The 111,180-nt window shown below is 39.4% G+C and carries 83 protein-coding genes and 1 pseudogene (1 of these 84 cut by a window edge); 44 read left to right on the top strand and 40 right to left on the bottom strand.

Annotation, left to right across the window (positions count from 1 at the left end; all coding sequences use genetic code 11):
* Positions 1 to 317: 317 nt before the first annotated feature.
* From D0T85_RS08255 to D0T85_RS08235, 5 genes are all read right to left on the bottom strand, one after another.
* The gene (locus tag D0T85_RS08255) at positions 318 to 1,016 is read right to left on the bottom strand and encodes a SprT family zinc-dependent metalloprotease (protein WP_163212123.1); all 699 of its coding nucleotides are present in this window, start codon (positions 1,014 to 1,016) and stop codon (positions 318 to 320) included.
* A gap of 156 nt (positions 1,017 to 1,172) precedes the next feature.
* Positions 1,173 to 2,114, bottom strand: coding sequence for a hypothetical protein (locus tag D0T85_RS08250; RefSeq protein ID WP_163212121.1), 942 nt, complete (start codon positions 2,112 to 2,114; stop codon positions 1,173 to 1,175).
* 12 nt (positions 2,115 to 2,126) lie between these two features.
* The gene (locus D0T85_RS08245) at positions 2,127 to 3,389 is read right to left on the bottom strand and encodes a hypothetical protein (RefSeq protein ID WP_163212119.1); all 1,263 of its coding nucleotides are present in this window, start codon (positions 3,387 to 3,389) and stop codon (positions 2,127 to 2,129) included.
* A 10-nt stretch (positions 3,390 to 3,399) separates the two neighbouring features.
* Complete coding sequence (locus tag D0T85_RS08240) at positions 3,400 to 4,656, bottom strand: DUF6175 family protein (protein WP_163212117.1); 1,257 nt, start codon at positions 4,654 to 4,656, stop codon at positions 3,400 to 3,402.
* A 135-nt stretch (positions 4,657 to 4,791) separates the two neighbouring features.
* Positions 4,792 to 5,685 carry a hypothetical protein gene (locus D0T85_RS08235; RefSeq protein ID WP_163212116.1) on the bottom strand — a complete coding sequence of 298 codons (894 nt, stop codon included), beginning with the start codon at positions 5,683 to 5,685 and terminating at the stop codon, positions 4,792 to 4,794.
* Between the two features lie 292 nt (positions 5,686 to 5,977).
* Between D0T85_RS08235 and D0T85_RS08230 the strand changes: the two genes are divergently transcribed.
* The 3 genes from D0T85_RS08230 (at position 5,978) to D0T85_RS08220 (ending at position 8,851) form a co-directional block, all read left to right on the top strand.
* Positions 5,978 to 6,745, top strand: coding sequence for a head GIN domain-containing protein (locus tag D0T85_RS08230; protein ID WP_239060671.1), 768 nt, complete (start codon positions 5,978 to 5,980; stop codon positions 6,743 to 6,745).
* Between the two features lie 19 nt (positions 6,746 to 6,764).
* On the top strand, positions 6,765 to 7,538 hold the full coding sequence (locus D0T85_RS08225; protein ID WP_163212114.1) for a head GIN domain-containing protein: 774 nt from the start codon (positions 6,765 to 6,767) through the stop codon (positions 7,536 to 7,538).
* Positions 7,539 to 7,816: 278 nt separating this feature from the next.
* The gene (locus D0T85_RS08220) at positions 7,817 to 8,851 is read left to right on the top strand and encodes a DUF4934 domain-containing protein (protein ID WP_163212112.1); all 1,035 of its coding nucleotides are present in this window, start codon (positions 7,817 to 7,819) and stop codon (positions 8,849 to 8,851) included.
* Between the two features lie 137 nt (positions 8,852 to 8,988).
* Here the strand turns inward: D0T85_RS08220 and D0T85_RS08215 are convergent, their stop codons facing one another.
* The 12 genes from D0T85_RS08215 to D0T85_RS08160 all read right to left on the bottom strand — a co-directional run bounded on the left by D0T85_RS08215 (position 8,989) and on the right by D0T85_RS08160 (position 22,756).
* Positions 8,989 to 9,501 carry a hypothetical protein gene (locus D0T85_RS08215; RefSeq protein WP_163212110.1) on the bottom strand — a complete coding sequence of 171 codons (513 nt, stop codon included), beginning with the start codon at positions 9,499 to 9,501 and terminating at the stop codon, positions 8,989 to 8,991.
* Positions 9,476 to 9,985, bottom strand: a complete 510-nt coding sequence (locus D0T85_RS08210; protein ID WP_163212108.1) for an RNA polymerase sigma factor — start codon at positions 9,983 to 9,985, stop codon at positions 9,476 to 9,478. The genes D0T85_RS08215 and D0T85_RS08210 overlap by 26 nt, the downstream gene beginning before the upstream one ends.
* A 139-nt stretch (positions 9,986 to 10,124) precedes the next feature.
* Positions 10,125 to 10,892, bottom strand: coding sequence for an acetylglutamate kinase (gene argB / locus D0T85_RS08205; RefSeq protein WP_163212106.1), 768 nt, complete (start codon positions 10,890 to 10,892; stop codon positions 10,125 to 10,127).
* A gap of 109 nt (positions 10,893 to 11,001) precedes the next feature.
* Positions 11,002 to 12,897 carry a biosynthetic arginine decarboxylase gene (speA, locus tag D0T85_RS08200; RefSeq protein WP_163212104.1) on the bottom strand — a complete coding sequence of 632 codons (1,896 nt, stop codon included), beginning with the start codon at positions 12,895 to 12,897 and terminating at the stop codon, positions 11,002 to 11,004.
* A gap of 143 nt (positions 12,898 to 13,040) precedes the next feature.
* Positions 13,041 to 13,565, bottom strand: coding sequence for a shikimate kinase (locus tag D0T85_RS08195; RefSeq protein ID WP_163212102.1), 525 nt, complete (start codon positions 13,563 to 13,565; stop codon positions 13,041 to 13,043).
* A 50-nt stretch (positions 13,566 to 13,615) separates the two neighbouring features.
* On the bottom strand, positions 13,616 to 14,068 hold the full coding sequence (locus D0T85_RS08190) for a hypothetical protein (RefSeq protein WP_163212100.1): 453 nt from the start codon (positions 14,066 to 14,068) through the stop codon (positions 13,616 to 13,618).
* Between the two features lie 7 nt (positions 14,069 to 14,075).
* Positions 14,076 to 15,335, bottom strand: coding sequence for an ATP-binding protein (locus D0T85_RS08185; protein ID WP_163212098.1), 1,260 nt, complete (start codon positions 15,333 to 15,335; stop codon positions 14,076 to 14,078).
* Positions 15,336 to 15,915: 580 nt separating this feature from the next.
* Positions 15,916 to 18,048: a S46 family peptidase gene (locus D0T85_RS08180; protein WP_163212096.1), complete on the bottom strand. Its 2,133-nt coding sequence runs from the start codon at positions 18,046 to 18,048 to the stop codon at positions 15,916 to 15,918.
* Between the two features lie 19 nt (positions 18,049 to 18,067).
* Positions 18,068 to 19,570 carry an oligosaccharide flippase family protein gene (locus D0T85_RS08175; RefSeq protein ID WP_163212094.1) on the bottom strand — a complete coding sequence of 501 codons (1,503 nt, stop codon included), beginning with the start codon at positions 19,568 to 19,570 and terminating at the stop codon, positions 18,068 to 18,070.
* 9 nt (positions 19,571 to 19,579) lie between these two features.
* Complete coding sequence (locus D0T85_RS08170; RefSeq protein WP_163212092.1) at positions 19,580 to 20,383, bottom strand: KilA-N domain-containing protein; 804 nt, start codon at positions 20,381 to 20,383, stop codon at positions 19,580 to 19,582.
* 2 nt (positions 20,384 to 20,385) lie between these two features.
* Positions 20,386 to 21,414 carry a Holliday junction branch migration DNA helicase RuvB gene (gene ruvB, locus D0T85_RS08165; RefSeq protein ID WP_163212090.1) on the bottom strand — a complete coding sequence of 343 codons (1,029 nt, stop codon included), beginning with the start codon at positions 21,412 to 21,414 and terminating at the stop codon, positions 20,386 to 20,388.
* A gap of 106 nt (positions 21,415 to 21,520) precedes the next feature.
* On the bottom strand, positions 21,521 to 22,756 hold the full coding sequence (locus tag D0T85_RS08160) for a pitrilysin family protein (RefSeq protein ID WP_163212088.1): 1,236 nt from the start codon (positions 22,754 to 22,756) through the stop codon (positions 21,521 to 21,523).
* 174 nt (positions 22,757 to 22,930) lie between these two features.
* Between D0T85_RS08160 and D0T85_RS08155 the strand changes: the two genes are divergently transcribed.
* From D0T85_RS08155 to D0T85_RS08140, 4 genes are all read left to right on the top strand, one after another.
* Positions 22,931 to 23,536: an SIS domain-containing protein gene (locus tag D0T85_RS08155; RefSeq protein ID WP_163212086.1), complete on the top strand. Its 606-nt coding sequence runs from the start codon at positions 22,931 to 22,933 to the stop codon at positions 23,534 to 23,536.
* On the top strand, positions 23,524 to 24,459 hold the full coding sequence (locus D0T85_RS08150) for a carbohydrate kinase (RefSeq protein ID WP_163212084.1): 936 nt from the start codon (positions 23,524 to 23,526) through the stop codon (positions 24,457 to 24,459). The genes D0T85_RS08155 and D0T85_RS08150 overlap by 13 nt, the downstream gene beginning before the upstream one ends.
* Positions 24,460 to 24,651: 192 nt before the next feature.
* Positions 24,652 to 25,710, top strand: coding sequence for a tyrosine-protein phosphatase (locus D0T85_RS08145; protein WP_163212082.1), 1,059 nt, complete (start codon positions 24,652 to 24,654; stop codon positions 25,708 to 25,710).
* Positions 25,711 to 25,841: 131 nt separating this feature from the next.
* Positions 25,842 to 27,728 (top strand): DEAD/DEAH box helicase, encoded by a 1,887-nt coding sequence (locus tag D0T85_RS08140; RefSeq protein WP_163212080.1) that lies wholly within the window; start codon positions 25,842 to 25,844, stop codon positions 27,726 to 27,728.
* 265 nt (positions 27,729 to 27,993) lie between these two features.
* Here the strand turns inward: D0T85_RS08140 and pdxB are convergent, their stop codons facing one another.
* From pdxB to D0T85_RS08105, 7 genes are all read right to left on the bottom strand, one after another.
* Complete coding sequence (gene pdxB, locus D0T85_RS08135) at positions 27,994 to 29,034, bottom strand: 4-phosphoerythronate dehydrogenase PdxB (protein ID WP_163212078.1); 1,041 nt, start codon at positions 29,032 to 29,034, stop codon at positions 27,994 to 27,996.
* A gap of 96 nt (positions 29,035 to 29,130) precedes the next feature.
* Positions 29,131 to 30,078, bottom strand: a complete 948-nt coding sequence (locus D0T85_RS08130) for a glycoside hydrolase family 43 protein (RefSeq protein ID WP_163212076.1) — start codon at positions 30,076 to 30,078, stop codon at positions 29,131 to 29,133.
* Between the two features lie 92 nt (positions 30,079 to 30,170).
* Positions 30,171 to 31,166 carry a glycosyltransferase gene (locus tag D0T85_RS08125; RefSeq protein ID WP_163212074.1) on the bottom strand — a complete coding sequence of 332 codons (996 nt, stop codon included), beginning with the start codon at positions 31,164 to 31,166 and terminating at the stop codon, positions 30,171 to 30,173.
* A gap of 2 nt (positions 31,167 to 31,168) precedes the next feature.
* Complete coding sequence (locus tag D0T85_RS08120) at positions 31,169 to 32,302, bottom strand: hypothetical protein (RefSeq protein ID WP_163212072.1); 1,134 nt, start codon at positions 32,300 to 32,302, stop codon at positions 31,169 to 31,171.
* Positions 32,303 to 32,834: 532 nt separating this feature from the next.
* A complete protein-coding gene (locus tag D0T85_RS08115; RefSeq protein WP_163212070.1) occupies positions 32,835 to 34,973 on the bottom strand; it encodes a DUF3352 domain-containing protein in 2,139 nt (712 codons plus the stop codon).
* Between the two features lie 353 nt (positions 34,974 to 35,326).
* Positions 35,327 to 36,970 carry a Gfo/Idh/MocA family protein gene (locus D0T85_RS08110; protein ID WP_163212068.1) on the bottom strand — a complete coding sequence of 548 codons (1,644 nt, stop codon included), beginning with the start codon at positions 36,968 to 36,970 and terminating at the stop codon, positions 35,327 to 35,329.
* Between the two features lie 3 nt (positions 36,971 to 36,973).
* The gene (locus tag D0T85_RS08105; protein ID WP_163212065.1) at positions 36,974 to 37,459 is read right to left on the bottom strand and encodes a DoxX family membrane protein; all 486 of its coding nucleotides are present in this window, start codon (positions 37,457 to 37,459) and stop codon (positions 36,974 to 36,976) included.
* Between the two features lie 109 nt (positions 37,460 to 37,568).
* Between D0T85_RS08105 and D0T85_RS08100 the strand changes: the two genes are divergently transcribed.
* The 5 genes from D0T85_RS08100 (at position 37,569) to D0T85_RS08080 (ending at position 42,761) form a co-directional block, all read left to right on the top strand.
* Positions 37,569 to 39,353: an ABC transporter ATP-binding protein gene (locus tag D0T85_RS08100; RefSeq protein WP_163212063.1), complete on the top strand. Its 1,785-nt coding sequence runs from the start codon at positions 37,569 to 37,571 to the stop codon at positions 39,351 to 39,353.
* Positions 39,354 to 39,833: 480 nt separating this feature from the next.
* Entirely contained in the window at positions 39,834 to 40,223 is a 390-nt protein-coding gene (locus tag D0T85_RS08095) for a hypothetical protein (protein WP_163212061.1), read from the top strand.
* Positions 40,224 to 40,349: 126 nt separating this feature from the next.
* Positions 40,350 to 41,051 (top strand): hypothetical protein, encoded by a 702-nt coding sequence (locus tag D0T85_RS08090; RefSeq protein ID WP_163212059.1) that lies wholly within the window; start codon positions 40,350 to 40,352, stop codon positions 41,049 to 41,051.
* Positions 41,011 to 42,372: a replicative DNA helicase gene (gene dnaB, locus D0T85_RS08085; RefSeq protein ID WP_163212058.1), complete on the top strand. Its 1,362-nt coding sequence runs from the start codon at positions 41,011 to 41,013 to the stop codon at positions 42,370 to 42,372. The genes D0T85_RS08090 and dnaB overlap by 41 nt, the downstream gene beginning before the upstream one ends.
* A 116-nt stretch (positions 42,373 to 42,488) precedes the next feature.
* Complete coding sequence (locus D0T85_RS08080) at positions 42,489 to 42,761, top strand: hypothetical protein (RefSeq protein ID WP_163212056.1); 273 nt, start codon at positions 42,489 to 42,491, stop codon at positions 42,759 to 42,761.
* Between the two features lie 126 nt (positions 42,762 to 42,887).
* Here the strand turns inward: D0T85_RS08080 and D0T85_RS08075 are convergent, their stop codons facing one another.
* On the bottom strand, positions 42,888 to 43,388 hold the full coding sequence (locus D0T85_RS08075) for an HU family DNA-binding protein (protein WP_163212054.1): 501 nt from the start codon (positions 43,386 to 43,388) through the stop codon (positions 42,888 to 42,890).
* A 273-nt stretch (positions 43,389 to 43,661) separates the two neighbouring features.
* Between D0T85_RS08075 and D0T85_RS08070 the strand changes: the two genes are divergently transcribed.
* The 7 genes from D0T85_RS08070 to D0T85_RS08040 all read left to right on the top strand — a co-directional run bounded on the left by D0T85_RS08070 (position 43,662) and on the right by D0T85_RS08040 (position 52,938).
* Positions 43,662 to 43,877: a DUF4248 domain-containing protein gene (locus D0T85_RS08070; protein WP_163212052.1), complete on the top strand. Its 216-nt coding sequence runs from the start codon at positions 43,662 to 43,664 to the stop codon at positions 43,875 to 43,877.
* Positions 43,878 to 43,985: 108 nt separating this feature from the next.
* The gene (locus tag D0T85_RS08065) at positions 43,986 to 44,402 is read left to right on the top strand and encodes a hypothetical protein (RefSeq protein ID WP_163212050.1); all 417 of its coding nucleotides are present in this window, start codon (positions 43,986 to 43,988) and stop codon (positions 44,400 to 44,402) included.
* Between the two features lie 158 nt (positions 44,403 to 44,560).
* Positions 44,561 to 50,974, top strand: coding sequence for a DUF6443 domain-containing protein (locus D0T85_RS08060; protein ID WP_163212048.1), 6,414 nt, complete (start codon positions 44,561 to 44,563; stop codon positions 50,972 to 50,974).
* On the top strand, positions 50,971 to 51,555 hold the full coding sequence (locus tag D0T85_RS08055) for a hypothetical protein (protein WP_163212046.1): 585 nt from the start codon (positions 50,971 to 50,973) through the stop codon (positions 51,553 to 51,555). The genes D0T85_RS08060 and D0T85_RS08055 overlap by 4 nt, the downstream gene beginning before the upstream one ends.
* A gap of 239 nt (positions 51,556 to 51,794) precedes the next feature.
* Positions 51,795 to 51,983, top strand: a complete 189-nt coding sequence (locus D0T85_RS08050; protein WP_203558432.1) for a hypothetical protein — start codon at positions 51,795 to 51,797, stop codon at positions 51,981 to 51,983.
* Between the two features lie 107 nt (positions 51,984 to 52,090).
* Positions 52,091 to 52,543: a hypothetical protein gene (locus D0T85_RS08045; protein WP_163212044.1), complete on the top strand. Its 453-nt coding sequence runs from the start codon at positions 52,091 to 52,093 to the stop codon at positions 52,541 to 52,543.
* A gap of 11 nt (positions 52,544 to 52,554) precedes the next feature.
* Positions 52,555 to 52,938, top strand: a complete 384-nt coding sequence (locus D0T85_RS08040; RefSeq protein ID WP_163212042.1) for a hypothetical protein — start codon at positions 52,555 to 52,557, stop codon at positions 52,936 to 52,938.
* An 867-nt stretch (positions 52,939 to 53,805) separates the two neighbouring features.
* On the opposite strand, the gene D0T85_RS08035 is transcribed toward D0T85_RS08040, so the two are convergent.
* The 3 genes from D0T85_RS08035 to D0T85_RS08025 all read right to left on the bottom strand — a co-directional run bounded on the left by D0T85_RS08035 (position 53,806) and on the right by D0T85_RS08025 (position 59,492).
* A complete protein-coding gene (locus tag D0T85_RS08035) occupies positions 53,806 to 54,138 on the bottom strand; it encodes a hypothetical protein (RefSeq protein ID WP_163211901.1) in 333 nt (110 codons plus the stop codon).
* 5 nt (positions 54,139 to 54,143) lie between these two features.
* The gene (locus D0T85_RS08030) at positions 54,144 to 59,306 is read right to left on the bottom strand and encodes a leucine-rich repeat protein (protein WP_163212040.1); all 5,163 of its coding nucleotides are present in this window, start codon (positions 59,304 to 59,306) and stop codon (positions 54,144 to 54,146) included.
* Positions 59,307 to 59,390: 84 nt separating this feature from the next.
* Positions 59,391 to 59,492, bottom strand: coding sequence for a smalltalk protein (locus D0T85_RS08025; RefSeq protein ID WP_163212038.1), 102 nt, complete (start codon positions 59,490 to 59,492; stop codon positions 59,391 to 59,393).
* A gap of 294 nt (positions 59,493 to 59,786) precedes the next feature.
* Between D0T85_RS08025 and D0T85_RS08020 the strand changes: the two genes are divergently transcribed.
* The 4 genes from D0T85_RS08020 (at position 59,787) to D0T85_RS08005 (ending at position 62,736) form a co-directional block, all read left to right on the top strand.
* A complete protein-coding gene (locus D0T85_RS08020; RefSeq protein WP_163212036.1) occupies positions 59,787 to 61,373 on the top strand; it encodes a hypothetical protein in 1,587 nt (528 codons plus the stop codon).
* Between the two features lie 2 nt (positions 61,374 to 61,375).
* Positions 61,376 to 61,747, top strand: coding sequence for a hypothetical protein (locus D0T85_RS08015; RefSeq protein WP_163212034.1), 372 nt, complete (start codon positions 61,376 to 61,378; stop codon positions 61,745 to 61,747).
* Positions 61,748 to 61,918: 171 nt separating this feature from the next.
* Positions 61,919 to 62,332: a M15 family metallopeptidase gene (locus D0T85_RS08010; protein ID WP_163212032.1), complete on the top strand. Its 414-nt coding sequence runs from the start codon at positions 61,919 to 61,921 to the stop codon at positions 62,330 to 62,332.
* Positions 62,329 to 62,736 carry a hypothetical protein gene (locus D0T85_RS08005; protein ID WP_163212030.1) on the top strand — a complete coding sequence of 136 codons (408 nt, stop codon included), beginning with the start codon at positions 62,329 to 62,331 and terminating at the stop codon, positions 62,734 to 62,736. Before D0T85_RS08010 ends, D0T85_RS08005 begins: the two co-directional genes overlap by 4 nt.
* A gap of 620 nt (positions 62,737 to 63,356) precedes the next feature.
* Here the strand turns inward: D0T85_RS08005 and D0T85_RS08000 are convergent.
* The 3 genes from D0T85_RS08000 to D0T85_RS07990 form a co-directional block, all read right to left on the bottom strand.
* A complete protein-coding gene (locus D0T85_RS08000; protein ID WP_163212028.1) occupies positions 63,357 to 63,770 on the bottom strand; it encodes a helix-turn-helix transcriptional regulator in 414 nt (137 codons plus the stop codon).
* A gap of 62 nt (positions 63,771 to 63,832) precedes the next feature.
* Positions 63,833 to 64,054, bottom strand: a complete 222-nt coding sequence (locus D0T85_RS07995) for a type II toxin-antitoxin system HicA family toxin (protein WP_370459940.1) — start codon at positions 64,052 to 64,054, stop codon at positions 63,833 to 63,835.
* Positions 64,055 to 64,125: 71 nt separating this feature from the next.
* A complete protein-coding gene (locus tag D0T85_RS07990; RefSeq protein ID WP_163212026.1) occupies positions 64,126 to 64,980 on the bottom strand; it encodes an AraC family transcriptional regulator in 855 nt (284 codons plus the stop codon).
* 318 nt (positions 64,981 to 65,298) lie between these two features.
* Between D0T85_RS07990 and fucI the strand changes: the two genes are divergently transcribed.
* The 6 genes from fucI to D0T85_RS07960 all read left to right on the top strand — a co-directional run bounded on the left by fucI (position 65,299) and on the right by D0T85_RS07960 (position 71,690).
* Positions 65,299 to 67,089: an L-fucose isomerase gene (gene fucI, locus D0T85_RS07985; RefSeq protein ID WP_163212024.1), complete on the top strand. Its 1,791-nt coding sequence runs from the start codon at positions 65,299 to 65,301 to the stop codon at positions 67,087 to 67,089.
* 85 nt (positions 67,090 to 67,174) lie between these two features.
* Positions 67,175 to 67,819: a class II aldolase/adducin family protein gene (locus D0T85_RS07980; protein ID WP_163212023.1), complete on the top strand. Its 645-nt coding sequence runs from the start codon at positions 67,175 to 67,177 to the stop codon at positions 67,817 to 67,819.
* A 176-nt stretch (positions 67,820 to 67,995) separates the two neighbouring features.
* Positions 67,996 to 69,417 carry a rhamnulokinase family protein gene (locus D0T85_RS07975; RefSeq protein WP_163212021.1) on the top strand — a complete coding sequence of 474 codons (1,422 nt, stop codon included), beginning with the start codon at positions 67,996 to 67,998 and terminating at the stop codon, positions 69,415 to 69,417.
* A 3-nt stretch (positions 69,418 to 69,420) separates the two neighbouring features.
* Positions 69,421 to 69,804, top strand: coding sequence for an L-rhamnose mutarotase (locus D0T85_RS07970; RefSeq protein WP_163212019.1), 384 nt, complete (start codon positions 69,421 to 69,423; stop codon positions 69,802 to 69,804).
* A gap of 163 nt (positions 69,805 to 69,967) precedes the next feature.
* On the top strand, positions 69,968 to 71,251 hold the full coding sequence (gene fucP, locus D0T85_RS07965) for an L-fucose:H+ symporter permease (protein WP_163212017.1): 1,284 nt from the start codon (positions 69,968 to 69,970) through the stop codon (positions 71,249 to 71,251).
* A gap of 40 nt (positions 71,252 to 71,291) precedes the next feature.
* Complete coding sequence (locus D0T85_RS07960; protein WP_163212015.1) at positions 71,292 to 71,690, top strand: hypothetical protein; 399 nt, start codon at positions 71,292 to 71,294, stop codon at positions 71,688 to 71,690.
* Positions 71,691 to 71,904: 214 nt separating this feature from the next.
* Here D0T85_RS07960 and D0T85_RS07955 read toward each other — a convergent pair whose 3' ends face one another.
* Positions 71,905 to 73,563: a DUF6377 domain-containing protein gene (locus D0T85_RS07955; RefSeq protein ID WP_163212013.1), complete on the bottom strand. Its 1,659-nt coding sequence runs from the start codon at positions 73,561 to 73,563 to the stop codon at positions 71,905 to 71,907.
* Between the two features lie 80 nt (positions 73,564 to 73,643).
* On the opposite strand from D0T85_RS07955, the gene D0T85_RS07950 reads away from it, so the two are divergent.
* Positions 73,644 to 75,491: a beta-glucosidase gene (locus tag D0T85_RS07950; protein WP_163212011.1), complete on the top strand. Its 1,848-nt coding sequence runs from the start codon at positions 73,644 to 73,646 to the stop codon at positions 75,489 to 75,491.
* A gap of 114 nt (positions 75,492 to 75,605) precedes the next feature.
* Entirely contained in the window at positions 75,606 to 77,945 is a 2,340-nt protein-coding gene (locus tag D0T85_RS07945) for a glycoside hydrolase family 3 N-terminal domain-containing protein (RefSeq protein WP_163212009.1), read from the top strand.
* A 50-nt stretch (positions 77,946 to 77,995) separates the two neighbouring features.
* On the opposite strand, the pseudogene D0T85_RS07940 reads toward D0T85_RS07945, so the two are convergent.
* The 4 genes and pseudogenes from D0T85_RS07940 to D0T85_RS07925 all read right to left on the bottom strand — a co-directional run bounded on the left by D0T85_RS07940 (position 77,996) and on the right by D0T85_RS07925 (position 88,700).
* Positions 77,996 to 80,199 (bottom strand): annotated as a pseudogene (locus D0T85_RS07940) (GH92 family glycosyl hydrolase).
* Positions 80,196 to 82,349, bottom strand: a complete 2,154-nt coding sequence (locus D0T85_RS07935; protein ID WP_163212007.1) for an alpha-galactosidase — start codon at positions 82,347 to 82,349, stop codon at positions 80,196 to 80,198. The pseudogene D0T85_RS07940 and the gene D0T85_RS07935 overlap by 4 nt, the downstream one beginning before the upstream one ends.
* A 17-nt stretch (positions 82,350 to 82,366) precedes the next feature.
* Positions 82,367 to 84,370: an alpha-galactosidase gene (locus D0T85_RS07930; protein WP_163212006.1), complete on the bottom strand. Its 2,004-nt coding sequence runs from the start codon at positions 84,368 to 84,370 to the stop codon at positions 82,367 to 82,369.
* Positions 84,371 to 84,737: 367 nt separating this feature from the next.
* Complete coding sequence (locus D0T85_RS07925) at positions 84,738 to 88,700, bottom strand: two-component regulator propeller domain-containing protein (protein ID WP_163212131.1); 3,963 nt, start codon at positions 88,698 to 88,700, stop codon at positions 84,738 to 84,740.
* A gap of 205 nt (positions 88,701 to 88,905) precedes the next feature.
* Between D0T85_RS07925 and D0T85_RS07920 the strand changes: the two genes are divergently transcribed.
* The 9 genes from D0T85_RS07920 (at position 88,906) to D0T85_RS07880 (ending at position 104,148) form a co-directional block, all read left to right on the top strand.
* Positions 88,906 to 91,332, top strand: a complete 2,427-nt coding sequence (locus tag D0T85_RS07920; RefSeq protein WP_370459939.1) for a glycoside hydrolase N-terminal domain-containing protein — start codon at positions 88,906 to 88,908, stop codon at positions 91,330 to 91,332.
* A gap of 190 nt (positions 91,333 to 91,522) precedes the next feature.
* Positions 91,523 to 94,678: a SusC/RagA family TonB-linked outer membrane protein gene (locus D0T85_RS07915; protein WP_370459941.1), complete on the top strand. Its 3,156-nt coding sequence runs from the start codon at positions 91,523 to 91,525 to the stop codon at positions 94,676 to 94,678.
* A gap of 3 nt (positions 94,679 to 94,681) precedes the next feature.
* Positions 94,682 to 96,640 carry a RagB/SusD family nutrient uptake outer membrane protein gene (locus D0T85_RS07910; RefSeq protein WP_239060670.1) on the top strand — a complete coding sequence of 653 codons (1,959 nt, stop codon included), beginning with the start codon at positions 94,682 to 94,684 and terminating at the stop codon, positions 96,638 to 96,640.
* A 74-nt stretch (positions 96,641 to 96,714) separates the two neighbouring features.
* The gene (locus tag D0T85_RS07905; protein ID WP_163212002.1) at positions 96,715 to 98,715 is read left to right on the top strand and encodes a sialate O-acetylesterase; all 2,001 of its coding nucleotides are present in this window, start codon (positions 96,715 to 96,717) and stop codon (positions 98,713 to 98,715) included.
* Between the two features lie 441 nt (positions 98,716 to 99,156).
* A complete protein-coding gene (gene glf, locus D0T85_RS07900; protein WP_163212000.1) occupies positions 99,157 to 100,272 on the top strand; it encodes a UDP-galactopyranose mutase in 1,116 nt (371 codons plus the stop codon).
* Between the two features lie 15 nt (positions 100,273 to 100,287).
* A complete protein-coding gene (locus D0T85_RS07895) occupies positions 100,288 to 101,292 on the top strand; it encodes a galactofuranosyltransferase (RefSeq protein ID WP_163211998.1) in 1,005 nt (334 codons plus the stop codon).
* A gap of 24 nt (positions 101,293 to 101,316) precedes the next feature.
* Positions 101,317 to 102,093 (top strand): glucose-1-phosphate cytidylyltransferase, encoded by a 777-nt coding sequence (gene rfbF, locus D0T85_RS07890; protein ID WP_163211996.1) that lies wholly within the window; start codon positions 101,317 to 101,319, stop codon positions 102,091 to 102,093.
* Positions 102,087 to 103,172 carry a CDP-glucose 4,6-dehydratase gene (gene rfbG / locus D0T85_RS07885; protein WP_239060669.1) on the top strand — a complete coding sequence of 362 codons (1,086 nt, stop codon included), beginning with the start codon at positions 102,087 to 102,089 and terminating at the stop codon, positions 103,170 to 103,172. The genes rfbF and rfbG overlap by 7 nt, the downstream gene beginning before the upstream one ends.
* Positions 103,156 to 104,148, top strand: coding sequence for a glycosyltransferase family 2 protein (locus D0T85_RS07880; protein ID WP_163211992.1), 993 nt, complete (start codon positions 103,156 to 103,158; stop codon positions 104,146 to 104,148). Before rfbG ends, D0T85_RS07880 begins: the two co-directional genes overlap by 17 nt.
* 10 nt (positions 104,149 to 104,158) lie before the next feature.
* Here the strand turns inward: D0T85_RS07880 and D0T85_RS07875 are convergent, their stop codons facing one another.
* Genes D0T85_RS07875 through D0T85_RS07860 form a run of 4 tightly spaced genes read right to left on the bottom strand, consistent with a single transcriptional unit; the run spans position 104,159 to position 107,540 of the window.
* The gene (locus tag D0T85_RS07875) at positions 104,159 to 105,073 is read right to left on the bottom strand and encodes a transketolase family protein (protein ID WP_163211990.1); all 915 of its coding nucleotides are present in this window, start codon (positions 105,071 to 105,073) and stop codon (positions 104,159 to 104,161) included.
* On the bottom strand, positions 105,070 to 105,876 hold the full coding sequence (locus D0T85_RS07870) for a transketolase (protein WP_163211988.1): 807 nt from the start codon (positions 105,874 to 105,876) through the stop codon (positions 105,070 to 105,072). The genes D0T85_RS07875 and D0T85_RS07870 overlap by 4 nt, the downstream gene beginning before the upstream one ends.
* A complete protein-coding gene (locus D0T85_RS07865; RefSeq protein ID WP_163211986.1) occupies positions 105,866 to 106,795 on the bottom strand; it encodes an NAD(P)-dependent oxidoreductase in 930 nt (309 codons plus the stop codon). The genes D0T85_RS07870 and D0T85_RS07865 overlap by 11 nt, the downstream gene beginning before the upstream one ends.
* A gap of 28 nt (positions 106,796 to 106,823) precedes the next feature.
* A complete protein-coding gene (locus D0T85_RS07860; protein ID WP_163211984.1) occupies positions 106,824 to 107,540 on the bottom strand; it encodes a glycosyltransferase family 2 protein in 717 nt (238 codons plus the stop codon).
* A 116-nt stretch (positions 107,541 to 107,656) separates the two neighbouring features.
* Between D0T85_RS07860 and D0T85_RS07855 the strand changes: the two genes are divergently transcribed.
* The 4 genes in view from D0T85_RS07855 to D0T85_RS07840 are tightly spaced (at most 10 nt apart) and all read left to right on the top strand, a layout consistent with a single transcriptional unit that may run on beyond the window.
* Entirely contained in the window at positions 107,657 to 108,553 is an 897-nt protein-coding gene (locus tag D0T85_RS07855) for a lysophospholipid acyltransferase family protein (protein WP_370459938.1), read from the top strand.
* Positions 108,554 to 108,561: 8 nt separating this feature from the next.
* Positions 108,562 to 110,139 (top strand): ATP-binding protein, encoded by a 1,578-nt coding sequence (locus D0T85_RS07850; protein ID WP_163211982.1) that lies wholly within the window; start codon positions 108,562 to 108,564, stop codon positions 110,137 to 110,139.
* Positions 110,140 to 110,149: 10 nt separating this feature from the next.
* Positions 110,150 to 110,656, top strand: a complete 507-nt coding sequence (locus D0T85_RS07845) for a dihydrofolate reductase (RefSeq protein WP_163211980.1) — start codon at positions 110,150 to 110,152, stop codon at positions 110,654 to 110,656.
* Positions 110,634 to 111,180 carry the 5' portion of a lipopolysaccharide kinase InaA family protein gene (locus D0T85_RS07840; protein WP_163211979.1) on the top strand. The gene runs 197 nt beyond the window's last position, so 547 of the gene's 744 nt are visible here — the first part of the coding sequence; it begins with the start codon at positions 110,634 to 110,636; the stop codon falls past the right edge of the window. Before D0T85_RS07845 ends, D0T85_RS07840 begins: the two co-directional genes overlap by 23 nt.

The following is a 111,180-nucleotide window of genomic DNA, read 5'->3' as shown; positions in this document are numbered from 1 at the left end:
TAGTTCTGAAAGGATAAAATTTGGATAACCCCAAATAAGCAATAAAGGGAAATATACAAATCTTCCGAACATGACTGGGCAACGCCTGGGGTAATAACAGCCACGCTCTAGCGCCCTGAAAGGGCAGTTTAATTATTGAGCTGGGCTTTCAGCCCGCTTTTATGGGGTGTTTCCCATTACCCCAGGCGATGCCTGGGGCTGAATTAAGTCGGGCTTACAGCCCGTAGAACGCGGATTATAAACAATGCAAAAATATTCCGAATATGTTATGAGTGAAGGTTTGTCTACTCCCGGCAGGTAATTGCTTACAATTGAGCTTAAATCTCCGTTTTGTATTGCTTTAATTCATTCCTTAACTCTAATGCTTTGTTATCTGTAACTTTATCCATAAAAGCCCAGAATCTATCGTTATGACTCATTTCTAACGTATGGCATAGCTCGTGTAACAAAACATAGTCTATAAGATGTTGTGGTAAGAGTAACAGGTAAAAAGTTAGATTTATATTGGCTTGTGAAGAGCAACTTCCCCACCGCCCTTTGCTAGAATTGATTTTAACGCCTTTGTAGGGGAGATTGTACTTCTGGGATAACATTGTAAGCCGAGGGGGTAAAATAGCCTTAGCATTGCGCCGTAAACCCTCTTCGATGACCTTTTGTAGCCACAGTTGTATCTCTTCATTATCGAAGTTGGCATTAGGCGGACAAACAATTTTCATTTCGCCTAATGCTGAATGGGCCAGATACTTGTTTTGGGTTCCCTGCACAAGGGTGAGTTTAAAGTGCTCGGCATTTATTTTATAGTCCAGATTTATTTTACGGGCTGGTTTAACCCGCTCGCGCGAATCCAGAAGTTTATGCCGAAGGCTTTCTATTGCAGCGTCCAAGTCTTTCCGGGTAGTGCCAGATGGAACAGATACATATATTGCATCGCTCTTGGTATGAAAAATAAAACGTCTGGCCCGTGAATTTACACGTACTACCAAACGTCCCAGTTCTTTATCTTCAATTATCTTCAAGTGAGTAGATTTTGAGTAATGAGAAGCAAAGATAACTTTTTTAACCGCAGAGTACGCAGAGTTTCGCAGAGTTTAAGATTCAATGCTGCATAGAAATTAAAAACTCTGCGTTAATCCGCGAAACTCTGCGGTTAAAATTAGAATCTAGAAACATGATCACTCACCACCCGAAACATAAAATGTGTGTTTCAGCACTTTTCCAGGTAAACGGAAAACTACATCTATTGAGTTTTGTTCGTCGCGCAGGCAGTCTTCTGTATCGTAGGTTATAAGAATATCGCCTTCGTAGGGGCTGGCTTGTAACTTCGATGCACAATTGGCCGTTAGTTTGGGCATGGCTGCCGTAGTGATGGGTTTACCTTTCAGCATCAGGGTGATTGAATAGGTTTTGTTATCTATATGTTCACCATCTACAGTAATGAAGGTTGGTAGTTTTTTGTAGTTTTCAACAACTCCCTTTACCCATTCTTGCCTGGTTTTATCGAAGAAATAGTCCATTGCCGGACGTAGTTTGTTTATGCGCTGGTTTATTTCTTCAACAGATTCAATCGTATCCAGTTCTTTTTCCATTTGGGTAACCAGTTGCTCCATTTCTTGATCTCTGGCTTCGAACTCAGCAACAAGTTGTGCATGCTCGCTGGCAGGGAAAGGATATCTCACCGCATAAGCATAGGTAATTTTGTTGGTTTTCTTGTCTTGCCGCTTTTCCCAATACGAACCATCTACTTTAGAAAGAGAAATACCTTTGATATACGGTATAGAAGCCGCACGCGTTGAACCTTCGGCTGTGTATTGATCGAGGAATTCGGAGATGTGGTCGTTATTGGTAGTAGTTTGCTTAATAGTATGACTGTCAGCAAATTCAATGTTCTGGGCAACCGATTGAATAATTTGTCGTTTAATACTTGCCAAACACTGTTCTCTGGCTGCCTCCATGGTAGTAGCTTCGGCCGATGCAACGATAAATTCAGCTTCGGCCGATTCGTACCACACAGGAGCCTTTTTGTCGCTTTTATCGAGAACTTTGTATTTCTGTGCAAAAACCTGCATTCCCCCTATCAGGAGGAATACAAGCAGATATATTACTTTTTGTTTCATTTCATCGGATATTTATTTCCAGGTAACAGGTAAATCACGGATGATTACTTTGCAACCTCGCGCAGCTATTTCTACATAAGCCAATGTGTCGAACTTCTTAACCACATCGCGTATTTCAAATACTTTTCCCACTTTAATACCGGTAGGCATTGGAATATAATGTCGGTCGGCAGTTGTTCCATAAGCTGCAACGTTGCGATGCTGGGTCAGGGTTCCACCATCTGGTGTAATAACCGTTTCCATATAAATACTTGCATCTACTTTTGCCTCTTCGTTCACAAATTTACCATAAAGGGTAATGGTTTGCGATACGGTGTTTCCTTCGCAACTAACAACCTCAAACTGTAAACCATTGCAGGATATACTTACCGTATATTGGGGTTCTTCCTCTATTACAGGTGTTCTTGGTTTTAGTGGGCCTAGTGGTTCGAGTACTTCTTCTATTAGTTCGTCGTCCTCAGGCTGAACAGGCTCAACTGGCTTATCAGGCTCATTAAACTGAATGTATTTTGCGATGGAATCCATTAAAGCAGCTGCATCGTCTCCGCAAGGGCTGCTCGAAGATATGTCCTGCAAAAGGATAAGTGCCTCTTCATAATTGCGCCGGATGTACAGGCTGCGGGCTGATCGCAGTTTCTTATCACAATCCAGTACCTGCGATCCGCTGAAAGATGTTTCGAGCAACTGTGTGGCTTCGGTATAGCAACTAACTGTTTCCGGCACACTCGATAAATAGGCCATTGCTTCATCGTACTGCTGCATATTGATCATTGTTTGAGCTTTCAGCACGATGGTTTGGCAGTTTTGCTCGTAGTATTCAACAATACGTTTGCGGGTAGTACGAATAAACCGGAGAAATGCAGGGTTATTAGACTTTATTCCGTTCAGTAGGGCAGCCATTGCTGCTTCCTGGTTTCCTGTGGCATCTCCACTCACTTCGATGATAACATTGCCATAAATGCTATCATCGTATCGGTTTTTTGCAGTAAGAGTGAATTCACCGGTAAGCAGGGTTACATCACGGATTAATCCTTCTGTGCTTCGGGTATCGGTAATTGTTAGCTCGGGCACGATAACGAAAGCGTTGTACAGAGAGTTTGCTCCGGCGTTGTTTCGGGCAATAATCTGCTCAACCTTCAGTTTCATGGCATTCTTAACCTTTTCGCTTATTCCATCTTGTGTGGGAGCCCCTGCAACAAAATGAATGTTTTCCTGTGCCATTACTCCCATAGAAACGAACAGGAGCAAAAGAACTGTTTTAATTCTGTTATTCATAACTGTTCAATTATTCAATTGTTACTGTCAACCCTTGTCCCATAGTTACTACACTGGCTTTGTATTCACCTTCGAATAAACCATTCAGGAAGGTTCGTAGTTGGCTACTAAACCGTGATGTAGTAAATGCTCTACCTTGCTCTTCGTCGTAAATAGGTATCTGCATGGAAATATCCAGTACTTTATCGCTGCTATTTATGCTATACACACCATTAAGAGCGTTTGCGTGAAGCCAATCTTCCATAACCATCAGGAACTCATCACCATTGTTCAGCGACGATTCGAAATCCCATTCGGTAACCGATTTGGCAAGTACCATTTGGATAAGTATTTCCTTTCCGTTTCTAACAATATCGTTAAAGGAGTTCTGTAAGCGCGAAAAGAAATCATTCTGTATCTTCTTGAAAGCATAATCGGCCAGTTTCAACGAGTCGGTTGTAACATATCTGCCACTCAGAAACTCGGCACTTGCCAGGTTTCCATCGGTCTGAAACTCCGTTGCACGTAGTTCAAGCGTAACCTCACTTTGTCTTCCAGCGTGGGTAGCAACAAATATTTTGGTGGTTACAATGATATCTGCGCTCATGTTCTGAATCATTTTGGCTACAGCATCCGATTGTGATCCGGCGGTGAGAACATCATTTCTTTTTAAACGCTTCAATTGCGAGATGAAATCTTTGGTTTTGTATCCCCGGTTGCTGAATTCGCTGGTAACACGGCTTACTGCCATGCTCAACATCTGGTTGTTATCCAGAATATCGCGTACATCTTCGCCCTCCTTGGTATAAGGAATAACCAATACAGTAGGCAACTTTACTGAACTTCCAGGACCTCCGGCATCCATTGTAAGGTTGGTTATTACCTTGTTGCGGATAAGGTCTTTTTGTAAAGCATTCGATAGAATAACAACTTCTACAGAGGCTTTATAAGCCTTTCCCTCTTTCACCGGATCGCCCAGTTCATTCAGTGTTTGTACAAAGATGTTATACCTGTTTTCATCGAAAAAACGGGTGTCGTAACTGGCCTTTCTCTCTGTAATCAAAGGGTTTCCGTTGTTTACTCCTTCAACCCCAGTATAAAACAGCGTATAAAAAGCCGATTTGGCTGCCATTACTACAGCATCCTTTTTCTTGGCACTAACCCCTGTTGCACGCAATGTAAGCGTGTTAGAGCCTTTTTCAACAAAACTCACATCCCCTGAATAGTTCTGTGCCAGAATTATCCCGGGGATGAAAAGAGCTACTATTAAACAGTATTTTTTAAGCATAATGATGAAGTTTTGAGTGATGAGTTTTGAGTAATGAGTGATGAGTTTTGAGTGGTGAGTGATGAGTTTTGAGTAATGTATAGCTAAACTCAAAACTCATTACTCATCACTCATTACTCATTACTCAAAACTTATTTATTCGTTTTCTCTAACAATATTACCCAAACCACCTAAGAGGGTTTGTTTTCTTGAAACTACAATGATTTTGTTTTCTTCGTTAAAAGCTTTAAGAATCTCTTCGCCGCCTTTATTTACTTTGCACAACGAAATGTCGTCGCCTTCTACCGATTTCACATTTAAACGGCCAACTTCTTTGCGAGCAACACGTCCGGCAACTTCGCGAGCAATATAAACAGTGAATTTTTGATTGCTGATAACTCCATGAGCACTACCAACATTGATGTACACTTCTTCGGCTTTATCTTTCTTGCTCTTATTAACTTCGATAATTGAGCCTTCAATTTTGAAATAATTATCTACGAAATCATCCATGTCGAAAGTAGCACTACAAGCAGCAGCCATAGCAGCTTGTCTTTCTTTGGCAGTACCACTTGCTGTAAACGATTCGGTTCCAATTAACGTTCCGTTATTGGGGTTGATTACCTTAACTGTTAATGACGCTTTTGCCGAATAATAACCCGGTTTTCCATCTTTTCCGTCTACCCATGAGGTTGTTATACTGGCTACATGGCCTGTGATAAGGAATTGTGCACCTAACTGACCCATTACAGCCAAACGATCCATTTCGTTATCATCGCCAGCCGAAATGCCTTCTGAGTTCCTTCTGCTTTCTTCTATCCGAAGCACATCTTGCGAATCAACATCAATAAGGATTACGCGGTTCATCTTTTGGATGCCCCCAATTACTCCGTTTCGCAAACCTTCGGCTAAAGAGAAAGGTACATCACTCGTTCTTTTGAAATAATCAATATAAACGGTTGGTTTGGGCTTAGGCTCATCAAAGGCCTGAGCAAAAGTTACACTTGAAAATACTAATGTTAAAACTAAGAATGCAAAAATCTTTTTCATGTTGTTCATTATAAATGTTAGTGACATATTAATATATGACAAAGAAAGCAAAAAATCCGTTAATAACAAATAAGAGGGGACTTGAAACGCTGAGTTACGTTAAGTTACGCGGTTAGTAAGCCTGTTAATTCGTTTATGAACAAAGAGTCCGATAATGAACACTATCTGTTATTGGTAAGTGATTGTATATGTGAGTATTAGTTCTATGGCATGTGTTTTGACTCTATAAAAAGAGAAAAAGAAAATGCAAATAAATGCAACTTTTTACTTTGAACATACGTCTAAAAAGAAAATGAAAACAATTAATATATTAGAAGATATGAAAACGTATACTTTTTTTCAGTTTGTTATAGTCTTATGTCTGCTTGCATTATCAGTTTGTGGTTGTGTTATTGCCGGCGAAGGAATAACCCCAAGTAAAACCTATATAACCCGCAATTATAAGGTTAGCGAATTTTCGAATATTGATGTAACAACTGTAGGCGATGTGTATTATGTACAGTCTAAAGACGCAACAACAAGTGTAGAAATATACGGCCCGGATAATATCGTAGAACTTTTTGAAGCATCTATCGATAATAATACCTTGTATCTTACTATGAAAAAGAAAAATAGGGTGCGGAATGTAAAGAAGATGAAGATCATGATTTCAACACCTCAATTGTATAGTCTTAATTTTAACGGGGTAGGGAATGTTTATATTAACGACGGACTAACTACTACTAACTTTACTGTTAGTCAGCAAGGTGTTGGTGATGTTAATATCCACTCGTTGACTTGTGAGGAAGTTACAGTAAATTCTACCGGCGTTGGCGATACAAAGATTGACGGAACAGCCAACATCGCTATTCTATCGGCCCGGGGAGTAGGAAACATTGATGCCGTTAATTTAGAAGCTAAAACAGTAAACGCATCTTCGCAAGGCGTAGGAAACATTTCCTGCCATGCCACCGAATCAATTTCGGCAGCCGTGCAAGGGGTTGGAAACATTCAATATAAAGGCTCTCCTCAAGAGAAAAAGATAAATAAAAGTGGTATCGGATCAATTAAACAGCTTTAAACTTTAAAACGTAAATAAAATGAGAAATTTAGTAGTAGCCATTACAGCACTTATAACAATATCTGTTATAGCTTGTGCACAAAACACAATAACCGGTAATAAAAATTATACTACCAAGAAGGTAGATGTAAAGAACGAATTTACAGCAATTACCGTTAATGGTAGTCCGGATGTATATTACACTCAAACTTCGGGTAAACCTTCGGTTGAGATTTATGGTTCCAGCAATATCATTCCTTATGTTGAAGTATTTGTTAAAGGTGAAACGCTGATTGTTCAGTATAAACGCAATACCAGTATAAACAATCCTGGTAAGCTTGAGATTAGAGTATCTGCTCCTGATGTTTCCACAATGACGGTTCACGGATCAGGCGATATTTATATTGAGAAAGGCATTAATACCAATAAGGATTTGAGTTTTAATGTACATGGTTCGGGCGATATCCAAGGCAAGAATTTGAAGTGTAATACACTTGCAGCCAGTGTGCATGGTTCGGGCGATATTAATTTCTCGGGTGTAAGCTGTAGCAATATCGATGCTAATGTGCATGGCTCGGGCGATATTGTTTTAAACGGTAAGGCTCGTAATGCCTCCTATCATGTGTCTGGTTCGGGCGACATCACAGCTAATGGTTTACAGGCTAACAATGTGGAAGCTTATGTTAATGGTTCGGGCGATATCAGATGTTTTGCAACCGATAAACTGAGTGGAAAAGTAAGTGGTAGCGGCGATGTTGGTTATAAAGGCAATCCGGAAATAGATTTCTCACGTAAAGGACTTCATAAATTATAGCAATAAATTCTCTTTTAACTTACACCTTAATTGTTTAGAGGTATTGGAAGATGTTCTGATACCTCTTTTCTTTTAGTATTTCACCACAGAGTTCACAGAGTTACACAGAGTTTTAAATATGCCGCATGGAAGTTTAAAACTCTGTGTAACTCTGTGAACTCTGTGGTGAAATAAAAGACTAGTATGAAAAATGCAGTTTAGTTTGTTTAACTAATTATTTTAGTTCAGAAACTATATTAATTAGTTTATTTGCATTTAATCACTAAAACAGATTATAAATGAAAACACTAACCCTCTCATTTTGCTTCGCATTAGCTCTCCTGAGTGCCTGTACCAACAATCCTTCCCAGTTGGGGGCGCAGATGGAAATAGATGTAGTTACTGGTTTGCAAAACCTCACTGCGTTGAAGGCTTCGGACTTTGGTACAACCATCCGTTATATTCCACTTGAAACTACAGACGATTGCCTGATTGGAAATAATCCCCATATTAATGTGTTGAAAGACAAGATTGTAGTAACAACAAGATCACAATGCTTTGTTTTTGATAAAGCAACAGGCAAATTTATAAGTTCTGTTGGGCATATCGGAGAAGATCCTGAAGGATATGCTTCAACCATGAACTGGGCGGATGAAAATAAAGATATGTTGTATTTCTGCCGACAACCCAATTGGTTGATGAAGTATGATATGCAGGGAAAATATAGCGGTAAGGTAGAACTAACCGGACTTCCATCTTATCTGATTTCCAACCAATCGGGTATAGTTGCTTACTATTCGGATGTATTTAGTGTTGCAAAGCTGGCATTCTACGATAACAATGGAGGGTATAATGATTCGATAACAGCTTTATTGCCTCCTCTTGAGGAATCAGTGAGCGATATAAACTCCGTATCTGTATTAAATAATATAAATCTTTTTGGTAATTGGGCTCAATCGGGTATTATCTTAATTGACTATAAAAGCGGTAAACGCTTAATGGCAAGCCCTAATTCTCCGGTTTTGTGGCATAATAATGGCGATATAAGATTTAAAGAGAACTTTGGAGACACAATTTATACTATCAAGCAGAATAAACTTGAAACTTACGCTGTATTTAATACCGGAGATTATCACTGGCCTGTTAACGAAAGAACGAATACAGAGAATAACAATAAAAGAATTATAGTGCCTTATGTAGCCGAAAATGATAAATCTATCTTCTTTCAATGCAATATGGGATTGTATGCCGATACCGAAATCAAAGGCGAACTAAGCTTTCTGAATAAGATTACAGAGGATATGAATCCGGTAGTTGTACTGGTTCGGCCATAACGAGAAAAGGGCTACTGCATCACGCGGTAGCCCTTTTATTTAGTTAGTCACATTTAATAGAAATTGAGAGAATTGAAACTTCACAGCTTCGCATTTGTAATTAAGCACACTAACTATATTTAAAGCAAATGAAAATCCTATTTAAGCCCTGAAATAACATCAAGGATTGTATCACTTTTATTAGAGTTGCTTTCATTCTTTAATTCAACTCTCATTGTGTCGATACTTTGCACTACAGATCCTTCTGTAAGTATTGCCGGTGTCGACGAACCTTCCTCGTATTCATAATTCAAAGCTTCATCTTTAAACATAGAACGTTGAGTTAGATTACTAACCAGTAAGAATGTTCCTACAAACACGGCTGCCCTGAATAAAGGAGCTATTTTTGCAACGAACGATACTTTTTTTATTTTGTACGAAGACTGTTCGATGGCGTCGAATAGCCGTTCTTCAAAATCCGAACTTATTTTAACCTCTTGTTGTACAGACTGATAAACAAATATATCTCTGTATACCTTTAGCTCTTCGGGAATATTGCTACTCATGAAGAACTCTCGCAACTGAATTTCCTCCTCACGGGTGGTTTTGCATTGCCAGTAGCGTTCTAACAGTTGCTCAATGTGTTTATAATCCATACTTTTCAATCTCATTGTATTTTTGCCTAATCTTCTGTCGTGCCCTGAACAGATATACCTTAACCTGTTCTTCGGATACTTCCAGCATTTGGGCAATCTTCTTATAACTCTCTCCCTCTATATCCCGAAGTTGCATAATTGTGCGTTGTTTTTCGGGAAGCTCATTAATCAGGCGATGAATGATTGCTAACTTTTCATGAGAAATCAAATCCTCATAAGGTCCCGGAACCAGAAACTGTTCAGCCATATTCTCTTGTATGGAGATGTTCTGTGCTTCTTTCTTCTGAATACGGTCTATTGCCAGGTTTTTTGTTATTGTTATACAAAAGGCTTCGACCGATTCTAACTCCGACCATTCATTACGCTTATTCCAAACACGAATCATAGTATCCTGAACAATATCTTCTGCCTCTGCCGGGTTCAAGGTAATCCGGAGTGCTATCCGGAAAAGCTTGTCTTTCAGGGGCAATACATTGTCGCGAAAACTAATCTTCGGCATCTTTATATTATTGACGAATGAGTAAATGAAAAGTTACACACAAAAACGAAGTTTTTTGAGTAATGAGTTTTGAGTAATGAGTTTTGAGTTACGATGCCGCATGGACACTCATTACTCAAAACTCATTACTCATTACCCATCACTCAACTATAGAAGTTCCTCCCCCTTCTGCTATCTCCGACGCTTTGGTTATAACTACTTTAGAAACACCGGCGCTGATGGCATCGAACGAGTTTTCCAGTTTAGGGATCATGCCCCCCTGAATAATTCCTTCTTCAACATACTTCAGGAAATCGGCGTGAGTAATTTGTGGAATAACGCTGTCGTCGTCGGCTTCGTTCAAAAGAACACCTTTTTTCTCGAAGCAAAACATCAGGGTTACATTAAAGAAAGGAGCAAGAGCCTTGGCTGTTTCGCCAGCAATGGTGTCGGCATTGGTATTTAGCATGTTTCCTTTGCCATCGTGAGTAAGGGGTGCCATTACAGGGATGATGTTCTTGCTTAACAAATCGGCAAGCATTGCGCCGTTAACCTTCTCTACATCTCCCACAAAACCATAGTCAATGTCCTTAACCGGGCGTTTTACCGAGCGGATAACATCCATATCGGCTCCGGTAAGGCCCAGAGCATTTATATTGCGGGCCTGTAAGCCGGCTACGATATTTTTGTTTACCAGTCCTCCATATACCATGGTTACAACTTTCAGTGTTTCGGCATCGGTTATGCGTCGGCCGTTTACCATTTGGCTTTCTATGCCTAGTTGTGCTGCAACAGCAGTTGCCGATCGTCCTCCTCCATGAACTAACACTTTGTAACCCGGAATAGCAGCGAAGTCGTTCAATAAATTGTTAAGCGAAGACTCTTCTTCAACTATTTTGCCTCCTACTTTGATAATTGTGACATCCATTTGAGTTTTTGAGTTTTTGAGTTTCTAAGTTTCTAAGTTTTTAAGTTTCTAAGTTTTTGAGTTTATGTTAGTCTATTAACTCAAAAACTTATTAACTCAAAAACTTAAATCATTGCTCTAAATATGTATATCCGTACAACCCGGAACGGTAATTAGATAAGAATTCTTTTCCCTCTTCAAGGGATATCTTTCCTTCTTTTACTGATTTGGTTACCCAGGTTTCTAAAGTACGAACCAGTTTTTTGGGATTGTATTGTACATAGTCCAGTACTTCGGCAACAGTTTCGCCATCAATAATCTGGTCTATATTGTAGCCTTTATCGTTTACTGTGATATGTACTGCATTTGTATCGCCAAACAAGTTATGCATATCTCCCAGTATTTCCTGATAAGCACCTACAAGGAATACAGCCATAAAATATGTTTCTTTGGCTTTTAAACTATGAACAGGCAGATAGTGTGATACATTTTTGGTTGAAATAAAGTTGGCTATCTTACCATCCGAATCGCATGTAATGTCTTGCAAGGTTGCAGTGCGGTCTGGGCGTTCATCTAAACGGTGTATGGGCATAATAGGGAATATCTGGTCGATAGCCCAAGAGTCTGGCAACGACTGGAAGAGCGAGAAGTTACAAAAGTACTTATCGGCCAACAGTTTTGATAAACCTTTAAATTCGTCGGGAACATGTTTTAGTGCAGAGGCAATCTGGTTAATTTCTCTGGCTATGGACCAAAACAAACGTTCTATCTGGGCACGTGTACGCAAGTCAACAATGCCGTGGCTAAAGAGATCTAGTCCTTCTTCTCTGATTTGCTGTGCATCATGCCATGCTTCGAGCATTTTGTTTTGGTTAAGCGAATCCCATATTCCATACAATTCGCGAACCAGTTCATGGGCATCTTCGCTAATTTCTTCTTCATCATCCCATTGCGGTAGGGTAGCTGTTTCGAGCACCTCGAATACTAAAATAGAATGATGAGCAGTAAGTGCGCGTCCGCTTTCGGTAATAATATTGGGATGTGGAATGCCATTCTTATCACTGGCATCGACCAAGGTCGAAATAGAGTCGTTTACATATTCCTGAATAGAATAGTTTACGCTACTCTGGCTGTTTGATGAACGTGTGCCATCGTAATCAACACCTAAACCTCCGCCTATATCAACAAACTCTACATTGAATCCCATATTATGTAGTTGTACATAGAATTGGGATGCTTCGCGCAAAGCAGTTTTAATGCGGCGTATTTTGGTTACCTGGCTACCAATGTGAAAATGAATAAGGCGCAGGCAATCTTTCATATCTTTCTTTTCCAGAAAATCGAGTGCTTCGAGAAGCTCACTAGAGGTAAGCCCAAACTTACTGGCATCGCCGCCGGAGTCTTCCCATTTGCCACTACCTGATGAAGCTAATTTGATGCGAATCCCAATGTTTGGCTGTACATTTAATTGCTTCGCCATCTTCGCAATCAGTTTTAGTTCGTTCATCTTCTCTACAACAAGGAAAATGCGTTTACCCATTTTCTGTGCCAGAAGTGCTAACTCAATGTAGCTTTCGTCCTTATAGCCATTGCAGATGATTAATGAATCCGAATCGGTATTGATGGCAATAACTGCATGTAGTTCCGGTTTAGAGCCGGCTTCGAGTCCTAGATTGAATTTCTTACCGTGGCTTATAATTTCTTCTACCACGGGGCGCATCTGATTAACCTTTATGGGGTATATAATAAAGTTTTGACCTTTATAACCATATTCTTGCGCAGCCTGTTCAAAACAACGAGCCGTTTTTTCGATACGACTGTCAAGGATATCAGGAAACCGCAATAACATAGGAGACGAAACATCACGCAATTGTAGTTCATCAACTAATTCTTTCAGGTCGATAGCTACGCCGTCTTTACGTGGAGTTACTACTACATGACCTTTGTTGTTGATTCCAAAGTAGGAAGTTCCCCAACCTGTGATGTTATAAAGCTCCTCCGAGTCTTCAATACGCCATTTTCTCATTTCTTTTTTCTTTGCTTTTAAATAAGGAACAAAGGTAATAAAAAAGCAGATAAAGGTAATAAAGGTAATAAAGGTAAAGCAGATAAAGGTAATAAAGCACTTTACCTTTATCTACTTTATTACCTTTATTATCTTTATTACCTTTACCCTATAACTACGATCAATTGTTCTACTGAGGTTTTAATTTGTTGGCGATTGTCTAGTTTTTCTGAATTATAAGTGTACTTCGCGCATTTATACTTGGGTAATCTCTTTTTAAGTGCCTCGTCTATAAACGCTAATAACTCTTCGTTGGTTTTGTTTTTTAGTATTGGGCGTGTATGCTTGGCTACTGCTAATCGTTGAAAAAGCACATCGATATTTGTGTCTAAAAAAACAGTTTTGCCACAACTGTTCATAAAATCCATATTATCGAAGAAGCATGGGGTGCCACCGCCGGTTGCAATGACTACGTTTTCAAAGTCGGCAACCTCGTGCAGCATTTTCTTTTCCAATTCGCGGAAATTAGCTTCTCCTTTTTCTGCGAATAGCTCATTTATTGTTTTATGGAGCCGCTCTTCAATATACCAGTCAAGGTCTACGAAAGATAAACCAAGCTTTTGGGCTAAAGCTTTTCCTAATGTTGTTTTGCCCGATCCCATGTAGCCGATTAGAAAGATGCGTTCCATGTTTGTTGCTATTTGTTGCAAAAGTAATAAAAAAACTCTATCTCTATTAATTACAGTATTTCTATCATCTTCTGTGTTTCTTTCTTTAAATCACCATTCAATGCTTTTAGTAATTTCACCAATTTAATTTCTTGTGTCGATTTTATGTTTGGCACCCGTACTTTGGATAATACAACTCTGGCATTAACGCTTGTTGTATCTGTTTTAGAATCAAGAATCAAAGTTTTAATGGTAGAATGAATCTGCGATAAGGCTTTTGTGTAATCTCCACCTTTCAACTCAATAAAATAAACTGTTTTAGTAATGTTGATGCTTATGGCGTAATCGCATTTCTCTCCATTTTTGAGAATCCCATCATCAATACGATAAACTGTAACCTGTTTCTTCTTATCATTTTTACCAATGTATTGGCGTGGCTCTTTCTTGTCTTTTAATACAATTATAGGTCGGTCATCGTTTGAGATTATATGCGATGAGTTTACATGTGTTTCATCAAAAGTCATATTGGGATTAATTATCAATGTCCATTAATTGGTCATATTCCTGGTTCAAAATACTGGATACCTCGTCTATTGTTTCGGCCTTTATCTGTTTTATTTCTTCATCTAAGATTGACGTTGCTTTGCCATTATCAACAAAGTAAACTCTTACTTTCTCGTAACTTATCCAATTTTGTGTAGGAACAATTGTGGCTACTTCATCCTGATGGCTTTGACCTACATTGTGTGCATAGATAAGATTATTGATAGAAGATAGTATATAAGGACTATGTGTTGTAATGGTAAGCGAATGATCATCATTTAAATTGTTGAGGCGTATTAGTTCTCCTACTAAATCGCGTTGTGCTGTAGGAAATAAGTTCTGTTCGGGCTCTTCCAAGTAGGTGGTGGTATGATGAATTCCGGTAAAGTTGTTATTTAAAATCTCAAGTCTTTTAAATTTTTCCAGAATACCAGTTATATCACTGTTGCCATTATGAACTATATTGTTTCTTTTTTCGGCCAGATCAAGGATTTGTGTAAGGCTGGAAGTACCCATAACTTCTTGCATCAGGTCCATGTTAATAACATTTCTATCCTTTAAATCTTTTATGCTTGCCGGATTCTCGTTTTGATATATCCCTTTGTAAATGTAATCCAGAAGAACTAAAAGAGGTATTAGTGATTGTAAACCACTTGATGTATTGGTTAGTTCCAGTTGTTTGTTCTCCGGATTGATGATAACCTTATCGCTTTCTCCATCAAAAAAATATTTTGCTCCAATATTCAAAATGCTTAATGGATTTTCTTTGGGGCAGATGTTGCGTGCCTCATCCCAGTCTGCAATAAAACTGCGGATATTATTATCTATAAATTTAATATTTAACCAATTGGGTATGGCAGCTACAATATTACGTTCGGATGGTATATAAGATATTTTCCCTTTTTTATAATCGAATCGGTTTTTCCACTCAAATATGGGTTTTCTGTTAGAGTGAAGATATTCAATTGTTAGAATATCGCTTTTATAATAGATATAGCTATCTTCTTGTAAATAACCTGTTAGCTTATGAAAACGAACCAGTTCTTTTGCAAATGCATCCTTTTCGCTTAATTGTTCTTGGTTAGATTTGAGTAGTGCTACTCTTTTCTCAACCCAAGAGCAGTAACAAGCAATTTTAGTTATAGTGCTTTTACCTTTACTCTGCGGACCAATGAAAATATTTAGTTTGTCTAACTCAATGTTTACAGTCTTAATTGGTCCAATGTTTTTTATAATGAGATTCCGCATTTTATAGCAATAAAGTAATATTCGCAAACTTAAATAAAAATCTTTGATTTTTATGGCAGTCAGATAAAGTTTTTAATATTAATTTGCCTCAGTTTTATTACAAAAATAATGTTTTTTTGCCCCCTTTCTATTACAAACATTCTTCTTCCCTATTATTATACAGGCCAAATAAACCGCATTCTTTAATTAAACATACTACATCTTGTTTGTTATCCTTATTGCTTTTGTTTGTGTACACCCGGGTGTTAACCGCTTGCACACCCGGGTGTGAACGACCTGTACACCCGGGTCTTACTGCTGTGTACACCCGGGTGTACACAAAACGAACACCCGGGTGTACATAACAAAAATCCAAGAGCACAAATAAACAGTTCCGGTAGCAGATTAAAGAAAATGAAGAAGGATAAAAAAGAAAATGCACTTGCAAATGGCAGCCAAAAAGTGAAATGTGACACTTCGGTGGTACTTATTTTTCTTAAAAAAGCGAAGTGTCACACTGTAATAATCTGAATTTTAGTAGATTAGATACGGTGTGACACTTGTGACACTTTTTTGGCCATAAATCTCCTGAGCGGAAGAGTTAATCCATGATTTTTAATTCGTTAATCAGGTGAGTTGCTTTGCCGTATTTCTCTATAATAAACAGCATGTAACGAACATCAACACCTATGCAGCGTTGCAAGGTAGGTTCGTAACGGTAATTGCTACTCATGGCTTCCCAGTTGCCATCGAAAGCAAGACCTAATAACTCGCCTTTGTCATTGAACATAGCACTGCCCGAGTTACCACCGGTAATATCGTTATCCGAAATAAAACATACACTCATATCGCCATTCTTATCGGCATACCTGCCGAAGTTGTTAGAAGATAATAGCTCGGCCAATTCGGGTTGAATGCGGAAGTCGCGGTCGCCATAGTGGGCTTTGGCTTTTTCGAGTATACCGGCTGCGGTAGTGTAATAATCGTAAGTACCACCATCGAAAGGTGTATAACCGCGCACTGTACCAAAACTCAACCGCATGGTAGAGTTGGCATCGGGGTAGAAGTTTTTATCTGCATACATTCTGCGTACGGCTGCATTATAAAGTCTTTCGTCTCGTGCAATATTGGTGGTTGCTTCCATGGAAGTTTGATTCATTTCAAAAACCTTTGCCAATATATCTATTGCTATACCAACTATTGGGTCTTCAATAATGCTGTATTCGCTGTCGCTGTCGGCAAATAACCTTAGTCCCAGTGGAGTATCGAGTTTGGTGTTGCTGTATAGGCTGTCTACAAAAGCTTCGTCGTTGCCCTGAAATTCGGTAGCAATGGTTGAGTAGAAGTCTGGCAGATAGATTGTATCTACTTGGTTCCGGTACTCTTTAATCATGGCAAGGAATACGGTTTTGTCTATTTCCGGATTCATATTCTCGTACTTCTCCAGAATTTTGCGCAGACTGGCTGTCATGTCCTTTTTGTCGGCTTCGTAATCGAAGTTCAGGATCTCTAGCGAGAGCAATATTATTTCCGGGCTGTTCATAAAAGCTTCGCTCATATAATACATAGCCCGGTTGGTTTCGCGAGCGGCTTTGTAGTTCAGTTCCAACGACGATAACAGGTGTAACAGTTTGTCTCTTTCGGCAGGTGTTTGCTGTATCCACCGCAGGAGGGCTGCTTCCATTTCGCGTTTCTTATCGAGTATTCCGAGCTCTAAAATCGATTTGTTGGTGCCGATGCTGTTTTTCCAGTAGTTGGAACTTTCATCGTATTTCGAAGCATATTTAATGCGTATATCCGGATCGGCATCCATTGCTTTCTTCCAGATGGTTTGCTTAACACCGCGTACATCAATAAGGGCCTGGTTTAGTGTGTACATTCTATCTTCGATACCGAAAGATGATAGATAGCGGTCGGTAGTACCCGGATAGCCCAGCGTCATACAAAAAGAACCTTCGTTGTATCCTTTCAGTGAGATGGGCGAATAATGTTTTGGGCGGTAGGGAACATTATCTGGCGAGTAGTTGGCCGGCTTATTATCTTTTCCTGCATATATGCGGAATACGCTGAAATCGCCAGTATGGCGGGGCCAAATCCAGTTATCGGTATCCCAACCAAACTTTCCAACAGACGATGGTGGGGCAAATACCAAACGAACATCGTTGTAATCCTGGTAAACAGATAGCCAGAACTCATTGCCACCATAGTAGGTGTCGACAATGGCAACAAGGGTTGAGTCTTTTTTATAAACTTCTTCCTGAATAACATATTTCAGAGAGTCGATTATGGCGCTCCTTTCTTTTTCGTCTGTTGTATCGTTAACATCCTTCAATATGCGTTTGGTTACATTCTCGGTTTTAACAAGAAAACGTACATACAGCTCAGGGTTAGGTAATTCATATTCGTGAGATGGGGCAGCAAAACCATTGTCCAGATAATTGTGTTCAACAGTACTGTGTTGTTGGATGGCACTGAATCCGCAATGGTGATTGGTAAAAACTAGCCCGTCTTCGGACACAACTACTCCCGAACAGAATCCTCCAAAGCTAACTACGGCATCGGTAAGCGATGTTTTATTCGGATTGTATAACTTGTTAGCAGGGAGGTTCAGTCCCATTTCTTTCATGGTATTGCGTGTTTTCTTGTTCAGGTTTCCCAGCATCCACATGCCTTCGTCGGCCTGTGCAGCGCTAATCCCTGCTACAAGAAACAGCGAAACAATTAGTTTTTTCATTCTTTCTGAGTTGTTTTAATTACGCTTTTTTCTTTATAAGACGGTTAATTATGGGTATTTGATTCAGTGGCATATCTTTTTTAATGATATAGGCTATAAATACTGATAGCAACAGGGTTCGGAACAACAACCTAATAATAAGATTATCTATTACCACCAGTTGCGATATTGCATATAATATACCTGCCAATAATATATAGACGCTTATTGACCTCAAATTATACTCAATAGGATACTTTTTTTGTCCCAAAACATACGAAAGAATAGTGATAACGGCATATCCCACAACTCCTGCCCAAGCACAAGCCATGTATCCGTAAACCGGTACAAACAGTACATTCAGTCCTACAATAATTACGCAACCAATAATAGAGAAGTAGGCCCCCCAACGGGTTTCATCAATCAGTTTGTACCAGAAAGAGAGGTTGAAGTAAACACCCATCAATATTTCGGCAGCCATAACAATGGGAACAACACGTAAACCTACCCAATATCCCGGTTCCCTGAGGATGAATTTAAGTAAATCAAGATAGAAAGTTACTCCCAGAAATGCCAGCAGGGCAAAGATGATAAAGTACTTCATTGCGTTGGCATACGTTTTCTTATTGTCGGCATCTTTATTTTTGCCAAATACAAAAGGCTCGTATGCATAACGAAAGGCTTGAGTGAGCATGGCCATTATCATCGCTATTTTGCTACATGCCCCATAAATACCTAATTGAATATTGCCTTGCTCCTTATCCGGATAAAGCAAAGGAAAGAGCATCTTATCTATTGTTTGGTTAAGGATACCAACCACTCCAAGTATTAATAATGGGAAGGAATAGATAAATATTTTCTTCATCAATACCCGGTCGAATACATAAGGGAACCCTTTGAACAGGGGAGTTAGCAAAATCATTTGCAAGGAGGTTGATATCAGATTCGATATAAAAACATATCCTACACCATAATCCGGATTATAGAACCAGGATATTAAACCGGGAGCATGTGTATGTATCCAGGGACAGGCAAGCAGGAAGAACAGATTGAAGAATATGTTTGAAGAGATGCCAAGGAGTTTAATGGTTGCAAATCGTATCGGCCGTTTCTGATAACGCAAATAAGCAAACGGAATGCTTTGGAAAGCATCCACAGCAACCACAATTGCCATTATCCCAACATATTCGGGATGATTAGCATATCCCAATGCTCCCGAAATAAGAGGCAGAAAAGCAAAAGACAGTAAAAGGAATAATAACGAAGAACTTCCTACCGACATAAGGATGGTAGAGTATACCCTCTGCGGGTTTTCGTCTTTTTTATTGGCGAACCGGAAGAATCCGGTTTCCATACCGTAGATAAGCAAAACCATAACAAAAGCTGTTATGGCGTAAATGTGGGTAACAATTCCGTAACCACCCGATTCGGAAGTAAACTTGGCTGTATATAGTGGTACCAGCAGATAATTGAGGAAACGACCTACAATACTGCTTAATCCATAAATGGCTGTATCTTTAGCCAGTGATTTTAGGTTGGACATAATATTAGATCACTTCAGCAGTTTTTTGTTATTTATATTTTCAAGTATCTGCATTTGTTGAATAGCAATTTGATTTAATTTAAAAAGTCGTTCTTGTTGTGGTAAACCTTCATTAATAAAAGCGGCATTCAAATTTTCCATATTTGATAAACAAATTAATTCATTGATAGAAGCATAATCGCGAATATTTCCTCTCAGGTTAGGATTTTCATCACGCCATTCCATTGCAGTTTTGCCAAACATCGCTACATTCAAAACATCAGCTTCATTTGCATAAATTATAGAAGCTTGTTGTTGAGTAATCTCTTGTGGAATAAGATTTTGCTTAATAGCATTGGTGTGAATGTGATAATTTATTTTAGATAGTTCACGTTTCGCTGACCAACCTAATTGGGTTTGTTCCTGTTCTTTAAGCCGTTGAAACTCTCTCAATAAATATAACTTAAATTGAGGAGAAACCCATGATGCAAATTCAAAAGCTATATCTTTATGAGCATAAGTTCCTCCATATCTTCCTGCTTTTGCAATGATTCCTTTAGAATTTGTTCTCTCAGTCCATTGTTTTACAGAAAGTATAAATCTATTTAATCCAGCTTCATTTTTAATTCCCTCGAATTCGGGGGAATTAAAATGTGGATTATACATTTCTTCCCAGATGCCAAGGAATTCAATGGTGTTTTTATTGCGTAACCATTTTTCAATAAGAGATAATCCATTTTCTATATTCCTTACCATATCCGTAAGTGAAATATAATCTTTATCATCAAATGTAATAATGGTTATATCGGCATTTTGTACTCTAATTTTTGCCATAACTAATCAAATAAACTATTCTGCCTGCCGTTGTAGAGGCTTCGTCCCAGGTGTTTGTAAGCAAGCTCTGTAACCTCACGCCCGCGGGGGGTACGTTTAAGAAAACCTTCTTTTATCAGGAATGGTTCATAAACTTCCTCAATGGTACCCGAGTCTTCGCCCAGAGCAGTAGCAATGGTTGTTAATCCAACGGGGCCACCACCAAATTTGTCAATAATGGTACAAAGTATTTTATTGTCAATTTCGTCTAGTCCATACTTGTCGATATTCAATGCCTCAAGCGAATAGGTTGCTATTTCTGTATCAATAGAACCCGAACCTTTTACCTGTGCAAAGTCTCTCACCCTGCGTAGCAGTGCATTGGCTATACGGGGGGTACCTCGGCTGCGTGATGCAATTTCATTAGCTGCCTGAAAAGAACAAGGTACATTCAGTATACTGGCTGATCGTTTGATAATACCGCTTAACACATCATCGTCGTAATATTCAAGGTGAAGATTTATTCCGAAACGGGCTCGCAAAGGAGCAGTAAGTAATCCGCTCCGGGTAGTAGCACCAACTAATGTGAAAGGACTTAAATCAATCTGGATGCTACGCGCCGATGGTCCTTTATCGATCATAATATCAATCCGGTAATCTTCCATTGCAGAGTAAAGGTACTCTTCTACAATTGGAGATAAACGATGAATCTCGTCGATAAATAAAACATCATTTGGTTCAAGGCTGGTTAACAAACCAGCCAGATCGCCCGGTTTATCCAGTACCGGTCCGGAAGTAATCTTGAAACCTACTCCTAATTCGTTAGCAATAATGTTTGATAAAGTGGTTTTCCCCAATCCGGGAGGTCCGTGTAGTAGTACATGATCTAACGCTTCACCACGCAACCGTGCTGCCTGTACAAATATGCGCAGATTCTCCACAACCTTTTCTTGTCCGCTGAAATCATTAAACTCCAAAGGTCTCAGCGCATTCTCGTACTCCTTTTCTTTATTGCTGAGTTTGTGGTTTCTTATGTCAAAATTATCTTCCATTTATTTTATAAAAACAAAGCAAAGATATATAAAATTAGACACGGATGACGCGGATTACACGGATTTTAATAACACAGATAAAATATATTAAAATAATCCGTGTGTTTTAATCCGTGTAATCCTGCGTCATCCGTCTATATAGCAACGTCGAAAGCCGATCCTCCGCAAACATCTCGTTGGCAACCTCCAACAAAATATCCGCAGTAAGTGCATCTATTCGTTTGAACAGAAAGTCTCTGGATTCGCATTTATTGTAATGAAGAAAGGTTTTAGCCATGCCCAAAGCGTTGTTCTCGTTGTTATCCGAGGCCACACCAATTTGTCCGATCAGTTGTTTCTTTGCCGCATCCAGCTGTCGGGAGGTCATTTTGGTGTCTCTCAGGTGCTTTAATTCCTTATAAACAAGACTGAGGCATCTGTTAACATCATTTGGATCGGTACCAAAGTAAATACAAAAGGCGCCGGTGTCGGTGTATGATGTTAGATTGGATTCAACATTATAAACCAATCCTCTTTTCTCGCGTAGAGAGATGTTCAATCTGCTATTCATACCGGGGCCACCCAGAATGTTGTTTAATAAATAAAGAGCTGTTCTCTTATCATCGTAAGCATTGTAGCCTCTGTTACCAATCATAACATGAGCCTGATGGGTTTGCTTATCAACAATTAAATGTTGTGCAGTGTAATCGGGTGGGGGTGTCCGGCGATTTTCCATCTGCAAAGAAGGAATATCCGCAGTAAGTTTACCAATGGTTTTAATAACTTTCTTGAAATCAATATTCCCCAGAATAAAGAATACCATGTTCGAAGGCTGGTAATATCTGGAAGTGAAAGCTAGAAAATTGTTTGTGTTGAATTGCTTCAAACCTTCGGGTGTGCCCAATATGTTTCGTCCCAATGGATGGTTAGGGAAGATTAAATTCTCGAATTCATCGAATATCAGTTCGGATGGATTGTCCTCGTACGAGTTTATCTCATCAATAATAACATCTACCTCTTTTTGTATTTCCTGCTGTGGGAAAACAGAATGAAATACAATATCCGTAAGCAACTCGGCTGCCCGGTCGAAGTGTTCCATCAGAAATGCGGAATAAACCACAGTCTCTTCTTTGTTGGTATATGCGTTCAGATCGCCGCCAACATTTTCCATTCTGTTGAGTATATGCCAGGCTTTGCGTTTCTTGGTTCCTTTAAAAACAAGATGCTCAACAAAGTGAGCCATACCTTGCTCGTTGTCGCGTTCATCGCGTGTTCCGGCATCAATGGCATATCCGCAATAGGCAACTTTCGATGTCAGAGGTTGGTGGATAATTCTTAATCCGTTAGGAAAAGTATAATTCATATTTACGATTTTACAATTTACGATTTACGATTGAAGTTACTCTGTTTACAATGTATTATCAATCGTAAATCGTAAATCGTCAAATCGCAAATCAGCTAGGGGGCAAAAATACAATAAAACTCATTGTTGTTTATAGGAAAATACAGATATTTGCAAATAAATACACAAGAAGCAATGATAGAATCGGTAAAAAAAATCCTGCAACAAGAAGCAGAAGCTGTTCTGAATATACCTGTAACGGATGCGTTTGAAAAGGCGGTAGATTTAATAGTTGAGAGAGTAAACGTAAAAAGAGGAAAGCTAGTTACCTCGGGTATGGGAAAAGCCGGACAGATAGCAATGAACATTGCAACTACATTCTGCTCAACAGGTATCCCCTCGGTGTTTCTGCATCCCAGTGAAGCTCAACATGGCGATTTAGGAATAATGCAGGATAACGATATACTGTTGCTTATCTCCAATTCGGGAAAAACAAGAGAAATTGTAGAACTCACTGCACTTGCGCACAACCTGAATCCCAATTTACCTTTTATAGTAATAACATCCAATCCGGACAGTCCGTTGGCATTAGAGTCTGATGTTTGTTTATGTACAGGAAATCCGGGAGAAGTTTGTGCTATTGGTATGACTCCAACCACATCGACTACTGTAATGACTGTTATTGGTGATATTCTGGTAGTAGAAACCATGAAGAAAACAGGATTTACTATTGCCGATTACTCTAAACGCCACCACGGTGGATATCTTGGAGAAAAATCAAGAGAGTTATGCGAAAAGTAATAGGAATAGGAGAAACTATTCTCGATATTATTTTCCAGAACAATCAACCTTCGGTAGCTGTACCCGGAGGGTCTGTATTTAATGGAATCATATCTTTGGGCAGGGTAGGAGCCAATGTGTCTTTTATCAGTGAAACAGGAAATGACCGTGTAGGGCGAAGCATACTCCGGTTCATGGAAGAGAATAACATTTCTACAGAGCATGTCAATGTGTTCCCCGATGGTAAATCGCCCATTTCACTGGCTTTTTTAGATGAGAGCAGCAATGCCGATTATGTTTTTTACAAAGACTATCCCAAACAACGTTTGGATGTTATCTTCCCCAAACTGAATGAAGACGATATTGTAATATTCGGTTCATACTATGCACTGAATCCTGTATTGCGCGATAAAGTGCTCGAACTACTGAATGAGGCGCGCGAAAAGAGAGCAATTGTTTATTATGATCCCAACTTCAGAAGCTCGCATACAGACGAAGCCATGAAACTGGCGCCTACCATTATCGAAAACCTGGAGTTTGCCGATATTGTACGTGGTTCAAAAGATGACTTTATAAACATGTACAAGATGGATGATGCCGATAAAGTATATAAATCCAAAATAGAATTCTATTGCCGTAACTTCGTCTGTACCAATGGTGCCGAAAGCATTGTTTTGCGGACAGACAAAGTTAAAAAGGACTATCCGGTAGAACAGGTAGAGGCTGTAAGCACAATAGGCGCAGGAGATAATTTTAATGCCGGCATCCTATACGGATTGCTTAAATACGATGTTCGGCACCGCGATTTGCAATCAATCAGCGAGAGCACCTGGGATAAACTGATACAATGCGCCAAAGAATTCTCAATGGAGGTATGTAAAACGTATGATAACTCCGTTTCAAAAGAATTTGCAAAGAAAAGAGTTTTGAGTTATGAGTTTTGAGTCGTGAGTTATGAGTCGTGAGTTATGAGTTATGAGTTTACCATGCGGCATCGTAAACTCATAACTCACTACTCATAACTCAAAACTCTCTCAACTTGTTAAAAGGTTTATACTTTCTCTAATTATAGCAAACAAATATTTATATGAAGTTAGATTTTCTATCTTTGTGAACAAAGTGTAGAAGGTTAGTTTATGAATAGAATTCTCTTTGGTTGCTTGGCTTCTGTTTTCCTTTTCCCATCATGCTCAGGTAATTCACCCGATATATCTGTGGTATGCGAAGAAAATAGTGTAGGTAATCATATTATTAAATGGGAAACTACGCCGGTTATTCCGGGTAAAGTAAAAATATACGCTTCAACCGATCCTAACCGTATTATGGAGAAAGCTTTGGTAGCTTCGGCCGATATATCCGATCAGCGTATTACCATCGTTTCTTCCGATCCAACCGAACGATTTTACTACAAACTAGTGTTCGACAACCGTTATCGCAAAACAGTTGGAAGTCGGAATGTGAATATTCCGGGCATACAAAACTTTCGCGATATTGGCGGTTTAGCTAATACCCGAAAGAAAACAACCCAATGGGGTTTACTCTATCGGTCGGGACAAATAGAAAGCCTTTCTTACTCCTCGCATAAAGAACTGAAGAATATGGGTATAAAAACCATAATTGACCTTCGGTCGGAAGCTGAGATAAAAGAAAGTCCAAGGCTGGTTGATGAATCCTTCAATATCATAAACATTCCGATCAGTACGATAAAAACAAGAGATGTTGTGCGCGATCTTCGGAGTGGTAAAATAAAAAACGATAGTGTTTACCGGCTCATGGTTCGTATTAATCAGGATATGGTAACCTATTTCCGCAAAGAATACCGTCAGGTCTTTGATGTGTTATTGGAAGAAGACAACTATCCGCTGGTTATTTCCTGCACAACAGGAAAGGGGAGAACCGCCATTGCATCTGCCCTTGTATTATCTGCTTTAGGTATGAGCGATGATGTTGTAATGTCCGATTATCGCATGAGCAATGATTTCTTTGATATACCTTCGGCCTCCGGCTATGCCTATAATCTTCCGTTTAGTTCTCAGGAGGCAATAACTACCCTTTTCACCGCTCGTGAGGGCTTCCTTGATGCTGCCCGACAGCAGATTGAAAAGAATTATGGTGATGTTACCAACTATCTTCACAAAGGGATTGGTTTGACCGAGGATGAAATTAAACACCTGAAAAACATTTTGTTAAATTGAAAATACCTATCTTTGCGCCCGATTAAGTTTTGGGTAGTAAGTTCTAAGTTTTAAGTAATAAGTTTGCTGTTACTGTGGGTTGGATGGACTTATAACTTAAAACTTAGGACTTATTACTTAAAACTCATTTAATGAAGAAATTTGAAGACTTAGGTGTTTCTGCGGAAATACTTAAAGCAATTGAAGAGATGGGATACGTTGCTCCCATGCCTGTACAAGAAGAAGTGATTCCATATCTTTTAGGTGAAAACAACGATGTAGTAGCGCTCGCACAAACAGGAACAGGAAAAACCGCAGCATTTGGCTTACCCATCATTCAAAAAGTAGATGTTAAGAACAGGGCACCACAATCCCTTATATTGTGCCCTACACGCGAATTGTGTTTGCAGATTGCCGGTGACTTAAACGATTATTCCAAATACATTAACGGACTGAAAGTTATTCCGGTATATGGAGGTTCATCTATCGACAGCCAGATACGTAATTTAAAGAAAGGAGTACATGTAATTGTTGCTACTCCCGGACGTTTATTAGACTTGATGGAGCGTAAAACCGTATCCCTGTCTACTGTAAGTAACGTTGTGCTCGATGAAGCCGACGAGATGCTTAACATGGGCTTTACCGAAAGCCTGAATGCAATATTGGCCGAAGTGCCCCAAGAAAGAAACACACTGCTTTTCTCGGCAACAATGAGCCCCGAAATTGCACGCATTTCTAAAAACTACCTGCACAATGCTAAAGAAATAACCATTGGCCGTAAAAACGAAAGTACCAACACTGTAAAGCATATAGCTTATGTAGTGCATGCAAAAGATAAATATGCTGCACTGAAACGTGTAGTCGATTTCTATCCGCAAATATATGGTATAATCTTCTGCCGTACCCGTAAAGAGACACAGGAAATTGCCGATAAATTGATGCAGGAAGGATACAATGCCGATTCGCTTCATGGCGAACTGTCGCAGGCTCAACGTGATGCCGTTATGCAGAAATTCCGTATCAGAAACCTTCAATTACTTGTTGCTACCGATGTTGCTGCACGCGGATTGGATGTTGACGACCTGACACATGTTATTAACTACGGTTTACCCGATGATTCGGAAAGTTATACCCACCGTAGTGGTAGAACAGGACGTGCTGGTAAAACCGGTACATCTATTGCCATCATCAACCTTCGCGAAAAAGGCAAAATGCGTGATATTGAACGTATTATCGGCAAGAAGTTTATTGCAGGCGAAATGCCCAGCAACAAACAAATCTGCGAGCAACAATTGTTGAAAGTTATCGATGAAATCGAAAAAGTGAAGGTGAACGAAGACGAAATCAATGATTATATGCCCGACATTTATCGCAAGCTGGAATGGTTGGATAAAGAGGATATAATCAAACGTATGGTGTCTTTAGAGTTTAATCGTTTCCTTGAATATTATCGTGACCGCGAAGAGATAGAAATACCATCGGATAGTCGTCGTGACCGGTCCGACCGTCCTGATCGTGACCGCCGTGGTAGTGAAAGCTCAACAGAAAAAAGAAACAGAAAGGCCGAACCCGGTTATACCCGCATATTTATCAGTTTGGGTAAAGCCGATAGCTTTTTCCCGCCTCAATTGATTGATTTGATCAATAAAAACAGCAAACGACGCGTTAAAATAGGCAAGATTGATTTGCTGAAAAGCTTTTCTTTCTTCGAAGTAGATGAGAAACAGGCTAAAGACCTGGTTAAATCAATGAATAATGTAACCTTCGGTGGAAGAAAAATAACAGTTGAAATAGCTGGAGATGAAGCTGGTAGCACTCCTCCGTCGGGAAGACGCGATCGCGACACATCAAATCGTTCCAGAACTGCACGCCCACAGGCAAAAGAGAATAACACAAGAAAGCCCAAAGCCAGCAGAGAAGAAAGAGGATACTCCTCCGACCGTGGTCCTAAAAAGAACGAGGATTGGAAACAATTCTTTAAAGGGGATCAACCGGATTTTGCGGAAGAGGGTTGGGCGAGACGTAAGCCGAAGAAATAGAACTGCGTAGTTTTTACGGACCCCTCCGCCCTTTGGGCACCTCCCCTTTGCTGGGCAGGGCTGTTAAGTTCTGATTTAACTATTCTTTTTTAACCGCAGAGTACGCAGAGTTTCGCAGAGTTTAATATTCAATGCTGCATAGAAATTAAAAACTCCGCGTTAATCCGCGAAACTCTGCGGTTAAAATATTAGAACTTAACAGCCCTGCCCTGCAAAGGGGAGGTGCCCAAAGGGCGGAGGGTCCGTAAAAACCCGCATCACATTCTTAATTCTTAATCCCAAACGCCCCCTTCTCCCTCCTTACCGGATAATTCCCCCGTAACCATTCAAACAGTTCCGGCTGTTCTTTCAGCATACGGCTATCAATCCGTGGATCGTATATCTTAATCAGAGCCTCATTCATAGAGTTTGCTGTAATAACATTATTCTCCGGCGGTGGAGGGATAACACTGAAATGAGTATCAATATTAAAATGTTTGCATAATGCTTCGAGCGACATACGTGTTGCATTTGCTTTACCATCAGCAGAATATCCGGCAATATGTGGGGTCGATATAATGGCCTTATCTAACAATGTCCTATCTATTTCGGGTTCATTCTCCCATACATCAATAATTGCATTAGCTATTTTATGGCTCTCTAATGCTGCAAGAATGGCTTGGGTGTTTATCACTTCGCCACGCGACGTATTTATAATAACAGGTTTTCGTTTTAGCGAATTGAAGAAGTTTTCATTGCCCAGATGCCAGGTTTTATACTGTCCATCCTTAACAAGGGGAACATGGAAGGTTATAATATCACTGTTTTCAAGAATCTCATCTATCTCTGCAAACCCGGCTTTACCTTCGGCTGCTGCCCGGGGAGGGTCGTTTAGTAGAACATTCAGTCCCAAACTTTCGGCTACAGTTTTAATTTTGCTACCAACGTTTCCAACTCCTATTATCCCTATTGTTTTATCTTTCAATGGGAAGTTAGATTCAGGCTCTAACAAAATCAAACATGATTCGATGTATTGGGCTACAGATGCAGAATTGCTGCCGGGCGCATTTGTCCAAACAATACCTTTCTGCCGGCAGTATTCCGTATCAATATGATCGAAACCGATGGTTGCGGTTGCAATAAACTGTACTTTACTGCCTTCAAGAAGCTGCTTGTTACATTTGGTACGGGTACGGACAATTAATGCATCGGCATTTTTTACAATGTCGGGTGTGAATTTACTTCCGGGAACAAAAAGAACATCATCTGTTATTTGCCTGATAGGATCGGCAATAAAAGGTATTTTATCGTCTATAATTATTCTCATTTCTCTTTTTTGAAGTAAATGTATATAAAAATAGGGATAAAGTTTCGTTCTGATTTAAACTATTTTTTTCTGAACAAACACACAGAGGTACAGATTCTATTCCACCCCAGGCCTAACCGTTTCTCCACTAATAGAAACCACCCCTTGGTCCGAAATAGAGAAATTCTTAATAAAAGAAGTGCGTGGATGTATCTTTTTTGTGCTCCAATGTGCATGGAAAATATACTTCCAACTGCCATCAACAGATTGGAACGGAGCACCATGCCCAGTACCAACCAAACCATTATCTCCTTGTAAAATGGGGTTTCCATCGTATTTTGTCCAAGGGCCACAAGGCGATGAGGCTGTTGCATAACCTACCCCATACCCCTGATTTTGATAATGGTTGGCAGAATAAATCATATAATATGTGCCGTTTTTCTTGAGTAACGAAGGCCCCTCGGCTACTTTAGCCTGTAGCAACTCCCACGGCAATTCGGCGGTAATGCATTCGGTTAGTGTTTCTTCTTTGATACTCATTAAATCGTCCGTCATTTGGGCCACCCAGATAACATTGCCATTTGTAAAACGTACAAAATAGAGGTATGGTGTTCCATCATCGTCGATAAAAAGGGATGTATCGATGCTTTTTTCATTCCAGATGGGTTTCTTTACTTCTTGGCGGAAAGGCCCCGTTGGCGAAGTAGAAGTAGCTACGCAAATATGTTCCTCGGTAGAGTAGAACATGTAGAATAACTTTTTCGATTCGATGTAATATACTTCGGGTGCCCAGAACCCCCAGGTGCCATACGAGTCGGTAGCAGATAATGCTTGCCCTTCAAGTTTCCAGGACACCAGGTTGCTGGACGAATAACAGGCAAAGCCTTCGTCTGAGGTGTCGCCTCCTGTACCGTAGGCATAATATTTGCCATTGTAAGTCATTATATACGGATCGGCAATAGGCAGATAATCTTTCTTAATGTTTTTGCTGTCGGCACTTGTGCAACAGATAAACAAGGCACAAAAAAGAGATAATAACAGAAAAGTGTTTTTTATTGGTAACATAATACAACTGTTTAATTGAATGTACAAATGTATTTCATTTAATCAGCGTAAAATGCTATGTGTTATTCAAATAGTAGAACTTTTTGTTCATTTCAATAACCCGATAAATCATTATCAGTATAATATCCCAATCGATTTTCTCTACCATCGACAGCGGTTTTAATGCCACCGCTTTTTTCTTTCTTATCGTTATATATCTCTTCGTAATCGCGGGTGTATGCTGCATTGGGTACTACGTTAACATCAAAAGTAACTTCGTACATGCCTTTTTCTTCCAGATTGGCCAGAATGGTGACATACTGTTTAACATACCCAACGTTTTTACCGCTATCGTATTTAAGTATAATAAACCCTTTACCACCACTGGGAAGCACTTTAAAAGAAGATTCATCTACAAGTATGCATCCACACGAAGTATTACCCCGTGGCGGTCGGGCCCGTTTAATAACTCCTTGTTCGATTTCACAACTATTTGCCATGCGGAGGGTAGCACCTACAGCAATAACTTGTTTAGTGGAATTGAGGATAGGGAGCATCATTTTGGTTAAAACATCGCGCGAGAGGATGCAATCTACATCAGTGCATAAAAAGTACGGAAATACCGAAGCGTTAATGCCCGCATTGGTGCCGTCGGCCTTGGTACCTCCATTCTCTTTATCTACAACGGTTAGTATACCGTATTCTTGATTAGTGGATTTAAATATTCTCCTGAAGGGTTTAGTTTTTATCTTTTCAATATAGGCAAAAGGAGTTTCAACCAGTTGAAATTCCTCGATCAACAGGTCGAGGGTTTGGTCTGTACTTCCATCGTTTACAATAATTACCTCAAATAAAGGATAATCTAATGTAAGCATAGAGTGTACATTGGTTATAATGGTTGTTGCTTCATTATATGCAGGGGCAATAACCGAAATTCCCGGTAAATAGGGCGATTCTTTAAGAATATCCTCTTTCCTTTTGTTGTATAGCCATTTATGCTTTTTAATATTGAGATAACTCAAATACGTAAGCATAAGCGTACAAATGATGATGAAGAATCCATAGAAAAAAACAAGGTACTCATAAAAATAAGATATTCTCTCTACCATACTCACACAAATTTAATTAATGGATTACTCACATGATCGAAAGCCAATTTAGAGAAACCCACAGCTTTTTTTTTCAATCCGTCAAAGAGTTTTCTTCCCTCTTCTCCATAATTATAAATAGCTTTGAGGATGATTTTCTCATTTTCGTTGTCGTAATTGGTTTGATAGGCTTTTTCTAAAAACAACAACGCTTTTCCTGTTTTCAGTTTCGAAACAGTACGTATAATGCTTTGTTGTATTGAAAGAGGTTGTAAGGGATATTTTTCGATCAATGTTTTTTCGGCAGGCCTATACATTAATTCGCCCAATGCATCGATGCAATGTTCACTAATCATCAGGTTGTCGCTTTCAATCAATGTATGCAGAAAAGGGGCACACTCTTTTTGCTGGAGGATTTTAATTTCATCAATGAGGAAGCAGATAAAATGATTGTTTTTTGCGCTTTTAATCCATTGGGTTAGTAAGGGCACACTTTCTTTTCTCTTTAATGAAAGGAAACGGTGGATTTCAATTTTATCCCAGCTGTTAAAGTCGCAGTCAAAATCTTCACCGAAAAACTTAAATGGTGTGTGTTTATTTAAGTGTATAAAAGATGCACGGGCTTTTTTGCGTAATGGTTTGTTGCGGCTGTAGGTTATCGGTGTAATAACCGATCCGGAAATGTCTATGTGCATTTCGTCGAACTTACATAGAGCGTTGTACTTGGTTGCTGTATTGCCGTAATTGATTTCTCGCTCCCAGTAGGCCGGAATCCTGAAATATTCAATAGCATTGGTGTAGTTGTCGTTGTTAAGATCAGGTATCTGCCTGGATAGCTCTATAAAAATATCGGTTAATATCTGTTTGTCTCTTTTCTTTAGCTTTTTGGTGTCTGCTTTCAGCAGATTATGAATGTCACTGTAGATATAGATTCTTTTGTCGGAAAGTATTTCACTCAGTTGAGATTGGTATTTCTCTTCCAATCTTTTTTTGTATCGGGCATACTTCTTCGTTTTGTTTTTTATATGGATGAACCTAACTATACAAAACAAAATAAAAGGGCATGCTATTGTAGTAAAAAGAACAGCAATCCTTATTACTAACGGAAAACCAAGAAATGTATAATAAAAATAATACAAATAATATTCTATCATCATAAGGTAGGGGTTTGGCTGAATAGTAATTGTCTTATCTGCCAACAAAGATAGAATGAACCTTTTAAGAACCTGATGATAATTTGTAACTAAAATTATACGGTTTTTCTCTTTAAATATTCTGTTTTACTTCATTAAGTGCTTTGGGATAGAAAAAGCGTGAAAGTGTTTTTGGGGTTGCAAATTGTAAGTAGCATAAGCCCGAAGGGCTTTAACTATGCATAACCCCGGGTGAGCAAAGCGTAACCCGGGGTAGGCAAAACTCCACTCACAACAGCCCTGAAAGGGTTGAACTCCTTCGGAGCTCAGAAAATCAAGGGGAGTTATACCCCGGGTTACGCTTTGCTCACCCGGGGTTATGCACATATTACNCCCACTCAAAACAGCCCTGAAAGGGTTGAACTCCTTCGGAGCTCAGAAAATCAAGGGGAGTTATACCCCGGGTTACGCTTTGCTCACCCGGGGTTATGCACATATTACCCCTGCCGGGGTAATTCGTAACTAAAGCAAAGCAGCACAGTTATTTCTGTGTAGGTTATTTAAACCTTTCCTTCTTGTATTGCTTACCTTCTTCGGTGTAATATTTCCATGTTCCTTTAGGTGCATTCTTTGAGTACTTACCCCGGAGTTTCAGCTTGCCGCTTTCGTAATACTCGCGATGGCGGCCATGACGCTTACCTGCTTTAATCTCGGTTTCGCTTTTTAGTACACCATCCGGATAGAATTCGCGCAATACATTTCCTTGGAACTTTTCAACATAAAACAGTTCGAGCTCACTGATTTGTCTCTCTTCTGTTTCTTCCGCATCTTCTGTATTGTCTTCTTCGGTATCTATTGCATCCGGTTCTTCGTCTTCTTCTATCTCCTCAACTACCTCTTCCTTTGGGTTATAGGGCTTGTAATTCATGATGTAATGTAAAGAGGGCGATTGGGCATCTCCTATAATCTGTGTACTCCAGTATGGAAACGAATAAAGAATATCTTTACTCTGGGCAATATCTTTCCATGTATCAGGGGTTAACAGGGATTGTAGCTGCGGATAGAATTTATGAAAATCGGCATACAAGAAGAAGGTTGAGCTTTTATCGTATTGAGCCGAAGTTTCTTTAAACCCTTTATCGTTTTTAAGCAGGTATTTCTGTTCGTAATCTTCAATAAAAGAGAGTAAGGTAGAAGGCTTGTTGCTAAAAAGCACATAATCATCTATGTAGGTATAATAAGGCTTCTCAAACTTATCGAACATCTTGCCAAAGAATAAACGGAAGAATCCTTTCATCTCGATATAATGAATCTGATACTCTTTATATTCTACCGATTTAATTTTTATGGGGGTACGGTTCTTTATCTTCTTTTCGATAAACTCCATATTCTTACGGGCATCTTCCTTGTTATTTGCTCTAACAGCTAAAATCAGTTCGGGTTCACGGCCCAGCAACCCTGGTTCCAGTTGTGAAATAGCAAACTCTCCCGACATCCAGCTAAGGAAGTGCTCTTCGAGCGATATACCAAAAAGACTTTCTATCTTTTTGCGCGAACTGGTATAGGTGTTATACATTTCCTGATCGGAGGCTTGCATGGCTGTTTCGAGTTCCTTCATAAACTTCACCGGATCTTCAATTCCTATATTGGTATAAACAGCAGTACGTGCCGACATAATTTCGTGTGCATGCATTTTATGTTTACCCGATTTAAGCAAGGCAGCAATATACGGATCGAGGTTTTCTTTAGGAATTGAGTAACCTTTAAGTTCTATTTTATCGTTGTTAGAGTCGAAATACAAACCCGCAAACTCCATAGACGAAGCAAACATGTTTATGGATTCGCTGTCTTCGTCAAGGTATATTTTCATAAACTGAGGCAGGTATGCGTAGTTTATAAATAGTCGGTACAGGCCTTTACCAGCTACCAGCTTGTCGGCTTCGATAAACGAATAGTTTAAGCCAATTTTAGGAGTATGTCGTTGGTCTATTGCTGCTTCGACCAGCTTTGAGGTGAAAGATAATACAATATGATTGTCAATGAAAGCAGTGTACATTATCTCACGGGTTTCCGGGTCTTTCACTTCGAGTATATCAATCTTGTTATGCTGGCGCCGGGTTACGGTGCTTCCCATCAACTTAAATACATTCTCTATCTGGTCTTTTACCACACTTAGCTTTGCTGTTTTCTGCAGATCAAGGATTACCAGAAAGTCAAAGTCGGCCGGGCGGGTTTTATGCACCGATATCATCATATCGCGTTCGCCAACAAGCGATAAAAGTATTTCGTTGCTCCGGATAAGAGAATCGGCAAACTCTGCTTCGGCTGCCATTTCTTTGATCGATTCGGCGCTTTTAAGTGTTTGCCAGGCTTTACTTCTGTTAAACCGGGTAAAGTCTTTCACCGGATCCGACGATTGGATTATAAATACCGCATCTTCGGGCACAAGATATACTTGTTGGATATTCTTGTCTGGTGACAGGAATATGTCGCCTAAAGAGTATGCAAAATATGCAACTAAAGCGAGTATAATTACAAGTATTACTTTGCCGGTTATCTTGCGTTTTGGCTTTTCCGGTTGCGGAGTGGTTGGTTCCGGCTGTGGTTGGTTAACTATCTGCGCGGGTGCAGAGGGCTCATTCACTGGTTTATCAGCAGGCAGTTGCTCTTCTGGTAAATAATCTTGTTCGCTCATGGTTTTTCGTATATGATTGTGCTTGAGGTTGCAAAGTAAATAAAAACTTATTTACCCCCAATTGATTTAGCCTGAATTATTCATACTCGTTTGGTTCAGTTAAAATAAAAACACAGAGTCACAGAAACACGGAGCTTTTCCTTGTGCTGAACACAGAGGCCTTGAAGCAAGAAAGCTCTGAGGCTTACAGCCTCGCATTCCATGTGATCCTTCATCGTAGGCCGTTGGCCTACGCTAGAGGCTATTAGGCCGTTGGCCTATTTTGAGTTATTGTACGACAAAAGCGAAGCCTCCGTGTTCAGCACAAGGAAAAGCTCCGTGTTTCTGTGACTCTGTGTTTTAATTCAATCCTCTTATCCCCTCACAATCTCCTCTTTCTCCTTATCCCAGTACATAGTACGTCCTTCCAGATAAGCACGTGTACCCATGTGGGCAGCAATTGCTTCATCGAAAGCTTCATCAATACCACACGACGGTTTAAGGTTTCTGTTACGTATACATTCTAACCACTCGCGCATGTGCAGGAAGGTAGTATCGTACCTTTTACCACCAAGGTAAGAATAAAGTAAGCCGCGTTGAGCAAAGTAAACCTGCGTAGCCGATGTTATGGCATCCACCTCGCTCTGTCCCGGCACGTAAGTATAGAAAGGAACATCCGGTTTAATGATACCCGCATCAATCTTTTCTTTGTAACGGGTCGATGAAGGATCAACTTTTACCGTAAGCGTATCACCTACTTCCATGCTGGCATCGTGCCCCATAATTACTTTACCGCGGTTGCGTTGGCTGGCAAGTGTAGCACTGTACAGAAGCGTAAGGTCCTTTTCGGGGAATTCGAAAGTTGTTTGCAGAACATCGGGTACAGTACGACCATCTTTAAAGAAGTAAACCCCACCCGAAGAAGTTGCCGAATGCGGAATACCAACCCCCAGTAATTGATTTACAGCATCGTATTCGTGCGTAAGCAAGTCGCCGCTAAGGCCAGTGCTGTAATCCCACCAACAACGCCAACGGAAGAAGCGCTCAAGGCTGAATTGGTTTCTCTCTTCCGGACCTACGTATTTCATCAGGTTGTGTTTAGACATATAGTCCATATACTCGCTTATCCGTTCTTCGTCGCCCTCAAACTGTTTCCAGTCTATGGTTTGCGGGTTTGCTGTAGGATCAATGTTGTACACCCAGGCGCCATTAGGGTCGTTACGGTTGGTGCAAACCTCTATCAGGCTCACATGGCCCAGTAGTCCTTTTTCAATAATTTCTTTGGCTTTGTTATAGCTATCTACCTGTCGGCCCTGATGTCCAAGCTGGAAAACAATTCCGGTTTGTTTCACTACATCTCTTACCATGTAGGTTTCGGGCACAGTCCATGTCATTGGTTTTTCCAGATACACATGTTTGCCTGCTTTAGCTGCATCCATGGCCATGGTTCCGTGCCAGTGGTCTGGTGTGGCAATGATTACCGCATCAATATCGGTTGCGGCAAGCATCTCTTTGTAATGACGGTAGCGTTTGGGGGCAGGGCCGGTTTTACCGCCTACGCCTTCGCGGTAGATATTTGCTCCGGCAGCAATTCCCTGTTCGGCAAAAGTGTCGAATATATCGCAAACACCGGTTATTTCTATATTTAAATCTTCCTGTTCGCGGAAATCTTTATAACGGGTATCCCTTTTATCCGACTTTGATCCGTCGATAAGCGTTTGTAACTCTTCGGGGGTAGCAAAGCCCAATGAGCGTAGCAGTAGTTTTCCGCGGATACCGCAACCAATAATTCCTAACCGGATTTTCTCTCCGTTAGCTTTCAAGGGGGTAATTGTTGTTTGCTGATTGCTTAAGCTGAATACATCACTAACATCACGAAGTGCCAGGTCATATTTTCTTTTCTTATATGCACCATAGGCCAGTGCGCCGATTACAGGTATTGTTGCCAGTGCTTTAATTGTATCGCGTTTGCTTTGCGATTGAGGTTTCTTATTGTTATTGTTATCTTTTGATTCCATGTTTTATTTTGCTTTGCGATTAAATAATTGAAGAACATAACGATCCAATCCCCAGTTTTTTGAGGTTGGAAAATAAATAAGTACCATTAATGCACCTATTTCAATAAGGTTCTTGTCTACCCACAGGTAAGTTCCTTCGGTAGGCATCATGTAAGCAGCACCAATAAAAGGCGGATGCGATAAATAAAACATGGCAAGAAAACAGATACCACCTATTGCTGCCAGCTTAAAGAAACATCCGGCTATAAGGCCCAGTCCAACAAGGGTTAGCCCAATAACATTGATGTAGTTAACAACATCCAGCAAAGCCGGGTTCGAAGCAATAGAGTAAAACGTTTCGGCGAAAAAGCCTTTGGAGTCCATAAGATAAGGATAGGCACTCCAACTCGAATTAAATAATTTAGTAACTCCTTCGTAAAGGAAATGCCAACCAACAAGGCATCTAAGGGCAATTAGCCAGAAAGTCTGGCCTCCGGAATAATTCTTCATGTATTTGTTTTGTAGTTATGAATAATGAATTCATGGTTTTTAGATGGGCGCAAAAGTACAAAATCTTTCCGAAAAATATTACCTTTGTGAGAGTGAATGAAAAAACGATATGTCCTTACTACAATTATTTAAAAACATTTCTCCTTATGTAAAGCCTTACCGTTGGCTGGTAATTTTTACGCTGTTATTAACACTTGTTGGTTCGTTTACTGCACAGGTCAATGCTTGGGTGTTGCGCTATACTGTTGATGAAATCACGGTTTTACTCAATAACCATCAGGGATTGCGCGAGGGAGTAACTATTTTGATATGGATATCTGTTATATTAATTGTCAAAGAGATACTTAACTCTTTTCTGCAATTCGGGCAAAAATATTATGGCGAAAAATTACGCATTTACATCTCTCGCGATTTGGCACAAACGGTAATTGAGAAGGTGCTCACTTATAAACTGGCCTTTTTCAGTTCGGGTGGCAATCAGCCGGGGAAACTTCAAACCCGTATCGACCGGGGAATAGAGAGTATTACCCGGCTAGTACAAAATTTCTTTATTGATGTACTTCCGCTGTTTACCAACTCTATTGTAGCGCTTCTAATGATGTTCAATGCCAACTTTTACGTTGGTTTGGTGGGACTATGTGTTGTACCGGTCTATTTTTATGTAACCCGTATTCAGGCAGATAAATTAAGTGGTTCGCGTCGTAAAATCAGGGAGTTGCGCGAAAATAAGAGTCAGGGGATACTGGGCATATTAGAATCTATCATGGTAATCAAATCGTTTATCCGTGAAGATATAGAAGGCGAAAAGCAAATGCAATTGCAGAACGATCTTACCGGGGCACAGATGAAAACCCGTAAACTAAGTTTTTTCTTCGATGGGCTTAAAAGTTTCATCGAGCAGATTGGAGTGGTATTAATCATCATTCTTACTGCCTATTTCGTTCTATCCGGGCAGATGACCATTGGTGCAATTATGTTCCACATTATGCTTTTTAATAATGTATCGGCCCCCATCCGTCAGCTACATCGCATTTACGATCAGATGAATGATGCCCTGATTTATTCCGAAGGTTTCTTCGATATCCTGAAAGCAGATCACCAGATAGAACAATCGGGCAAGTACAAGCCAACAGATGTGAAAGGCGAGTTTAGATTGAAAAAGGTTAATTTCACTTATCCGGATAATGAAGAACCAACGTTGCATGATATTGACATGGTTATTGAGCCCAATAAAATAACAGCCCTTGTTGGTCTGTCGGGTGCAGGAAAAAGTACATTGATTAATCTATTGGATAAATTCTATCTGCCCGAGTCGGGCGAGATTCTTCTGGATGGTATTAGTCTAAACGATTATGATACTACTTTCTTGCGCGATAATATTGGGCTGGTTTTACAAAAGAATCATATATTTAATGGTAGTATTGACGAGAATATCCGTTATGGTAATCCTAATGCTACCCATGAGGCGGTGGTAGAGGCTGCCAAGAAATCGTATATTCATGATCAAATCATGTCATTGCCCAATGGTTATGATACTTCGGCACTGGCACTATCGGGTGGACAACAACAAAAGATTGCTATTGCCCGTATGTTCCTTAAAAATCCGCCAATAATTTTTCTGGATGAGCCAACAGCCAGTCTGGACGCTGTATCAACAGAGCAAATCAAGAATAGTTTAGATGCAATCAAGAAGGACCGGACTGTTGTTATTATCTCTCACAGTATTTCTCAAATCATAGACTCCAATCGTATTTATGTGATGAAGAATGGCCGGGTAGTGGAATCGGGAACACATGAAGAGATTTACCATCAAAATGGAACATATAGCGAGATATTTAATGCTATGGCGCGGAGCTTGAATATTGATAAGATATCGAAGACGTTGGAGGATTAGAAACAAAAATGTTACTTCGAGTTTAAGCAATTACCCCGGCAGGGGTAATATTTGCATAACCCCGGGTGAGCAAAGCGTAACCCGGGGTATATACCTCCTTGATTTTCTGAGCTCCGAAGGAGTTCAACCCTTTCAGGGCTGTTTTGAGTAGGGTTTAACCTACCCCGGGTTACGCTTTGCTCACCCGGGGTTATGCATAGTTAAAGCCCTTCGGGCTTATGCTACTTGAAAAAAAAGAACGATCACACTTTAATCTGCCACTTCTTGGCGAATAAAAAATATGTTAAAACTTCTCAAATCCTACCTCCTTACACCACAAATTTCTTTATTTTTCTTAAAATCATCTAATCCAAACTAGTTTTGCCATAAACAATAAATGTTACACAATTTCATTTTAGAAATATTAAATAAAATGCTTGTTTACATGGTGTTTATAATATTTGATTTTATTTTCATGCCGTTAAATTTAAATTAATAAGGATGAATAAAAGACAGAACAAAACTAGTTCCGATTCAGACACAAAAAGCACTCAAAAAGAAGAAAAGGTAATCGGAGTTGAATTGGCCAAGAATCTACTTGATTTACACGGAATTAAACCAGAAAACAAGATCATAGTTGTTGACTGTGAAGAGTTTGTTAAAGTTATGATCATGCTCTTTGAGACGGATGCAATACGGGTTGCAGGAAATAATGGAAGCGAATCATTTATCAAAGCATTGTACAGTGGAAATAAAATCATGCAGAAGCGATTTCCAGATAAAGAAATGAAGCCAGGGAGCTTTTCTGCCTTGTTTTACGAGGTAAAAAGAATGTTGAAACCAGAGTTGGAAAACAAAACACAAGGGGAAAAAAAGAGGAAAAGAAAGTAGATGTTTGAAACTAGGAGATTTGGCGTTAAATCTCCTAGTTTCGTTTTAGAAAATTGATTAGCACTTTTGCAAAAAGTAAAAATCTAATTATTAACGCTTATGGATGGATATTCATTAACAAACAAAATGCGACGAACTCGCACAAAGTTTAAACTCAGTGTTGTTGAACAGGCACTTTACCACGAACTGATAGCGGTTTGCAATAATCAAAAATGGCCGCAAATATTTAAATGCTCCAATTATCAGCTTACCAGTGCTCTTTACATTAGCAACCGAACATTGATCAGGGCCAGGAAAAAACTAGTCGAAGCCAAACTTATTTATTTCCAGTCGGCAAAAGGACTTGGCTTTGAAAATTCGTACTCGTTTATTGTAGAAATGAGTGTAGGCAGAGCACCATCCCCTAACAACAATGTAACACCATCTCCTGGTGCTGAGGCGGCCGGAGGGGATAGTGCTCAGATGGCAGACTATAATAAACAAAAAAACAATAAAACACCCCCTCTATCCCCCAAGGGGGCTGAGAGTGAAAGTGGAAAGAAGAAATCCTATATCGAACTTATTCCCTTCAACCAAATAAAGCCCCAACTACTGGCCGATGAAAGCTGGTGCGAAATAACCGCTATGCAATCTGGCCTAAGCATCAGGTTTCTGGATATCATGCCCAGCCAGATCGACCTTTTTTTGCAATATATCATCGCCACCGGCGAAGAACATACAGTACAAACCCTATCCACAGCCAAACGACGTTTTTTTTGGTGGTGGAAAACACAAGGAAAAAAGAATTATGAAGAAAACTCAGAAAACGTTGACCCCGTTATTTGGTAGCGTTACCCCCCAGGCGCTTGATGCCGAAAGAGCAGTAATTGGAGCCATTATTGGTTTTGGAAGTGCAATTGATGAAGTATTATTCCTCACTCCCAATATGTTTTACGACTCCCGGCACCGGGTTTTATTCGAAGCTATTATGGCTTTGAAGCAAAAAAATGCAGCAATAGACCTTATTACTGTAAGTCAGGAAATACTTGTAATGGGGCAGGGCGAACAGGTAATGCCTTGGTTTATAGCCGAATTAACCGGTTCTGTAACTTCGCATGCTCATATTGTTGACCATGCCTTGATTGTTAAGCAAAAGTACCTTCAACGGCAGGTTGTTGAATTTTCGCTTCAGGTACAGAGTAAAGCCGGCACTGAAAGCGAAGACATTGCCGATGTACTTACTGGAGCCGGCAAAGAGATTGAACACCTTCAGGAAGTACTTGTTGGTCAGGAAGAAGAAGCATCTTACCGGGAAATATCTGCCGAATTTTACGAAGACATCAACATCCGTATGAATAGGTTCAACAACAAACTGCAAACAGGTATAACCACCGGGCTAACCGAGCTGAACCAGATTACCTCGGGTTGGCAGGGGTCGGAGCTGGTTATACTGGCAGCCCGTCCTGCCATGGGTAAAACGGCCGTAGCCCTACACCTTGCCCAATCGGCCGCACATGCGGGTACATCGGTATTAATATTTTCGTTAGAAATGTCCAGGGTAAGCCTTTACAAACGCTCCATTCTTTCGGAAAGCGACGATATTAACCCGGGAAAGCTAAAATCGGGAGACTTGTTGAACGAGCTCAAAGATATTGATAAATCAGTAGCCAAGCTTAGTAAACTCCCAATTTATGTGGACGACAATGCCAACATAAATATGGCCTACATTCGTTCTAAAAGTCGGTTACTGAATAAGAGAAACAAATGCGACATGGTAATAATAGACTACCTGCAACTCATAACAGCCGAGAAAGGAAAGTATGGCAACCGCGAACAGGAGATAGCATCCATGAGCCGCGAAGCCAAACTGATTGCCAAGGAACTGGATATCCCGGTAATTCTCTTATCCCAGTTAAACCGTGATGTGGAAAGAAGGCAGGATAAACGCCCTATGTTAAGTGACCTCCGCGAATCGGGAGCCATTGAACAGGATGCGGATATGGTTGTGTTTATCCACCGTCCCGGATATTACGGCAAAGCTACGAAGGATAAAAACGGCAACGAGGTAAAGAACGCCGGCGAACTGATTATTGCCAAGTACCGCAACGGACCGATAGGCAGAGTGAAATTCAGGCACAATGATACGTTGACAAAAATCGAAGATTTTTAACGAAAATGAATTGGGAACACAGAGACACAGAGGCACAGAGATTTTCATTTACAGGGTTATTAAAACTCTGTGTCTCTGTGCCTCTGTGTTCCCAATTTACATCAAAACTTAAAACAATGAGTATAAATAACGATGCAATCCTTATGCGAATTGCAGAACGCAACAGAGCGTTCAATCAATTCAGAGAAGTTTATATCCGAATGGATAAAGTAATTGAAGCCCTTTATCAATCGGGCTTGTACACAGTAGAAGAATTTGCCGAACTGGCTTTGGAGTACCGGGTTTTAAAAATCAGGGCCGAACACCTTGAGGAATACATCAGGAGAAATTTTCCTGCTAAAAACCTGGACGAAACCATTAAGTGGATGAAGAACGGAAGAGTATCTTAAGATAAAAAAAAGAGTAAGTTAACTTCTTGTTTATAAAAACTTAAGTTTTTACAGGCAAGAAACTTAACTTACTCGGAAGAAAAACTTAACTTACTTTGAAGAAAAATTTAACTTACTGGTTGGTGTTTAAGCAGTTGGATCTATCCATCCGCCACCACCATCGTCGCCTCCATTGTCACCGGAGTTATCGCCACCGGCAGCTGCAACAACACCTAAGGTAGCAATATTAACGTACCTTACATTCTCGGTGAGTGCCCTGGTGATACCTCCGTTACCCTGACGACGGGTGTACTCGGGAGTGAATTTGCAACGTAAACCGCCAATCTGCGTACTGCTTACATCGCTTTCTTCTTTTACTCCGTTGCCCTTGGCCGATACCATCATGGTAAACGTTCCGAAACCATCGAGCTTTACACTCATACTGTTCATCAGGTGGTCGCTCATTACCTCGGTTAGTGAGTGAATAACATTCTGTACATCACCAACGGTAAGAGAGGTTGCCCAACTAACTTTCTTGGCAATTTCGGTAGAATCTATTGTCCCAGCTTTAACCAACCGGGGATAGTATAGATACTCACCGCTCTTGGTAGGAAGTTGCGATTGAAATGCTTTGTATAATAACGGCATAATTCAATTTTTTAGGTTAATAAAATAAGGATAATTACTCCTTGCTGTAACATTACAAGGGCAAAGGTGCATACTATTTAATAAATAGAGTATCAATAGGTTACGGGCGGTTACAGCGGTTTACAAGTAAAAGATTATTTGGGTTTATTTCACATAATATTACGATTAATTAGAACACAGAGACACAGAGGCACAGAGGTTTTTCATTTACAGGGCTATAAAAGCTCTGTGCCTCTGTACCTCTGTGTTCTAAACAAAAAATACAGAATCAATATGAACGAACATATAAAAGTGTACTCTAAAACAGAACTGGCATTGTTATACCTGCCGGATATGAAGCCGGCAACGGCACGCCGCAACCTGCGCGAATGGATTGATGCAAACAAAGAATTAACCGGGGAACTGGAAAAATCGGGTTATCGAAGAAATAACACACGGTTTACACCACATCAGGTAAGTTTAATTTTTAAGTATTTGGGAGAGCCTTGATAAATTATGATTTAAACACAGAGACACGGAGAACACAGAGTTTTTCAATTACAGAGTTATAAATCTCTGTGTCTCTGTGTCTCTGTGTTCTAAAAACTATAAACTTAAATGATTGAATATGATAGATTAGAAAGGCTTAAGGTCTTGCAAAAGCAACGTAAGCAGATTATGCTGGAGGAAGCGCTTTTATTGGCTCCGTTCCGGCATGACACACAGAATATAGAGTTACTATATTCGCATTTTAACAAGATTATTGCAGAGTTACCAGCTAACATACAACTAGATAAAAGGGCTGCAAAAAAGCTGTTTTTATTTATAATCTTGTATTTATATTCTCCAGGCACATTAATTGGCCGAAAGATGGAACCCGGCGTACGTGCCACTTTGGCTGATATTATGGGTTTTCATTCGCCTGCCTCTGTAACATATCACTGCATGGGGCTGGAAGTATGGTATACTCAATATCCGGATTTTAAAAACACTACAGATTATATTTTTCAACGGTTAGCCGAAACTAATATTTGATAATGACTTCCGTTGTTAAATACCGACTGTTAAAATCAAAGTATATCGGGTTTTTATGGAATATTTTTGCGATTTAAACAACCGAGAATCATCAATTGAGGGTTTAAAGTTGAAAGCTGCGCGGCTAATTATTAACAACTTTATTAAAGATTAAAAACATGAGAACAAAAATTATAAAATTCAGTAAATACATGCTTACAATAAGTGCGTTACTGCTAATGAATATATACTATGCAAGGGGGCAAACATCAGGATTTGAAACAATTAATCAGCCTTTTCCAGATAGTCCTAATGCTGCTGCATTATCGAAATACATAGATTTTCCTGTCTCAAACGCCACTGGAATTATACAAATGGATATTCCGATATATGAAATTAAGCTGAAAGACTTTACACTACCTATCTCTTTAAATTATCATGCAAAGGGTATTCAAGTTGAAGAATCAGCCACAAATGTTGGCCTGGGATGGTCGCTACAAGCTGGTGGGTGTATATCCCGGGCAGTGAGAGGAGAACCGGATGATTATAATAAAGCAAAGACAAAAGAAAAACATCAAAAGGGAACCCCTTATGTAGGTATGTTTTGGACAGATAAAGGACAATATATTAATTCCTTTAATGAGAATATTACAGAATACGATAAAATAGCTGAAAAAATTAAACACCTAGTCGCTAATGATGATATTAAGTATTTAGAAGAAGGTCATAATGATACACAACCCGATCTCTTTTATATCAATCAGTCATTTCTATCTGGGCAATTTGTTTTGGAAGTAATTAACTCTGTAACATCAAGTCCACAACATATTCGGCCACAGCTAATCCCATATCAGGATATTAAGATACAGCATGCATTTGATACTGAAGGACGTCTAACTTCTTTCACCGTAAAAGATGCTCAAGGAAATGAATATTATTTTAATGACAAAGAGATAACAATAGCACATAATAGCAATTTTTATGTATATTTTTATAACGACCCTTTAACTGGCAATGACGTGGTGAATAAATCTGCGACAGGTTCATCTCGGGAATACTATTCTACTTGGCAATTAAGCAAAATAAAAACAGTTCATAACCAAATAATTAGATTCCATTATCAGGATGAAACAATAAAGATTGAAAACCATGTAGGGAGTTATGAAGAACCTTACATTCTCAAATATAGTGGATCATCCTCCTCTGTATTAACAACATTGACTCAAAAAAGATTAACAAAGATCGAAACTGACAACGAAGAAATAAATTTTGTAGTCGATCAGGAAAATATAACTGATCAATTCTTGCCAATCAAAGGTATCTCTGTTAAAAGCAAACATACTAATAAAACTATAAAATCCTTTATCCTCAAATATGGATATTTTGGTAATAAAATCGACTGCACACGGTTAAAGTTAAATCATATAAAAGAAGAAGGAGTTGGTAATTACGATTTCCATTATGATGAACGTACACCTTTTCCTGATAGAGAATCGTATGCACAAGATGTATGGGGGTTTTATAACGGAGCAATCTCAAATGAAAATCTGCTTCCCACCATCCATTATTATCCGAACCTTAGATTATCCGAACAATATACTTTTCTGACACTTCCAAATAATTATGAAAAAAAATCCACCATAATACGAGCCGATCGGCTGCCAAATCCGGAGGCTGTTACTACTGGCATGTTAACCAAAATAACTTATCCAACAGGAGGTTATACAGAATATGAATATGAATCAAATAATTTTTTGTATAAGGATACTGTATACAAAGGAGGTGGGGTACGTATTAAATCAATTAAAAAGTATCATGATTCTTCCACTTTACTGATGCAAAAACATTATGAATACAGTAATGGAAAGATACTTAATCTACCAATTTTGAGTCATAATTTATACCCTTTCGAAAAGTCTTTAGGAATATTTCATAAAAGTCAATCCGAAGTAGGAAAAGTCAATGGAGGCTTTGTTTGTTATGAATCTGTTACTATAAAGGATGGCAATGGCTCAATGATTAACGGAAAGACAGAATACAGTTATAGCTGTCCGGGTACTTATGGTATTGAAAAAGACTATTCAGAAGGAGAAATGTATGAGGTATCCAAATCAAGATATGTTCCTTATAAAAATTTTCAGGACTCAATTAATTTTTACCCATATCCACCAAACATTAATTATGATTGGGCAAGAGGACTTCTACTATCAGAAAAATACTATGATGTGGAAAACAACCCATTGAAAGAAATAAGTTATAAATACAAAAACTATTTTCCACAAGGAACTAGTAAACCTATTGTAGTTTATGGACTTAAACTTGTATATACTCAGGATGTGAGTGTAAAATTCAGCAAATACAAAACATTAACCAATGTTGCCAAAGTATTATCCAGCAAAACCGAAACCAATTATTTTACTTCCAACAATTCTTCTGTAACCTCTTTTACAAGTTATAGTTATGATAACCTTAGACATAAAAATGTTACTACACAAAAAACAACAACTAGTAATGGGGATACACTTCTTACCAAATTTAAATATATGAATGATTATTACTTCGGCGATAAAGGAGAAGGTGATATCGCATCTTCTGTTGCATCAACTTCTGAAGGAATATCTGCATTGTATGATAAAAACGTGAATAAATTGGTTGAAGAATCTTATTTTCTTAAAAAGAAGAATACCTTGTATTTGTTAGGCAGTAATCTGATTACGTATAGTGAATTTGGTGATTATGCGCTTCCTTGTAAATATTATGAGATGAAATTGGAAACTCCAGTAGAAGTAAGCACTTCTTATGTTCCCTCTTTTGTGAAGACTTCTTTTATGAGTAACCCCGTTTTCTATCGGGATTCCCGTTATAAAGAAAAGCAAAGCTTTGAACTCTATGATCCTAATGGTAATTTGCAACAGGTTAGCAGCTCTGATGGAATGATGACGACCTACATTTGGTCCTACAACGGACAGTATCCTGTAGCAGAACTTAAAAATTGTGCTTATGCTGGTGTTTCTTTGAAACTAGGAAGCAGTTTTGTTAGCAATGTACAAAAAACACTATCAACTGCGAATCTTACATTGTTAAATAATCTACGCACTCTACTCCCCTATGCACAAATTACTACAGCCGTTTATGACCCAGGTATTGGAGTCAAGCATATTACAGACCCCTCGGGTAAAACCACTTTCTATGAATATGATTCTGGCCGTCGATTGGAACAAGCATATATAAAAAATGGTACAACCAAAGAAATTATACAAGCTTATGAATATGATTATGCAAACTGGAAACCTCTTGAAGAAATTCCCGGCATGGTATATGTTACAATCCCAAATGCAAAGAGAACAATTACTCCTACTGTAGCATCAGATCAAGTTACTAAATCTACGAAATCTGCTATGTTAACAATTGAGTATTTTGATGGGATTGGACGTCCTACACAAACTATTCAACAAGGAATTACACCTTTAAAATCCGATTTGGTTATAATACAACAATACGATGCATATGGACGTAGTGATAAAACATGGTTACCTTTTGTTAAAACTGACGATGGAACTGTAGAAGATCCGGATATAGATAGACTATCTGCTGATACTTACAACGGTGATACAGCTGCTTATACTAAACCTATATATGAGGCATCTCCTCTGAACCGGGTTACTAAACAATATGGAGCTGGGCAGCAGTGGCGATCATCTGATAAGCCTGTAAGGACAATCTATTTGAGTAATGTAAGTGCGCTTAATTGTATGTACTTTAATATAGCTGATTCGTCTGTGGATTCTGTTTATACTGTCACCAAATCTGGTAATTATGCTACCGGACAACTCTATATTATTCAAATAAAGGATGAAGATGGTAATTCTACTTTCGAGTTTAAAGATAAGCAGGGAAAAGTAATTATGATCCGCCAATGTATTTGGGAAGAGACTGTTCAAAAGGAACTTGATACCTATTATGTGTACGATGATTTTGGAAATCTGAAATTAGTACTGCCTCCATTAGCCTCGGCCCAGATGGGAAGTGGTAATTCATGGACCAACAGTACAAGTACTTTCCTTGATGATTATGCTTATTATTATCGTTATGATGAACAGAACCGTTGTGTTTTAAAGAAACTTCCCGGAGCACTACATATTAATTATGTGTACGACAGAGGTGATCGTTTAATTCTGACCCAAGATGGTGAAGCCCGTACCAAAGAACAATGGTACTTTACACTTCCCGATGCACTTGGCCGAACTGTTTTAACAGGTATTTGTAGCAATCCAAGTATAAACATTATTAAAGGTAGTGCAGTAAAAGCTACCTGGGCAGGAGAAAGTGGTACTTATAAAGGATATATCACTCCTATTAATTGTTTGGGTAATTCATCTTATGTACTAACAGCTAATTATTATGATAACTATAATTTCCTATCCTTACCAGGCTACAGTGCACTTGGATATCAAGGAGAATCAGGCTACGGAACCCGTCATACCAGTGGGATTAATAATGGCCTGCTAACTGGTACTTATGTTAAAGATGCCAATGTTGACGAAGGAAGTATACACCTGTATTCTGCCTTATACTATGATTATCGGAACAGGGTGATCGAAACCCAGTCTACGAATCATCTGGGAGGCAAAGATTCGGAATATATAGCTTATACTTTCACTGGGCAGATAAGTAAAAGAAAATTAGTGCATACAAATTCACCATCAACACCTTTGGTCACCACTATTAATGGATCAAAATTCAAACTAATTACTGGTGGTAAAGTGTTGGTTTCAGGAGCAGCAAACCAACTAGAAGAATATTATGAATATATTTATGACCATGCAGGTCGATTAACAAGAACCGATCATCAATTGGGGAATAATCCTAAAACCACAATAGCCATTAAGAGTTACGATGAACTGGGACGCTTAAAAACTCATAAAAAAGGGAATTTACCAGTAACAACTTACGACTATAATGTGCGATCGTGGATAAAATCAATCAATAATACACTCTTTACACAAACGCTGTATTACAATGACAGTTATGCTGATAATGACCCCTGTTACAATGGTAATATCTCTGCCATGAGTTGGAAAGCTGATAGCGATGTATTACGTGGCTACCGGTTTACTTATGATGCTCTTTCACGCTTAACAAAAGCTGACTATTTAGAAAACGGTAAATCTAATCCTAATTATCAGGTTCCTTCCATCACATACGACCATCATGGTAATATCACTAGTTTGAAACGTTGGGGTAAAACAGATTCCGGCTACGAATTGGTTGACAATTTAACTATGAATTATAATGGCAATCAACTAACCACAATAGAAGATGCCGCCATTAAATTACCAACAATAACTTCTGGCTTAAACGATTTCAGGGACATTGCTAATACAACAGATTATGTGTACAATAAAAATGGGGCAATGACCAAAGATTTAAACAAGAGTATTAGCAATGTTACATATAATTGCTTAAATTTACCAAGTCAACTTACAATTAATGGCAATACTAATAAATATATGTATGCTGCTGATGGTAGGAAGTTGAAAGTAACACATGGATTGGATTATACTGATTATGTAGGCAATAAAATTTATGAAAATGATTCTTTGAAACAGATTTTGTTTGATGGTGGTTATATTGAAAATGGAATATATCACTTTTATTTAACTGATTATTTAGGTAATAACCGAATAGTGACTACCAACACAGGAATAATTGTGCAGAAGAATCACTTTTACCCATTTGGAATGACATTCGGGGAAACTTCGAATAATGAACAAGACAAACAACAATTTAAGTATAATGGTAAGGAGTTGGATAGGAGGAATGGATTGAATTTATATGATTATTCGGCTAGGTATATGGAGCCGGCTATCGGACGGTTTACAACGATGGATCCGTTGGCGGAGAAGTATTATAACATTAGCCCGTATGCGTATTGTGCGAATAATCCGATTAAATTTATTGATCCAACAGGTATGTTTTATGGTGATTATTATAGTGGTTATTCTGGAAAACTTCTTTTTAGTGATGGGATCAATGATAACAGGGTTTATGTAAGAAATCTACTAGTTGAACAGAATGATTTGATAGTGAGAGATACATACATAGGGCAAAGAGGAAAAATTCCAGACAAAACTAAAGCTTTCAATGAGTTTATGAAAGGAACAAATGAACATTTTTCCAAGTTAAATAAGCAATTTACTAACAATGAGGCGTTGATACTATTTGGATGGGCAGGAAAAATAAATAGACGACTTAAAGCTTTTGCTGATTTAGTTACTGACAATGCTGAATATGATATAAAAGCTGCAAAGAACGGGGAGTTTGCAATAGGAACAGATGGTGCATTTATGGAAGGATATGCCTTTTATGATGGTGATCTGTTTCGTTATGACGACTTTGGTAATTTCAATTATGCAATTGCAGGAAAAGCATTTGGTTTGTCTGAGTTTATATTGGAGTTAGGTGCTGGGATAAATCAGTTGACAAAGCCCAATGTTCCTCATAATATTTTCACTTATGGAGATGAAGATAAAGACAACTATATGATTCGAATGGGATTTAAATATTACGACAAAAACTTCAAACAACAATGAGAATAAAAGAATATAAACATTTTTTAGTCTTGCTTTTTTGTCTTACTTCATGTAAGAATCACTATTGTATTGATATTGAAAATATTGACGAGTTGCGAGGCGCAATGCTTAAAACTGAAGAATATGTAAATAGGATAGAACCCCTTTATGTTGATGATTGTGTCACTTTTGGGGAATTGAGCAATGACCCCAAAAACATAACATTAAGTTTGTCAACATTAAATTATAATTCCAAAGACTCTATTGAGCAAGGGAGGAGAAATCCTAATGTACAAAGACATGTAGAAATTTTAGATTCAATACCAGGGCTTACCAAAAATGAATGGAAGCTTATGAAGGATAATATTGAGATTCTAAGAAAATATGGCATACATTCTATTAAAAATGTGTTTTATAATGATGGTCGATTTCAATTTTACTACTTTTCATATAAAATATATTTCTATAATGGAATTGGCCCTAGTGCATACCTTGCTATTCTTCCAGAAGAGAAAACAAAAACTAAAGCTTTTAAATCTCGTTTTATTGTAATGGATAAAAAAGAGGATTTATACTTGTTAATCAAAAGTGATCGTAATTAATTTCCCATTAGAAGCTGCACAAGCTATCGGCTAATGGCGAAGAGGATGTATCAAAAAAAGATCTGATACATCCTCTTTTTTATTCAAAACTGTAACAAACAATAAAATTAGAAACCAAAAATGGATGTTATTGGAAGGGTTATGTAAATGTTTCTCTAAAAAGAAAAGAGACGTTTGACGAAGTATTAGAAACCATAACAAAGAAATAGTCGAGTGTCTTATCCTAGCATAGAATTCAATTGAGTAACCCACGTCTTTTATACATAAAAGATATTACTACCGGAAGCATTGCAGGAAATAAACAACTGTTTGAACTGGTGCAATCGTTGAATCTTCCGTTTGATCAGTTGATTGAAGAGAAAGGATTCAGGTGGGTGCATGTTAGTTATAGGGAAAAGGGAAATAGAAGGCAGGTGTTGAGGAAATAGTAAATATCTGCTTTGAGAGAGTGAAGGGTGTATTGAAGAAAATCTGATACACCCTTTTTGTAACTATCAGCCAATTATTATGATCTATTGAATACAATTCACTAAATTTGCCTGTAAAGGTTAGTTTTGCCGATGGTAACTCTACATCGTATTTGTATGATGCGGCCGGAGTTAAACATCAGGTTAAGCACCAAACAGGTTCAACAACCAAAACCACAGATTATTGTGGTAGCGTGATCTATGAAGATAATGAGGTGAAACGTGTACTTACCAGCAAGGGGTATATTGTTTACAATAATGGCACCCCTACTTATTATTACTATTTGAAGGATCATTTGGGTAATAATAGGGTGGTGATAAACGCTGGTGGTGATGTGCAACAGGTGAATCATTATTATCCGTTTGGGGGAAGCTTTGCTTCGAGCGCTGAGTCTTTACAACCATTTAAGTACAATGGTAAGGAGCTGAATACGGTTAATGGGCTGGATTTGTATGATTATTCGGCTATATGGAGCCGGGGATTGGGAGGTTTACGACGGTGGAGGTACAGGAATAATTAAAACTAAATAATATGAAAATAAAAAAATGTTTGCTTATTTGTATGTTTTTTATCTCTACAATTGTTTTTGTTGCTATTTTTCTACCTGTGCTTACCAAGATGGATGATAGTGTAAATCTAGGAGATAAATATCTATATATACAAGATTATCCACAAGCAATCATAAGTTATGAGACAGATGAATATAAGGGAATTGGGCATTTTGTTGTACCGCCAATCATTATTGATTATAATTTTAATAACGAGTTTATTATTGCAATAACAAAAGATTTGGAGGTTAATGATATTATTTACTGGATTGTAGATAAAAAGACACAAATCGTAGAGCAATTTTCAGATCGTCTTGATTTTTATCATACCTTAAATGAGAAAAATGTTGATCTGGGATTTGATTGATTATCTTGTTCTAGTTTGATAATTTAACATCCTGATAGACATTTTTCTGTTAGGATGTTTTGTCCGGATAGAAAAATGATTCTATCTGGATGTTTTTGATATTGCGACATTCAATAGTGTCATTTTGGAATCAAATAAGAAATCTTCCAGCAGGTAATTATACTATAGTAAATGGAAATATTGTTCCCAATTAAAATAATATGATGAATAAAAAGGTACTAAAAAAAATCTTGTTACGCTATTATGGCTTTTGTTTATTGATCTAGTGTTAATTGGTGCTTGGACATTATATTTCGAGCCTACTAGTGATATGACTATTATTTTGATTTATGCTATTCCTATAGTATTTGTTATTAACTTGTTCCTAAGTATAGTATTTTTATTTATAAAAAAATATTATGTAATTTTCCTTTTAGTAAATTCTTTTATTGCACCTGCTATTTTATATTTTCTTTTTGGATTTTACATCTATATCTCTTCGGTTAGGGATTATGACAGTTGGGAGTTCTCTATAGATAATGTTGTATATACAATATATACAACACCGCATAGCAATAATGATTATTCTCTAATGATTAGCCCCGAACCAGATTTATCTATTGGAGGAGATCGCGGTACCACTACAATCTATTTTACTCCTATAAATGGTTCTGGTTATTTTATATTTAAAAAGTATCTATATGGGTATAAAGATATGGATAAGATAAAATTAAAGAAGAAATATTAGTAATTCTCTAACCTGTATTATACTCGTTTGGTTCAGTTAGGAAAAAGTGAGGTAGAGGAGGTAAAGTAGGCGATGCCGCATGGATTCCCCTCCTTGGCTAGAGGAATGTATCAAAAAAAAGATCTGATACATCCTCTTTTTTATTCAAAACTGCAACAAACAATAAAATTAGAAACCAAAAATTGACAATCCTCCAGTTTTTTGTAATCACCTATGGTTATTCGTTGTACCTCTCCTTCGGGTGTTTCTTCAATAATATCCATTTCCTTGGAGAGAATTACAGTGTCTTCCGTAACCGGTTCGTCTATTTCTTCGTAATGTTCGGGGAGTTCTAATAAGGGTTCCGGGAGCGGTTTATTATTTAGATAATGTGTGTATCCCAAATAAATTTCATTGCCAAAGATGAAACCGTCTGAGATTCGTCTTAATACTTTTCCTTTAGCTGCTGTGATTTTATTGCTTTCTGTTTTCATGATCTTTAGTTTTTTTGACTGATTGGGAGTATTCTTTTAGCTAATGCATCCCAATTAGTGGCTGTTTTATAGGCATTTAAAGCTGAATCTGGCACGTAAATTGGACAGTTGTTAGTATCGCTAAAAGAAGTAGAATAAATCGTAGAAGGTGTGGTCGTTTCTGCTTCTATGTATATAAGAGAAGTACAACCAGCATAAGTAGAGTTCCCTAAATTTTTAATGGTTTTAGGGAGAACTACGAAAGTCAATTTAGTACAACCATTAAAACAGTTATTAAAGTTTGTCACCTCTATACAATTATCGAACAGACCAGCAGGTATGGAGACAAGAGAAATACAGCTATAAAAACAACCATAAAAATCAGTCACATCTGGGCAGTAATCAAACAATCCAGCTGGGATAGAGGTAATGGAAGTAGAGCCATAAAAACAGCCGAAAAAGCTAGTCACATTTGGACAGAAATCAAACAATCCAGTAGGGATAGAGGTGATGGAAGTACAGTGTTGAAAACAGCAGGTAAAGTCTGTCACATTCGGACAGAAATCAAACAACCCGATAGGGATAGAGGTGAGGAGAGTACAATTTCGAAAACAATAACGAATGTTTGTCACATTTGAACAATGATCAAACAATCCAGCTGGGATGTATCTTAAATTAGTACATTCAGCAAAACACTCATAAAAAGAGCTTCTTTTTGAATCATTCTTAAATATATCACTTCCCACTGCAATAAGCGCTGATTTAGAGTTAAAAGACAAATTTGAAATCCTACTAGTTCCCACACTCCAATATGCGATTGCGTTTATATATATGGAAGTTATATAATCACAGTCAGAAATCTCAAAATTATAAATGTCATCAGTAAAATAAACATGATAGTATGTTCTTGATCCTGTACCAGTAGCTGCTGTAGTTTGTCCATCTCCCCAATGAATTATATAATTGGCACCACTACTAGATATTGTTATACTAAGACCATTTGATTTAAACCCAATCTGTATATTCCCATTATACTCTGGTTGCAAATCCTCAAGTGGAATCTCTAGTACAACATTCTCTTCCTTTGCAATTGTACCTACAGCCATTCTTCCATTATATGTACTATTTTTGAATGTACATGTATATTCATACGTTCCCCTTGACAATCCAACAACAGTTCTTCCTTGTATATCTGTAACAACACTTTTTCCATCACACACTATTGTTGCTTTTGATATCAGAAACTTATCCTTAGATTTAACAATAAACGTAACCTCTACAGTTGCATCCATCCATATATAATTCGTAGTGTCACTCAAAATCTCCGACAGATTCTGATTTATACTTTTATATCCATCTAAGCTTATAGATACATTTATGGCTTCACGTCCTTTGATTGTAACCTTTCCATTTTCATCACTTACATATGCAATACCATTAATCACTACATCTGCACCTCTCAAAATAGCTTTGGTATTATAATCCTGTACAATAATAGTACGCATAGGAGTATCAGCAAGCATGTCGTATGTAATCTCCAAATCAGGAAATGCTTCTCTAATAAAAGGGAGTGTATCAGCATAGGCTTTCACTGCATGATACTTTCCTGTCACAACAGCTTGGGTGCTATTATTCCCTTTCTCGTCCAAACCTGCAAGATTCATTAAAACGATTAGTGTATTTAAACTTTCACCAGAAGTATCTATTCCAACCAATCTAACTCTTTCAAGTGTTGGGTAATCAGAAGCCATACATTTTTCAACCAATGCAATTGAATCAACTCCTGGGATGTTTTCAATCCAAAGTGTTGATATGTTCTCTACACTTTCCAGTACCAATCCAGCATCAGTCAGATTAGCTTGATTACGCAAAGTAAGGTTTGTTATTCCTTGTGGTAATTCAATTCGTTCTAGCATTCCCCCAGAAGGAAGCACTACTGCCGTACAGCCCGAACCCTTAGCATAAACCTCCTGAATACTTTCGCAACCAGACAAATCAAGCGCAGCAGTATAAGCCGGACAATTCTCTACATTTATTTTCCGTAACAACCGGTTACTTTTTACAGTTACATTGCGCAGATTTGTATTCTTATATCCCTTTGTACTGTTCCCTATAATCAGTTCTTCCAGTTTCGTTGCCGAAGACATATCCACCGTACCAGGATATTTAGCCGAAAGGTCTCCAACCGATTTTAACCGGGATGCACCATAAATAATAGTTTCTGTATCATTAAAAACGGTTCCTGTTGGAGCATACACAATGCTTGTTTTATCCTTGTTACCTCTCTTTTCCGGGCTGAGATACGAACCAAATTTTACACGTAAATACTGATCGGCATAAGGTGTAAGTGCAAAGTCGGCATTTGGTTTTACTCCAGTCCATTGTGCAGGTGTGTACAAACGTAATGTTGCAGTATCTCCAAAATAGTTACCGGCATTATACTTACTATCCATATAGCGGAATCGGTTATATAGCCACCATTTGCGATGGTCGGCACGCGATCCTTGTAGTGCATACAAAAACTCGCCGGTATAAATATGTCCACCTTGGCCATAATCGTAATATCCTTTGGTTAAAGGATCAATGTATTTAAACTTACCATCTTCGTTATAGATAGACTCACACCACTTTTCCGATTGGTTTATATTCAGGTAAGTATAAACCCTTTCGTATGTAAGTATATCTTGTTGACGTGCCTTGTTATACATGGCTGCAATTTCATCCGGATATGCCTGTTCCACCAATTTCCATAATTCGGAACCGGCACCATTCCATACATTTTGCGACCCCAGTACATCATGTGTTTCAATATTGTAATTGAACACAATTTCGCCCTCATTGTTGATACCCAGACAGGTATCATTGTCATAAAGAATAAAATACCATATTTGTCCATCCCAAGTGGTGATAAACATATTTTTAGCCCGTTGGTCTACCATGCCAAGCAGTTCGGTAAACATAAAGTAAAATACGAGGTTATCCACATTAAAATATTGTGGACATTCGGTTCTAAACTTGTTAACATTACCAATGCAACTTACCACCCAATCTGTTACACGTTTCAGATTTTCGGGTATCGTTCCGGATTCATAAGTCGCATTCAAATCGTCATTATCCGGATAGCGGGCTTCAAAATCGTTCAACCAATCGGGTTTGCCATTTTGATCTTTACGGGTATAATCCGATTCTTTGAACAGCATTCGCCCGGAGGTATTATTCCTGAATTCCCAGCACTGACAATTTGGATAGGCAGATGTAAAGCCAAAAGTTTCTTCGGCTGCCTTGTCGGTATTAAAATTATACTTGCCTACAAATTCCGGTTCAGAGTCGGCTGTCTTTTTATGAAAGATAACAATAGGGAAACCGCACACAGTAGTCCTTACTTTTTTATTATCCAATTGAGGCGGTGTAAGTAAGCCCAAATCTTTTAATACTTCATCGGCCAGGTTGGCAACACCAGTATTGTGTGTTCCGGAACTTTCTGCAAAATCGGCTTTCTCGCAGAATACCGAAGCAGCAATTACATCAGCAGTAAGTTTATACTTACTTACCTTCTCACCACTGCCCAAAGTAAATCCTTTCTTAAAGTTTGTTTTATAATTCTTTCGCGGATAGTATTGCGAAGGATGAACAGGAATAACAACCCGGGCATCTCCGGTAAGTTTAAGGGCTACATTCCCGTTGCTATCAGGTATCCAGCCGTTGGTGCCCCAGTTAAAATCTACCAGTTGTGCAGCGATGGTATCATTTTTACCTTTAAATTCCCATCTGTCCCGGTTCGTTTCACTGTTGTTTCTTCCCATTGACGACAAGAACAGTTCCAGACTTTCTGTTTCAGCAGTAACCTCTATCGAAGATTGTTCAACTTGCAACAGGAATGTTTTGCGGGTTGCTCCACAAACAATTTCAAACTTACTATTGCCCGATTTATCAATCCGGTAGTTCCATGTTTGTTCCGTACGGCCAACTTTAAGGCTTGACACAACTGTATTATCAACTACAAGTGAAATATCAGTTTCTGCTTGTGCCGGATTGTAAACCACATACGGTATAATCACTGTACCAAATTGTTCGGCGGTAGTTTGCCTGAAAGGTGATACAATAACAGGAGTTGTTTTTCCATCTTCCACACAAATCAGGTCATAGAAAAGCGAATTACTCATAACCGAGGCTCCGTTTATAGCCGCAGTCATATACACTTCCAGTGTGTGGCTACCATGCCCCATGTTAGGTAATGTATAATTTAATTGCCTGTTTGATACAGATGTAACATAACTACCTGCCACTTCTCCATCAATCAGGAAGTAAACCGTTTTTTCGATAGAACCAACAGGGGTGTACCGGTAACTGAATGTTTTACCAGTAATTGCTGCAACCGGGTCGAAAGTAGAACTTAAACTGAGGTTTACTACATTAATACCATAAGTTAGTTTTCGGGTAGTGGCATAAGAGTCTGTAACTTCAACTGTTACAGTATTATCACCTGCTCCCAGGAAATTACTTACTTCGAAACTGTTTTTACCTTGTGATATAGAAGATGCATGAATGGTTTTTGAGCCTACCTTGATGGCCATATTACCATTGCCGGTGGGTTCTCCTGAAACGGTAGACGAAAAATTAAACTCTAAAACAGCCGGGTTACCTCCCGCAATAGTCATTATTCCAGGAGAAATAAATGTTAGGTTCATTACATTCGGTGCCACGAAATTACCCGAAGCCACCGGATACAATATACCGTTTTTCTTTTCAAAAGCGTATTTCCCATTAGGTAACGCATCAAAAGATTCGTCTACGTTATCCAAACATCCCAGTGTACTTCCTTCAAAACCTGCACTGGTAGTTTCTTCAACCAATGCTTTAGAAAGAATATCAGGATTGTTTGTTTCTTCAACAATGGAAGCAGATAACGCCTCCTGGTTACCCTGTTCTTCAATACCAGATGAAAGATGAGAACGAGATTGAGAGTGAGTGATGGGAGATTTGACTAATAGACCTCCAACAGTGAGATGATGAGCTGTTTCGTCATCCTGGTCTTTTCGCAGAACAGCATTGTCTATCGCTAGCTCTTTAAAAGCACCTACAGTCATTGCCGAAGCCGAATGATCGTTTGATGCTTGTGTCATTAAAATACGGTCATCGTTGCTAACTTGCTGTTGCAAAGCGATGTCTTTTATATCTAAATTATCCATTCGTTTTGATTTGATTTAAACTATTGAGTTCTTTTGCAATTAAAAATTAGCTGCGCAGCTTTTCTTTAATTTTCAATTCTCAATTTAAAGTGTCATCGCCTGTACTCCCAGCGCTCCGGCCAGTGCACTTACTACTGCAATTATCACCTTAAGAATAACATCCCATGTTTTACTGTTTGATTTCATAATTTTTGAGTTTTAATTTTTAGCTTTAAGCCTCACTTAAGTTGTTAATAGTTTTGCAATTTTTTATGAAAAAGATATAGGAAGTGCTCTCCACAAGTATCCTATCTACTTATGCTGCACTGTTTTTCCATAAAATTTGAGAGAATTATTAAATTGTGAAGCTTTTAACTGTTGGTGCAAAAATATCGTCAAAAAAACAAATCAACTTTGATTTTAACAATTGAGATTTGATAATGAAGAGGATGAACTCCGGCAAATAAAGGAAACATTAGGAATAATTTAAAAGCAAAGAATATGGCACTATTACCAAACATTGGAGTACAAGCATTTATATGCTCCGTTAAAAATAAAATAGAACATTTCCTATCCGGATTTTCTGGCTATGGATGGAAAATTTGGGAGTGGACAACTGGGAGATGGAAACTAGAGGTAGATGATCTGATGGTACGGAAAACCATGACCGTATTTGAACTTATTATAAATAAGATCAGAAGTGTTGTGGGTGCGTTAGCTATTACACAAGCTCATGGCAAAATTAAATCAATAGATAGTATAAGCGACCCGGATAATTATTTAATCACTCTTGAGGATACAAATAGCTTTATGGAAGATGATTTTATCCGTATGCAGGAGTTCAGTGGTACAGGGAAACGATCGTACTGGGTAAAGGTTTCAGAAATCCGCGGTGAAATAGTTGTTATTCCCAAATCGGAATTTGAAGAGGAGCAAAGCGCGCCTGAGGTTGGCGATGAGATTGTTCAGTTTGGGAACCAAAGGAATACAGCAAGGCAGTCGGCTATTTACCTACATACTGATGAATCTGGTCAGCCTGCTATTGATATAATGTTCGATATTGACAGCAAGAGTTTTGATGGAAAAATAAAAATGCGAATGGGGACAGGACTTCCCGGAGTTAGTGATGAGTTTAAAGGATTGTATGCAGAAAACGGTATGCTCAAATTCACTGATGCTGAGGGGAATGTGACTTCAGCTATTTGGCCGGATGGTAGAGCTGAGTTAGGAGCCGGGTCGGTTTTGATAAATCCAGATAAGAGTGGATACATTGGTGGAGAAGATGGATTGAGATGGGAATGGAACGAGCAAAAGAACAAGTTTGTTTGCACATTTGGAAAAGATGCCATACTACAATGGGGAAATCTTTCGGAAGAGGCAAAAGAAAATTTGAAGGGAGAAGATGCTAATCTATTGCCTTGGATAGAGGATTGGGAGAAGAATAAAACGAAAATAGGAAGTGATTATTTCATATCGCCAAAAATATTTAGTGGCGCCAGGAATGAGAATTCGGTCACCAATGGAGTAATATTAGGAGGAGATGATGGGAAAAGAGCTGTAACAGGAGTGGCATTAGGAAAAGATGTAATAGAAATTAATGGAGTAAAACACAGTGGGGTTTTTGGAATTAAAGATGGCAATCTCATTTTTTCCTTAGATGCAGATTCTGGAGATGCTCAATTTACGGGTAAGTTTGAAAGTAATCAAAACGGAAACAGAATAATCATTGATCCAAATGACAGAAGTATTAAGATGATTAGCGAAGATGGAAATGAATCTGGAAAATTGTCTTTTCATGATTCTGGATCAATGCTAAATCTTGGTCAAATAGGTGGGAAGGGAAGAACAAGCATTTCAGCGTTTGGACTTGACGATAGTGATGACGATGGGAATTTTCTAACTATTAGTAGACATGGTATGCTGTTAAGTAATACTTTAGGTTCATTTTTAGTTGACGTTGGCGAAAAAAACTCAGGAGATTATGGCAATTATTTCAGAGTAAGGATAGATAATTTACCAACATCACCATCTGGATTATCATCAGGTAGTTTGTGGAGAGATGGGAATAATCTAAAAATAGTAATCTAATCATGAACCCACAGAGCGTAGCCATTCTAATCACCGCCCTAGGCGGCCTTGAAGCCATCAAATGGTTATTCAACACCCTTCTACACCGCAAAGCCAACGCCCGGAAAGAAGACGCAAGCGCCAACGCGGCAGAGATTCAGAATCTACTCTCTGTGATTGAAAACCTCAACACCCAGATTGAACGGTACGATGACAGATTGAAGCAACGCGACGACAAAGTAGATGCCATATACCGTGACTGGCGTAATGCACAAAGCGAAGTGCAGACTTGGATACAGAAATATCACGAGTTGGAACTTCAATGGAAAGAGGCAGAAGTAAGGCGTTGCAATGTAAGAGGGTGTGCAAACAGAATGCCACCTAGTGAATATTAAACAGAAGGGAAGGAGTTAGATTCCAAAATGGAAGGAGTTAAGGGGAGTTATAGCTTCGCTAGGAGTTAAAGGAGTTATAGCTCTAAGATACTTCAGAGCATCTAAAGCTTTAACTCCTAGCAAAGCGATAACTCCCTTTAACTCCTTCCCTCCTTATTAAACAAAACTCAAATGAATTTCAGCAAACGAAGCATTAAGAACCTGGAAGGTGTGCATCCTGACTTAGTAACAGTAATGCATCAGGCAATTAAAGAAACTCCTATTGATTTTACGATCGTTGAAGGAGTAAGAACTGTAAAACGTCAGAAACAATTATATGCACAAGGCCGAACCATGCCTGGCATGATTGTGACCTATGTGGATGGAGTGAAAAAGAAATCGAACCATCAACTTAAGGCCGATGGATACAGTTATGCGGTAGACATCTATCCCTACATAAATGGAAAGGTAGAGGTGTGTGCCACCAGAGAATTGGAACTTATTGCCTGGCACATCAACAAAGTTGCCGGAGAATTGGGCATACCTATTGAATGGGGAGGTAACTGGACATTTAAAGATTATCCACATTTTGAACTAAAGAAATGAATGAAACCAGAAAAATGATGATAGCTATAACCATTGGTATATTACTAATGCTTCTGGCTATGATATTATCGGCATGCAAAACTACCGAATACATTCCGGTGGAGACTGTGAGGGTAGAACACATCGATAAGTATCACCGCGACAGTATTCATGTGTTAGACTCCATATATATCCGTGAAAAAGGCGATACCGTTTGGCTTACCCGTTGGCGAATAGAATATAAGGACCGGCTGATACACGATAGTATTTTTATTTGCGATACCATACAAATACCTTATCCGGTTGAACGGCAACTAAGCAAATGGGAAAAGACCCAAATGAATATGGGTGCAATTGGAATAGGGTGTATGCTTGCAATTGCTGTAGGGCTTGTTATATGGTTAGTTGGGTGGTTTAAAAAGTAGTGACTAAGTTTTTCCAATCAGCCCATCAATAATGAATATGTAGGAGGTTTGTTTAAAATAAACAAAAATGTTACCTTTGTATGTTCAAATTTTTAGGCATGAAGATTACAGCTATCAAAAATATGAGTACGGTACAATTTTAAGTAAAGTAAAGAGCTTTGTTAATTGAACACCTGTATCGTAAATCAAAGCCCCATGCAGATAACTGTATGGGGCTTTTTGCAAGCTTAGACAGAAAGTACAAAATCTTTCCAAAAATACCATCTCTGTTTAGTTGTTTTACGGTTGGTTAAAGCTGCTAAAAACGGAAAATAGCCTTACTAGACCCCCTTTACATGCGCTACAAGGCCTATTTTGGGGTGTATTTTCAAAATGCTGCATTTTGTATTTACGAAATGCTGCATTTCGTTCAATCAAAATGCTGCATTTCGAAAGAGTGAAATGCTGCATTTTGAAAACACGTTTTGCAGCATATCAAAATAGTAATGATTTATAAACGGATTAAAATTTACACTAAACCTAATAACCTGTATGGTATTTGGCTGTCATAAGATGCCAAAAAAACCCTGACTAAAAATAGTCAGGGTATTAATCGTCTCGTAAAGGATTTTGTCGAAAACTTAAACAGAGACTACCATAAGTTCCTGGCCCAAAGCATGAAGGGCTTTTATTATCTTATCTGCCGTTTCTTTGCGAGGTACAGAACGCCCACAAGCATAATGACTAAGTTGTTTCTGATTGATGCCAGTTATATGTTCTAAGGCTGCTTTGGTGAAAATTTTACCATAATAGTTTAACAGGCTTTCGATATTGAAAATATAATGTAATTCATATTCGCCATCAAATATATGTGGATACTCCTCATTGTCTATTTTGGCACACTCAACATAGAAATCAATGCTATCTCTAACTTCTTTTTCTAATTCTAAGAAATTTCCAGTTACAGCTACTACCCATCCTGATAGGAGATCGCAACCGGCGCAATAACCATTTTCTGTTTTGGTTACTCTTATATTCACCACATTTGTATCCATCTCATACAGTTTTAAATTACGTCGAAAAAAACAGATTCTGATGAAAAGAGGAAAGTTCAGGGTTAGAACTCTAACCCTGATTGACTTTCGATACTCTTTAGTAAATCGCCTGTGATATCATCAGATCCCTTACCATTAACAGTTACTTTTCCTGTTTTATCAGGATGTTTATACTGTCGGTGACTACCTTTCTGATGGGCTAAATACCAACCATCGTCTTTAAGCGATTTTAAAATCGCTTTTACTTTCACTACCTTCATAGAACTCTGTTTTGTTTTCGACACTACAAAGATAGTAAAATTGCTATTAACAACAAGCTTTTGCGAACAAATAATAGCAATATGGCTATTAATCCCTATTGATACACCTTATACTCCTTCGGCGTTTTCCCCGTATATTGCTTAAATATCCTATTAAAATACGATATATTATCAATAGACAACTCCAAAGCCACTTCCCTCACTGGTAGGTTTGTAGTTAGCAACAGTAATTGTGCTTTCTCCATCTTCTTATTATTAATATACTTCAATGGTGTGCTTTTAACCTCTTTCTTAAATATACGTATTAGATGATCTTCCGTAATGCACGATAGATCCGCAAGTTGAGACACAGATATGTCCTTGTCAATATTCTCATGAATATATTGAAGGCATTTTTTGATTCTGGCATCTTTAAACTCCGATTTCACGGTTGCCCTCTCCAAAAACTTAGAGATAAATTGGTGCAATATTCCCTGCGTTTCAATAATCGTATGAAACGGTGTACGTTTGTTTTCGGCAAGATACTGAGAGAAGGTAGGCATGTTATCGTATAATTCCGGATCAACATGTTGCAAATGCCTGCCCGGATTTATCCGAAGCAATCTTTCGGTTAAAAGAAGATCCAGGTTATCAGCCTGTATTTCTACAGGAAAGTTATACCTGTCGAAAATGGATTCGGTATTAATGTTCTTCTCATAAAAGTGAATATAATATAAGGAGAATAAGCTATCACATTCGTCATCGTGCAAGGTAAATGGAGGGGTAAGATATAGATGATCCGGCTTTAGTGTATATACCTTATTATTTATCCGGGTTCGCGCTTCTCCACCTTTTATATAGTAGATACGTGCAAAAGGGCTATATACACTTTTCCAGTTCCAGTTGGCATTCAACTCGGAGAAGCCTATGTTGAGTAATATCAGATTCAGGTTTTCGGGGATGTTATCCATAACGTGTCTGTCGTTTTTAGATTTTTCTGCAACGTTACAAATATACTAATAATTAAGACTTAAGAAAGATATGTTATACAGCAACATCGAAAAAGTACTATTAAGTAGCCGATATAATGCAAGTGATTATTGTGTGTAAACTCTATTTTTGAGGAGTCTGTCCCAAAAGTGTAAACGATAGAAAATTATGTGGAACACAGAGACACAGAGAGCACAGAGTTTTTTATTTACAGAGTTATAAACCTCTGTGTCTCTGTGCCTCTGTGTTCTAAAATCATTGACTTTTCAGACAGCCTATTAACTACTAAAATATAAATTATGGAAACAAAAAGATTTCAAGGTGAATGGCCGAAGATAGGTATTCGGCCAACAATAGACGGCCGCCAAGGCGGTGTGCGCGAAAGTTTGGAAGAAAAAACAATGGCACTTGCTAATGCAGTAGCCAATTTAATTACTTCAAACCTAAAGAATGGCGACGGTAGCCCGGTAGAATGTGTAATAGCAGACAGTACCATCGGACGGGTAGCCGAAAGCGCAGCATGTGCAGCTAAGTTTGAACGCGAAGGTGTAGGCAGTACAATAACTGTAACATCGTGCTGGTGTTATGGAGCCGAAACAATGGACATGCACCCACATTGGCCAAAAGCAGTTTGGGGATTTAACGGAACAGAACGTCCGGGAGCTGTTTATCTGGCAGCTGTATTAGCCGGACATGCGCAGAAAGGCTTGCCTGCATTCGGCATCTATGGACATGATGTACAAGACTTAAGCGATAATTCAATCCCTGCCGATGTAGCCGAAAAGATACTTCGCTTTGCTCGCTCGGCACAGGCGGTAGCAACTATGCGTGGTCGTTCCTATCTGTCGGTAGGTAGTGTTTCAATGGGTATTGCTGGTTCAATTGTGAATCCGGACTTCTTTCAGGAATACCTTGGTATGCGCAATGAATCCATAGACGAATCGGAAATACTTCGCCGAATGGAGGAAGGTATTTACGACAAAGAGGAGTTTGAAAAAGCAATGGCCTGGACCGAAAAATATTGCAAGCCTAACGAAGGTGCCGATATTAACCGACCAGAGAAACAGAAGCCTCGCGAAGGAAAAGATGCTGACTGGGAATTTGTAGTGAAGATGACCCTTATTATACGCGACCTGATGCAAGGAAACCCCAAACTTCGCGAAATGGGATTCAAAGAAGAAGCTCTTGGACACAATGCTATTGTAGCAGGATTTCAGGGACAACGTCAGTGGACCGACTTTAAACCCAATGGTGACTTTACCGAAGCTATCCTGAATACCTCTTTCGACTGGAACGGTATTCGCCAAGCGTATGTAATTGCCACCGAGAACGATGCCTGCAATGGTGTAGCTATGTTATTTGGCCACTTATTAACCAATACTGCACAAATATTCTCCGATGTTCGTACTTACTGGAGCCCCGAAGCTGTTGAGCGTGTTACCGGAAAGAAACTGGAAGGCAGAGCTGCAAACGGTATTATCCATCTCATTAACTCAGGAGCAACTACTCTTGATGGTACTGGCCAGCAATCCAAAGATGGCAAACCTGCCATGAAGCCTTTCTGGGAAATAACCGAAAAGGAAGCAGAAGATTGCTTGGCTGCTACTACATGGTTCCCTGCTAACCGTGATTATTTCCGTGGTGGTGGATTCTCTTCTAATTTCTTATCTAAAGGAGGCATGCCTGTAACTATGACCCGCCTTAACTTGGTGAAAGGACTTGGACCTGTTCTGCAAATAGCCGAAGGATGGACTGTAGAAATTGCTCCCGAAATTCATAAGGTACTGAATGAACGCACAGACCAAACATGGCCAACCACTTGGTTTGCTCCTCGTCTTTGCGAAGATAAAGTTCCGTTTAAGGATGTGTATTCGGTAATGAACTACTGGGGTGCCAATCATGGTGCTATCAGTTACGGCCATATTGGTAAGGACTTGATAACACTTGCTTCTATGCTTCGCATTCCTGTTTGCATGCACAATGTAGAAGAGAGCGAAATATTCCGTCCGGCTGCATGGAACGCATTCGGTATGGATAAAGAAGGAGCCGATTATCGTGCTTGTCAAACTTATGGACCAACTTATAAATAGTTGAGAGTTAAAAGTTGAGAGTTGAGAGTTACCATGCGGCATCTCAACTCTCAACATTAACTTTCAACTCAAAAATTCAAAATTTATGGAAACTCTCAACTCTCAACTCTCAACTCTCAACTATTTCATTGAGCAAGCCCACCGTTACGGCGATGCCAAACTGATGCTATGCAGTAGCGGCAACCTTTCCTGGCGAATCGGTGAAGAAGCATTGGTATCCGGTACAGGTTCCTGGCTTCCTGCCATACAAAAAGAGAAAATATCAATCTGCAATATCCAAACGGGCGAACCACAAAATGGCATAAAGCCTTCAATGGAAAGCAGTTTTCACCTTGGAATACTGCGCCAACGGCCGGATGTGAATGTTGTTCTGCATTTCCAGTCGGAGTATGCAACAGCAGTATCTTGTATGCGGAATAAACCGGTTAACTTTAATGTAACAGCCGAAGTTCCTGTACATGTAGGAAAAGAAATCCCAGTAATACCTTATTATCGTCCCGGTTCTCCCGAGTTGGCAAATGCTGTAATAGCGGCCATGCAAAGCCATAACTCAGTATTGTTAACCAATCATGGACAGGTGGTTTGTGGCAAAGACTTCGATCAGGTATACGAAAGAGCTATGTTCTTTGAAATGGCCTGCCGCATTATTGTTCAATCCGGAGGTGATTATACTGTATTAACAGAACAGGAAATCGAAGACTTGGACGTTTACGTTTTGGGAAAAAAATAATAATGTGCCAATGTGAGAATATGCCAATGTGCCAATGTAATGTGTCAATGAGAATATGCCAATATGCCAATTGGCTGCGCATTAGGAATTGATACATTCTCACATTCTCACATTCTCACATTGGCACATTGGCACATTGGCATATTGGCACATTAGCATATTGGCACATTAAATTTATGAAAACTTATTTAGCTATAGACTTTGGTGGAGGCAGTGGGCGTGTAATTGCCGGAACTATTTCCGATGGAATGGTTGAACTGGAAGAAATTCATCGTTTCACTAACCGACAGATAAAAGCAGGTAAACATGTTTATTGGGACTTCCTTTCCTTATTCGAGGAAATGAAAACCGGTTTGCGCATTGCAGCACAAAAAGGATACGATGTAAATGGAATAGGCATTGATACCTGGGGAGTAGACTATGGGTTGATTGATAAAGCAGGTAACTTGATTGGTAATCCGGTTTGTTACCGCGATTCGCGTACCGATGGGATGCCCGAAGATGTATTCCGGCTGATTGATAAGTCAGAACATTATTCCGAAACAGGTATTCAGGTGATGTCTATTAATACATTATTTCAGTTATACAGTCAGGTAAAAGCAAGTGATCCGCAAATTCAAATTGCAGACAAACTTTTGTTTATGCCCGACTTGTTTAGCTATTACTTAACAGGTGTAGCCAATAACGAGTATTGTATAGCTTCTACTTCCGAACTACTGAATGCCCGAAAGAAAACCTGGGCAACAGATTTAATTGATAAACTGGGATTACCTCAACAACTTTTCGGCGATATTATTCAACCAGGAACAATCCGTGGGAAACTTAAAAAAGAAATCAGTGCCGAAACCGGGTTAGCCGAAGTTGATGTAATTGCCGTAGGATCGCATGATACCGCCAGTGCAATAATTGCCATACCTACATTAGAAAAAGATTCGGCCTTTCTTAGTTCCGGTACATGGTCTTTACTAGGCGCCGAAGTAGACGAACCAATTCTTACCAAAGAGGCCGAGAAGAACGGTTTTACTAATGAAGGTGGAGTTGGTGAAAAGGTTCGTTTCCTCCAAAATATTACCGGATTATGGATACTTCAGCGGCTGATGAATGAATGGTCGGCCAAAGGTGAAAGTGTAAATTATGATCAAATAATTGAAGAAGCGAAACAAGTTAAGCCTCAAACAATTATATTTGTGGATGATTCATGCTTTCAGAATCCTGATAACATGGAAAAAGCCATTCAGGATTATTGCGAAAGGAACAACAAAAAGAAACCCATCACCCGTGGAGAGGTTGTGAGATGTGTGTTAGAATCGTTGGCCTACAGATACAAGCAGGGAATTGATTGTTTAAATCAATGCTTGGAACAACCAGTAAAGCAACTGAATATTATTGGTGGAGGTTGCCGCAACAAACTGTTGAATCAGTTGACAGCAAACTACTTGGGAATTCCGGTTTATGCTGGTCCGGTTGAGGCTACAGCCATGGGAAATATCCTGGTTCAGGCATGGGCAAAGAAAGAAATAGCATCTTTAGATGAATTAAAAGAAATAGTAATAAAAAGTGTTCAACCACAAGTCTATTACCCGGAATTAAATAAATAACACATGGAAAACAAGAAATCTGGTTACCGTACTAAAGAATACAATCAACCAGTAAAACGCTACTGTCAGACTCTTGATCTGAAAGATGATCCTGAGTTAATCGAGAAGTATAAAAAATACCACAGTAAAGAATATGCCTGGCCCGAAATAGCAGAAGGCATCCGCGAAGTAGGTATTCTTGAAATGGAAATCTATTTGCTTGGTACCCGCCTATTTATGATTGTAGAAACTCCACTATCATTTGAATGGGATACCGCAATGGCCAAACTAAATACTTTACCCCGGCAGCAGGAATGGGAAGATTTCGTATCCGTTTTTCAAGCTTCCTTGCCAGGAGCCACCTCTGCGGAGAAATGGCAACTAATGGACCGAATATTTGAGTTGTGAGTTTTGAGTATTGAGTTATGAGTATTGAGTAATGAGTATTGAGTAATGAGGTGGCATCACAACTCATCACTCACAACTCATTACTCAAAACTCACAACTCACAACTCATCACTCACAACTCACAACTCATCACTCAAAACTCATTACTCACAACTCACAACTTATGAAATTACTACATCACAAAGGCGTAAGCTATGTACTTCCATTTATTTTAATAACAGCCTGTTTTGCATTATGGGGATTTGCTAACGATATAACAAATCCTATGGTAAAAGCATTTTCGAAAATATTCCGGATGAGTGTTACCGACGGAACACTGGTTCAGGTTGCTTTCTATGGCGGTTACTTTGCTATGGCCTTTCCTGCTGCCATATTTATCCGTAAGTATTCCTATAAAGCAGGTATCTTGTTAGGATTAGCCCTTTATGCCATTGGCGCATTCCTGTTTTTCCCGGCAAAACTAACCGGTGAATTCTTTCCTTTCCTTGCTGCATACTTTATTCTTACTTGCGGTCTTTCTTTTCTCGAAACAAGTGCAAACCCTTATATACTTTCAATGGGTTCGGAAGAAACAGCAACCCGTCGTTTAAACCTGGCCCAATCTTTCAACCCAATGGGTTCATTACTGGGAATGTTTGTGGCCATGAACTTTATTCAGGCACGATTGGACCCGATGGAATCAACCGAAAGGGCTAACCTTTCCGGAGAAGAGTTTGCAGCAGTGAGAGATTCGGATTTATCGATTCTTATTACTCCTTACCTTATAATCGGGTTGGTAATTCTGGCAATGTTTCTTACTATCCGGTTTGTAAATATGCCTAAAGGCAAGGATGCCTCACAGAAGATTAATTTTATTCCTACCCTTAAAAGAATATTCTCTTTGCCACGTTATCGCGAAGGAGTTATTGCCCAATTCTTTTATGTAGGGGCACAAATAATGTGCTGGACATTCATTATTCAATATGGTACTCGCTTGTTTATGCTCGAAGGAATGGGCGAAAAGGAAGCCGAAGTACTTTCGCAGCAATATAATATTGTTGCAATGGTTATTTTCTGTATCAGCCGTTTTGTTTGTACTTTCTTGTTGCGTTACCTTAATGCCGGTAAGCTACTCATGATATTAGCTATTGCAGCCGGTGGATTTACACTTGGCACCATTCTGTTAGATAATATATGGGGACTGTATTGCCTGGTAGGAGTTTCTGCTTGTATGTCGCTTATGTTCCCTACTATTTATGGAATTGCATTAGAAGGTTTAGGCGATGATGCAAAATTTGGTGCTGCCGGATTGATTATGGCTATCCTTGGCGGATCAATTCTCCCTCCGCTACAAGCACGGATTATTGATTTAGAAAGTATTGGCGGATTCCCAGCAGTTAATATTTCGTTTGTTCTGCCTTTGATTTGTTTTGTAGTAGTAGCAATTTATGGCTTGAGAAGGAGGTGATTTCTCAAAATTATGTACCTTTGCTGCTAATCAAGTTTATATGGCACACCGATTAAATACTAACAAGCAGTTCATGATAGGCAATGGACTGCTGGCTTTTGCTGTTCTTATAGTTATTGCAATCTTTGTATATATCAGCATGAAAGCCCAACGAGATAAAGATGGAACCAACCGTTATTATACTGAGGTTTATACAATCAGCTTAACAAAAGGTTTCCTCAACAAGTCGTACTCAATATACATTAATGATAGTTTATTGGTAAATCAGCCCATAGAAGAAGAACCTTTTATGGTGGAAGTGAAGAGATTTGCCGATCAAAACGCACTAATGATTGTGGATAATGAAACCGATGCCCTTTCTACATTCAACCTGAGTGAACGAGGCGGAAAGTTTTCTTTTATTAAGGATGAGGATGGTATAAAACAGTTGGCTAACTAAGTTCTCTGCTCTGAAAGAGCATCCTTTCGATAACCCCGGACAAGCCTGCGTAGTCCGGGGTAGATAAACATCAAAAGCATTAAAACTCTGAAAGAGTTTCCCTCTTTATTCAGGGACAACTCCTTCAGAGTTGAACTCACTTTGATATGTCGCCACCCCGGACTGCGCAGGCTTGTCCGGGGTTATCGAAAGGATGCTCTTTCAGAGCAGAGAACTATTTTATCCTCATTACCAACACCTCAAAATCCTCTCTCGACACACAAGCCTTATTCTTTACCTTGGCCCGGTAATTATAGATTGTGTTAACCGAGTATCGCAGGAATTCTGCTATTTGCGAGCTGTCGTCAATGCCCAGACGGATTAATGCAAATATGCGTAGTTCCGTATTCAGTAGTTCGCCTTTCTTTAAATGAATCCTCTCTTCCTTTTCCAGTAAGTTATTGAATTCATCAACAAAGTTGGGGAATAATTGCAGGAAAGCAGTATCAAAATGAATATATAGTTCTTTTAATTCATCCTCGAGTGCCTCTTGCGAGCGGGTTATCTTATAAAGTTCTTCAGTTTTGCCTGTTGTTATTTTCTTATTTACCATACGTCGGTAAGCATCCAGTTTATCAATATACATGGAACAAAGTTTAATAAACCGGCCAATGTACTCTTCCTTAATACGATTAGACTCCGACAGTTCCATGTTAGTAGAAGTCAGGCAGTTATTCATTTCTTTCTGTTCTTTGTTCAGGCCTTTTAATTCTTCGTTCAGGTCTTTAAGCTGATTGTTTATCTGTTGCAAATCGTTACGGGCTGCAGCAAGTTTCCTCATCTGCCGATAAATATATAACAACGCAATAACCAGCAATAGTCCCAGTGTGCTGGTAAGCAACAAATAGTTTTGCAGTTTGCTATTTTGTTGTTTTACCAAAGCATGATAAGTTTTATCGATCAGGGAAAGAATGCCTGCACTTTGAATACTCCGTAAACGGGCATTATAAAATACTGTCTCGTTCCAGGAGAACCGGATGTATTGGTAAGCACGTTCAATATCGCCTTCCTTATACAATATTTGGGCAAGCATCCAAAGTGAAGCATGGTCTTTAATTGCCGAACGAATATCAGATAAAGAAGAAAGTGCCAGATAAATCTTCTCATTATCCGTATCGTTTAACCTGTGGTAGATTAATGAGCGATGAAAGGCAATCATAGCAAACTCCGGAGTTCCTAGTGTTGTGGTAGCAAGCCTTGTATCGTTTATACTAAAGGCTTCGTCGGTTTTTCCGGAATAAAGCAAATCCGATTCCTGCAAATGCAAATATAATTCCGACTGTTTATCAGCAAACATAAATATTGAATCCTGATAGGTATTTGATTTATAACGGTATTCTTGGGTACGTGTGTTATCCTGTGTATAAAAGGATGCCTCACTAAACACGTAGTTGTAAGCAGAAAAGTAGTCAATCAATAGTTCATCCGATAAACTACTCCTGTTTATGGAGCTTAAAATATCGGTTGCCTCCATATACATTCCTGTAGAGGCAAGTAAACGGGTAAGCAATAGTTTACTTTCGTTAATTCGATAGAGATTATTCTGTTGGGTAGCTAAACTGATGTTTTGATGAAGATAGTGGATGGCCGAGTCGCATTTGTATGCTTTGTATTCTTTATACAACATCAGATTGAAATTATACAGCTCGTCTTTGTTTGTACTGTTGCCTGCCATCTGCTTCAGGTTTTTAATGCGCATTTCCCGTTCGTCGGAATAGATATTATGTTCTTCGATGGCATTGTCTAAAACAAGCAAAAGAGAGTCTAAACGTTCTGATGGAAAAACAGAACAGGTTATAAGACTTAAAAAAAGTATTAATGTTATTTTCTTCATGTATTCGATAGTATTCAACAATACAAAGATATATAAATCGAAGATTTTTATCTAAGTTTGTGTATTGAAAAGACAAATTTATGATATCATTTAATGTAAGTAAGAAGCTTTGTGCCTCTGTGTTTCTGTGTTTTATATTCTTTTTTTCGTGTTCTCAACCCAAACCCGTTAAACTCGGTACATCATCGGTTGAGAGAGTGGTTGTTACAATGACACTCGAAGAAAAAGCCAGGTTGCTTACCAACCAAGCCATTCCTCGCCTCGGAATTCCTGAAATAACATTTGCTGATACCCTTTCACCGGACTTTCCGACTGCTGCTTTGCTAGCCTCGACCTGGAATGCCGAATTAACAGAAGAAGTAGGTAAAGCAATGGGAAGCCAAGCGTTGAAGCACAAAGTGGATATTCTTTTAACTCCGGCAATGAACATCCGGCGTAATCCACTATGTGGTTATGGCTATTCCGAAGATCCTCTGTTATCAGGAAAAATGGCAGTCGCTATGGTGAATGGAATACAATTGAATGGAGTAGGTGCCTCGTTAAAGAACTTCGTGGTTGATGGCCCCATTAATATATTAACCCCACGTGCTTTGCGCGAAATATACCTGAAAGGTTTCGAAATAGCTGTAACCGAATCTAGTCCGTTGGTAATTATGACATCTTGCAATTACATGAACGGTGTTTATGTACCAGAGAGTACAGGGCTGTTACGTACAGTTTTGCGTAATGAATGGGGATTTAAAGGAATCGATCTTACCATGCCAGACTGCGATAAACAGCATGAAGACATAGTTACGGCAGTAAACGCAGGTACTTTAAAAATAACGGATGTAAACCGCAGAGTTACTAACATGCTGAATGTAATACTTGAAACTCCCCGGTTTAAAGCCAATGGGTATACCGATAATTCCGGTTTGAATGCTTTTCAACAAGCAACTACCGAAGGAATGGTATTACTTGAGAATAAAAACAATGCCTTGCCACTAGCACCCGAGATAACAAAGGTTGCTGTATATGGTAATTATACCGAATCTTTTGTTCAAGGATTAGTGGAGGCAGGATATAGTGTGACAAAAGAGACACCGAACGCCAATGCATTGGTTGTTATTGAGCCGAATGGCTTTGAACTATCTACCGAACAATTGAAAACAATTCAAACAGTATGTCGAACCTATCAATCGGCAAAAAAGAAAGTAATTGTTGTTTTAAATGCCGATGGAATTGTTGAAACCTCTTCGTGGAAAAATCTGCCCGATGGAATACTGCTAACATGGTACAACAAACGGCATACACAGCAGGTTGGTAATACTGTTGGCAATATAATTGGTGGAAAAGCGAATCCTTCGGGCAAACTCCCTATAAGTTTCCCTCATAAATACATCGACATCCCTGTTTCCATACGAGATGCAGAAAACACAATCTATACCGAAGATATTTATGTAGGCTATCGTTATTTCGATACTTTCAGAAAACCTGTGTCTTACCCATTTGGTTTTGGATTGTCGTATACCACCTTTAAGTACAGCAATATTACCGTTGAAATGGATAAAACGGATTATATTGTAACACTCACTGTAACAAATACAGGTAAAACACCTGGTAAGGAAGCTGTTCAACTTTATACATCGTCCCCGATTAATTCGGAGTTTCCCAAACCTTTGAAGGAATTGAAATCGTTTGCTAAAACCGGTATCCTTGCACCTGGTGGTAGCGAAACACTAACCCTGAAAATAAACCAAATGGATCTGGCCTCGTTCGATGAAACAACCGGATCGTGGGTAGTTGAACGTGGTAATTACAAGTTTCTTATAGGGGCATCCTCGCAAGACATCAAAGAGATGGTTCCAGTAGAAATACCCGAATCAATCGTAAAACAGGTTAATAATGTGTTGTTACCACAAAGTAGAGTTATTTCGATTTACGATTAGAACCGTATTATTTGTTTCCAATCAGTCCCTTTCCGTGCATTTTGATAGATATTAAACCTAAAATTATGGTTTAATATCTACATTTGCATTAAATCATTATTCACTTTTAAAACCATGAAGAGAATTTTATTTCCATTTATTGCAGCGGGAATGCTTGTGAATGCATCCGCGCAAACGTCGGTAAAGCCAGCTATACCGCAGGATAAAAATGTTGAGCAAAAGGTAGAAGCCCTACTTAAAAAGATGACACTGGAAGAGAAAATCGGCCAGATGACACAGCTAACCATCGATGTAATCGGCAAAGGAGCCAATGTATACCATACCATTATTCCATTTGAGTTCGATGAGGCACTTCTCGACACTGTAATCCATAAATACAAAATAGGTTCAATACTAAATGTGCCCGGTGCTACTCCACAAACACGCGAAGAGTGGACCAACATTATTACACGGTTGCAGAAGGAAGCAATAGCCGAAACAGGAATTCCTATTGTTTATGGAGTTGACCAGATTCATGGAACCACTTATACCCGTGGTGGAACACTGTTGCCACAAAATATAAACGTTGGAGCCGCATTTAATCGTGAAATAGCTTACGAAGGCGGACGCATCTCGGCTTATGAAACAAAAGCCGGAAATATTCCTTGGACATTTGCGCCTGTGGTTGATCTTGGTCGCGACCCTCGTTGGCCTCGTATGTGGGAAACATTTGGTGAAGATGCCTATCTGACTACCGAGCTTGGACGCGAAACTGTAAAAGGTTTCCAAGGTGGCGATGGCAAATCGGTTGGCAAGAACCATGTAGCTGCTTGTATGAAACACTATATGGGATACGGTGTGCCCTATTCGGGAAAAGATCGTACCCCATCTTATATCTCGGAACAGGATATGCGCGAAAAACATTTCGCTCCATTCCTCGAAGCCATACGTAACGGGGCTTTATCTGTTATGGTAAACTCGGGTATGAATAACGGAATGCCTTTCCACGCAAACTACGAATATCTAACTAAGTGGCTTAAAGAAGACCTTAACTGGGACGGACTAATTGTAACCGACTGGGCCGATATCAACAACCTGGCATTCCGCGATCGTGTTGCTGCTAACAAGAAAGAGGCTGTAAAAATGGCCATCAATGCCGGTATTGATATGTCGATGGATCCTTACTCATGGGATTTCTGCGTGTTATTAAAAGAACTGGTTCAGGAAGGCGAAGTTTCTATGGAGCGTATTGATGATGCTACCCGTCGTGTTCTGCGTATGAAATACCGTTTAGGACTTTTCGAAAAACCATACTGGCGTATCGATGAATACCCTGATTTTGCAAGTAAAAAGCATGCCAATATTGCATTGAAAGCAGCCGAAGAGTCGATCACTCTTCTTAAAAACGAAGGCAACATTCTGCCATTGGCAAAAGGAAAGAAAATTTTGATAGCCGGACCTAATGCCAATGCAATGCGTCCGCTAAACGGAGGATGGTCGTACACTTGGCAGGGCGATAGAGCCGATGAATTTGCACAAGAGTACAATACCATTCTTGAATCATTCACCCAAAAAGTAGGAGCCGGGAACATTGTGTACGAACCAGGTGTAACTTACAAAGCCAAAGGTTCTTATTGGGACGAAAACGCTCCGGAAATAGAAAAAGCTGTTGCCGCCGCTGCTAATGTTGATGTTATTTTGGCTTGCATTGGCGAGAACTCATATTGCGAAACTCCCGGTAATCTGGTAGACCTTACACTCTCTAAAAATCAAATTGAATTGGTAAAAGCACTGGCTGCTACAGGTAAACCGGTTATATTGGTGCTTAATGAAGGTCGCCCCCGCATTATCGATGAAATCGTGCCATTAGCAAAAGGAATTATTCAGATTTACTTACCTGGTAACTATGGTGGCGATGCGCTAGCCAATGTAGTTTATGGCGATGCAAATCCAAGTGGTAAACTGCCTTACACATATCCACGTTACATAAACTCGCTTATTACTTACGATTATAAACCTTCCGAAAATCTGGATAAGATGGAAGGTGCTTATGATTACGACGCCATTGTATCTGTTCAGTGGGCCTTTGGTTATGGGTTGAGCTATACTACTTTCGAATACAGCAACCTGAAAGTTGATAAGTCTTCATTCAACAGCAACGACCTTCTTACATTCACTGTAGATGTTAAGAACACAGGTAAAGTAACCGGTAAAGAGAGTGTATTGCTATTTACCAGTGATAAAGTTGCTTCATTAACACCCGATGTTCGTCGCTTACGTGCTTTCGAGAAAATAGAACTTAAGCCGGGCGAAACCAAAACCGTAACATTGAAGGTAAAAGCCAGCGATCTGGCATTTGTTGGTTACGATGGCAAATGGGTACTCGAAGCTGGTGAGTTTGGCGTTCAGGTAGGTAACCAGACTTTGGATGTGGCTTGTACTAATACAAAGAAATGGGATACTCCTAATCGTTAAATAAGTAAATAGAAGCCCCGTGTGGAAGCACGGGGCTATAAACCAATAATCTATTTCATATTAGGACTCTTTCCCATCTTGAACTCTAACGTTCCTCCATTCATAATATCCTGATGGCTGATATTATATCCCTTATGTACTTTTCCGTTAAGCTTTATTGAACGGATATAAATATCCTCTGGTGATTTGCGTTCCGCCTTTATACGAAACTCTTTATTACCGGGTAGTTTCAGTACAGCCTCATCTAATAACGGAGTTCCGATAACATACTCTCCGCTTGCTGGATTTACAGGATAAAATCCCATGGCACTGAATACATACCAAGCAGACATCTCGCCACAATCATCATTGCCCGCATAGCCGGATGAGGTGTTGTTGTAAAGTTCCGTAAGGATGTGATGTGATGTACATACTTCTGGGTTTTCCACGGTTTACCGGCATAGTTATACAAATAAGCAACGTGGTGACTGGGTTCATTACCGTGTGCATACTGTCCTACAAATCCGGAAGCATTATCATTCAAATGTCCGCTTTGCTGGGTACTCGTAAAGAAAGTATCAAGTTTTTGTTCGAAGGTTTTAGCTCCTCCGGTGAGGTCAATAAGAGCCGGGATGTTATGAGGAACATACCAGAAGTATTGCCATGCATTACCTTCCGTAAACGGGTAGCCTCCATTTGCACCATATTTGTAAGGATCGAAAGGTTCCATCCACTCACCTTTATCGTTCTTCGACTGAAAGAAACGGGTAGCAGGATTAAATAAGTTTCTATAAAACTCCGATCGTTTTATGAAGCGTTGATAGTCTTCTTCCTTACCTAGTTTCTTTGCCAGTTGTGCTACACACCAATCGTCGAAGGCAAATTCAAGGGTAATAGATACAGATTGAGTCTGAATGTTTTCGGGCATATAGCCATACTTCTCCCACACATCGAAAGGGGAGTTAGGATGAGAGATCAGCGAACTATTACGAACAGCTTCGTATGCTTTTTCAATATCTATCCCAGGAATACCTTTCATTACTGCATCTACAATTACAGGGATGGAGTGGTTACCAATCATACAATAATTATCTTGTCCCCATAGTTGCCAAACAGGTAAATAACCGTAATAATCGTACTGGCGAATCATACTTTTAACAAAGTCGGCTACTCGATCAGTATTTACCATAGTGTACAGAGGATGAGCCGCCCGGTATGTATCCCACAATGAAAAGGTTGTATAGTGTGCCTCATTGCCAGAGAGTTTGCGGGTGGTATAATCGGCCGCCATGTATTCGCCGTTTACATCCGAAAATATATTGGGCTGTATCATTGTGTGGTATAACGATGTGTAAAAGATTTCTTTCTGCAATTCTGTACCTTTTATCTGTATCTTGCCGAGTTCTTTTTCCCAGCTCGAATCAGCTACACTTACATAGTTATCGAAATCCCAGTGAGAGGCCTCCTGCAGCATATTAAGTTGGGCATTCTCTATAGAAACAGGAGAGATTGCCAGTTTACAAATAAGCGGTTGATCCCCTAGTTTACCAAAGTTAAACACTCCATGCAGATCGATGGCGTTGATAACAGTGGTGTTTTCATGTTGCCGTCCACCGTCTCTTACCGTAGAAGATACTATAGGCTGAGACAGTTCGATACGGAAACAGATCTTACGTAGTTTAGCCCATCCGGTTATTATGCGGTAACCTTCTATGGTGCGGTCGTTAACGATTCGTATCTGCGAATTAATAACTCTTCGGTTCCAGCTTCCTTTGTTTGCCGAATGGTCCAGATCAAGTATCAGTTTGGCTTCTTTGCCTGCGGGATATTGATAGCGGTGTATTCCTGTACGCTGGGTAGCAGTGAGCTCAGCATTTATATTGTCGTCTTTTAGTACTACCTGATAATATCCCGGAGCAGCCTTCTCTTCTTTGTGCGAAAAAGCGGAAGAACTGTTGCCGCTGGTGGTTGGCAGAAGAAGAATGTCAATCAGGTCGGATGCACCGGTTCCGCTCAGCCGGGTGTGACTGAAACCGTAAATCCGGTCGTCGTTGTAGTCGTATCCGGATGCTTGTCCCCAATCAGGAGCTTCGCGGGTGTCGGGGCTTAGTTGAATCATGCCAAAGGGAACAGTGGCGCCGGGGTAGTTGTTGCCGGAGAGCCCTCCCTGTACGGCTCCGGTTCCGATAAAAGGGTTTACGTATTTGGTTATGTTCTCTGCGTTGATGGTACAAACGGCAAAGAGAAGGAGGGTATTTAAAAAGATTCTTTTCATTTGATTGTTATTTCAATTATTCTGCTATTCAATTGTTGTGTGGTAAACATATTTATACCTACATTCATTAAGTATTCGCCAGAGTAAACCTGATCATTACCATTGAGTGAGGAACTTGCACCCGGCATCAGATTTATTTCCTTTACATGATAGCTTTTATCTTTATCCAATCCCTGCAAACGTATCGGAAGCAACTTCTCGGCATAGCGTGGGTGGATATCGAAAGCAAACAATACAGCTTTGTTTTTATCTTTACTCACATACATGGAAGAGGTATGATTGCCTTCGTAAGGAGAAACCAAACGGTACAGGTCGCCATCCAGGATAACAGGTTTCAGTTGATTATAGTTGTTCACGGCTTGCCGGCAGAACTGCTGTTCATTGGTATTCATGTCTTCAAGCTTGATATCGAAGCCGAGCTTGCCCATCATGGCTACATCAGTGCGGAACTTAATACTGGTATTGCGGTTCCATGTGGTAACATGTGCACAAAGCGTTTTGCTAGGGAATACCTGCGAAAAGCCCCACTGAATAAACAGGCGTTCTATTGGGTCGGTATTATCGCTTGGCCAGAATTCTGTAAAGTATTTCAATGCTTCATAATCCGAACGTCCGCCACCACCAGCACAAAGCATCATGGGCAGGTTGGGGTATTTGGCTTTTACTCTTTCCAAAACGTTATAAAGTCCGCGTACATGTTGTATGTACAGATGAGATTGTTTGTTTTTGAGGTAAGGCGAATAAATATTGGTAATCGGACTGTTGCAATCCCACTTGAAGAAAGCAATATCGGGGTATTGAGTCATCAATCTGTCTACTACACCAAATACATGGTCTTGCACAGCTGGGTTGCTAAGGTCGAGTACCATCTGGTTGCGGAAATAATATTCGTCGCGGTTAGGCAGATGGATTACCCAGTCTTTATGCTTTTCGTAGAGTTCGCTTTTGGGGTTTACCATCTCGGGCTCAATCCATATACCAAACTTAATGCCTTTCTTCTGTGCTTCTTCTACCAAACGCCCTACACTGTTGGGCAACTTGTCTTTGGTTTCTTCCCAATCGCCCAATCCCTGATGATCGCTACTGCGGGGGTATTTATTTGCAAACCATCCATCGTCCAACAGGAACATGTCGACACCAAGTTTAACAGCTTCATCCATGAGGCTGATTAGTTTATCTTCGTTGAAATCAAAGTAAGTGGCTTCCCAGTTATTGAGTAGAGTCATGCGGGTTTGGTTGCCTGCTTTAAGTTGATGGTAACGTGCCCAATCGTGAAAATTACGGCTGGCCTGTCCTCTGCCTTCAAAGCTGTAGGTGAAATAGAAGTCGGGTGTACGGAATACATCATTCGCTGCCAACGTATATTCGGAGGCATAAGGGTTAATGCCAGAGATAATGCGTAATTTATTCTCGTTATCTACTTCAAAAGTAAAGCGGAAGTTACCTGTCCAGCCAATGGTTCCTACCAATACTTCACCGTTATTCTCTTCCGACTCGCTATCTAATGCCAGTTGAAAGAATGGGGATACAAACATATTAGCGCGTGAACCCAGCTTGGTGTCTATTTCTTTCTTGCCAAAAGCCAACTGGCGTTCGGCAATATTAACCTCGTGTGCCCAATCACCCGAAAACTCTGTGAGGAAGTATTTAGCCCGGTTCAGGTGAAGCATGGATGAGGCATATTTACTCAGAACAACGGGTTTCTTTTCGCCATGACTTATTTCGGTAAATGTTTTAATTATATTTTCTTTATCGTAGCTTGTATAATGTAGCTTAACGGTAACAGGGTATTTATCATCTTGCAGAGTGATGATTGTTTCATTTATTCCTTTATCTGCCTGCCGGGTGGTATGCGATACATATTTCAGCAGCAAAGAAGGATTACCATCATTGTGCAATATCCGAATGGCAGGCTCAAAGTAATCTTCCATACCGTGGGTAATATAGGCTTCGGTTCCTTGCGGAAGATAATAAAAGTCGGAGTTATGGGTTAGCTTTTTTCCCAGGTAACGCTGGTATAAACGGCCGTTATCGGCTACCTGATAGATAAGGCTTATGTTTCCCGTTTCAATTTTAATAATGGGATTATCTGCGGCTTTCAGCCAGATAGGCAGACACAAAAGGAGAAGAAATACTGTTTTTAGTTTCATGATATTTATTTCGTTAATTAGTTGATGTGGATAAACTTCACATCCTTTGCCGGTATGGTAAGAGATAATTCAGTGCTGGAAGTGAACTGCTTGCCGCTCCACAATTCTGTAACATGGTATTCTTTATCCATATCCAATCCTATTCTTTCCAATGATAAAGATACTACTGATTCATTTTCCGAGTAGTTAAAGATAGCGCAATAGAGACTACCATTTATATCTGTTCGTACAAATATGTTTTCTGATTGTTCACCATTACCTTCAACCGGACGGAAAACCTCTCCGGTGGCTACAGCATTTACAGCTGCGTTGGTCATAAACTTCTTTGCTCTTTCCTTTGCTTCGGCAGGTCCATCTTTGCTGAAATCATCGCCTGCAATGTAAATTCCGGTAATAATACCCGAGGTGATACGTGCCCGGTTCTCACCTTCGGTTGCATCGCGCAAAACAATATGATCGGCATCGTTATATTGGTAGATGTATTTTTGCCACCATCCATAAGACAGGGCGTTGAGGGTATATTCGGTATCTTTAATCTTGTTCCATGCATCGCAGGCTATTCGTCTGGATTGTGCATAGTGTGCCGGGAATACCGGTGAAATGGATAGATTGATGTACATGTCACCAAAATACTTGTTCAGTAGTTGCATACCATAGTTGTATCCTTGTATGCCGGTAGTAATCTGTTTATTGTACCAACCATCGGCTTCCATAGCACCATGTGTCATGAAGTCCATTTTTACGTATTCAAAGCCTGTGCGGCGAAAGAGCTCGGATGTTTCTTTCATCATTGCTTCTACTGCTGGGTGGGTTGGGTCAATAGCGTAGGCGCCATCTAACTCCTGTGGATTTCCGTTGGCATAGAGGTAGATATCTTTGTATTTATATTCAGGGGCAGCATCAATGGTGCGTTCAGGATTACGTCCCCAGTCGGTAAACGGTGTCCAGTAGATACCGCCAATTTGCCCGTTGGCTTTGCATTTCTCTATAAAAGATTTCAGTTGCTCCTCGCTAAAACTGTTCCAACCAGAATCTAGCCCGATGTACACTGTATTATCAGGGTTTACAAAGTGATGGTTTTGCAGATTGTTTTTAAAGAAGTCGGATACTTCAAGAGCCTTCTGCCAGGTAAGGTTAAACTGTAATGCCCCCCAGCTGTTCCAACCAAATGGAACAGCTTTCTCCCAGGTTTTGGGTGGGGCAATTACGGCATTGGCATGGGCGTACTCTTCCAGCCCGTTGCGCCAGTCACTGAAAAGACCCAATAGAATTTTGGGCGATTTGATCTTTTTACCTATTACTATACCATGTTCTTTTACATCCCGTGTTAGTTCGTCGGCTACACCACCATAGCACATCAACGAACAGATGTTATCTTTATTTCCTATTAAAACTGCTGTTTTCCAATTGTCGTGTTCTACCGAGCCAATAATCAGCCCCCGGCGATCGTCATTGTTGAAGATAGCTGTTACTTCGTAACTGGTTAGTTGATCGAATGTAAGCGGGTGAGACTGGTATCGGATCCATTTATCATTATCAAAAGGCATGAAGAGAGCCCGGTTATCACCAGTATTAAGTATTTGAGGCATTTGGTCTATTTGTACAGGAGCCATCCGGTTAGAGGCAATTCCGTTGTTATCTTCAAGGATGAAATCGGTTAATACATAATCTTTATCCGGATATACATAGAAATACTGGGTTAGCTTGGGTAGCTCATTGTCCGTATAAATAATAGTGTACTGATAACCGGTACCAAAAGAATCAACGATTTTATTATTTGATACCTTATAGTTTGAATAATTACAGGAGGCCACCTGTTTACCCTCTAAATGATAAGTTGCATATAGGGCATCGGCAATAAGAACAGTATTTTGATATACATCTATTGCCTTTTTATCTGCATTGAAACTGATTTTCCATTTTCCCACTGTTAGGTCTTCGGCATGGTTGTTACAACTGGTAACCATAAAAAGAAGACAAACCCCCAAGAGGCTCTTTAAATACTGAATTTTGCTTTTCATTGATTTAATTATTTGAATATCCCAAAAATAGAGACTATAGGAAAAATGGCGATAAACAAACGAATCAAAAAATGAAAGATTTACTGCAAACAATGCTTGAAAAGGATAGAAAGTGTAAATGTGCTATATTTTGATGCTTATTAAATAAGGATAGTATAGATATGCTACTGGAATTGATTTTAAAACCCAGTATCCTTGAGCTTTGAACACCCGGGTGTACGGTGTGCTAACACCCGGGTCTACACGTTGTCGACACCCGGGTGTTCAAGTCGTGTACACCCGGGTGTTAATGCATTGTACACCCGGGTGTACCAAAACAAAATCCAATAGGTTTAAGCTTCAAAGCTATAAGGACTACAAGCTAAATCTACTTATTCTTTATTTCCTGAGTAATAACAAACTGTTTCCCATTCTGGTACTGTTTTTCAAAATCCTTTGGTGTCATACCAAATTGCTTAAGAAATAGTTTACTGAAATAAGATGGGGAGTTGATACCTACCATATAACAAATATCACCTATACGGTATTTGCCATCCTGAATAAACTCGGCAGCCTTCTTTAATTTAATAAGGCGGATAAAGTCAATAGGAGAAAGGTTAAACAAGGTTTTAATCTTGCGTAGCAGGCTCGACCTACTCATGCAAAGGATATCTGCCATGCGTTCTACCCCAAAGTTATCATCGGTAATATTGTCTTCTATAATTTTAATTACTTTATTCATAAACTCTTCATCGGCCTTGTTCATCTGCATGTTATTAACAGAGAAGAAAGGACGTTTGGAGAAAGCCTCCCTCTCGCGCCGGCGATTATCGAGCAAGGATAGTACCTGTTCTTTAAGGTAGTTGAACGAGAAAGGTTTTTCTACATACGCTTCTGCACCATACTTTAACCCGTTTATTTTACTGTCGATATCATTCTTAGCAGTAAGGAAGATTACCGGGATGTGCGAAAGGTTTATATCAGATTTTATCTCTTTACACATCTGATAGCCATTCATCACAGGCATCATAATATCACTTATCACCAAATCTACATGAATGCTACGAAGAATTTCGAGTGCCTCTTTGCCATTTCGGGCTATCTCGATGGTGAAAAACTCCTGTAATCTGTCTTGAATAAAAGATAGCATGCTTTCATTATCTTCAACCAGCAACAGGGTATAACTGTGTGTGTCGGTAGCCAACGATGTTTCCTCGTCGAGAACTACAATATCTTTTTGAATGGTCTTATCGTTTTCTTGTATAATTCCGTCCTTATTAAGCGGTACAGTGAGTATAAATACATTGTCTTTCTGTTTCGTATCGAGAAATAGAGCACCTTTATGAAGCAATGCCAACGAACGTGCCAGCGAGAGGCCTATTCCTACTCCGCTTCTAACTTCTTCCTTTTTCTCCGTTTGGTAAAACGGTTCAAAGATGTGCCGGCTTATTCCTTCGGGAATCTTTATCCCATCACTTGTTACACGGATAGTAAAGTTAACCGTGTCTTTTTCCAGTTCAACAATAATTGTTTGCTGTGCATATTTAAGTGCATTATTCAACAGGTTACTCAATATTTTGGTGATAGCTTCTTTATCTACTGCTGCCCATACATTCTCTTCAGAAAGATTCAGAATTAACTGTTTCTTGTTCAAACTTATGTTTATTTCGAAACGGGCCACCGTTTCTTTCAATAAGCTGGTAATATCAACACTTTCATACTTCATTACCATTTTATTGGCACTGATCTTCTGGAAGTCGAGTAATTGCCCGGTAAGTTCCAGCAACCGCTTTGTGTTTTGCACCATTACACGGATGTATTTCTTTAGTCCCGGTTCGGCCACTTCCATTTCCTGTATGGCTTCGAGTGGGCCATTTATAAGTGAAAGCGGTGTGCGGATTTCGTGTGCTATTTCGGTAAAGAATTCAACTTTCGACTCGTAAAGTTCCTTTTCCTTTTCTACTTCAAAGAGTTTTTGCCGTTCTTCCATTTGCCGCTCCTTTCGTCGTTGATACCAGAAGAAGCAGGCATACAGCAACAGCAGCACACATACAGTATATGCAATATATGCCCATGGCGATTGCCACCAGGGTGGTAAAATAACAATAGCCAGTGACCGGGTAGAGACTTCGCCTCCATTTCCGTTAGAAGCCTGCACTTTGAAAGTATATTTTCCGGGCGATAGCTTGGCATAAGATATATTCTGATTACTGGCTGCCCTAATCCATTCGTGGTCTAAAGGTTCCATACAGTAATAATATTGATTGGCTTCGCTGGTAGAGTAACTCAGTAAAGCCACATCAAAGCTTAGATTAGCCTGGTTATGCTCTAATACTATCTTGTCGGTATGGATTATCGACCTTTTCAACGGTGTATTAGGCGAATGAACCGTTACTTCTTTGTTGTATATACTCAGCTTTGATATATATACTGGGGCAATAGGATGATCTTTTTCAACTGTATTAGGATCAAAAGCGATCAATCCGTTTATCCCTCCGAAGTAAAAACGTCCATCGTTAGCCTTTAATGCCGATTTATAATTAAACTGATTACCCAGCAATCCGTCTTTGGTTGTAAACACCCGAATGTATTTTGTTTCAGGATTGAATTTCACTAAGCCTTTGTTGGTTCCAAACCACAAGTTGCCGCAATCATCTTCCAGAATATCATAACTAACATCATCGGGCAGCCCGTCTAGCATAGTAAAGGTAGTGAAACGATCGTCTGCATTGCTGTATTTACATATCCCGCCCCTGTCGGTAGAGAACCAGATGTTACCTTTACTGTCCTCCATGATAGAACTAACAGAATTGGAACTGATTTTACCCTCCTCGTAAGGATAACAGCGAAAAGAACCAGTTTCCTGATTGTATCTCCAAACGCCATTTCCCATAGTTGCAAGCCATACATTTCCATCGGAAGCTTCCATGATATCGAAAATCCAGTTATAGCCTACAGCATCTATACGGTTATATGTATTCTTACCCGGTTCGGAGATATACAGTCCCCATCCAGTGCCAATCCATTTTCTTCCTTTACTGTCGATTATGAAAGAATAAACACTGCCTTCGTCAATGCCCAGTTCTTTTTCACTGATGTTATGCAGCCCCTCTTCCGGGAGGGTTATAACATCCATTCCCTGTTTAAACAAGCCACAATAAACCTGATTGTTGTAGTGTTCCACACAGAGCGTAATAAGACGGTCGGGATTACTACCATAAATCTGATGAACATCTCCTGTTTGAGGATTCAATACATTTATTCCACTGTCTTCGGTACCAATCCAGATGTTTCCATCGGTGTCTTTGGCCAGTCCTCTTATTCGTTTGGTATTCAAAGAACGTCCGTCGCTTCCGGGAACATACTTATCGAAGGTAAAAGAATGTGCAGGCAAATAGTTTACTCCTCCAAACATGGTACCTATCCATATACCACCATCGTGGTCACGGTATATATTATAAATAATATTATCCGACAGGCTGAAAGAGCGCATCAGGTCTTCCTTTAAATGAATAACGCTTTGCTTCTTTTCATTGATAACAAACAGTCCGTGATGCGAGCCCAACCATATTTCATCGCCAAAGCACATTACATCACGCAGAAAAGTTTTCTTTTTATTGAGAAAAGGAAGGATGGATAAATGGCCGGTAACAGGGCTATACTTTAGCAATTCGCCTTCATGAATGGCCAAAACAATATCGTCTCCCTGAAAACAGATGCTCTCAATGCTTTTTTCGGCAAGTTTAAAACTATCTCCGTTTATATACTGCTCAAAAGTATCTTTTCCCGGATTGTATTTAAAAAGTCCCAGATTAGATGTTCCAACCCATACCTCACCTTTCTCATTTATACCAATACAGTTTGGGCTTTCGCTCTTAAAATTGATTTTATTGTTGATTGCATAATATCCCATTTCATCGCCTCTGAAACAGAATATCCCTTGGTCGGGGATGAGTACCCAGATGTGGCCTTTTGCATCCGATAGTATCTCGGCCACCCAGTTATCGGGTGTTACTCCTCCGGACGAACGGGGCTTTAGTTGACGAAAAACGTCTTCGGCTGGGTTATAGATGTAAATTCCGCGGTCGGTACCTACCCATAGTTTATGGTCTTTATCTTCAAACAATGCACTGATGTTATTATTCCCCGTTTCGGTTTCCGGATCGTAACAATTCAGTTGAAGTATGGAAGTTCCGTTGTAGCGGTTAAGCCCGTTCTTTGTACCAAACCACATAAAGCCATAACTATCTTGCAATATAGCTTTAACATTGCTGGCAGAAAGTCCGTTTTCACCGTTTATATGGGTGAAATAGTAGTTAAAACCATCCTGTGCACAAAGAGAGATTCCCATTATGCAGGATAAGATAAATGTGCTTGTGAATAGCTTTAATCGTGTCATGGTGAAAGGCTATGTTTGATGCAAATATAGATAAAAATCAATAGGTTGTTCCGGAATGAATCATATGTTACAATAATAGACGCATTCATTTAGTTTTGGGCAATTTACGGGAAATATCTTTGCTAACATCAAAAAGACAGTACAAACCTATTGATATATGAATACAACTAAAAAATTAGCAGGCTTCCTTGGGGGAGCCATTTTGTTAACAAGTTGCCAATCGAACGATTTGGCAGACAGCACAATGAAACTATGGTATGAACAACCTGCTGCCGAATGGATGGAATCGCTCCCAGTTGGAAACGGACGTTTAGGGGTTATGGTTTACGGAGGTGTTGAGGAGGAAACACTGGCTCTTAACGAAAGCACTTTATGGTCTGGTCAATACGACCCAAACCAGCAACGCCCCTTTGGCCGGGAAAAGTTAGATGCAGTAAGACAGCTTTTTTTCGAAGGTAAACTGGCCGAAGGTAATAATGTTGCCGGAGGTCAGATGAACGGCTCACCACATTCGGCTGGAACCCATTTGCCTATGGGCGATTTAAAGATTCGTTTTACATACCCCGCAGGTGAAGTATCGAACTATGAACGCGAACTCGACTTGAATACAGCTGTAAGTAAAGTAACCTATCAGGTTGGAAATGTTTCTTATACCAGAGAATGTATAGCAACAAACCCCGATGAAGTGGTGGTTTGGGATATGAAAGCAAGCAAGCCCGGTAGCATCAACATGGAGATAAGTCTTGATTTGTTGCGGAATGCAGAAGTTTTTGCAGAAGGAGAGCAGCTTGTTTATACCGGAAATGCAGAGTTCGATAAACATGGTTCGGGTGGTGTACTGTTCGATGGGCGGGTAGCTGTAAAGCTCAATGGTGGAACACTAACAGCCGGAGAAAAGACACTGCAAATCAAGGATGCCACCAGAGTAACACTTGTTACTGATATCCGTACCAATTATAAAAGCACTACTTTTGGCGGTTATGCATTTAAGAATAAATGCAAAGAAACGGTGGAAACGGCTTTAATGAGTGATTTTGAAACACTCAGAAAGCGCCACGTTGATGATTATGCACCACTATTCAAGCGAGTAAATCTTTCTTTGGGGAATGGTGGAAAGAATAATATCCCTACTAACCGTCGCTGGAAAGAGGTAAAAGAAGGCGCTACCGATCCGGGGTTAGATGCACTTTTCTTTCAGTATGCACGTTATTTGTTGATTGCCTCTTCGCGGCCGGATTCGCCATTGCCTGTTGCGTTGCAGGGTTTCTTTAATGATAATCTGGCCTGCCACATGGGTTGGACAAATGATTATCACTTAGACATCAACACACAACAAAACTACTGGATTGCCAATGTAGGTAATTTACCTGAATGTAATCTGCCGCTGTTCGGCTATATCAAAGACTTATCTCATCATGGTGCTAAAACCGCTCACGATCTTTATGGTTGCAAAGGGTGGACGGTTCATACCACATCTAACCCGTGGGGATACACTGCTGTATCAGGAAGTATTTTATGGGGATTATTCCCTACTGCTTCTTCGTGGATTGCTTCTCATTTATGGACGCAGTACGAATATACACAGGATAAAACATATTTGGCCGAGGTGGCTTATCCGCTATTAAAAAGTAATGCTGAATTCCTGTTAGATTATATGGTGGTTAATCCCAATAACGGATACCTGATGACAGGGCCAAGTATCTCACCCGAAAACAGTTTCCGTTATGAAGGCAATGAACAATGCGCCTCCATGATGCCTACCTGCGACCGGGTATTGGCTCACGAAATATTTTCATACTGTTTGCAGGCTACCCAAATACTGGGTGTTGACCAAAGCTTTGGCGATAGTTTGCAAACCGCCCTCGACAAACTACCACCTTTCTATATATCCGATAGAAACGGGGGATTACAGGAATGGTTTGAGGATTACGAGGAAGCACATCCCAATCACCGGCATACCACTCATCTATTGGCACTTTATCCGTATGCACAAATAACTCCGGATAAAACACCGGAGTTGGCAACTGCTTGCCGAAAGACAATAGAGAACCGTTTGGCCACTCCCGATTGGGAGGATACTGAGTGGAGCCGTGCTAATATGATTTGTTTCTATGCACGTTTGCGAGATACCAATGAGGCTTATGCCAGTGTTCAGCAGTTGATGCGGACATTAACCCGTGAGAATCTACTCAGTATTTCTCCTGCCGGTATTGCCGGAGCACCTTATGATATCTTTATATTCGATGGAAACGCAGCCGGTGCAGCCGGTATTGCCGAGATGTTGGTGCAAAGCCACGATGGTATTATTGAGTTTCTGCCGTGTTTACCACAGGAATGGAAAGACGGGAGTTATGAAGGTATTAGTGTTCGGGGTGGCGGTGAAGTATCGGCTCAATGGAAAAATGGAAAGCTGATAACAGCTTCGCTAAAGGCAACAACAGATAATACATTTAGTATAAAGTTACCAGAAACTTCAGGAAAATATAATGTATTGGTAAATGGTAAGAAGATGGATGCAGATCCTGATAATAACAGATTGATTACTTTATCGCTACAAGCAAATGATTTGCTAGAGATAAAATAACGATGTTACCGCATGGATTCCCCTTCTTGGATAAGGAGGGGATATAGAATATAAATGAAGCAAAAATTGAAACGAATGCGTCCTGAAACCAATTTGCTGTAAACGCACTAATTTTTGCATCTTTCATAAGCCGGTTAAACTATCTGATACCCTACTTTTGACACAGATTTAAATCTACATACTTAATTTTATACAGATAAAACGCATGAAAAAACAAACATTGAAAAGTCTGCTTAAAGCATGTTTATTAACCGTGTTGTTGGCGACAAGCATCATGAGTTATGCACAAGACACACAATTAGTTGGACGTGTATCTGATGCAGAAGGAGAATTTATGATTGGAGTAACAATCCAGGAAAAAGGTTCCTCGAATGCAGCAATTACTGATATGAATGGTCAGTACACGCTTAACTTGTCAACCGGGAATCCGGTAATTATTGTTTCTTTTATTGGCTATAAAACCCAAGAAGTAAAAGTGGGTAAAAGCAAAGTACTGGATGTTGTTCTGGAAGAAGATGTCTCTGCACTCGATGAAGTTGTTGTAGTGGGTTATGGGCAGCAACGTAAAGTTTCGGTAGTAGGTGCCCAATCTACTTTGAAAATGAGTGAAGCCAAGATGCCCACAGCAAATCTATCGTCGGCCATATCGGGGCGTATTGCCGGGGTGGTTGCAGTTCAACGTTCGGGAGAACCGGGACATGACGACTCGGAAATCTGGATTCGTGGTATTTCTACATTTATTGGTCAGAATTCACAACCCCTTGTACTGGTAGATGGTATTGAACGTAAACTGAATAACATCGACCCAGATGATATTGAATCATTCACCGTATTAAAAGATGCCTCTGCTACTGCTGTGTATGGTGTTCGCGGTGCAAACGGAGTAATCATTGTGAAAACAAAACCGGGTAAGGTAGGCAAACCGCAGTTTAATGTGGATTACTACGAAGGTTTCATCACCATGACTAAGAAGGTAAAACTGGCAAATGCTTATGATTATATGGATGCTGCTAATGAAGCGTATGCCGACTCTTATAATGGCGGCGTTCTTTATTCGCCTCAATACATTGAAGCTACCCAAAAAGCACATGGGTTATTGGCCAATGACAATCTGCAAATGTATAACCCATACCTCTATCCGGCAGTAGACTGGATGAAAGAACTGTTCGACGATTGGGGACGTAACAGACGTGCCAACATCAGTGTACGTGGCGGATCTCCTAATGCAAGCTACTATGTATCATTAACCTATTACGGAGAAGACGGATTGATAAACAACATCAAACGTGAGAACTACAATACAGGTATCTCCTTCGATCGTTATAACTTTGTATCAAACCTCAATTTGCGCCCAACCAACAAACTGGCTGTAGATGTTGGTGTAAGCGGTTACATTTCGGAAGGGAACTATCCGCAACAATCAACAGGTGATCTTTTCAAGTCGGCAATGGAAATCAATCCGGTTTACATGCCGTTAATGATGCCCGATGGAAGTGTTTCAGGTATCAGCGGATTAGGAGATATGCGTAACCCTTATGCTGATTTAGCCCGCAGAGGATACAAGAACGAATATCGTTCTACTATTAATACAAATCTGCGTGTATCTCAAGACCTTGATTTCTGGAACTGGAGTAAAGGTTTAAAGGTAAATGCTTTGATAGCATTCGATAATTACACTTCACGTGACCTTAAGTACAATAAACGCGAATCGACTTATTACTTTGGCGGTACTAAAAATACAACTACGGGATTATGGAATAATGATGTGTTCAATGAAGACGGCACATATAATATGGTGCGCACCTATGAAGGAAACGAAGAACTTAAATTCGAAGGTGGTGACACAAACAGCAACCGCAGTTTCTACGTGGAAGCTTCAATGAACTATGATCGTATGTTTGGTGATCATCGTGTAGGAGCACTTTTCCTCTATAACCAGAAATCATACCGCAACACAACAGCCGGAGATTTAAGAGGAACTCTTCCTTACAAACAACAGGGATTGGCCGGACGTGCTACCTATTCATGGAAAGACCGCTACTTTGCAGAGTTTAATATTGGTTATAATGGTTCCGAGAACTTTTCACCAGGTAAACGCTTCGGTACTTTCCCAGCATTCGGATTAGGATGGGCAGTTTCGAACGAAGCATTCTGGGCACCGATACAAAAATATGTATCGTACCTTAAATTCAGATATACGGATGGTAAAGTAGGTAGCGATGCCGTTGCGGACCGTCGTTACATGTACCTTTCCGAAATGAATGGTAACGAAGGATATCGTTTTGGCGATGGATATAATTATATAGGTGGATGGGGAATTTCTAAATATGGAGTAAACGTAGGATGGTCTACTTCACGCAAACAAGACCTTGGTGTTGATATTAAATTCCTGAATGATGAATTGTCTTTTACTGTAGATATGTTTAAAGAACGTCGCGAAGGCATCTTCTTGCAACGTAAAACCGTACCGTCTTATGCCGGTTGGACCGAAATGCCTTACGGTAACCTGGGTATAGTTGAGAACAAAGGTATTGAAGCAGCTATGGAATGGAACCATCAATTCGGAAAGAAAACATTCCTTTCTGTACGTGGAAACATTACCTGGAATGAAGATAAAATCATTGAAAACGACGAACCTGCACAGCCATATTCATGGTTAGAAAAGAGAGGCACAAACGTAAACGGACGCTGGGGACTCATTGCCGAAGGCTTATTTACCAGTGAAGAGGAAATAGCAAAAAGTGCAACGCCTCCGGGAACAGTGAAAGTAGGAGATATAAAATATAAAGACCTGAATGGCGATGGTATCATTGATGATTATGATAAAAGCCTCATTGGGCAGGGAAATGTTCCTAAAGTATATTATGGTTTCGGTGCCGACCTGCAAATCGGACAGTTCTCCGTCAGTGCAATTTTTCAGGGACAAGCCAAGGTTGACCGTTGTTTAAGCGGTAATTCCATACAGCCATTCTCCAGCATCAACGGTATAGACAACCTGTATAGTAATATTGGCGACCGTTGGTCGGCAGATGATCCTACCAATCAGAATGTATTCTATCCACGTTTGCACTACGGACAATCCAACAACTCCAACAATAACAAGGTGAGTACCTGGTGGCAAAAAGACATGAGCTATCTACGCCTGAAACAGTTGACAATAGCTTACCATCTTCCAGAATCTCTGATATCAAAAATAGGTTTAAAGAGTGCGAAGATATACCTGATGGGAACTAATGTTCTTACCTTCTCGAAATTCAAATTATGGGATCCGGAACTGAATACAGACAATGGTACCAGCTACCCCAATACCTCAAACTATTCTCTGGGAGTCAATTTTAATTTTTAAATCATGAATACACAAGATATGAAAAAGATATTTAAAGGAATATGCATGATAGTTGTACTGCTCGGACTCAGTTCGTGCAACGACTTCTTCGAAAGTGTACCCGGTCATGTATCGGATATGGACGATACATTCTCCAACAAAAACAAGACACTTGCTTTTTTGGCAAATGTATATAGTTATGTTCCTACCGAAGATAAGGAACGGTATTTTTGGGATGGGGATAACCGGGGTGGTCTATGGACAGGTATTACCATCGAGGGTAATTATTCATGGGACTGGCACCAGTCTAACGAATTCAATCTGGGAAATATAACCTCAGGTTCTCGTTTGGCACTACACTTTTACGAAAACTACTATAAAGCAATTGCCCGCGCCAGTATTTTTATTAGCAATGTAGACAAATGTAATGAACTGGCAACTAATGGTAGAGACGAACGTCCACAAAGAAAGGCAGAGGCAAGAGCTCTGAGAGCATATTATTATTTTATGTTGATGAGAATTCATGGACCTATTCCTTTGTTGGGTGAAGAACCGATTGACATGAACACTCCTTTGGCAAACATGCTGAAAGCCCGTAATACAATAGATGAATGTGTAGATTATATTGTTGCCGAGCTGGACGAAGCATACAAAGATCTGCCAACTAAAGCTACCCGCAGTGAATTAGGTCGTGTGGACAAAGCTTTCTGTAAAGCTTATAAAGCACAGGTGTTGTTATATGCTGCCAGTCCGTTATTTAATGGTAACCCCGATATGGAAAAACTAAAGAATGCAGACGGCACTCAACTAATTCCTCTAACAGAAAATCCTCAAAAGTGGGAAAAAGCACGTGATGCTTACAAAGCATTTCTGGATGAATTTGTTCCTCAGCAATTTAGTTTGTATTACAAGAAAACTGCCGACGGAAAGACTGATTATTATGACTCTTACCGAACTGCAACAGCCGGACAAACTTTTACTGACGAAGCTATTTTTATTCGTTTACACGATCATGCCGATCGTCTGTATGAAATAACCCCATGTCATAAGCATGTAGATAATGATGCGATTAAAGGTGGCCTTGGCCTTTCTACTACACAGGAAATGGTAGACTTGCATTTTACTGATAAAGGATTACGTATTGAGGACGATCCTGATTATGTAGAATTTGAAGGAGTACCAGGCCCCGAACATTATGGATGGCCCGAAGATTACAACGACCCTGTTGTACCAGAACGTACCTACTTTAAGCAGAACGATGACAAAACATTGAAACAATGGGCACACCGCGAACCACGTTTTTATGTGAATATAACTTTCAATGGTTCAACTTGGGTTAATGACCAAACAACCTGGGGTAAGGTAACTACCGAATTAAATTTTAATGGTAACTCTGGTTTCAATCAATGTGGATGGGATACTCCTTATGGTGGTTATGGTATCCGGAAAATGGCTGCCGACAATTGCCGCTCCGGACGTCATTACATTCCTTTACTTCGTTTAGCCGAAATCTATCTGGGTTATGCCGAAACATTAAGTGCAACCAACGACTTCACCAGTGCTATGAAGTACATAAATATGATACGAAACCGTGCCGGTATTGCCGAGTACGGAACCGGAACAGATGAAAACGGTTATACCCGTATTCCTTATCCAGCAACCCGCGAAGAAGTAGATAAACGTATCCGCCGCGAACGTATTATTGAACTTGCATTTGAATGGAATCATTATTTCGATGTACGTCGTTGGTGTGTGGCCGACATGCAGAATGGTGACGGATGGATTTACCCAAGCTGGCACAAAGGTGGTGAAGGTGGTTCGGTTAGCGGTTTGAACTATCGGAAAGACCCACCCGAATTCTTTGAGAAAGCTCCTTTTGAAAACCGTGTTTTTGAGAAGAGATATTACTTGCTTCCCATAGCAGACGAGGAAGTACGACGCAATCAATTAATGGTTCAGAATCCTGGATGGCAGGCTGAATAATTTGCATTGAATTTATTAACCACAGACTACTTAGTCTGTGGTTAATGTTATATAATCAATAAAATATTCATAACATGAAACCACAAATCAATATCAAAATATACACCCTTCTTCTTTACTTCTTTATATCTGTAAGTTCCTACTCTCAAATACAAATGCCTCCTATGTTCTCCGATAATATGATTCTTCAACAACAATCGGAAGTATCTATCTGGGGAAAGGGAAAAGTAGGAAAGAATATCAAAATCAAAACATCCTGGAACAATGCCGAATACGAAACCCAAGTCGATGCTTCGGGCAATTGGATCACCAAAATAAAAACACCTGCCTATGGTGGTCCCTACGAAATCACCATCACCGAAAAGAAAGAACTGAAACTGAGAAACGTTATGATTGGCGAAGTATGGATGTGCTCGGGGCAATCGAACATGGAAATGACACTAGACGACTGGATTAAAATTGATAACCACAAAGCAGAGATTGCCGGAGCCAACTATCCTAACATTCGCTTACTGAAAGTTGAAAAGGCAACCGGTACAGCTCCTACATCTAATATCAATATTCGGGGTAATGGCTGGCAAGTGTGCTCGCCAGCAACAGTATCCGACTTCTCAGCTGTGGCTTATTTCTTTGGGCGCAACCTGCATACCAACCTCAATATACCTATCGGCCTGATAAATTCTTCATGGGGAGGCACCAGCATCGAAGCCTGGACCAGTGGAGAGTCTTTGAAAATGACCCCTAATTTCAGCGAAGCAATAGCCGAAATTAGTCTCCCAATAGATGAGGCAGAGCGGAATGCATTCATTGAAGGAAAACAAGAAGCATGGAATCAGGAACTTATCCGTAAAGATTTTGGTCTGGAAAACAATAAACCGGTGGCTGCCCTTATAGATTATAATGACAACAATTGGAACAAGATGTCAATACCCGGATTGTGGGAAGGAAGCAAACTGCCTGGGTTTGATGGTATTGTGTGGTTTAGAAAAACAATTGAGATTCCTGCCAGTTGGCATGGAAAAGACTTAATCCTTAGCCTGGGCAAAGTAGACGATAATGAAACAACTTATTTTAATGGACTGCAAATAGGAAGCACATCTGGCTTTATGACCCCCAGAGAATATACCATTCCTACACGGTTGGTGAAGAAAGGAAAAGCAGTAATCACAGTCAGAGTACATGATGGTGGAGGCGAAGGTGGCTTTCATGGCGAAAAGGAGAATGTATTTATTGCCCTTGCCAACCAAACAGAAAGAATTGAACTGGCTGGTGACTGGAAGTATAAAGTTGCTGTAGACATTAATAATGATATCACCCCATTGCCTTTGTATTATACCAATAATCCCAACAACCCAACAGTACTTTACAATGCAATGATACACCCTTTCACTAATTACAAAATAAAGGGTGCTATATGGTACCAAGGCGAAAACAACGAAGCAAGGGCCTACCAATATCGTACCCTCTTGCCTTTAATGATAAACGACTGGCGCACCAAGTGGGGATATAACTTCCCTTTCTATCTTGTTCAGTTGCCCAATTTCAAAGCCATTGAAAAAGAACCCGGCGAATCCGACTGGGCTGAACTGCGCGAAGCCCAGGCAATGGCTCTGCACATGGATAATACCGGCATGGCGGTTACGATTGATGTCGGCAATCCTGCCGATGTTCATCCAACTAACAAACAAGATGTTGGCTACAGACTTTCGCTTGTTGCCCGCGCCCAAGCATATGGAGAGAAGATACCTTATGCAGGACCAATGTATCAATCGCACACCATTATGGGGAATAAGATAAAAGTTTCTTTTAAACACATAGAAAACGGACTGACAATAAAGGATGGCACAATATTGAAAGGATTCAGTGTAGCTGGTCCGGATCGCAAATACTACTGGGCCGATGCGGTGATTGAAAACAACGAAGTGTTTGTAAGTTCGCCACATGTACCTTTCCCAATTGCAGTGAGGTATGCCTGGGCAGGAAGTCCGGTATGCAATCTTTATAATACAGCGAATTTGCCCGCAACACCATTTAGAACGGATGATTGGCCAGGGATAACGTTTGATAAGAGGTAAATATGATGAATTCAGATATTAGGGTGATTGAAATGCTAAGTTACTTTCCTGCGGCATCAAAATAAAAAGCTCTGCGTAACTGAGTAAGTTATTTGTGTTACTGGAATTAGTCTATTAACACCCGGGTGTACAATATGTTAACATCCGGGTGTCTTAGTTTTGTAGACCCGGGTGTGCAAAGGTGAATGCTATAAGGAGATGAAATGAAACATAGTAAAGCCAGATGTTTGTTGTAATGGGACGAAAACAAATAAATTGAATTATTTTCTTGTTCAGTTGCTTGTTTTGTAAATATTGAATAGCTTTGTCCTGTTCTCAATGTGTCTAAACAGTTTAAAAGATTTCGTTGAAGATATATCTGTTGTATAAATAAAGAATTACTTTTGCAATATATTTCAATACTATGTTTATGAAAAGAGTATTAACTAGGCTTATTGGGTGATGAGTAAAAAAGAATATGACTACCTGATTGTAGGCTCAGGCTTATTTGGTGCCGTTTTTGCAGAACAAATGCATTTAGCAGGCAAGCGATGTTTGGTAGTGGAGAAACGTACACATAGTGGAGGAAATATTTACTGTGAGAACATGGCTGATATCCAAGTGCACAAGTATGGAGCCCATATTATGCATACAAGTAATAAAGAAGTATGGGATTATGTTAATTCATTTGTTGAATTTAACAGATATACCAACTCCCCTTTAGCCTGCTATCAGAACAATTTGTATAATCTTCCTTTTAACATGAATACCTTCAAGCAACTCTGGGGTGTAAATACCCCAGCTCAGGCCAAAGCCAAGTTAGATGAGCAAAGAGGTGCTTATGCTGATATAGAACCTTCAAACCTTGAAGAACAAGCCTTGAAACTATGCGGGAAAGATATTTACTATTATTTAATAAAAGGTTATACCGAGAAACAGTGGGGGAGAGAGGCAACTAAACTTCCGGCTTTTATAATCAAACGTATTCCCTTTCGTTTTATTTACGACAATAATTATTTCAACGATACTTATCAGGGTATTCCTCATGGTGGATATAATGCATTGATTAATGCTCTGTTACAAGGCGTTGAAGTTCGTTTGAATGTAGATTATCTGGAACATAGAGCAGTGTTAAATAATCTGGCCGATAAGATCCTTTTTACAGGTTGCATTGATGAATATTTCGACTGTTGTCTGGGGCGGTTAGAATACCGGAGTCTTCGTTTTGAGCACGAACATTTAGACATAGATAATTATCAGGGAAATGCAGTCGTAAATTATACCGAAAGAGAAATACCCTTTACGCGCATCATTGAGCATAAACATTTTGAATTTGGCACACAAGCATCTACTGTTATAACGCGCGAGTATCCCGATGAATATCTGCCAGGCAAAGAGCCATACTATCCTGTAAATGACCAATTTAACACCCAGCTTTATAAACAATACACAGAACTGGCAGCAAAATTACCCAATGTACTGTTTGGTGGTAGATTAGCCCAATATGCTTATTTGGACATGGACGACACAATAGAACTGGCCTTGAATTTGGTAAAGAAAGAACTAATTGCTAATTAAACCACTGTAATCACAATGAATTGTTACTTCTTAAAAGAGACGCCAAGTAAAGCAAGAAAGGATGTTGACCAAATTATTCAAGGTATGGGTTTTAAGAATATTGCCTTTCCACGTCCTTCAAGCAAAAATAAAGTTATAGATTTTTTCATCACGTTTGCCAGTGCAGTTAAAGCCCTTTTTCCCATTCAAAAAGGCGATGTGCTGCTACTACCCTACAATATTCGTAAGTATTATGTTTACCTTTGCAAAATTGCCCATATGCGTGGGGCAAAAGTAGTTACACTTATTCACGATCTAAGTAGTTTTTATCGCAAACATATAACAGCCAAAGAAGAGATCAAACGCTTAAGTTATTCTGATTACCTGATTGCACACAATGAAGTAATGAAAAAGTGGCTGGAAGATAACGGCTGCAAGCAACCTATTGGTGTGCTGGGCATATTTGATTATCTATCGGACAAAGAACCTATTGAAAAACCATTGCCAAGCCAACCTTATAAAGTTCTTTATGCTGGAACACTCAGTTCTAAAAAAAATAAATTTCTTTATGATCTGGAGGATTATATCCATTCTTACAGGTTCAGCTTGTATGGTGGTGGATTCGATTTGGAAGCCATAAAGAAGAAAGAACTCTTTACATACCATGGCTTTGTTTCTTCCGATACATTGGTTGCTTCGGCCGATGGCGACTTTGGTTTGGTGTGGGATGGTAATTCTATTTACTCATGCGATGGTCCTCGCGGGGCCTATATGCAAATCAATAATCCACATAAATTCTCTCTATACATGCGTTGCGGCCTGCCTGTTATCATCTGGGAAAAAGCAGCCATGGCAGCATTTGTTCGCACAAACAAAGTTGGAATTTGTATTTCTTCCCTAGATCAGTTAAACGATTCACTCTCGAAAATTACTCCAGAGGAATATGCAGAGATGAAACGCAATGCGATGATGATTGGCAAGAGACTTTCGGAGGGATACTACTTCAAAAGGGCTTATGAGGAGGCGCTTTCCAGAATTTAATGTAATATAAAAAATAGACGAGAGATGAAAGCTGTTATTTTAGCGGGTGGTTTTGGTACCAGACTTAGTGAAGCAACCATATCGATTCCGAAACCTATGCTTGAAATAGGTGGAAAACCTATCTTGTGGCATATTATGAAAACATACAGCCACTATGGTATAAACGATTTTATTATTTGTTGTGGCTATAGGCAATATATGATTAAAGAGTATTTTGTGAACTATTTCCATCACAACTCGGACCTGACTGTAAATCTGGCAAATAATACTATTGAAGTACATAACAACCACTCTGAAGGGTGGACTGTTACTATGGTAGATACTGGTTTAAATACAATGACTGGTGGAAGAGTGAAACGTATACAGGAATACGTTAAAGGAGAAAGATTCTTATTGACCTATGGCGATGGAGTAACAGATCTGGATCTTAATAAATCGATTCAATCTCATGAAAAATCGGGTGCGGTTCTCACTGTAACAGCCTATAAACCCACAGGTAAGTTTGGGATGCTTGAAATAGATGACGAATCTAATAAAGTTTTATCTTTTCAGGAAAAGCCCAATGCTGAACATAGCTGGATTAATGCAGGTTACTTTGTATGCGAACCCGAAATCTTTGATTATATACCCGATGGCGATTCCATTGAATTTGAGCGTAAACCCTTGGAGGAGGTTGCGCGAAACGGGAAATTAAATGCGTATAAACATAGAGGATTTTGGAAGCCAATGGATACCTTGAGGGATAATAGGGAGTTAAATGAAATGTGGGAGAAAGGAGAAGCCCAATGGAAAGTATGGTGAATTTTTTTAAGGGGAAACGTGTCCTTATTACAGGACATACCGGTTTTAAAGGTTCTTGGCTTTCAATCTGGCTTCATGAACTAGGAGCAGAGGTTATAGGTATATCCTTAGATCCTGTTACTGCAAAAGATAATTTTGTTCTTTCAAAAATCGGCAATAAGATTATTGACTTAAGAGGTGATGTGCGTAACGGGCAATATCTGAAAGATGTTTTTAAGCGTTATCAACCTGATATCGTTTTTCATTTAGCTGCACAACCCCTTGTAAGACAGAGTTACCAGATTCCTGTAGAAACTTATGAAACCAATGTAATGGGCACTATTCATGTAATGGAAGCCATAAGGGTAACTGATAGTGTTAAGGTTGGAGTTATGATTACAACTGATAAGTGCTATGAAAATAAGGAGCAGGTCTGGGGATATCGTGAAGATGAACCGATGGGCGGGTATGACCCCTATTCAAGCAGTAAGGGAGCTGCTGAAATCGCTATTTCGTCATGGCGGCGTTCATTTTTTAATCCGGAACAATATAAAGATCATGGTAAGTCAATAGCGAGTGCCCGTGCCGGCAATGTTATTGGTGGTGGCGATTGGGCAAAAGATCGTATTATACCCGATTGTGTTCGGTCGCTGGAAGATAATAAACCAATAGGCATTCGTAATCCGTATGCAATCCGTCCCTGGCAACACGTTCTGGAACCATTGAGCGGATATATGCTTCTTGCCATGAAAATGTGGGAATCTCCTACCGAATACTGCGAAGGATGGAATTTTGGACCATCATTTGACTCAATTACTACAGTTGGGGATATTGCTTCTAAAATGATTCATTATTATGGGAAAGGGCAATTGCAAGATTTATCAGAAGATAATGCTCCACATGAATCCAATATCTTGATGCTGGATGTTTCTAAATCAAGGTTCAGGCTGAATTGGAAAGCACAAATGGATCTGGACCAGATGGTAGAACTTACTGCCAATTGGTATAAAAAATATCAGCACACAAATGTTTATGAGCTATGTGTTGAACAAATACAATATTATTCTAATTTGATTTTTAATAATGGAAATAACCTGTAGCAATGAGAATGTGCAACGACAAATATTAGTGTCTATTTGCATCCCTACTTATAATCGTAGTGCTATATTGAAAGACACAATGCAACGGATTACCTCTGATCCGGCATTCGATGAAGAAGTGGAGCTTATTATCTCAGACAATAATTCTACGGATGATACTGGCGACGTGGTACGCGAGTTTACAGATAAATATTCAAATGTACGTTATTACCGTAATGAGGAAAACGTGCGCGACCGTAATTTTCAGGTAGTTTTGAGCTACGCCCACGGAGATTATCTGAAACTTCAGAATGATTATATCTACTTCCCGGAAGGTCAGCTGGCCTTTATGAAAGAATGTATCCGTAAGTACCAATCAACCCGCCAACCCCTTTTCTTTATCCGAAAGGTTCGGAAAGAGTTAGCAAAACAAAGTGAAATAGTATGTAATTCGCTTGATGAATATATATATACGGTATCTTACTATTCAACATGGCTAAGCAGCTTTGGATGTTGGCACGAAGATTTTGAGGCTTTGACAGAGAAAGATCGCTATTTTTATACGTCGTTGCAACAAGTAGATTGGATTTACCGGATTGTTAGCAGCAAGAATTGTGCTATAATTATTCATCACAATATTTTTGAAACAACAAAACTTCCATTAGGCCCTCGGGGCGGATATAATTATTTTGGCGTACATGTAGGCAAATATTATGAGATAATGGAAGATTGTATGGATGCACAACTTGTATCTAAACCAATCTTCAATAAAGATAGACGCTATACATTGTATATGTATAGAGAGCGTTTTATTCGGTATCTCTTATTTCCTAAGAAAGGCAACTATTTTGAGATGGATAAATCTTTATTGGTAATCTGGCATTACTATAAAAGATTTCCTTTGTTTTACTTGATAATGTTGGTTTTCATTCTTGCATTAATCCTTAAAATAATCTATTGGCCATTTAAGGCTTTGGTTGGCCTGTTTAAAAAATAACAAACATTGCTTAATCAAATAAGTCCGGGCTTAATACTAAGCCTGCTTGTGATCGTATATAGGCCTGAGAACCGGATACTGAATAGAATTTATCGTCAATAGCAATTCTTCTTATTCTGGGGTATACGGAAATCTCATTGTTGGCATATAAGTCATTAACTACCTCGATGAAGGCAGAGCCTACTCCGCCGCTTTTTTGGTGTTCTTCAAGTACTACTATATCCGAATATCCGGATAGAAAGTTCTTGATGTAGTTTTTACTCAGCGGTTTGACAAAAGGAACACTGAAAACGTTTGTTTGGATATGATTGTTGGTTATGAATTGCATAGCATAGCTTAAAATAGAACCACTCACCAACAGCGCTTTGCTTGAATTACTATGAGTTGAAACCGGAACAAATTCGCCTACTTTAAGTGATACGTCTTTTGGGTGCACAATGGCTTCGCCTGCTTTCCCCAATCGGATATACATAGGGCCATTGAATGTGGCAGAGTGTGAAGTAAGTGCTTTTACCTCAACCGGATCGGCAGGAGAGCAAACCATCATATTAGGTATGGTTCTTAACATTCCTACATCTTCGGTAGCATGATGTGAAGCCCCTAATGAGCCATAAGAATAGCCTGCCCCTACCGAAACAACCTTTACACTCAGGTTATGGTATGCTACATCATATCGGATTTGTTCCATGCACCGAAGTGTGGGAAAATTCCCAATAGAATATACATACACATTAAAGCCCTCTTTGGCCAATCCGGCAGCAACACCTATCATGTTCTGTTCGGCAATGCCCACATTTAAGAATTGATTAGGAAATAATTCGGCAAACTCTTCAATAACGCTGAAACCTAAATCAGCAACAACAAGGAATATTTTATTGTTGGTTTTAGCTTCTTCTGTTAGTTGTTTTATAAACGCTGTTCTCATTGGTCAATTTCTTTGGATGCAATTTCTAATTGTTCCTTATTTGGAGCTCTGTAATGCCATAATAACTCATTTTCCATGTAGGAAACTCCCTTCCCTTTAATTGTATCGGCAATAATCACGGTGGGCTTTCCTTTAATTTTTTCAGCCTCAGTAAATGCTTTTAGGATATCACAATGATTGTGCCCATTTATCTGGATAACATTCCAGTTGAATGCCTCGAACTTTGATTTCAGAGGTTCTAAGTTCAAAACTTCATTTGTGTTTCCCAGGCTTTGTATTTTATTGTAATCAACAATTAAACAAAGGTTATCCAACTTTTGGTGAGCAGCCAGCAACAACGCCTCCCAATTGGATCCTTCGTCCATTTCTCCATCGCCCACAAGTACATATGTTCGGTAACTTTTCTTTTTATACTTTGCAGCCAAAGCAATTCCACAGCCAATAGGTAATCCATGACCTAAACTTCCTGCAGAGATTTCAACTCCCGGTACATAATGTGTTGTATGTGATAATAATTTGCTTCCGTCTTTACCATATTCATCTAATAGATCTACCGGAAAGTATCCGCGTAAACATAGAACAGAATATAGTGCCACACAGGCATGTCCTTTCGAGAGAATAAACCGGTCGCGATCTTCCCAGTCAGGGTTACTTGCATCATTTTTTAGTACCGAAGTATATAATACTGCAAGAATATCGGCCATGGAAAATGCTCCGCCAATATGAGATGCGTTTGCCTGATGCACCATTTGAAGCGATCTCTTCCGTATCTCCTTAGCTAATAATATGCTATCATTTATCATTATTATAGAGGGCTTTGTAGAATTCTATAGTTTGAATTAACTTTTCTTTAAAATCGGATATGCTTACTTGTCCAAAAGCTGTATTTGTTTTTGTATTCTTTGAACCATTAATCATGGATTGCTTTCTACGATAGGGCAATGCTCCGAAATTGAGTTTAAATTGAGGATTCAGATATTCCCTGATTGTCAATAGTATCTCTTTGATAGAGTGTAACTCATCAGCAGCGATATTGTAGATTCCGCTTTCTGCATTGCTTTCGATTGCAGATAGAAATATTCTCGCCACATCCTTTATATAAGAATAAGCGTATTGTTGTTCTCCGCCTGTGAGATCCATTTTATCTGTTTCTATCATGTTTTTTATAACAGATGGAATGAGCCAGTTCTCGCTTTCTCGTTCACCAAAGCAGGAAAAAAGACGAAACCAATACCACTGCATGTTTTTCTCTTCGCAGAAAGTTTTAATAATAACCTGGGCGGCTACTTTATATGCACCATAGGCGGAAGTAGGATTGGTAGGAAAAGATTCATCAACATAGCCATCGAAATGACCATACTCAGCCTGAGATCCAACACCTATAAATTTTTTCACCCCGGATTTGGCAGCAATATTAAGTAAGCGTTGCAAGTATTGAAGATTGTCGACTTGGGTAGACCACTCATCTCTGTTTTTTGCAGCAACCCCATTCCAGGCAGCGTGAATGATTATATCGGGCGAGAAATCAATTATTTCCTTTTCAAAGTTACTGGAGTCGGTATTGGTCCACTTCACTTTATCAATGAAAGATGTACATGAACTCAGGTTGGATTGATTTCTTTTTGTTAATAACAACTGATAGTCGGTCTCATTTAATGCTTCAACAATGTGAGAACCTAAAAAACCCGATGCACCTGTGATTAAAACCTTCTGATTCCCCATATAGTAGGATGAATTAAGTTGTGAAAAATTAGATTTTGTCTAGTCCTTTGGTGTACTTTAACCAATAATATTTAATAGGATTCTTATATTTAAGTTGTTTCCATGGTCGGCTTCCGTGTGGGCGATGCCAGACAGGAAGTGAAGTAAACAAATAGTTTGTAAATCCTTTATTTAGAGATGCATGTGAGATTGTTACATCAAACCAGTTCTTTTCCGGATTTAACAAATGGAAATCGAATGCGCGAAGAAACTCTAATGTGAGCAATGAACAACAAAAGCTTATGCGTTTCTTTTCGGCGAAGATACCTGATTTCCTGCCTTTTGCATATAAATACGGGAAGTTTATGTTGTTGTTCTCATCTACTGTTACGGCAGCAGCAATTCCTGTTTCTTTTCGTTTAATCGTCTCTTCAAACAAAGTCTGTATAGTGTCTTGTTTAACAATAACATCCGATTCAATGATCAGGAGTCCGGCTTCATCAGCAATAGCTTTTTTCTGCGCTGTTTGTAGTGTTAATAGATAGTTGGGGGATGGATGTGAAGTTAAATCGGAAAGGTTTACCAATTCAAATCCCATATCTCTTGATGCTTTAGCCAGTTGGCGGGTATTTTCTTCTGTACTAAAGTCGTTATAAATGGTGTAGATAAAAGGAACCGTTAACTGCGAATTAATGATGGCTTCGGCTGTTTGTAAAGTTAACTCTATGGAATCTTTTACCGGAGTAATAATATGTAATTTCTTCATGATCGTTTTACTTTCAGTACAATAAGACTGCCAAAGGTATGTATTATTTTAAAAACCCCCAAAAGAAAGGGCAAATGGTTGTTTGTTTTGCAAATATTATATAGCTTTGCCAAGTTATGAACATGAATAAAATCCTTTATTACATATTCTCGTTTATCTGGTATCTCTTTTCGTTGTTACCTCTTTGGTTGCTTTATGGAGTATCCAGTATCCTTTATTATCCACTATTTTACCTGGTGAGATATCGCAGGAAAGTTGTTCGACAAAATCTTCTTAATTCATTCCCGGAAAAAGATATTTCCGAAATAAAAAGAATAGAAAAAGCGTTCTATTCTTTTTTCTGCGATTATGTGGTAGAAACATTAAAACTTTATTCTATCACAGGAAAAACAATGAGCAAACGAATGACATTTGGTGGACTCGACAAATTGCAGGCAGCAATGGGAACAGATAAATCGTGTGTACTTTATCTGGGACATTATTGCAATTGGGAGTGGATATCCTCTCTTCCGATCCATATGGATAACAGGATTAAATGTGGTCAGATTTATCATCCTCTACGAAATAAAGTTTCCGATAAGCTTTTCCTGAAAATCAGAAGTCGGTTTAGTGCCATCAATATACCAATGAAAACAACATTGCGGCATATACTGACTTTCCAAAAAGCAAATCAACAGTTTATTGTAGGATTTATTTCGGACCAAGGTCCCAAATGGAGTAGTATTCATCATTGGCTTACATTCCTCAATCAAGATACTCCTGTATTTACCGGAGTAGAACAAATTGCACGCAAAACCAAAGCCATCGCCTTTTATGGTGATGTAAAACGTATAAAAAGAGGACATTACCATTGTGATTTTATTCCAATGTCGATGAACGTAGACGAACTTGAACAAAACGAACTTACAGATATGTATTTCCGTTATCTTGAAAAAACAATTCAAAGAGATCCTCAATACTGGCTTTGGACACACAAACGATGGAAAAGAAAGCGGGAGGATTTAACTAAATAATTGTATCGATGAGTAACACTGATTTTAAAGCGCCATTTCGTCGTTATCCTATCGGAATACAGAGTTTTGAAAAACTCCGTAGCGAGGATTATCTTTATGTGGATAAAACCGAACAGATGTATAAACTTATACAGGTAGGCAATCCCTATTTTCTAAGTCGCCCACGCCGGTTTGGCAAAAGCTTAATGCTTTCTACCCTCGAAGCATATTTCCTTGGAAAGAAGGAACTGTTCAAAGGCTTGTTTGTTGAAACAGTGGAGAAAGATTGGAAAACATACCCAGTGTTGCATTTAAGCCTGAATGCTGAGAAGTACGAAACAATAGAAGATTTGCAACGGATATTGGAGGAACAATTATGTGCTTGGGAAAAGAAATACGAATCGCAAAGCGCCACACCTTCTTATTCCATGCGGTTTATGAATGTAATTAAAAGCGCTTGTGAAAAGACTGGCTTACGGGCAGTGATACTTATTGATGAGTACGACAAACCGTTACTGCGTTCTATGCATAATGAAGAGTTACAAACACAATTCCGTAACTTACTCACCGCATTTTATACTGTACTGAAAGACGCCGATAAATGGATTCAATTCATATTTATTACCGGAGTTACCAAGTTTGCTCAAGTAGGTATATTCAGTAACCTCAACCAATTGGTAGATATTAGTTTAGACAATCGTTTCTATGACCTTTGCGGACTGACCCGTAGGGAGATAGAAAGTACCTTTGCCCCAGAACTGGAAACCCTTGCAACAAACAATAAAATGGCTACCCCTACCGATGCCATGGCCGAACTAACCCGTATGTACGATGGGTACTACTTTAATGAAGATCAAAGAGAGGGTATTTACAATCCTTTTAGTGTGTTACATGCCATTTCTACCAGTAAGTTTCGGAGTTACTGGTTTGCCAGTGGTACGCCAACTTTCCTTGCCGAGATATTACGAAAAACAAACTTCGACCTTCGCGAACTAGAAGGTGTAGAAGTATCTGCAGCCTCTCTCGAAAATGATCGAGCCAACATAAACAATCCCATACCTATGATTTATCAAAGTGGGTATCTTACTATCAAATCGTATGAAGAACGATTTCGTACCTATACTTTGGATTATCCCAATGAAGAAGTAAGATATGGGTTTCTCAATTTCCTAACTCCATTTTATACATGTGTCTCAGCAGAAAACACACCATTTTATATTGGTAATTTTGTGGATGAATTGGAAAAAGGCAACGTCGAAGCTTTCCTTACTCGCTTGCGTGCATTCTTTGCCGACTTTCCTTACGAACTCAATGATAAAACAGAACGTCATTACCAAGTGGTATTTTACCTAGTATTCAAATTAATGGGGCAATTTGTTGAATCGGAAGTGCGCAGTGCCCGTGGGCGTGCCGATGCAGTAGTAAAAACACCAGATTATATCTATGTTTTTGAATTTAAATTGAATGGGTCGGCTAGCGAAGCTTTAGCACAAATTGACGAGAAAGGCTACCTAATTCCTTATACAGCCGATGGCCGTACACTGGTAAAAGTAGGAGTTAACTTTGATCATGAACAACGTAATTTAGGAGAGTGGGAAACGAATTAAATAGTTTAATATGAATATATCACTTATTCTGGCTGTATCAGAAAACAATGTAATTGGCCATAACAACCAGATGCTTTGGCGTTTATCTAACGACCTGAAGCGATTTAAAGCCCTCACTACCGGACATGCTATAGTGATGGGAAGAAAAACGTTTGAGTCGTTAGGCCGTCCGTTGCCGGGAAGAAAAAATATAGTTATTACCCGTAATCCGGATTACGAAGCGCCAGGCTGTGAAGTAGTAAACTCAATAGATGACGCAATTAAAGCAGCTGGAAATGACAATGAGGTATTTATTATTGGCGGTGGCGAACTATATACCCAAATGTGGGAAAAGGCAGATAAACTTTATCTGACCCAAGTACACACCACTATCGAAGGAGAAACCACCGTGCCCAATGTATCAGGGTATTGGCAAGAGATTCATCGGGAGTCTTTTATGGCTGATGAAAAGAATGAATTCAATTATACATTTATTGATTATATAAAAAACGATAGTGAAAGTATTACTGAATCCTAAATACACAATTTTAGAAAGCTTTATCAATTCCATTCCCCAGATATTTCAGGATGAAGGTAAAGAAATCTATGGTGGTCGCAATCTTATTAAAGTATTTTCCTACAATGGTTTGGAAATAAATGTAAAGAGATATGCAATCCCCAATGTGTTTAATCGGTTTATTTATTCCTTTATCAGAAAACCCAAAGGGCTAAGGGCATACACCTATCCGAAAACACTGTTGGATAAAGGTTTTGAAACCCCTGAACCTATTGCTTATATTGAAAATCGTAAAGCTGGCTTGATAGAATATTCATATTTCATCAGCATTCAATCTCCATACAAATTCCGTTTTTATCAGTTTGGAGATGCCAATGCAGAGGAATACAAAGACATAATTGTTGCATTTGCCCATTACACAGCCCGCTTACACGAAGCAGGTATATTACATAAAGACTATTCTCCGGGAAATATACTGTTCGACAAGATAGACGGCGAATACCGGTTTAGTCTAGTTGATATCAACCGGATGCGTTTTGGAAAAG

It is taken from the genome of Bacteroides sp. 519, from assembly GCF_010500955.1.
Taxonomy (GTDB): domain Bacteria; phylum Bacteroidota; class Bacteroidia; order Bacteroidales; family Bacteroidaceae; genus Bacteroides.
This window is presented reverse-complemented; position numbering and strand designations above follow the sequence as displayed.

Bases quoted from the DNA above. Each gene is read 5' to 3' on its own strand.
- D0T85_RS08250 (WP_163212121.1), bottom strand. From the start codon at position 2,114: ATGAAACAAAAAGTAATATATCTGCTTGTATTCCTCCTGATAGGGGGA.
- D0T85_RS08245 (WP_163212119.1), bottom strand. From the start codon at position 3,389: ATGAATAACAGAATTAAAACAGTTCTTTTGCTCCTGTTCGTTTCTATG.
- D0T85_RS08240 (WP_163212117.1), bottom strand. From the start codon at position 4,656: ATGCTTAAAAAATACTGTTTAATAGTAGCTCTTTTCATCCCCGGGATA.
- D0T85_RS08235 (WP_163212116.1), bottom strand. From the start codon at position 5,685: ATGAAAAAGATTTTTGCATTCTTAGTTTTAACATTAGTATTTTCAAGT.
- D0T85_RS08230 (WP_239060671.1), top strand. From the start codon at position 5,978: ATGAAAACAATTAATATATTAGAAGATATGAAAACGTATACTTTTTTT.
- D0T85_RS08225 (WP_163212114.1), top strand. From the start codon at position 6,765: ATGAGAAATTTAGTAGTAGCCATTACAGCACTTATAACAATATCTGTT.
- D0T85_RS08220 (WP_163212112.1), top strand. From the start codon at position 7,817: ATGAAAACACTAACCCTCTCATTTTGCTTCGCATTAGCTCTCCTGAGT.
- D0T85_RS08215 (WP_163212110.1), bottom strand. From the start codon at position 9,501: ATGAGATTGAAAAGTATGGATTATAAACACATTGAGCAACTGTTAGAA.
- D0T85_RS08210 (WP_163212108.1), bottom strand. From the start codon at position 9,985: ATGCCGAAGATTAGTTTTCGCGACAATGTATTGCCCCTGAAAGACAAG.
- argB (WP_163212106.1), bottom strand. From the start codon at position 10,892: ATGGATGTCACAATTATCAAAGTAGGAGGCAAAATAGTTGAAGAAGAG.
- speA (WP_163212104.1), bottom strand. From the start codon at position 12,897: ATGAGAAAATGGCGTATTGAAGACTCGGAGGAGCTTTATAACATCACA.
- D0T85_RS08195 (WP_163212102.1), bottom strand. From the start codon at position 13,565: ATGGAACGCATCTTTCTAATCGGCTACATGGGATCGGGCAAAACAACA.
- D0T85_RS08190 (WP_163212100.1), bottom strand. From the start codon at position 14,068: ATGACTTTTGATGAAACACATGTAAACTCATCGCATATAATCTCAAAC.
- D0T85_RS08185 (WP_163212098.1), bottom strand. From the start codon at position 15,335: ATGCGGAATCTCATTATAAAAAACATTGGACCAATTAAGACTGTAAAC.
- D0T85_RS08180 (WP_163212096.1), bottom strand. From the start codon at position 18,048: ATGAAAAAACTAATTGTTTCGCTGTTTCTTGTAGCAGGGATTAGCGCT.
- D0T85_RS08175 (WP_163212094.1), bottom strand. From the start codon at position 19,570: ATGTCCAACCTAAAATCACTGGCTAAAGATACAGCCATTTATGGATTA.
- D0T85_RS08170 (WP_163212092.1), bottom strand. From the start codon at position 20,383: ATGGCAAAAATTAGAGTACAAAATGCCGATATAACCATTATTACATTT.
- ruvB (WP_163212090.1), bottom strand. From the start codon at position 21,414: ATGGAAGATAATTTTGACATAAGAAACCACAAACTCAGCAATAAAGAA.
- D0T85_RS08160 (WP_163212088.1), bottom strand. From the start codon at position 22,756: ATGAATTATACTTTTCCTAACGGATTAAGAATTATCCACCAACCTCTG.
- D0T85_RS08155 (WP_163212086.1), top strand. From the start codon at position 22,931: ATGATAGAATCGGTAAAAAAAATCCTGCAACAAGAAGCAGAAGCTGTT.
- D0T85_RS08150 (WP_163212084.1), top strand. From the start codon at position 23,524: ATGCGAAAAGTAATAGGAATAGGAGAAACTATTCTCGATATTATTTTC.
- D0T85_RS08145 (WP_163212082.1), top strand. From the start codon at position 24,652: ATGAATAGAATTCTCTTTGGTTGCTTGGCTTCTGTTTTCCTTTTCCCA.
- D0T85_RS08140 (WP_163212080.1), top strand. From the start codon at position 25,842: ATGAAGAAATTTGAAGACTTAGGTGTTTCTGCGGAAATACTTAAAGCA.
- pdxB (WP_163212078.1), bottom strand. From the start codon at position 29,034: ATGAGAATAATTATAGACGATAAAATACCTTTTATTGCCGATCCTATC.
- D0T85_RS08130 (WP_163212076.1), bottom strand. From the start codon at position 30,078: ATGTTACCAATAAAAAACACTTTTCTGTTATTATCTCTTTTTTGTGCC.
- D0T85_RS08125 (WP_163212074.1), bottom strand. From the start codon at position 31,166: ATGGTAGAGAGAATATCTTATTTTTATGAGTACCTTGTTTTTTTCTAT.
- D0T85_RS08120 (WP_163212072.1), bottom strand. From the start codon at position 32,302: ATGATGATAGAATATTATTTGTATTATTTTTATTATACATTTCTTGGT.
- D0T85_RS08115 (WP_163212070.1), bottom strand. From the start codon at position 34,973: ATGAGCGAACAAGATTATTTACCAGAAGAGCAACTGCCTGCTGATAAA.
- D0T85_RS08110 (WP_163212068.1), bottom strand. From the start codon at position 36,970: ATGGAATCAAAAGATAACAATAACAATAAGAAACCTCAATCGCAAAGC.
- D0T85_RS08105 (WP_163212065.1), bottom strand. From the start codon at position 37,459: ATGAAGAATTATTCCGGAGGCCAGACTTTCTGGCTAATTGCCCTTAGA.
- D0T85_RS08100 (WP_163212063.1), top strand. From the start codon at position 37,569: ATGTCCTTACTACAATTATTTAAAAACATTTCTCCTTATGTAAAGCCT.
- D0T85_RS08095 (WP_163212061.1), top strand. From the start codon at position 39,834: ATGAATAAAAGACAGAACAAAACTAGTTCCGATTCAGACACAAAAAGC.
- D0T85_RS08090 (WP_163212059.1), top strand. From the start codon at position 40,350: ATGCGACGAACTCGCACAAAGTTTAAACTCAGTGTTGTTGAACAGGCA.
- dnaB (WP_163212058.1), top strand. From the start codon at position 41,011: ATGAAGAAAACTCAGAAAACGTTGACCCCGTTATTTGGTAGCGTTACC.
- D0T85_RS08080 (WP_163212056.1), top strand. From the start codon at position 42,489: ATGAGTATAAATAACGATGCAATCCTTATGCGAATTGCAGAACGCAAC.
- D0T85_RS08075 (WP_163212054.1), bottom strand. From the start codon at position 43,388: ATGCCGTTATTATACAAAGCATTTCAATCGCAACTTCCTACCAAGAGC.
- D0T85_RS08070 (WP_163212052.1), top strand. From the start codon at position 43,662: ATGAACGAACATATAAAAGTGTACTCTAAAACAGAACTGGCATTGTTA.
- D0T85_RS08065 (WP_163212050.1), top strand. From the start codon at position 43,986: ATGATTGAATATGATAGATTAGAAAGGCTTAAGGTCTTGCAAAAGCAA.
- D0T85_RS08060 (WP_163212048.1), top strand. From the start codon at position 44,561: ATGAGAACAAAAATTATAAAATTCAGTAAATACATGCTTACAATAAGT.
- D0T85_RS08055 (WP_163212046.1), top strand. From the start codon at position 50,971: ATGAGAATAAAAGAATATAAACATTTTTTAGTCTTGCTTTTTTGTCTT.
- D0T85_RS08040 (WP_163212042.1), top strand. From the start codon at position 52,555: ATGAAAATAAAAAAATGTTTGCTTATTTGTATGTTTTTTATCTCTACA.
- D0T85_RS08035 (WP_163211901.1), bottom strand. From the start codon at position 54,138: ATGAAAACAGAAAGCAATAAAATCACAGCAGCTAAAGGAAAAGTATTA.
- D0T85_RS08030 (WP_163212040.1), bottom strand. From the start codon at position 59,306: ATGGATAATTTAGATATAAAAGACATCGCTTTGCAACAGCAAGTTAGC.
- D0T85_RS08025 (WP_163212038.1), bottom strand. From the start codon at position 59,492: ATGAAATCAAACAGTAAAACATGGGATGTTATTCTTAAGGTGATAATT.
- D0T85_RS08020 (WP_163212036.1), top strand. From the start codon at position 59,787: ATGGCACTATTACCAAACATTGGAGTACAAGCATTTATATGCTCCGTT.
- D0T85_RS08015 (WP_163212034.1), top strand. From the start codon at position 61,376: ATGAACCCACAGAGCGTAGCCATTCTAATCACCGCCCTAGGCGGCCTT.
- D0T85_RS08010 (WP_163212032.1), top strand. From the start codon at position 61,919: ATGAATTTCAGCAAACGAAGCATTAAGAACCTGGAAGGTGTGCATCCT.
- D0T85_RS08005 (WP_163212030.1), top strand. From the start codon at position 62,329: ATGAATGAAACCAGAAAAATGATGATAGCTATAACCATTGGTATATTA.
- D0T85_RS08000 (WP_163212028.1), bottom strand. From the start codon at position 63,770: ATGGATACAAATGTGGTGAATATAAGAGTAACCAAAACAGAAAATGGT.
- D0T85_RS07990 (WP_163212026.1), bottom strand. From the start codon at position 64,980: ATGGATAACATCCCCGAAAACCTGAATCTGATATTACTCAACATAGGC.
- fucI (WP_163212024.1), top strand. From the start codon at position 65,299: ATGGAAACAAAAAGATTTCAAGGTGAATGGCCGAAGATAGGTATTCGG.
- D0T85_RS07980 (WP_163212023.1), top strand. From the start codon at position 67,175: ATGGAAACTCTCAACTCTCAACTCTCAACTCTCAACTATTTCATTGAG.
- D0T85_RS07975 (WP_163212021.1), top strand. From the start codon at position 67,996: ATGAAAACTTATTTAGCTATAGACTTTGGTGGAGGCAGTGGGCGTGTA.
- D0T85_RS07970 (WP_163212019.1), top strand. From the start codon at position 69,421: ATGGAAAACAAGAAATCTGGTTACCGTACTAAAGAATACAATCAACCA.
- fucP (WP_163212017.1), top strand. From the start codon at position 69,968: ATGAAATTACTACATCACAAAGGCGTAAGCTATGTACTTCCATTTATT.
- D0T85_RS07960 (WP_163212015.1), top strand. From the start codon at position 71,292: ATGGCACACCGATTAAATACTAACAAGCAGTTCATGATAGGCAATGGA.
- D0T85_RS07955 (WP_163212013.1), bottom strand. From the start codon at position 73,563: ATGAAGAAAATAACATTAATACTTTTTTTAAGTCTTATAACCTGTTCT.
- D0T85_RS07950 (WP_163212011.1), top strand. From the start codon at position 73,644: ATGATATCATTTAATGTAAGTAAGAAGCTTTGTGCCTCTGTGTTTCTG.
- D0T85_RS07945 (WP_163212009.1), top strand. From the start codon at position 75,606: ATGAAGAGAATTTTATTTCCATTTATTGCAGCGGGAATGCTTGTGAAT.
- D0T85_RS07935 (WP_163212007.1), bottom strand. From the start codon at position 82,349: ATGAAACTAAAAACAGTATTTCTTCTCCTTTTGTGTCTGCCTATCTGG.
- D0T85_RS07930 (WP_163212006.1), bottom strand. From the start codon at position 84,370: ATGAAAAGCAAAATTCAGTATTTAAAGAGCCTCTTGGGGGTTTGTCTT.
- D0T85_RS07925 (WP_163212131.1), bottom strand. From the start codon at position 88,700: ATGGGAATCTCTCTTTGTGCACAGGATGGTTTTAACTACTATTTCACC.
- D0T85_RS07920 (WP_370459939.1), top strand. From the start codon at position 88,906: ATGAATACAACTAAAAAATTAGCAGGCTTCCTTGGGGGAGCCATTTTG.
- D0T85_RS07910 (WP_239060670.1), top strand. From the start codon at position 94,682: ATGAATACACAAGATATGAAAAAGATATTTAAAGGAATATGCATGATA.
- D0T85_RS07905 (WP_163212002.1), top strand. From the start codon at position 96,715: ATGAAACCACAAATCAATATCAAAATATACACCCTTCTTCTTTACTTC.
- glf (WP_163212000.1), top strand. From the start codon at position 99,157: ATGAGTAAAAAAGAATATGACTACCTGATTGTAGGCTCAGGCTTATTT.
- D0T85_RS07895 (WP_163211998.1), top strand. From the start codon at position 100,288: ATGAATTGTTACTTCTTAAAAGAGACGCCAAGTAAAGCAAGAAAGGAT.
- rfbF (WP_163211996.1), top strand. From the start codon at position 101,317: ATGAAAGCTGTTATTTTAGCGGGTGGTTTTGGTACCAGACTTAGTGAA.
- rfbG (WP_239060669.1), top strand. From the start codon at position 102,087: ATGGTGAATTTTTTTAAGGGGAAACGTGTCCTTATTACAGGACATACC.
- D0T85_RS07880 (WP_163211992.1), top strand. From the start codon at position 103,156: ATGGAAATAACCTGTAGCAATGAGAATGTGCAACGACAAATATTAGTG.
- D0T85_RS07875 (WP_163211990.1), bottom strand. From the start codon at position 105,073: ATGAGAACAGCGTTTATAAAACAACTAACAGAAGAAGCTAAAACCAAC.
- D0T85_RS07870 (WP_163211988.1), bottom strand. From the start codon at position 105,876: ATGATAAATGATAGCATATTATTAGCTAAGGAGATACGGAAGAGATCG.
- D0T85_RS07865 (WP_163211986.1), bottom strand. From the start codon at position 106,795: ATGGGGAATCAGAAGGTTTTAATCACAGGTGCATCGGGTTTTTTAGGT.
- D0T85_RS07860 (WP_163211984.1), bottom strand. From the start codon at position 107,540: ATGAAGAAATTACATATTATTACTCCGGTAAAAGATTCCATAGAGTTA.
- D0T85_RS07855 (WP_370459938.1), top strand. From the start codon at position 107,657: ATGAACATGAATAAAATCCTTTATTACATATTCTCGTTTATCTGGTAT.
- D0T85_RS07850 (WP_163211982.1), top strand. From the start codon at position 108,562: ATGAGTAACACTGATTTTAAAGCGCCATTTCGTCGTTATCCTATCGGA.
- D0T85_RS07845 (WP_163211980.1), top strand. From the start codon at position 110,150: ATGAATATATCACTTATTCTGGCTGTATCAGAAAACAATGTAATTGGC.